The organism is Rhizobium leguminosarum, assembly GCF_019798305.1.
In the GTDB taxonomy this organism is placed as follows: Bacteria; Pseudomonadota; Alphaproteobacteria; order Rhizobiales; family Rhizobiaceae; genus Rhizobium; species Rhizobium leguminosarum_U.
This window is the reverse complement of the sequence record NZ_JAAXDD010000005.1, coordinates 170,898-286,240: the sequence shown is the minus strand read 5'-3', so window position 1 is coordinate 286,240 and position 115,343 is coordinate 170,898. Positions and strand designations below refer to the sequence as shown.

The 115,343-nt window shown below is 61.3% G+C and carries 101 protein-coding genes and 3 pseudogenes (2 of these 104 cut by a window edge); 62 read left to right on the top strand and 42 right to left on the bottom strand.

Annotation, left to right across the window (positions count from 1 at the left end):
* Positions 1–93, bottom strand: the 5' end (the start) of a protein-coding gene (locus tag HFO99_RS11445; protein WP_222331132.1) for a sugar transferase. 609 nt of this gene lie to the left of the window's left edge; the window shows 93 of its 702 coding nt (coding positions 1–93); its start codon is at positions 91–93; its stop codon lies beyond the left edge, outside the window.
* A gap of 473 nt (positions 94–566) precedes the next feature.
* Between HFO99_RS11445 and HFO99_RS11440 the strand changes: the two genes are divergently transcribed.
* The 5 genes from HFO99_RS11440 (at position 567) to HFO99_RS11420 (ending at position 6,330) form a co-directional block, all read left to right on the top strand.
* Positions 567–1,304, top strand: a complete 738-nt coding sequence (locus HFO99_RS11440; RefSeq protein WP_409994931.1) for a Crp/Fnr family transcriptional regulator — start codon at positions 567–569, stop codon at positions 1,302–1,304.
* Entirely contained in the window at positions 1,304–2,650 is a 1,347-nt protein-coding gene (locus HFO99_RS11435) for a glycosyltransferase family 4 protein (protein WP_261323098.1), read from the top strand. Before HFO99_RS11440 ends, HFO99_RS11435 begins: the two co-directional genes overlap by 1 nt.
* Complete coding sequence (locus HFO99_RS11430) at positions 2,647–3,891, top strand: glycosyltransferase family 4 protein (protein ID WP_222361247.1); 1,245 nt, start codon at positions 2,647–2,649, stop codon at positions 3,889–3,891. Before HFO99_RS11435 ends, HFO99_RS11430 begins: the two co-directional genes overlap by 4 nt.
* A 79-nt stretch (positions 3,892–3,970) precedes the next feature.
* Entirely contained in the window at positions 3,971–5,452 is a 1,482-nt protein-coding gene (locus HFO99_RS11425; RefSeq protein WP_222361245.1) for a lipopolysaccharide biosynthesis protein, read from the top strand.
* 50 nt (positions 5,453–5,502) lie between these two features.
* The gene (locus HFO99_RS11420; RefSeq protein ID WP_222331135.1) at positions 5,503–6,330 is read left to right on the top strand and encodes a glycoside hydrolase family 16 protein; all 828 of its coding nucleotides are present in this window, start codon (positions 5,503–5,505) and stop codon (positions 6,328–6,330) included.
* Between the two features lie 130 nt (positions 6,331–6,460).
* Here the strand turns inward: HFO99_RS11420 and HFO99_RS11415 are convergent, their stop codons facing one another.
* The 6 genes from HFO99_RS11415 to HFO99_RS11390 form a co-directional block, all read right to left on the bottom strand.
* Entirely contained in the window at positions 6,461–7,534 is a 1,074-nt protein-coding gene (locus HFO99_RS11415) for an ABC transporter ATP-binding protein (RefSeq protein WP_222361243.1), read from the bottom strand.
* Complete coding sequence (locus HFO99_RS11410; RefSeq protein ID WP_222331137.1) at positions 7,531–8,460, bottom strand: PfkB family carbohydrate kinase; 930 nt, start codon at positions 8,458–8,460, stop codon at positions 7,531–7,533. The genes HFO99_RS11415 and HFO99_RS11410 overlap by 4 nt, the downstream gene beginning before the upstream one ends.
* Positions 8,461–9,483, bottom strand: a complete 1,023-nt coding sequence (locus HFO99_RS11405; RefSeq protein WP_222361241.1) for an SIS domain-containing protein — start codon at positions 9,481–9,483, stop codon at positions 8,461–8,463.
* Positions 9,480–10,325 (bottom strand): carbohydrate ABC transporter permease, encoded by an 846-nt coding sequence (locus HFO99_RS11400; RefSeq protein ID WP_222361239.1) that lies wholly within the window; start codon positions 10,323–10,325, stop codon positions 9,480–9,482. The genes HFO99_RS11405 and HFO99_RS11400 overlap by 4 nt, the downstream gene beginning before the upstream one ends.
* The gene (locus tag HFO99_RS11395) at positions 10,325–11,209 is read right to left on the bottom strand and encodes a carbohydrate ABC transporter permease (RefSeq protein ID WP_222361237.1); all 885 of its coding nucleotides are present in this window, start codon (positions 11,207–11,209) and stop codon (positions 10,325–10,327) included. Before HFO99_RS11395 ends, HFO99_RS11400 begins: the two co-directional genes overlap by 1 nt.
* A 74-nt stretch (positions 11,210–11,283) precedes the next feature.
* Entirely contained in the window at positions 11,284–12,522 is a 1,239-nt protein-coding gene (locus tag HFO99_RS11390; protein WP_222331140.1) for an extracellular solute-binding protein, read from the bottom strand.
* Between the two features lie 223 nt (positions 12,523–12,745).
* On the opposite strand from HFO99_RS11390, the gene HFO99_RS11385 reads away from it, so the two are divergent.
* From HFO99_RS11385 to HFO99_RS11365, 5 genes are all read left to right on the top strand, one after another.
* Positions 12,746–13,957: an ROK family transcriptional regulator gene (locus tag HFO99_RS11385; RefSeq protein WP_222361235.1), complete on the top strand. Its 1,212-nt coding sequence runs from the start codon at positions 12,746–12,748 to the stop codon at positions 13,955–13,957.
* Between the two features lie 371 nt (positions 13,958–14,328).
* Positions 14,329–15,684: an extracellular solute-binding protein gene (locus HFO99_RS11380; RefSeq protein WP_222361233.1), complete on the top strand. Its 1,356-nt coding sequence runs from the start codon at positions 14,329–14,331 to the stop codon at positions 15,682–15,684.
* 234 nt (positions 15,685–15,918) lie between these two features.
* Positions 15,919–16,803, top strand: coding sequence for a carbohydrate ABC transporter permease (locus HFO99_RS11375; RefSeq protein ID WP_017965892.1), 885 nt, complete (start codon positions 15,919–15,921; stop codon positions 16,801–16,803).
* A 10-nt stretch (positions 16,804–16,813) separates the two neighbouring features.
* Positions 16,814–17,728 (top strand): ABC transporter permease subunit, encoded by a 915-nt coding sequence (locus HFO99_RS11370; protein ID WP_222361231.1) that lies wholly within the window; start codon positions 16,814–16,816, stop codon positions 17,726–17,728.
* A gap of 12 nt (positions 17,729–17,740) precedes the next feature.
* The gene (locus HFO99_RS11365; RefSeq protein ID WP_222361229.1) at positions 17,741–18,850 is read left to right on the top strand and encodes a sn-glycerol-3-phosphate import ATP-binding protein UgpC; all 1,110 of its coding nucleotides are present in this window, start codon (positions 17,741–17,743) and stop codon (positions 18,848–18,850) included.
* Positions 18,851–18,922: 72 nt separating this feature from the next.
* Here HFO99_RS11365 and HFO99_RS11360 read toward each other — a convergent pair whose 3' ends face one another.
* Positions 18,923–19,396, bottom strand: a complete 474-nt coding sequence (locus HFO99_RS11360; RefSeq protein WP_222308957.1) for a cupin domain-containing protein — start codon at positions 19,394–19,396, stop codon at positions 18,923–18,925.
* Positions 19,397–19,524: 128 nt separating this feature from the next.
* Here HFO99_RS11360 and HFO99_RS11355 point away from each other — a divergent pair, with 128 nt between their 5' ends.
* On the top strand, positions 19,525–20,061 hold the full coding sequence (locus HFO99_RS11355) for a hypothetical protein (protein WP_222308958.1): 537 nt from the start codon (positions 19,525–19,527) through the stop codon (positions 20,059–20,061).
* Here HFO99_RS11355 and HFO99_RS11350 read toward each other — a convergent pair.
* Complete coding sequence (locus HFO99_RS11350; protein WP_222361227.1) at positions 20,058–20,828, bottom strand: TIM barrel protein; 771 nt, start codon at positions 20,826–20,828, stop codon at positions 20,058–20,060. The two genes, HFO99_RS11355 and HFO99_RS11350, sit on opposite strands and share 4 nt — an antisense overlap.
* A 142-nt stretch (positions 20,829–20,970) precedes the next feature.
* Here HFO99_RS11350 and HFO99_RS11345 point away from each other — a divergent pair, with 142 nt between their 5' ends.
* Entirely contained in the window at positions 20,971–21,759 is a 789-nt protein-coding gene (locus HFO99_RS11345; protein ID WP_222361225.1) for an SDR family NAD(P)-dependent oxidoreductase, read from the top strand.
* Positions 21,760–21,935: 176 nt separating this feature from the next.
* Positions 21,936–22,406, top strand: coding sequence for an RrF2 family transcriptional regulator (locus HFO99_RS11340; protein ID WP_222361223.1), 471 nt, complete (start codon positions 21,936–21,938; stop codon positions 22,404–22,406).
* Here HFO99_RS11340 and HFO99_RS11335 read toward each other — a convergent pair.
* Positions 22,403–23,530 carry a monooxygenase gene (locus HFO99_RS11335; RefSeq protein ID WP_222361221.1) on the bottom strand — a complete coding sequence of 376 codons (1,128 nt, stop codon included), beginning with the start codon at positions 23,528–23,530 and terminating at the stop codon, positions 22,403–22,405. The two genes, HFO99_RS11340 and HFO99_RS11335, sit on opposite strands and share 4 nt — an antisense overlap.
* 165 nt (positions 23,531–23,695) lie before the next feature.
* Between HFO99_RS11335 and HFO99_RS11330 the strand changes: the two genes are divergently transcribed.
* Positions 23,696–24,472 (top strand): metallophosphoesterase family protein, encoded by a 777-nt coding sequence (locus HFO99_RS11330; protein ID WP_222361219.1) that lies wholly within the window; start codon positions 23,696–23,698, stop codon positions 24,470–24,472.
* Positions 24,473–24,502: 30 nt separating this feature from the next.
* On the opposite strand, the gene HFO99_RS11325 is transcribed toward HFO99_RS11330, so the two are convergent.
* From HFO99_RS11325 to HFO99_RS11315, 3 genes are all read right to left on the bottom strand, one after another.
* Positions 24,503–27,691: an efflux RND transporter permease subunit gene (locus HFO99_RS11325; protein WP_222361218.1), complete on the bottom strand. Its 3,189-nt coding sequence runs from the start codon at positions 27,689–27,691 to the stop codon at positions 24,503–24,505.
* Positions 27,688–28,863 carry an efflux RND transporter periplasmic adaptor subunit gene (locus HFO99_RS11320; RefSeq protein WP_222331151.1) on the bottom strand — a complete coding sequence of 392 codons (1,176 nt, stop codon included), beginning with the start codon at positions 28,861–28,863 and terminating at the stop codon, positions 27,688–27,690. Before HFO99_RS11320 ends, HFO99_RS11325 begins: the two co-directional genes overlap by 4 nt.
* A gap of 265 nt (positions 28,864–29,128) precedes the next feature.
* Positions 29,129–30,673, bottom strand: a complete 1,545-nt coding sequence (locus HFO99_RS11315; RefSeq protein ID WP_222361216.1) for a cation:proton antiporter — start codon at positions 30,671–30,673, stop codon at positions 29,129–29,131.
* Between the two features lie 245 nt (positions 30,674–30,918).
* On the opposite strand from HFO99_RS11315, the gene HFO99_RS11310 reads away from it, so the two are divergent.
* The 3 genes from HFO99_RS11310 to HFO99_RS11300 are packed head-to-tail and all read left to right on the top strand — an operon-like array spanning position 30,919 to position 34,139.
* Positions 30,919–31,383, top strand: a complete 465-nt coding sequence (locus HFO99_RS11310; RefSeq protein ID WP_222331153.1) for a MarR family winged helix-turn-helix transcriptional regulator — start codon at positions 30,919–30,921, stop codon at positions 31,381–31,383.
* Positions 31,376–32,605: an HlyD family secretion protein gene (locus HFO99_RS11305; RefSeq protein WP_222361214.1), complete on the top strand. Its 1,230-nt coding sequence runs from the start codon at positions 31,376–31,378 to the stop codon at positions 32,603–32,605. The genes HFO99_RS11310 and HFO99_RS11305 overlap by 8 nt, the downstream gene beginning before the upstream one ends.
* On the top strand, positions 32,598–34,139 hold the full coding sequence (locus HFO99_RS11300) for a DHA2 family efflux MFS transporter permease subunit (protein WP_222361212.1): 1,542 nt from the start codon (positions 32,598–32,600) through the stop codon (positions 34,137–34,139). Before HFO99_RS11305 ends, HFO99_RS11300 begins: the two co-directional genes overlap by 8 nt.
* Before the next feature lie 124 nt (positions 34,140–34,263).
* Here HFO99_RS11300 and HFO99_RS11295 read toward each other — a convergent pair whose 3' ends face one another.
* The 3 genes from HFO99_RS11295 to HFO99_RS11285 are packed head-to-tail and all read right to left on the bottom strand — an operon-like array spanning position 34,264 to position 36,197.
* The gene (locus tag HFO99_RS11295) at positions 34,264–34,881 is read right to left on the bottom strand and encodes a DNA-3-methyladenine glycosylase (RefSeq protein WP_222361210.1); all 618 of its coding nucleotides are present in this window, start codon (positions 34,879–34,881) and stop codon (positions 34,264–34,266) included.
* Between the two features lie 53 nt (positions 34,882–34,934).
* On the bottom strand, positions 34,935–35,249 hold the full coding sequence (locus HFO99_RS11290) for a hypothetical protein (protein WP_222252330.1): 315 nt from the start codon (positions 35,247–35,249) through the stop codon (positions 34,935–34,937).
* A gap of 39 nt (positions 35,250–35,288) precedes the next feature.
* Entirely contained in the window at positions 35,289–36,197 is a 909-nt protein-coding gene (locus tag HFO99_RS11285) for a LysR family transcriptional regulator (RefSeq protein WP_222361208.1), read from the bottom strand.
* A gap of 121 nt (positions 36,198–36,318) precedes the next feature.
* Here HFO99_RS11285 and HFO99_RS11280 point away from each other — a divergent pair, with 121 nt between their 5' ends.
* Positions 36,319–37,059: an SDR family oxidoreductase gene (locus HFO99_RS11280; protein WP_222331158.1), complete on the top strand. Its 741-nt coding sequence runs from the start codon at positions 36,319–36,321 to the stop codon at positions 37,057–37,059.
* 86 nt (positions 37,060–37,145) lie between these two features.
* Positions 37,146–38,047 (top strand): annotated as a pseudogene (locus HFO99_RS11275) (SDR family NAD(P)-dependent oxidoreductase).
* A 267-nt stretch (positions 38,048–38,314) separates the two neighbouring features.
* Here the strand turns inward: HFO99_RS11275 and HFO99_RS11270 are convergent.
* Positions 38,315–39,226, bottom strand: coding sequence for a LysR family transcriptional regulator (locus HFO99_RS11270; RefSeq protein ID WP_222331159.1), 912 nt, complete (start codon positions 39,224–39,226; stop codon positions 38,315–38,317).
* A 164-nt stretch (positions 39,227–39,390) separates the two neighbouring features.
* Here HFO99_RS11270 and HFO99_RS11265 point away from each other — a divergent pair, with 164 nt between their 5' ends.
* The 7 genes from HFO99_RS11265 (at position 39,391) to HFO99_RS11235 (ending at position 50,846) form a co-directional block, all read left to right on the top strand.
* Positions 39,391–40,203, top strand: coding sequence for an alpha/beta hydrolase fold domain-containing protein (locus HFO99_RS11265; RefSeq protein ID WP_222331160.1), 813 nt, complete (start codon positions 39,391–39,393; stop codon positions 40,201–40,203).
* A gap of 46 nt (positions 40,204–40,249) precedes the next feature.
* Complete coding sequence (locus HFO99_RS11260) at positions 40,250–41,440, top strand: efflux RND transporter periplasmic adaptor subunit (protein WP_222331161.1); 1,191 nt, start codon at positions 40,250–40,252, stop codon at positions 41,438–41,440.
* A 118-nt stretch (positions 41,441–41,558) separates the two neighbouring features.
* A complete protein-coding gene (locus HFO99_RS11255) occupies positions 41,559–44,759 on the top strand; it encodes an efflux RND transporter permease subunit (protein ID WP_222361206.1) in 3,201 nt (1,066 codons plus the stop codon).
* Between the two features lie 214 nt (positions 44,760–44,973).
* Complete coding sequence (locus tag HFO99_RS11250; protein ID WP_222331162.1) at positions 44,974–45,885, top strand: NAD(P)-dependent oxidoreductase; 912 nt, start codon at positions 44,974–44,976, stop codon at positions 45,883–45,885.
* Positions 45,885–47,666, top strand: a complete 1,782-nt coding sequence (locus HFO99_RS11245; RefSeq protein ID WP_261323097.1) for an IlvD/Edd family dehydratase — start codon at positions 45,885–45,887, stop codon at positions 47,664–47,666. The genes HFO99_RS11250 and HFO99_RS11245 overlap by 1 nt, the downstream gene beginning before the upstream one ends.
* Before the next feature lie 129 nt (positions 47,667–47,795).
* The gene (locus HFO99_RS11240; protein ID WP_222361204.1) at positions 47,796–49,613 is read left to right on the top strand and encodes a putative bifunctional diguanylate cyclase/phosphodiesterase; all 1,818 of its coding nucleotides are present in this window, start codon (positions 47,796–47,798) and stop codon (positions 49,611–49,613) included.
* A gap of 381 nt (positions 49,614–49,994) precedes the next feature.
* Positions 49,995–50,846 (top strand): GNAT family N-acetyltransferase, encoded by an 852-nt coding sequence (locus HFO99_RS11235; RefSeq protein WP_222331165.1) that lies wholly within the window; start codon positions 49,995–49,997, stop codon positions 50,844–50,846.
* Positions 50,847–50,849: 3 nt separating this feature from the next.
* On the opposite strand, the gene HFO99_RS11230 is transcribed toward HFO99_RS11235, so the two are convergent.
* Entirely contained in the window at positions 50,850–51,767 is a 918-nt protein-coding gene (locus HFO99_RS11230) for a DMT family transporter (protein WP_222361202.1), read from the bottom strand.
* A 191-nt stretch (positions 51,768–51,958) separates the two neighbouring features.
* Here HFO99_RS11230 and HFO99_RS11225 point away from each other — a divergent pair, with 191 nt between their 5' ends.
* A complete protein-coding gene (locus HFO99_RS11225; RefSeq protein WP_222361200.1) occupies positions 51,959–53,257 on the top strand; it encodes an adenylosuccinate synthase in 1,299 nt (432 codons plus the stop codon).
* 60 nt (positions 53,258–53,317) lie between these two features.
* Positions 53,318–55,834: a hypothetical protein gene (locus HFO99_RS11220; RefSeq protein ID WP_222361198.1), complete on the top strand. Its 2,517-nt coding sequence runs from the start codon at positions 53,318–53,320 to the stop codon at positions 55,832–55,834.
* 111 nt (positions 55,835–55,945) lie between these two features.
* On the opposite strand, the gene rpoH is transcribed toward HFO99_RS11220, so the two are convergent.
* Together rpoH and HFO99_RS11210 are read right to left on the bottom strand one after the other, a co-directional pair.
* Positions 55,946–56,854 (bottom strand): RNA polymerase sigma factor RpoH, encoded by a 909-nt coding sequence (rpoH, locus tag HFO99_RS11215; RefSeq protein WP_222361196.1) that lies wholly within the window; start codon positions 56,852–56,854, stop codon positions 55,946–55,948.
* A gap of 190 nt (positions 56,855–57,044) precedes the next feature.
* Entirely contained in the window at positions 57,045–58,070 is a 1,026-nt protein-coding gene (locus HFO99_RS11210; RefSeq protein ID WP_222252316.1) for an RluA family pseudouridine synthase, read from the bottom strand.
* Positions 58,071–58,113: 43 nt separating this feature from the next.
* On the opposite strand from HFO99_RS11210, the gene HFO99_RS11205 reads away from it, so the two are divergent.
* Positions 58,114–58,500, top strand: a complete 387-nt coding sequence (locus HFO99_RS11205; RefSeq protein WP_064247305.1) for a hypothetical protein — start codon at positions 58,114–58,116, stop codon at positions 58,498–58,500.
* 7 nt (positions 58,501–58,507) lie between these two features.
* Positions 58,508–59,332, top strand: coding sequence for a TrmH family RNA methyltransferase (locus HFO99_RS11200; RefSeq protein WP_222361194.1), 825 nt, complete (start codon positions 58,508–58,510; stop codon positions 59,330–59,332).
* Positions 59,333–59,427: 95 nt separating this feature from the next.
* Here HFO99_RS11200 and HFO99_RS11195 read toward each other — a convergent pair whose 3' ends face one another.
* Positions 59,428–60,588: a hypothetical protein gene (locus tag HFO99_RS11195; protein WP_222361192.1), complete on the bottom strand. Its 1,161-nt coding sequence runs from the start codon at positions 60,586–60,588 to the stop codon at positions 59,428–59,430.
* Positions 60,589–60,704: 116 nt separating this feature from the next.
* Positions 60,705–61,292, bottom strand: a complete 588-nt coding sequence (locus HFO99_RS11190) for a DUF1134 domain-containing protein (protein WP_222331170.1) — start codon at positions 61,290–61,292, stop codon at positions 60,705–60,707.
* Between the two features lie 194 nt (positions 61,293–61,486).
* Between HFO99_RS11190 and chpT the strand changes: the two genes are divergently transcribed.
* Together chpT and HFO99_RS11180 are read left to right on the top strand one after the other, a co-directional pair.
* Positions 61,487–62,134, top strand: coding sequence for a histidine phosphotransferase ChpT (gene chpT / locus HFO99_RS11185; protein WP_222361190.1), 648 nt, complete (start codon positions 61,487–61,489; stop codon positions 62,132–62,134).
* 120 nt (positions 62,135–62,254) lie between these two features.
* Complete coding sequence (locus HFO99_RS11180) at positions 62,255–62,617, top strand: response regulator (protein WP_222252312.1); 363 nt, start codon at positions 62,255–62,257, stop codon at positions 62,615–62,617.
* A gap of 234 nt (positions 62,618–62,851) precedes the next feature.
* On the opposite strand, the gene ctrA is transcribed toward HFO99_RS11180, so the two are convergent.
* Complete coding sequence (gene ctrA / locus HFO99_RS11175; RefSeq protein WP_003542362.1) at positions 62,852–63,553, bottom strand: response regulator transcription factor CtrA; 702 nt, start codon at positions 63,551–63,553, stop codon at positions 62,852–62,854.
* A gap of 436 nt (positions 63,554–63,989) precedes the next feature.
* Here ctrA and HFO99_RS11170 point away from each other — a divergent pair, with 436 nt between their 5' ends.
* Positions 63,990–64,340: a hypothetical protein gene (locus HFO99_RS11170; RefSeq protein WP_024319371.1), complete on the top strand. Its 351-nt coding sequence runs from the start codon at positions 63,990–63,992 to the stop codon at positions 64,338–64,340.
* Positions 64,341–64,673: 333 nt separating this feature from the next.
* Here the strand turns inward: HFO99_RS11170 and HFO99_RS11165 are convergent, their stop codons facing one another.
* A complete protein-coding gene (locus HFO99_RS11165) occupies positions 64,674–64,952 on the bottom strand; it encodes a GNAT family N-acetyltransferase (protein ID WP_017965846.1) in 279 nt (92 codons plus the stop codon).
* 55 nt (positions 64,953–65,007) lie between these two features.
* Between HFO99_RS11165 and HFO99_RS11160 the strand changes: the two genes are divergently transcribed.
* The gene (locus HFO99_RS11160; protein ID WP_222331171.1) at positions 65,008–65,574 is read left to right on the top strand and encodes a paraquat-inducible protein A; all 567 of its coding nucleotides are present in this window, start codon (positions 65,008–65,010) and stop codon (positions 65,572–65,574) included.
* A gap of 22 nt (positions 65,575–65,596) precedes the next feature.
* Here the strand turns inward: HFO99_RS11160 and HFO99_RS11155 are convergent, their stop codons facing one another.
* On the bottom strand, positions 65,597–65,872 hold the full coding sequence (locus HFO99_RS11155) for a DUF1153 domain-containing protein (protein ID WP_056812078.1): 276 nt from the start codon (positions 65,870–65,872) through the stop codon (positions 65,597–65,599).
* Positions 65,873–66,271: 399 nt separating this feature from the next.
* Here HFO99_RS11155 and HFO99_RS33910 point away from each other — a divergent pair.
* Positions 66,272–67,098: pseudogene (locus HFO99_RS33910) on the top strand (response regulator transcription factor).
* Between the two features lie 62 nt (positions 67,099–67,160).
* On the opposite strand, the gene HFO99_RS11140 reads toward HFO99_RS33910, so the two are convergent.
* Positions 67,161–67,886, bottom strand: coding sequence for a sugar transferase (locus tag HFO99_RS11140; protein WP_222331172.1), 726 nt, complete (start codon positions 67,884–67,886; stop codon positions 67,161–67,163).
* Between the two features lie 645 nt (positions 67,887–68,531).
* Positions 68,532–69,329, bottom strand: a complete 798-nt coding sequence (cysQ, locus tag HFO99_RS11135) for a 3'(2'),5'-bisphosphate nucleotidase CysQ (RefSeq protein WP_222361188.1) — start codon at positions 69,327–69,329, stop codon at positions 68,532–68,534.
* Between the two features lie 544 nt (positions 69,330–69,873).
* Between cysQ and HFO99_RS11130 the strand changes: the two genes are divergently transcribed.
* From HFO99_RS11130 to HFO99_RS11100, 7 genes are all read left to right on the top strand, one after another.
* Positions 69,874–70,776, top strand: coding sequence for a branched-chain amino acid ABC transporter permease (locus HFO99_RS11130; protein ID WP_017965841.1), 903 nt, complete (start codon positions 69,874–69,876; stop codon positions 70,774–70,776).
* Positions 70,777–70,780: 4 nt separating this feature from the next.
* Positions 70,781–72,172 carry a high-affinity branched-chain amino acid ABC transporter permease LivM gene (livM, locus tag HFO99_RS11125; RefSeq protein ID WP_222331174.1) on the top strand — a complete coding sequence of 464 codons (1,392 nt, stop codon included), beginning with the start codon at positions 70,781–70,783 and terminating at the stop codon, positions 72,170–72,172.
* Entirely contained in the window at positions 72,172–73,047 is an 876-nt protein-coding gene (locus tag HFO99_RS11120) for an ABC transporter ATP-binding protein (protein WP_222331175.1), read from the top strand. The genes livM and HFO99_RS11120 overlap by 1 nt, the downstream gene beginning before the upstream one ends.
* Positions 73,047–73,790, top strand: coding sequence for an ABC transporter ATP-binding protein (locus tag HFO99_RS11115; RefSeq protein WP_222252306.1), 744 nt, complete (start codon positions 73,047–73,049; stop codon positions 73,788–73,790). Before HFO99_RS11120 ends, HFO99_RS11115 begins: the two co-directional genes overlap by 1 nt.
* A gap of 19 nt (positions 73,791–73,809) precedes the next feature.
* Positions 73,810–74,163 (top strand): DUF6867 family protein, encoded by a 354-nt coding sequence (locus HFO99_RS11110; protein ID WP_222252305.1) that lies wholly within the window; start codon positions 73,810–73,812, stop codon positions 74,161–74,163.
* Between the two features lie 120 nt (positions 74,164–74,283).
* Complete coding sequence (locus HFO99_RS11105) at positions 74,284–75,405, top strand: branched-chain amino acid ABC transporter substrate-binding protein (protein ID WP_017965836.1); 1,122 nt, start codon at positions 74,284–74,286, stop codon at positions 75,403–75,405.
* A 137-nt stretch (positions 75,406–75,542) separates the two neighbouring features.
* Positions 75,543–76,514, top strand: a complete 972-nt coding sequence (locus tag HFO99_RS11100) for a 2-hydroxyacid dehydrogenase (RefSeq protein WP_222361186.1) — start codon at positions 75,543–75,545, stop codon at positions 76,512–76,514.
* A 131-nt stretch (positions 76,515–76,645) separates the two neighbouring features.
* Here HFO99_RS11100 and HFO99_RS11095 read toward each other — a convergent pair whose 3' ends face one another.
* Positions 76,646–77,563, bottom strand: a complete 918-nt coding sequence (locus tag HFO99_RS11095; RefSeq protein ID WP_221949943.1) for a DNA-binding response regulator — start codon at positions 77,561–77,563, stop codon at positions 76,646–76,648.
* The gene (locus HFO99_RS11090) at positions 77,556–80,942 is read right to left on the bottom strand and encodes an ATP-binding protein (RefSeq protein ID WP_222361184.1); all 3,387 of its coding nucleotides are present in this window, start codon (positions 80,940–80,942) and stop codon (positions 77,556–77,558) included. Before HFO99_RS11090 ends, HFO99_RS11095 begins: the two co-directional genes overlap by 8 nt.
* 179 nt (positions 80,943–81,121) lie before the next feature.
* Between HFO99_RS11090 and HFO99_RS11085 the strand changes: the two are divergent.
* The 18 genes and pseudogenes from HFO99_RS11085 to ureG all read left to right on the top strand — a co-directional run bounded on the left by HFO99_RS11085 (position 81,122) and on the right by ureG (position 97,934).
* Positions 81,122–83,027, top strand: a pseudogene (locus tag HFO99_RS11085) (phosphatase PAP2 family protein).
* Positions 83,028–83,223: 196 nt separating this feature from the next.
* Positions 83,224–84,516 carry an urea ABC transporter substrate-binding protein gene (gene urtA, locus HFO99_RS11080; RefSeq protein WP_168343773.1) on the top strand — a complete coding sequence of 431 codons (1,293 nt, stop codon included), beginning with the start codon at positions 83,224–83,226 and terminating at the stop codon, positions 84,514–84,516.
* A gap of 115 nt (positions 84,517–84,631) precedes the next feature.
* Positions 84,632–86,269: an urea ABC transporter permease subunit UrtB gene (gene urtB / locus HFO99_RS11075; protein WP_222361180.1), complete on the top strand. Its 1,638-nt coding sequence runs from the start codon at positions 84,632–84,634 to the stop codon at positions 86,267–86,269.
* The gene (gene urtC / locus HFO99_RS11070) at positions 86,266–87,429 is read left to right on the top strand and encodes an urea ABC transporter permease subunit UrtC (protein WP_164053776.1); all 1,164 of its coding nucleotides are present in this window, start codon (positions 86,266–86,268) and stop codon (positions 87,427–87,429) included. The genes urtB and urtC overlap by 4 nt, the downstream gene beginning before the upstream one ends.
* Positions 87,430–87,434: 5 nt before the next feature.
* Positions 87,435–88,190: an urea ABC transporter ATP-binding protein UrtD gene (gene urtD, locus HFO99_RS11065; RefSeq protein WP_222361178.1), complete on the top strand. Its 756-nt coding sequence runs from the start codon at positions 87,435–87,437 to the stop codon at positions 88,188–88,190.
* 198 nt (positions 88,191–88,388) lie between these two features.
* Complete coding sequence (gene urtE / locus HFO99_RS11060; RefSeq protein ID WP_222361176.1) at positions 88,389–89,084, top strand: urea ABC transporter ATP-binding subunit UrtE; 696 nt, start codon at positions 88,389–88,391, stop codon at positions 89,082–89,084.
* A 168-nt stretch (positions 89,085–89,252) separates the two neighbouring features.
* Complete coding sequence (locus tag HFO99_RS11055; RefSeq protein ID WP_222361349.1) at positions 89,253–90,074, top strand: urease accessory protein UreD; 822 nt, start codon at positions 89,253–89,255, stop codon at positions 90,072–90,074.
* A gap of 33 nt (positions 90,075–90,107) precedes the next feature.
* Positions 90,108–90,410, top strand: coding sequence for an urease subunit gamma (locus HFO99_RS11050; RefSeq protein ID WP_003561955.1), 303 nt, complete (start codon positions 90,108–90,110; stop codon positions 90,408–90,410).
* Between the two features lie 10 nt (positions 90,411–90,420).
* Entirely contained in the window at positions 90,421–90,672 is a 252-nt protein-coding gene (locus HFO99_RS11045) for a DUF1272 domain-containing protein (protein ID WP_018493803.1), read from the top strand.
* Positions 90,673–90,682: 10 nt separating this feature from the next.
* Positions 90,683–90,988 (top strand): urease subunit beta, encoded by a 306-nt coding sequence (locus tag HFO99_RS11040; protein ID WP_003561953.1) that lies wholly within the window; start codon positions 90,683–90,685, stop codon positions 90,986–90,988.
* A 22-nt stretch (positions 90,989–91,010) separates the two neighbouring features.
* Positions 91,011–91,418, top strand: coding sequence for a lysozyme inhibitor LprI family protein (locus tag HFO99_RS11035; protein WP_222361174.1), 408 nt, complete (start codon positions 91,011–91,013; stop codon positions 91,416–91,418).
* Between the two features lie 16 nt (positions 91,419–91,434).
* Complete coding sequence (locus HFO99_RS11030; RefSeq protein ID WP_222361348.1) at positions 91,435–92,058, top strand: Urease operon accessory protein; 624 nt, start codon at positions 91,435–91,437, stop codon at positions 92,056–92,058.
* Between the two features lie 3 nt (positions 92,059–92,061).
* On the top strand, positions 92,062–93,774 hold the full coding sequence (gene ureC / locus HFO99_RS11025; protein ID WP_222361172.1) for an urease subunit alpha: 1,713 nt from the start codon (positions 92,062–92,064) through the stop codon (positions 93,772–93,774).
* A gap of 30 nt (positions 93,775–93,804) precedes the next feature.
* Positions 93,805–94,476 carry a TIGR02117 family protein gene (locus HFO99_RS11020; RefSeq protein WP_222361170.1) on the top strand — a complete coding sequence of 224 codons (672 nt, stop codon included), beginning with the start codon at positions 93,805–93,807 and terminating at the stop codon, positions 94,474–94,476.
* Between the two features lie 330 nt (positions 94,477–94,806).
* On the top strand, positions 94,807–95,670 hold the full coding sequence (locus HFO99_RS11015) for a GGDEF domain-containing protein (protein WP_222361168.1): 864 nt from the start codon (positions 94,807–94,809) through the stop codon (positions 95,668–95,670).
* Between the two features lie 148 nt (positions 95,671–95,818).
* The gene (locus HFO99_RS11010; RefSeq protein WP_222361166.1) at positions 95,819–96,454 is read left to right on the top strand and encodes an urease accessory protein UreE; all 636 of its coding nucleotides are present in this window, start codon (positions 95,819–95,821) and stop codon (positions 96,452–96,454) included.
* Positions 96,455–96,460: 6 nt separating this feature from the next.
* Positions 96,461–97,132 carry an urease accessory protein UreF gene (locus tag HFO99_RS11005; RefSeq protein WP_222361164.1) on the top strand — a complete coding sequence of 224 codons (672 nt, stop codon included), beginning with the start codon at positions 96,461–96,463 and terminating at the stop codon, positions 97,130–97,132.
* A 190-nt stretch (positions 97,133–97,322) separates the two neighbouring features.
* On the top strand, positions 97,323–97,934 hold the full coding sequence (gene ureG, locus HFO99_RS11000) for an urease accessory protein UreG (protein WP_017965817.1): 612 nt from the start codon (positions 97,323–97,325) through the stop codon (positions 97,932–97,934).
* Between the two features lie 271 nt (positions 97,935–98,205).
* Here ureG and HFO99_RS10995 read toward each other — a convergent pair whose 3' ends face one another.
* From HFO99_RS10995 to HFO99_RS10970, 6 genes are all read right to left on the bottom strand, one after another.
* Positions 98,206–101,532, bottom strand: a complete 3,327-nt coding sequence (locus HFO99_RS10995; RefSeq protein ID WP_222361162.1) for an efflux RND transporter permease subunit — start codon at positions 101,530–101,532, stop codon at positions 98,206–98,208.
* 12 nt (positions 101,533–101,544) lie between these two features.
* A complete protein-coding gene (locus HFO99_RS10990; RefSeq protein ID WP_222361160.1) occupies positions 101,545–102,735 on the bottom strand; it encodes an efflux RND transporter periplasmic adaptor subunit in 1,191 nt (396 codons plus the stop codon).
* Between the two features lie 504 nt (positions 102,736–103,239).
* Complete coding sequence (locus HFO99_RS10985; protein ID WP_222361158.1) at positions 103,240–104,211, bottom strand: ABC transporter substrate-binding protein; 972 nt, start codon at positions 104,209–104,211, stop codon at positions 103,240–103,242.
* A gap of 58 nt (positions 104,212–104,269) precedes the next feature.
* Positions 104,270–105,397, bottom strand: coding sequence for an ABC transporter permease (locus HFO99_RS10980; RefSeq protein ID WP_222361156.1), 1,128 nt, complete (start codon positions 105,395–105,397; stop codon positions 104,270–104,272).
* Entirely contained in the window at positions 105,394–106,323 is a 930-nt protein-coding gene (locus HFO99_RS10975) for an ABC transporter permease (RefSeq protein WP_094087570.1), read from the bottom strand. Before HFO99_RS10975 ends, HFO99_RS10980 begins: the two co-directional genes overlap by 4 nt.
* A gap of 58 nt (positions 106,324–106,381) precedes the next feature.
* The gene (locus HFO99_RS10970) at positions 106,382–107,158 is read right to left on the bottom strand and encodes an ABC transporter ATP-binding protein (RefSeq protein WP_003561933.1); all 777 of its coding nucleotides are present in this window, start codon (positions 107,156–107,158) and stop codon (positions 106,382–106,384) included.
* A gap of 94 nt (positions 107,159–107,252) precedes the next feature.
* On the opposite strand from HFO99_RS10970, the gene HFO99_RS10965 reads away from it, so the two are divergent.
* Entirely contained in the window at positions 107,253–107,666 is a 414-nt protein-coding gene (locus HFO99_RS10965; protein WP_222361154.1) for a cupin domain-containing protein, read from the top strand.
* 58 nt (positions 107,667–107,724) lie between these two features.
* On the opposite strand, the gene hydA is transcribed toward HFO99_RS10965, so the two are convergent.
* Genes hydA through HFO99_RS10945 form a run of 4 tightly spaced genes read right to left on the bottom strand, consistent with a single transcriptional unit; the run spans position 107,725 to position 111,359 of the window.
* On the bottom strand, positions 107,725–109,179 hold the full coding sequence (gene hydA / locus HFO99_RS10960) for a dihydropyrimidinase (protein ID WP_222361153.1): 1,455 nt from the start codon (positions 109,177–109,179) through the stop codon (positions 107,725–107,727).
* 35 nt (positions 109,180–109,214) lie between these two features.
* Positions 109,215–109,820 (bottom strand): hypothetical protein, encoded by a 606-nt coding sequence (locus HFO99_RS10955; protein WP_222361151.1) that lies wholly within the window; start codon positions 109,818–109,820, stop codon positions 109,215–109,217.
* Positions 109,820–111,073, bottom strand: a complete 1,254-nt coding sequence (locus HFO99_RS10950) for a Zn-dependent hydrolase (protein WP_222361148.1) — start codon at positions 111,071–111,073, stop codon at positions 109,820–109,822. Before HFO99_RS10950 ends, HFO99_RS10955 begins: the two co-directional genes overlap by 1 nt.
* A gap of 28 nt (positions 111,074–111,101) precedes the next feature.
* Positions 111,102–111,359: a hypothetical protein gene (locus HFO99_RS10945; RefSeq protein ID WP_222338736.1), complete on the bottom strand. Its 258-nt coding sequence runs from the start codon at positions 111,357–111,359 to the stop codon at positions 111,102–111,104.
* A 16-nt stretch (positions 111,360–111,375) separates the two neighbouring features.
* On the opposite strand from HFO99_RS10945, the gene HFO99_RS10940 reads away from it, so the two are divergent.
* Entirely contained in the window at positions 111,376–112,026 is a 651-nt protein-coding gene (locus HFO99_RS10940; protein WP_207157520.1) for a TetR family transcriptional regulator C-terminal domain-containing protein, read from the top strand.
* Positions 112,027–112,030: 4 nt separating this feature from the next.
* Here the strand turns inward: HFO99_RS10940 and HFO99_RS10935 are convergent, their stop codons facing one another.
* The 3 genes from HFO99_RS10935 to HFO99_RS10925 all read right to left on the bottom strand — a co-directional run.
* Positions 112,031–114,598, bottom strand: a complete 2,568-nt coding sequence (locus tag HFO99_RS10935; RefSeq protein ID WP_222361146.1) for an HWE histidine kinase domain-containing protein — start codon at positions 114,596–114,598, stop codon at positions 112,031–112,033.
* Entirely contained in the window at positions 114,595–115,131 is a 537-nt protein-coding gene (locus HFO99_RS10930) for a biliverdin-producing heme oxygenase (RefSeq protein WP_222331197.1), read from the bottom strand. The genes HFO99_RS10935 and HFO99_RS10930 overlap by 4 nt, the downstream gene beginning before the upstream one ends.
* 141 nt (positions 115,132–115,272) lie before the next feature.
* A protein-coding gene (locus tag HFO99_RS10925; protein ID WP_222252279.1) for a LysR family transcriptional regulator crosses the window boundary here: on the bottom strand, positions 115,273–115,343 show its 3' portion. The gene runs 829 nt beyond the window's last position; only the last 71 of its 900 coding nucleotides appear in the window; its start codon lies off the right edge, out of view — the gene reads right to left on this strand; it ends in the stop codon at positions 115,273–115,275.

Sequence of the window (115,343 nt, the reverse complement as noted above, 5' to 3'; positions counted from 1 at the left end):
TGCCGCACGAGGCCGGGACGAATGGAGATCGCCGTCTTTCGCGGACCGTCCGACACGCGACCAGGCCTCGAAACTATGTGCATCCCATGTCATCGGTGGTCTCCAAAACATTCCGATTAAGAACCGTTCAAAGTTTGCTGCGCCGCACTCTGGTTGTCTGTTACCAAGGTCATAATCCTTAATAAATTCTTTATGCTACTAACGGGCAATAGCGAATTTGGATTACACCTTGATGGCCTTCTTTTCATTTCAAACGACAATCTAACCTAATTCGGAGCGATTATTTGCTGATTCTTATTTATCAGTTTTGATATCATCATTTCGATTATTGCCGTTTTTAATTCAATAAGCCATTTTATTAGGCAGTCATATTCGATCAAACGGCAGTTTTTTAGCTTCATTGAGATTTTGAATTCAGTTCATGATGTATATTTTGTTTTTGAACCAAATAGATGCTTTATCTTTACGTTAAATTCCTGTGATGTTATTTGACTCTCATATTAAGGCAATATAAATGATGCGGTGCAGCATTTTCTATGGTTATTCGCGTACTCGGAGTTATGCGCATGGATGGGGCGACACACACATCAGATCGCAAGGCCGGCATCGTCAAGCCGGCGATATCGGCTAACGGCAGCATTCATCTCAACAGCCGCATCGTCATCGACGACGAATTTCTTTCCTGCCGGTCGAGCGTCCGGCGATTCCGGCGCGGCGAAGTCATCGCCGGGGCCGGCGTCCTCGTTGATACCTTCGCGCGCGTCCATTCGGGGGTGGTCAGCGCCAGCACGATGCTGCCCGACGGCAGGGAATTCATCGTCGAGATTATTCCGAAATCCGGCCTCATCGGCGAGCTCGAGGTCCTGCGTAGGCAGACGTTGAGTCTCGAATACCGCGCCGGTTCCAACTGCGAACTGCATTTCTTCGAAGGCAGGCTGCTGCGCGACATGTACGCCAGCGATCCCTGCTTTCGCGAAAAGGTTTTCTCCAGGGCGCTGGCGCGTATTTCAGAGCTTGAACTCCGGATCATTGCCAATGCGGCGTCGAGCCTGCAGTCGAGGCTGGCCAGCACGCTGCTGCGGCTCTCTTCTGTTTATGGAAAAGATGCGGCAAATAGCGGCGACGAATTAATCATCTCGCAAAATGACCTGGCCGCGACGCTGCCGGCGTCCCGCGAGAAGGTCAATCAATGCCTGCGGCGCCTGCGGGAAAGCAAGATCATCGACGGGGGGCAAGGCAAGATCCGCATTCTCAACCGCACGGCGCTGGAGGCCTGTGCCAACGGCGCGGTTTCGGTGAAGTGATGCGCCCATCGCTTCCCGAGGCTCTCCGATCCGCAGCAAGCGTCGGCCGCTTTCCCGGCCCAGGCACGACAAAGATCGATCGCGTGGTCATCATCGACGACTACTCGGTGGCCAGAGGCGGCGCGACGGCGCTGGCGGTGCTGTCGGCCAAGCTTTTTCGGGGGCTCGACATCCCCGTGACCTATATTTGCGGGGATGACGCCGCCAATGTGGAGCTTGTCGCGCTCGGGGTTTCGATGGTCGGTCTGAACAGCCGCGACCTGCTCAGCGCCGAGCGTGCGAAGGCTTTCGTGACCGGCATTCATAATGGCGCCGCTGTCCGTATGGTCGCGAACTGGGTTGCCGCAAACGACACCGCCAATACCGTCTACCATGTCCATGGCTGGCACCAGATCCTGTCTCCGGCGATTTTCAAAGCACTGGCGCCGGTCGCCGGACGATGCGTGGTTCACGCGCATGATTTCTTTACCGCCTGCCCCAACGGCGCCTTCTTCGACTATCAGGCGCAGGAGATCTGCCTTCGGCGCCCGCTCGGCGGAAGCTGCATTGCGACGGCTTGCGACAAGAGAAGTTATTCGCACAAATTGTGGCGGGTCGCCCGCGGCTCCAATATCCTGCGGCTGCTGAAGGATCAGGCCGATTTCGGCCGGATCATCCTGCTGCACGAGAAGATGGCTGGCTTTCTCGTCGGCGCCGGATATCGGCCCGAACGCCTGACGACGATCCGCAATCCCGTCGCTCCGCTATCCATCAAACGCATCGAGGCGGAGGCCAACGACGAGTTCGTCTTCATCGGGAGGCTGGATGAGGAGAAGGGCATAGAAGACGCGCTGGCCGCCACGCGCAAAGCCGGCGTCCGGCTCTGCGTGATCGGGGACGGGCCGCTGATGCCGCTGGTCGCCGCTTCGGGAGATCACGTCAGGGCCGTCGGCTGGCAGTCGCATGCCGAGATCGGCCCGATCATCCGCAAGGCGCGCGCACTGTTGATGCCGTCGCGCTATCCCGAGCCGTTCGGTCTCGTCGCTATCGAAGCGGCCAGGAGCGGTCTGCCGGTCATCATGTCGCGCAGCGCCTTTCTCGCCGAGGAAATGCAAAGAGCCGGCATGGCGCTTGCCTGCGATACGGCTGACGAAAGCGCCTTTGCCGATACTTTGACGCGATTTAGCCAAATGCCGAGGCACGAGGTCCGCGCCACGAGCGAGCGGGCTTTCCGGCTATCGCCGGATCTTGCGTCGACACACGAGGAATGGCGCGACGCGCTTCTTGCCGAATACCAGAGCCTGATTTCGGCGAATGCGGTTCCCGAGCTGACAGACGGTGTGGTGATACAAGGAGTATCGAGTTGACTCTCAAAGCAACAACCTCTCTTCCCGACGCGAGGGCATTTCTCGGCGATGCGCCTGTCATGGCGAAAAGACGTGTCACTGATGCCGGAGGCGCGAGCGACACAAAGCAGCTTCGTGTCGCCATCGTGCATTATTGGCTCGTTTCGATGCGTGGCGGCGAGAAAGTCGTCGAAGAGCTGTGCCGCATGTTTCCGCAGGCCGACATCTTCACCCTCGTCTGCAACCGGGATCGCATCAGCGATTTTCTGAAGACGCGGAACATCCGCACCTCCTTCCTGCAGAAGATTCCCGGCGCGCAACGGCATTATACCAAGATGCTGCCGCTGATGCCCTTCGCGCTCGAGCAGTTCGATCTGCAGGACTACGATCTCGTGCTGTCGAGTGAATCCGGCCCCGCCAAGGGCATCATCACGCGCGCCGACGCGCTGCATGTCTGCTACTGCCACTCGCCGATGCGCTACATCTGGGATCAGTTCCATGTCTATCGTCATGGCCTGCCCTGGGTTGGGCGCGCTTTGATGTCGATCACCGCGCCCATGCTGCGCGCCTGGGACGTGACGACGTCCTCGCGAGTCGATGTGTTCGTCGCCAATTCCGATTATGTCGCAAGCCGCATCCGCCGCTTCTACGACCGGGAATCCATCGTCATCCATCCGCCCGTTGCGACGGACGATTTTGCGGTGGGGAAGGGAAAAGGCGAATTCTATCTCTATGCGGGTCAGCTGACCACCTACAAGCGGCCGGATATTGCCGTTCGCGCCTGCACCGAGGCCGGGCGGAAGCTGGTCGTGATCGGCGAGGGAGAACAATTGGCTTATCTGAAGTCGATCGCCGGACCGACCGTTGAGTTTCTCGGCCATCAGCCGTTCAACGTTCTGCGCGACCACCTGTCGCGATGCCGCGCGCTGTTGTTTCCCGGCACGGAGGATTTCGGCATCCTTCCGGTGGAAGCCATGGCATCGGGGCGGCCGGTCCTGGCTTTCGACGCCGGCGGCGCCAGAGAAACCGTTTCCTCGCCGCAGGTCGGTTTTCGCTTTGCACAGCAGACCACGGAAGCTCTGTTGGAAACGATGGCGGCGTTCGAAGAGGTGGAGGACGATATCGATTCGAATGCCATCCGCGCGCACTCGCTGAAATTCTCTTCCGCCGTGTTCCGCGACTGTCTGTCCAGCCTGATCGAACAACAACTGTCCACCCATGGCGACCGATCCGCCGAGGTCTTCAGAAGACGGCCGGACTGACGGAAAAGGACGGAGTTGCCTGTCTTGCCGCTGGGACCGAAACCGTCTCAATCCGTCGATGAGGAATAGAAGATAGATCATGTCAAGCGTATCTCAGAAGACGGCGACGGCGAGTATCTGGACAATCGGCGGTAAATTCCTGGCGCGACTGCTCGATTTCGTCAGCCTCCTGATCCTCGCAAGGCTTTTGAGCCCGGCGGATTTCGGCCTTGTCGCCATCGCGACCTCGGTTCTGGTCATCGTGGAGACAATCCTGGACCTGCCGCTGACGCAGGCCCTGATGCGCCAGCCGTCGCCTTCGGACGATATGTTTGCCACGGCCCTTACCCTCAGCCTGCTTCGAGGCGTGGCCATCAGCATACTGATGATGATCATTTCCTGGCCGATGGCTCTGATCTATGACGATTCCCGGCTTTTCTCGCTTGTCGCCGTGCTCTCCATCGCGCCTGCGATGCGCAGTGTGATCAGCCCCCGCATGGTTCTGTTCATGCAGCGGTTCGATTTCAAACGCGAGTTCGCACTCGATCTCATCACCAAGGGTTCGACACTGCTGTTCGGTGTCGGGGTGGCGGTTGCGACCGGCAGCTATTGGGGACTGGCGATCGGCGCGGTTGCAGGCCCGACCGCCGCTGCGATCACCTCCTATGTCTTTGCACCGATGCGACCGAGGTTCAGCCTTTCCGAGTGGAAGCACTTTCAGGACATGATCAGCTGGAACACCGTGTCGCAGGTGCTGAGTTCGATCAACTGGCAACTGGACCGGCTGCTTTTGCCACGCTTTACCGGCTTGTCGACGTTCGGCGCCTTCAGCGTCGCCGACAATATTGCCGGTATTCCATACCAGACCTTTGTTGGGCCATTGTTGCGCCCGCTGATGGCAGCATTCTCGACCGTCGATGACCGTCGTAATCTGATCACTGCCTATTTGAAGGCGACGAACGCGATCACCTTCGTGGCCGCGCCCATCCTCATCACGCTCGCGCTTCTTGCCGAGCCGGCCGTACGGATCATCGTTGGCGAGAAATGGGCATCCGCCGCGCCGATTCTGCAATGGCTGTGCATCGTCAGTCTGCTCGGTCTTCCGACGAATATGATGCCGCCATTGGCCATGGTCCTGAATAAAACCCGTTATCTCGCTCTCCGGATGTTTGCCGAGTTCGCCGTCAGGGTTCCGGTCACCGTCCTGGGCATTGTCTATTTTCAGGTGGCAGGAGCATTGGGCGCACGGATCGTGGCGGTGCTTGTCGCCTATGCCGCATCGCTCATCATCACGCGGCAGCTGATCGGTGCGACGTTTGCCGCTCAGTTGCATGCCTTTTTACGGCCTCTGGCCGCGAGCTTGCCGATGATCGCTTTCCTGCTGTGGATGGCGCCGATGCTCGCCGCCATGCCTGTCGGCCTCAACCTTATCGTCAGCCTGGCGCTTTGCGGCGGGGCGGCCGTCGCGATCTTCTGGGCCTTCGCGCTGCTGCTGTGGCAGGTTGTCGGAAGGCCCGACGGCATCGAGACCATCGTCGTCCACAGGCTCATGCCGCGACGAAACGGGGTTCTCACCTTTTGATCGAGACAAGTGTAGTCCAACGATTGGTTTGGCGTTTTCGGAGGAGCAGGATGCGTTACGGGATATCTTCTAAGGCTCTGGGTTTGCTCATCGTACTCGGTCTGGGGGCGTTGCCCGGCCGGCCCAGCGTGGCTCAACAACCACTCAATATCAATGCGTACCAGCTAACGTTCGAGGAAAGTTTCGACAGTCTCGACGTCTCGGCCTGGGGGGAGAGAAGCTCCCGCTGGATCGCCCATACGCCCTGGAACGGCGATTTCGGTGATGCCCGTTTCACAGACCCGGCGCCGGGCTTTCCGTTTACCACCGATCAGGGAGTTCTGAAGATCGAAGCGCGCAAGGAGGCCGATGGAACCTGGCGCTCGGGCCTGTTGTCGTCGGTGAACCCCAAAGGCGAAGGGTTCTCGCAGCAATTCGGTTATTTCGAAGCACGGATGATGCTGCCGCCAGGCAAGGGTGTCTGGCCGGCCTTCTGGCTCATCGGGCTTGACCGGTCGAAATACACCGCCGAGATCGACGTCCTGGAATATTATGGACGCGCGCCCTACGAATTCAGCATGGGCTTTCATATCTGGCGTCAGAGCCAGGGCGGCCAGAACACGACCGGCGGCCATTGGCAAACCGTCCAGGACGGAATTTTGAACAGCGAATACCACACCTACGGCGTCGATATCCAAGCTGACAAGACGAGCTTCTATCTCGACCGTCAGTTCATCTGGAGCTTCGATACGCCGAAGGAGTTCCACATGCCGTTCTATCCGTTGGTGAACCTGGCGCTCGGCTCGGGTTGGCCGATCGATGAAACGCCGAATCCTTCCATCCTGCTCGTCGACTATATTCACGTCTACCAGCGGAAGCCTACTGACGCAGCGAATTGAACAACTGAGGGGAAAACCGTGCTGTCGCTAAAGCGCGTCGCGATCTTTCAGATTCGCTCCTCGCGCTTTAGGTCCTTGTTTTACGCATGTCGTTGTCGCAAAACCGCTGCACACTTTTGCGCGGCATGCTCTAATGGCCGCAGCTGAGACCGGTTTCCGGGTCGAAGAGATGCATTGCCTCCTCGTCGAAAAAGAGAGTGAGCTTTTCGTTGTCGCGGATCGGGGTGCGTGGCGGCAGGCAGGCCATCAGACGCTGATCTCCGGCAAGGGCGGTGACGACGAGTTCCGGGCCGGTCAGCTCTGCGACCTCAAGGGTTGCCTCGATCGACGGGCCAGTGCCGCCCGTGCGAAGCGCCTCGGGACGGATGCCGAGGACAAGGTCGCGGCCATTGCCGGCCGCCTCGCGGAAACGGGCGGGCAGAGGCAGGCTGGCATCGGAGCCGGAAAGCGCCAGGCGACCATCTCGCGCCGTCACCTTCAGCAGGTTCATCGGCGGCGCGCCGACGAAGGTGGCGACATAGAGCGTTGCCGGATGGTTGTAGATCTCTTCCGGTGTGCCCAGTTGCTCGATGCGGCCGTCGCGCATGACGGCGATGCGGCTTGCAAGCGTCATCGCCTCGATCTGGTCATGGGTGACATAGACGACGGTCGTCTTCAGCATCTGGTGCAGCCGCTTGATCTCGGTGCGCATCTCCATGCGCAGCTTGGCATCAAGGTTGGAGAGCGGCTCGTCGAAGAGGAAGACCTCCGGCTTGCGCACCAGCGCGCGGCCGATCGCGACGCGCTGGCGCTGGCCGCCGGAAAGCTGGCTCGGCTTGCGGTCGAGAAGGTTTTCGATCTGCAGGAGCTTTGCGGCATCGTGTACGGCCCTGTCGCGCTCCGGCGCCGGCACCTTGCGCATTTCCAGGCCGAAACCGATGTTCCGGTGCACCGTCAGATTGGGATAGAGCGCGTAGGATTGAAAGACCATGGCAATGTCGCGGTCCTTCGGATGCACGCTAAGCACCGAGCGGCCGCCGATCCTGACATCGCCGCTCGTTGCCTCGGCAAGGCCGGCGATGATATTCAGCAGCGTGGACTTGCCGCAGCCGGAGGAGCCGAGCAGCACCAGGAACTCGCCACTTTCCAATGAGACGTCGATGCCTTTCAGCGTCTCGACGTCGCCGTAGGTCTTGCGGATGTTCTGAATTTCGAGCGCGCTCATCGCACAGGCTCCTCAGGAGATGACGGGCCGCCATAATTGCGGGGAAGGGTGGAGATGGCGCGTGAGGCGACTGCGGTTCCCGCCTCCAGGCAGGAGATCAGCGGCTCATCGCTTGCGAGCGAGGCGAGGAAGGCGGCGTTGAAGACATCGCCGGCGCCGATCGTATCGACGACCTCGACAACGGGTGCCGCCACCGAAACCAATAGGCCGTCCGGCCCGATCGCGAGAGCGCCGTCCGGGCCACGCTTGACGACAATGATCGCACTCTCCGGCATATGCGACTTGATGTGACGAGCCGCCTCGATCGGATCGGCGATGCCGGCAAGCGTCGTCGATTCGACCTCATTCAGCAGCGCGATACCGCTGCGGGAGAGCCAGGCGCGCGTCGCCGCGCAATTCTCGTCTGTCCAGCCGTCGAGCGGCCAGCCGGTATCGAGCGCGACAGTGATGCCATGGCTGTCGGCCCAGTCGAAGAAGGCGTCATAATCCGCTGTCAGGTCGTCGGTCAGGAACGAACCGCAGAGAAGGGTGTAGCCGCCCTGCAACCTTGCGCCCTCGATGACCGCGAAGACATCAGCCAGGCTGAAGCGCGGCAGGTGGCCCTTTGTCGTGAAGAAGGTGCGCTCGCCGTCCGGATGGGTGATGCCGACGGAGAGCGTCGTTTTCTCAGGATGTACCGGCCACTTGTCGGAACGGTGGCCGAAGGCTTCGCTCAGCCAGCGACCGAACTGGTCACTGCCGATACTGGCGGCGATCTCGAATTCGACGCCGAGCGCTTGCCAGACGAGCGCGCTGTTGCCGGCGGCTCCGCCGACGCGCAACTCGTCATGGTCGACGATGATCTCCGTCCCGGCTTTCGGCCAGGGCGCGGCTGGTCCGAGGATCAGGTCGATGTTGACGTTGCCGATGACTGCAAGCGGCCGCATTCATTCGCTCCGGGTGATCTTGGTGGAGCGGACCGGCGTTCCGGCATCCTCCACGCGGGCATGGGCAAAGGCGATCATCAGCCGCTGGGCGACCGGCAGCATGGCGAAGATCGCGGCAAGACCGGTTGCAGGCGCAAAGCGGATCGTAACCGCGCCGGCAACCGGCGCTTCGCCCGACGCGTCGAACAGGATGACCGGGGCACTGGTCGCGACGGCGGATGTCGCCATCGCGGTGACCAGGCCGGCCGTCTCGTCCAAGCCGCGGAACAACACGACGCCGATCTCGGATCCCAGCATCTCCATCGGTCCGTGGCGCAGCTGGCCGCCTTCAAGCGAGAAGCAGGGACGGCGCGACAGCTCGGTCAATCCGAGCGCGAGCGCCTCGGCAACACCCTGCAGCCGGCGGCCCGAGGTGACGACGGTTGCGACGTTTTCGAGTGCCGAGAGGGCGGCGGTGATGTCACGGTCTTCCGGCGTCTTGAGGGCGGCAAGTGCGGCGTCGGGATTTTCGCCGAGGGCGGCGAGGATTGCCAGATGCAGGGCGAAGGTTACCGTCAGGCTGCGGGTCGCGGCGAAGGCTAGCTCGGTGCCGCCGCTGCCGACCAGCGACGGCGCGGTTCTTGCGAGGAAGGAGCCGCCTTCGAGCGTCAGGCCGAAGGTCTCTTCCGTGCCGCCGGTTTCGTCGAACCAGCGCAGGACTTCCGCACTTTCGCCGGATTGCGAGGTGACGAAGATCGTCCTGCCGGCGATCGGCAGCGGCTGGCCGAGCTGCTCGGACAGCGGCAAGGCGACGGCATCGATGTCGAGGGCCCGGTAGAGCGGTTCGACGGCGCGGTTGACGGCATGCGAGCCACCCATGCCGATGAGCAGCAGCCTGCCGGTCTTTTTCAGCGAGGCGGCGGCCTGGGCTGCCATCGGCTGGGCAGCTTCGTAGGAGGCAATCGCATCGGCATGCTGGCGCGCCATTTCGCGATCGATCGCGGCAAGTCCGGCCGGCCGGGTTGTTTTTGATGTCATGTTCATCCCTTGACGCCGCCGCTGGTCAGCCCCGAAATCAGGGCGCGTTGCATGACAAGACCGATCAGCACCGGGGGCAGGGCGGCGAGCACGCCTGCCGTCGCGATCAGTCCGTAATCGGAAACGCGGCCGCCGGCGAGATCGGCAATGGCGACGGTCAGCGTCTTGGCGCGCTGGTCCGAGGTGAAGAGCAGCGCATAGAAGAATTCATCCCAGGCAAGCAGGAAGGCAAAGAGGCTTGACGTCGCCACCACGGGGGCGGCCAGCGGCAGCGTGATGATCCTGAGCGTCTGAAACAGGCCGGCGCCGTCGATCATCGCGGCGGATTCGATTTCGCGCGGAATAGAATCGAAGCCTGATTTCATTAGCCAGGTAGTGAAGGGCGCCAAGATCGTCAGGTATACCAGAGCAAGCCCGAAGACGTTGTTCAGCAATCCGAGATGGGAAAGCCCCATATAGAGCGGCACGGCGAGCGCCACCGGCGGTAGCATGTAGGTGGCGATCACCATCGACAGCGACCAGCCGACGGACGGCGTGCGTGATACTGCCCAGCCCGCCGGAATGGCCAGCGCAATAGCGGCGATCGTCGCCATTCCCGCCACTTCGATGCTGTTTCGCAGCGACGAGGTGAAGGCGGCGCCGGCGCTGTTTTCGAGCGTCGCGAGCAGCACGCCGTAGCGCGAGAAATCCACCGTCTGCGGCCACCAGCGCAGCGGCTTTGCCGCAAGGTCGGCGGTCGGCGAGATGCTCATGATGAACAACCACAGGATCGGCGCGAGGATGACGGCAGCAAGCAGCAGTGCGCAGAGGTGAATGAAGGCGGAAAAGAGCGGGCTCTGGCGTTCCATCAGGCCGCACTCCCGGCGGTCTTGCGCACCAGAGCGGCGTAGCCGGCGGCAAGCAGCGTCACCAGCAGCGTGACGATCAATGCCAGCGAGGCGCCCGAGCCTGCCCGCTGGAAGGAGAAGGCTTCCTGATAGACGAGGATCGACAGCGTGCGCGTGCTGTTGGCCGGGCCGCCGCGGGTCATGACCCAGATGATGTCGAACACTTTGAAGGCCTCGATCGTGCGCAGCACCAGGGCTACCATCAATGGGCCGGCGAGATGGGGCAGGATGACGAAGCGGAAGCGGGCGAAAGCGCCGGCGCCGTCGACCAGCGAGGCGGCGGTGATGTCGCGCGGCACGGCCTGAAGCGCGGCCAGCGCGATCAGCGCCACCAGCGGGAAATTCTTCCAGCAGTCGGCGATGATGAGGGCCGCCAGCGCCGTGCCCGGTTCGCCGAGCCAGGAGCGATAGGCCTCCAGCAGGCCGAGTTGGGTCAGCGCGGCGTTCAGTGCGCCGTATTCCGGATTGTAGATCAGCCGCCAGAGTGTGGCGTTGACGACGGTCGGCAGTGCCCAGGGCAGGATCATCAGGGCGCGAAGCGCGGTGCGGCCGCGAAACTGCTGGTTCAGCAGCAGGGCTGCCAACACGCCGATCACCATTTCGGCGGCGACCGAAACGATCGCGAACCATGCGGTAGTGGTGAGCGTGCGCTGGAAATTCGAGCCGGAGATCATCTTTGCGTAATTGTCGATGCCGACAAAGCTGCCTTCCGTGCCGACGAGCTTGGCGTCGGTGAAGGAGAGGCCGACGGTATCGATCAGAGGCCAGCCAATGACTGATATCATGACCACGAGAAGCGGCAGCATCAAAAGCCACGCGCGGGTTGTCAGCCAAGTGCCCGACATCAAGGCGACCCTTCTTCATTACAGGTTTTGGAGACCGGGCGACGGCAGGCGCCGCCCGGGTTTTCATGGCTTGATCAGAGGCCGCTATTGTCTGCTGCCGACTTCAGCGCGTCCTCGGGAGAGGACTGGCCGAGCAGCGATTCCTGGATCGCCTGCTGCAGCGCGGTCGAGAGCTCCTGATATTTCGGCGTCGTCGGACGCGGATACATCGCGGCCAGGCCGATCTTGGCGGCGGAGATCAGCTCTTCCTGGCCCTTGGTGACGGCTGGATCCTCATAAGACGACGCCCAGATCGGCAGGCTGAGCTTGGCATAGGCATTCTGCGTCGCCTGCGAAGTCATGAAGGTGATGTATTTCCAGGCTTCATCAGGATGCTTGCTGGCCGAAGTGATGCCGAGGCCCATCGAGCCGTTGACGGCCGAAGCCTCGCTCTTGCCGGCAACACCCGGCGCCGGCACGACGCCGACCTTGCCTGCGACCTTGCTGTCCTTCGGATCGTTGGCCATGTTGTACATGTAGGTCCAGTTCAGCGCGAAGGCGGCATCGCCGTTTTCGAAGACCTTGCGGACGTCCTCTTCCAGGAATTCCTTGGAATTCGGATTGGTCAGGCCGGAGGAATAGCTGGAGACCATGTACTTCAGGGCGTCGAGGCCGCCGCCGGTCTGGAAGGCCGGTTTGCCGTCCTTGAGGAAATCGCCGCCATAGGCGCTGACGAGCGTGGTGTAGTCGCAGATCGCGGCTTCGGCCTGCGACCAGCTCCAGGCGATCGGCGTGGCAAGCAAGCCCTTGTCCTTGATCGTCTTTGCCTGTTCGGTCAGTTCGTCCCAGGTCTTGGGCGGGGTCTTGATGCCGGCCTTTTCGAGGATTTCCTTGTTGTAGAACAGGTATTTGGTGTCGAGGATCCACGGCATGCCGTAATATTTGCCATCATATTGCACGGTGGTCCAGGCACCCGGCAGCACGCCCTTCTTCATCTCGTCGGTGACGCGAGAGGAGACGTCGACCAGCACCTTGTTGGTGGCGTATTCGGCCGGCCAGATGACGTCGAAGAGGACGACGTCATAACCACCGCCGGAACCCTGAGCCAGCACCGTCTTGTCGTGCAGGCCTTCATAGGGAACGAATTCGAGATTGACCTTGATATCGGGGTTCGCCTTGGCGAAGGCGTCGGTCATGGCGCGCACGTCAGCCTCGCTATAGGCGGCCTGCGCCATGAAGAGCGCGTTCAGCGTCGTTTCGGCGAAAGCATGCGGCGCAAGGGATGCGCCGATCAAGGCCGCACCCAGAAGCGTCTTGTTAAAGGATTTCAGCATTGCAGCCTCCAGTTTTTGACATTTACGCATTGCCGACGGCGGTCCTCCGCCATCGGTGTTCGAGAAGGCACGCGCGGAATGCGTGCCGGTTCGTCGTCTCGGAGCGTCGTCGGAGCCCTTGCCGGCCTCCTGCGTTCCCTGGAACTCTCCGGTCCCTTAATAAGTCAAGTGTCTTGACTTATTACTTCTTCAACATTCTATTGGAGTCAAGAGGGAATTGCACATGAATGACAGCCGGCCGATCCGGGCCAAGAGCGGCACCAATCACGAGGGCACCAGCGCGCATAACCGGCGCGTGATGATCGATGCCCTCAGGATCAACGGTGCGCTTTCACGCGCCGATCTGGCGCGGGCGACGCGGCTGACCAAGCAGACGGTGTCGAATATCATCGAGGAACTTGAGCGCGACGGTCTCGTCAGTTCGCAGGAGACGGTGAGGAGGGGCAGAGGCCAGCCGTCGACACCCTACGGCCTGGTGCCCGAGGGCGCCTTTGCGATCGGCTTGCAGATCGACCGGCATGTGACGCGGGCGGTCGCGGTCGATCTCGTCGGCAGCGTTCTCGTGCGTGATGAAGCCGGCCTCCCACCTGGAGGTCCGTCGAACGGGACGAAGGTCATCCTCGACCTCGTCGCCGGCATACGCTCAAAGCTCGCCGGAATCGTCCAGCAGTCGGAAAAGCGGCTGGTCGGCCTCGGCGCCGCCATGCCCGGGCCTTTCGGAGTTGCCGGCAGTGGCGATGATCCTTGGATGATGGAGGCCTGGCAGAAATTTCCGTTGTTGGAAACGCTGACCGCCGGCACCGGGCTCGATGTCGGCCTGCAGAACGATGCGGCGGCGGCAGCGACCGCCGAACGCATGGTGGGAGCTGCCCACGGCCTCGACCACGCCGTCTGCCTCTTCGTCGGCTATGGCATCGGCGCCGGCCTCATTCTCAACGGCGAACTCTACCGCGGCACCAACGGCAATGCCGGCGAGATCGGCATGGCGCTGCTGTTTGCCGACGGCAAATCGACGCCGCTCGAACATCGCGCCTCGCTCGCCTCGCTCTATCAGCATCTATCGGTCGATCCCGCCGATCCTCATCTCTACGCACATATCAACGATCTCGCCTTGAGAGGCGATCAAAGCATCCGGGCCTGGGTCGAAGCAGCTGCAGTGGACATGCGCTGGAGCATCCATCTCATCGAGACGCTGTTCGATCCGCAGACGGTGATCCTCTGCGGCAGCGCACCGGAAGCGCTGGTGAACAGGTTGATTGCGGCAATCGGGCCGTTGCTGCCCTCGATCGCCGAACGTCGTGGCCGGACGCTGCCGCGCCTGCAGCCCGGCATGGCCGATCCCTGGTCGGTGGCGCTTGGCGCTGCCGCCGGACCGATCAGCCGTGCATTCGATCCGCGTTTTGCGGCGATCCTGAAGGATTCCCTGCAATCCTGAGGCCTAAACCCTGAGGCCTAAACTCTGAGGTTGCACACCAGTGCAATGGCGAAAATGCCAGCGTTTTTGCAAGTTTCGTTGCGGCGGAGTAGCTGAATAAAGGCGCTCTGTCATAATATAAATAAATATTAAATACCCCTAAAAATTCCATCGTTTCGAATATAGCTGCAATCTGCTGGCAATATATTGAAGCAAGATCTGAAACCTCTATAAATATTTCCCTGGATTTGCGAACAATGGTTGTATGAAGGTTTTATGACAACTTTTTTTAGATGGCTTCATGTCATGTAATATTCATTGGCCGCGGCAATTTGAACCAGCTAATAGGGCGTGCGCTGAAAGTGCGCGTCCCTTTTACCCTCGAGGTTCTCATGCAAGCCAAGCTTCTCGGCGCCGTTGGCGCCCTTCTCGCTACAGCGTTTCTTGCTGGTCCCGCTACCGCCGCCGATAAGACCAAGATTGACTTCTGGTTCGGCAATTCCGGTGACATCGCAAAGCGTGTCCAGGAGCAGTGCGATCGCTTCAACCAGTCGCAGGCCGACTACGAAGTCGTCTGCACCAGCCAGGGCAGCTACGACGCGTCCCTGCAGAACACCATTGCTGCCTTCCGTGCCGGCAAGCAGCCGACCATCGCCCAGGTCTCCGACGCCGGCACCCTCGACATCATGCTCTCCGGCGCCTACTACCCGGCCAACAAGCTGATGACCGACATGGGCTACACCGTCGACTGGAAGGACTACTTCTCCGGTATCTCCGGCTACTACGCGACATCGAAGGGCGAGATGTACTCCTTCCCCTTCAACTCCTCGACGGCTCTTCTCTACTGGAACAAGGACGCCTTCGCCAAGATCGGCAAGGATCATGCTCCGGCGACCTGGAAGGAAGCAGGCGAGGATCTCAAGGCTCTGAAGGATGCAGGCTATGCTTGCCCGCTCGGCTTTGACATCTCCAACAACGAAGTCTGGCAGTACATCGAGCAGTTCGAAGCCGTAAACGGCGAAGCGATCGCCACGAAGAAGAACGGTTTTGAAGGTCTCGACGCCGAGCTCGTGTTCAACAAGAACCCGCTTCTCGTCAGCTACGTCAAGGACCTCAAGTCCTGGTACGACAACAAGCTTGCCGTCATCAAGAACAAGGCTGTCGGCCAGACCTTCGTCGAAGCTTTTGCCGCCGGCGATTGCCAGGTCATCCTGACCTCGGTCGGCGACCACGGCAATGTCGGCCGCACCGCCAAGCAAGGCATGAACTGGGGTGTTGCCATGCTCCCGACCTACGGCGACGCAACCCGCCACAGCTCTTATGTTGGCGGCGCTTCGCTCTGGGTTCTGAAGGGTCATTCCGACGCTGAATACAAGGCCGCCGCTGCCTTCTTCAACTTCATCGCAAAGCCGGAAGAAGCTCTTACCTGGTCGACCGTTACCGGCTACATCCCGGTTCGTAACTCCGGCTTCGAATATCTGAAGAAGCAGGGCTTCTACGACAAGGCTCCTTATGCCGGCCGCGAACTCGCCATTCAGAGCCTGACCGCTTCGCCGGCTGGCGACGCGGCTCCGCACGGCATCCGCCTCGGTGGCCTGCTGCAGGTCCGCACCGAAATCGCCAATGGTCTGCAGGCAATCTTCGTCAACAATGCCGATGTCCAAGCTTCGCTCGACAGCGCTGCCGAGCGTGGCAACACGCTGCTGCGTCGCTTCCAGCAGACCTACAAGAACGTTCAGCTCCCTTGATCGATTGGATAATGAGCCGCACCCGGCCCGCATTTCGCGCGCCGGGTGCGTCGTTGCAAGTTCTTCAGTCGGCCGCGGATGCGGACTCGCCGCCCGCGCCTGAAGCGCGCCGCAATCTTTCAGATTCGCTCCTCGCGCTTTAGATCTCTATTTTGACGCATGTCGTTACCGCAAAACTGCTGCACATTTTTGCGCGACATGTTTTAAACCAAACCAGGACGAAAACGACCACTCATGGAAAAGCGCGTCACTTTCTCCTCAACGACGATCGGGCTGCTCTTCGCATTTCCGATGCTGTTGCTGATCTTCGTCTTCTTCTATTGGCCAAGCGCGCAGGCGCTCTATTGGGCGTTCACGCTCGAGCAGCCATGGGGCGGCGGTAATGCCTGGGTCGGTTTCGACAATTTCAAACAGCTGCTCACCGACCCGATCTATTGGGACTCGATCACCCGCAGCATGATCTTCGGCTTCAGTTCGACGGCCATCGCCATGGGGCTGGCGCTGATCCTGGCGCTTTTGACGGATCGTGAACTGCGCGGCCACAAAGTCTACCGGTCGGTCTTCATCTGGCCTTACGCAATTGCCGCTCCCGCTCTCGGCCTCGCCTTCCGCTTCATCCTGGCGCCGGAGGCCGGCCTTCTGTCGGTTATAAACCACGTCTGGCCCGGCCTCTGGAACCCCGCGCTCGACGGCAAGGATGCGATGATCGCCGTCATCGTCGCCTTCTCCTGGAAGTATATCGGCTACAACTTCATCTTCTTCCTCTCGGCGCTGCAAGGCATTCCGCGCTCGCTGATCGAGGCCGCCGCAATGGACGGTTCGGGACCGATGCGCCGGATCTGGGATATCCAGCTGCCCCTGTTGACGCCGACGCTTTTCTTCCTGCTCGTCATCAACATCACCGAGAGCTTCCAGGATTCCTTCGGTATCGTCGACGTGATGACGCAGGGCGGCCCGGCGCGCGCCACCGAGCTCATGGTCTACAAGATCTATTTCGACGGCTTCAGAGGTCTCGACTATTCGGGCGCCGCAGCGCAATCCATCATCCTGATGGTGCTCGTCGTCCTTCTCACCATCTTCCAGTTCCGCTTCATTGAGCGGCGCGTGCATTACAAGTGAGGTCGCGGACATGATCGAACGCACGCCGATATTCAACTTCATCTGTTATACGCTTCTCGCGCTCGGCATGGTGATCGCGCTTCTGCCTTTCGCCATCGTCATCATCGCCTCGACGCTTGATCTGGAGATGGTCAATCGCGTGCCGCTGCCGCTGATGCCGGGCTCGCATTTCTGGGAAAACGCTGAGACCGCCTGGGTTCGCGCCGATCTCGGCAACAAGCTGTTCCACAGCATCATCTTCGCCGCAACCGTCGGCGCCGGCAAGGTCATGCTGTCTTCCATGGCAGCCTTCTCGATCGTCTACTTCCGCTTCCGCGGCCGGTATGTGATTTTCTGGATCATCTTCATCACGCTGATGCTGCCGCTGGAAGTCCGTATCGTGCCGACCTATTCGATTGCGGCCAATGCGCTGCAGCCTTTCCAGACGATCCTCGACGTTACCGGCATAAGCTGGCTCGTTGCGCAGATCACCGGCTTCCAGATCAAGCTCGAATGGGGCCTACTGAATTCCTATCCCGGTCTCGTTTTGCCGCTGGTCGCAACCGCCACCGGCACCTTCCTCTACCGGCAGTTCTACCTGACCGTTCCGGACGAGCTGGCCGAGGCCTCGAAGATGGACGGATCGGGCCCGGTCCGGTTCTTCTGGGACATTCTGCTGCCGCTTTCGCGGCCAAATATGATCGCGCTCTTCACGATCATGTTTGTCTGGGCCTGGAACCAGTATCTCTGGCCGCTGCTGATCACCACCGATCCGAAATTCGGCATCGCCGTGACGCAGCTCAAGACCCTCATCCCGTCCGAATTCGGCCTGCCCGACTGGAATGTCGCCATGGCCGGAACCCTGATCATCATGTCGCCGCCATTGATCCTCGTCATTCTGATGCAGCGCTGGTTCGTACGCGGCCTTATCTCCACCGAGAAGTGAAGGAGTACTCCCTTGGCACCGATCTCCATTCGTGGCGTGAAGAAAAACTACGGCAAGACCCCCGTCGTTCACGGCGTCGATCTCGACATCCAGTCGGGTGAGTTCATCGTCATCCTCGGCCCATCCGGATGCGGCAAGTCCACGCTGCTGCGCATGATCGCCGGCCTTGAGGAAATCACCGGCGGTGAAATCGCCATTGACGGCCGCGTCGTCAACCAGCTGGAGCCACGCGAGCGCGGTTGCGCCATGGTCTTCCAGAACTATGCGCTTTATCCGCATATGAGCGTTGCCGAGAATATCGGCTATGCATTGAAGGTGGCCGGCGTCTCGAAGGCGGAGCGTCAGCGGCGTATCGGCGAGGTCGCCAAGGCGCTCAGCCTCGAACCTTTCCTCGAACGCCGGCCCGCCGCTCTTTCCGGCGGCCAGCGCCAGCGCGTCGCCATGGGCCGGGCGATGATCCGCGAACCGAAGGTATTCCTCTTCGACGAGCCGTTGTCGAACCTCGACGCCAAGCTGCGTATCGCCATGCGCGCCGAAATCCGCCGCCTGCACCGTCGCCTCGGCGCAACCTCGATCTTCGTCACGCATGATCAGACCGAGGCGATGACGCTGGCCGACCGGCTGGTGGTGATGAATGGCGGCAGGGTCGAGCAGGTCGGCACGCCGGAAGAGGTCTATCATCATCCGGTCTCGCGCTTCGTCGCCGGCTTCGTCGGCACACCGGCGATGAACCTGCTCGAGGGCACGATCAATGACGAGGGCGTCTTCGTCTACGATCAAAGCCGCAAGGTCGCGCTGCCGCGCGAGCGCGCCGCACCGCTGAAAGGCAAACACGTCGTGCTCGGCATGCGCGCCGAGGCCGCCCGGCTGGTCGCCCCGGATGCGCCAGGCGCCCTCACCGCAACGGCCGATTTCATCGAAGAGCTCGGCGCAAGCCGCGTCGTCCACGCCGATTTCGATGGACTGCCCTTTGCCGTGGCGCTGACTGAGGCCGTGAAGGTGAAGTCGGGCGATCCGATCGGCATCGCGATCGATTACAACCAGATCCACCTCTATGCCGCCGATACCGGCCGGATCATCGAGAATCCTGTTATGAACAGCGCAGGCGCCGTCCACGCCTAAAGCGGTCTGCGATGATCTTGGCAGAGCGTTCGGCGGCTGAGGATGTCAGCCACTTGCCGAAGGTGAATTGCTCTAACGGTGGATCGGGTCGATCCACGCGACGTCCTCCGGCTTTTCGACCGGCTCGATGTCGAGGTTGACGACGACCGGTTCCTGGCCTGAGCGGACGAGCACGCATTCCAGCGTCTCGTCGCGGCTGGCGTTGATCTCCTGATGCGGCACGTAGGGCGGAACATAGATGAAGTCGCCGGGGCCGGCCTCGGCGGTATATTCCAGATGCTCGCCCCAGCGCATGCGAGCCTTGCCCTTGACCACATAGATGATGCTTTCGAGATCGCCATGGTGATGGGCGCCGGTCTTGGCGTTGGCATGGATCGTCACCGTACCGGCCCAGATCTTTTCGGCGCCGGCGCGCGCATTGTTGATCGCGGTCGCGCGGCTCATGCCCGGCGTCTGTGCGGTGTTCGGATCGAGCGAATTGCCGGGAATGACCTTGACGCCATGTTCCCGCCAGTCGACATGGTGATGCTCGTGGTCGTCGCTCATGCCTTGCCTCCACTTTCGATTTCGTCAGTCTAAGCCGGAGCCGGGCGGCGGCCAAGCGGTTTGCCGCTGCGCAGCCGCATAACGTCCCGGCCCCATAGCTTCCGCGCACAAAGGAAAGAACGGACCCGATGAGCCACCTCCCGCAAATCGACTATGACACCGCTTCGGAAGAGGTTCGTGCGGCGCATGACGAAGAAGTCAGGCTGCGCGGCCGGATGACCAACATGAAGCGGACGCTGCTGCATTCGCCCGCCGCTCACCGCATCTATGCCGAATGGTTCACGCTGCGGGCCGAGCTCGATCCCGCCGTCAGCGACCGGGCTATCTGGATCTTCTCGCATGCGATCTCGAAGGCAGCCAGATCGAAGATCGCTATCACCTTCTTTCGCCGGGCGCTGATCAACAAGGGCTTCAATCCCGACGCGCTGGAGCTTTCAGACGAGGAAACGCTGCTCGACGCCTTCGGCAAGGCGATCGTCGCCGATTCCAACGCTGTTCCCGCCGAACTCTGGGCAAAGCTGAAAGAGCGCTACGAGACCAAGGTGCTCGTCGATCTCGTCGCCTTTGCCGGCATCATGCTGGCGACCGCCGTCTTCAACAATGTCGTCGAGGTCGACTTCGATCCCGAGCTTGAAGCCTTCGCCGAAGGCGGCAGCTCAGCCTAACCGCCGAGCGAAGCAATCGCAGCCTTGACTGCGTCCGCGCCAGCCCTGGTCGGCCGGTATTCCAGACCGACGGCGCCGTCGTAGCCGTTGGCGAAGATCCAGTCGAGGCGTCGGGCAAGGTCGATGCTGCCGGAGCCCGGCTCGTTGCGGCCGGGGTGATCGGCGACATGGACGTGGATGATACGGTCGAGACGGCCGTTCAGCACCTCTTCGGTGCGCTCGTCCATCACGGCGGAATGGTAGATGTCATAGACGATGCCGATCTCGGGGCGGGCGACGTCATCGATGATGTCGAGGCCTTCGCGGGTCGAATCGAGGAAATAGCCGACATGGTCGATGCGAATGTTGAGCGGCTCGACGCCGAGGCGGACACCGCTGCCTTTGAGGATATCGGCGCCGGCTCTCAGCGTTTCGGTGAGCGCCCGGCGCTGTTCTTCGCGGGTCAAGCCGGGGAGATCGTCGCCCGCCTGGGCAATCAGCACCGGCGCGCCGAGGCGCTTTGCGACAGTGACGGATTCGGCAAGGCCCTTCAGCCAGGTCTGCCGGTTGGCTGCGTCGGTCAGCGCGATCATCGGTTCGGCGACGAGGCTGGAGACGGCAAGGCCGGTTTCCTTCCGCGCCGCCTCGATCGCGTCCAGATCCTTGTCGGTCCAGCGCCAGAACTCGATCGCTGTTAGGCCGGCTGCATGGGCACGGCGGATGCGATCGGGAAAGCTGTCGCCCTCTTCGGCAAACAGCCACTCTATGCAGGCTGAATAACGTCGCATGAAAACTCCTCCCATCCGTTGATGCAGGCATGCGACAGATCGTAGTCTGCCGCAAGAGAGTGCAGGCGCTTGACGCCCGGTGTGCATTGGCGGAACACTCAGCACATCAGGCCGGCATCTCCGGCCGTTTGCGGAGGAAGATATGGATCTCGGATTGAAGGGAAAGGCTGCCGTCATAACTGGTGCGTCGGTCGGTATCGGACTGGCGATCGCCGAGGGGCTGGCGGCTGAGGGCGCCGACCTCGTGCTGGCAGCACGCGGCGGCGAACGGCTCGAGGCGGAAGCCGCCCGTATCGCCGAGACGTACGGCGTTAGCGCCGCCGCTGTCGCGGCCGATGTGGCGACGGTCGCGGGAACCGAGGCGATCATCGCGGCGGCGGCTGAAAGAGGTGGCGCCGATATCCTCATCAACAATGCCGGCACCGGATCGAACGAGACGGTGATGGAGGCGCCCGACGAGAAGTGGCAGGACTATTGGGACCTGCATGTGATGGCCGCCGTGCGGCTGGCGCGCGGCATCGCGCCGCAGATGAAGGAACGCGGCGGCGGGGTGATACTACACAATGCCTCGATCTGCGCCGTCCAGCCGCTCTGGTACGAGCCGATCTACAATGTCAGCAAGTCGGCGCTGATGATGTTTTCGAAGACGCTTTCGACCGAGCTCATCAAGGACAATATCCGTGTCAACTGCGTCAATGCCGGTCTGATCCTGACGCCCGACTGGATCAAGACCGCCAAGCAATTGACGGCGGAAACCGGCGGCAACTGGGAAGGCTATCTGCAGAGCGTCGCCAACGAGCACGCCGCCTCCAAACGCTTCGGCACGCCGGAGGAACTAGCCAACGTCTTCGTCTTCCTGAGTTCGGAGCGTGCGAGCTATTGCATCGGCTCGACCTATTTCGTCGATGGCGGCATGCTGAAGACGATCTAAACGAGGCGGCTGACAAGGCGCGCGGCGGCCGGTGCTTCTCAAGGCTGCCGCGCGCATCTGTGGACGTTGCCGATACAAGCTATAAATAATAGCTATTTTGTTGTATGTTCACGCTTTTGACGCTATTTGCCTGCTATTGGCAGGATAAATACTGCGATTTCTACAAGGCGACGACGATGCTGACGAAAAAGGGAAAATACGGGCTGAAGGCGCTGGTCGACCTGGCGCGGCTGGCGCCGGGTGAGACCGCCTTCATCAACGACATCGCGGCCCGCAACAATATCCCGAAGAAGTTTCTCGACACGATCCTGCTCGAACTGCGCAATGTCGGCATCCTGCGCTCGAAGAAGGGACCGGGCGGCGGCTATTCCCTGTCGCGGCCGGCAACCGAAATCCGCATCGGTCATGTCATCCGCACGCTCGACGGACCCTTAGCGCCGATCCGCTGCGCCAGCCGTACGGCTTACGAGGCCTGCGACGACTGTGCCGATCCGGAAACCTGTCAGGTGCGGCGCTCGATGACCGAGGTTCGGGACGCGATCGCCGCCATTCTCGACAATATGACCCTCGAGCAGTTCGTCGCCGACGGCGGCCGCATCGACGGAGCGAGGGAAGACTTCCTGATCCTCCGCCGCCAGTTGAGTTAGGTCCTCCCAGGCTCTGACATATATTCGCCTGCGGTGTGCAGCAACTTATCCCGCGGCAGCGATAGCGCGTGAATGCGGGCATTGCGCCAATGGCGGTCGAGATTGAGGCCGATGCCCGCCGATGTTTCCCCTGCAAGTTCGAACAGCGCATTTGCGGTGTCGAGCGCCGTTTCCCCGGCAAGGATTGCAGCGGCCGAGGCGGAAAAATGCGCGTCCGCCATCGCTGCCTCCATAGGATTGACCTGGGCAATGTCGAGTTTGCGGCCAGCCCGTTCCAAGGCTGCCGCCGTCGCTTCGATACGGATGGCGCGGTCGCCGATTCGCGGGAGGACGGTCGCGCTGCGATCGCCAATCGCGGTCATCAGGTCGCTCCATGCGGCCCGGGCGATGCCCAGGCTGACACCGGCCTTGAGCAGCAGGCCAAGCGAGATGCCGGTCGAATATCCGGACGAGGGGGCCGCGGCAATCGCATCGGCATTGACATGAAGTGTGGCGACGATCGCCGTCGCTGATCCATTGGTGCGCTGGCCGAAGCCGTCCCAATCGTCGACCACCTGCACGCCCTCGTCGGTGCGTGCGAGGTAGAGCGTCACCGGGCGGCTGGGAGGAGCGGTGGCGGCAGCGGCGATCCAGTCGGCGAAAAGAACACCGGGCGCCTGCCGCGTGCGCCCGCTCAGGCGATAGCCTGGGCCTTCAGCGGTCAGTTCGGCCACGTCGGTGAAGGCGGCGCCCGAAAAGCGGTCGCCGAGCAGCACACGGGCAAACAGCGACGCCTTCAAATCCTCGGCAGCCTGGGTGCGGAGCGTTTCCAGCGCGCAAAAATGATTTTCCAGCGCCTCGCCGATCGAAGCATCGCCCTCGGCGATGATTGCAACGATTTCGGCGAGCAGGGCGTTCGACACGTCGAGCCCTTCATGGTCGGGCGGAACAGTGATTGCCGTCAGCCCCGATATCGACAGCGCATCAAGCTCGGCAAAGGGCAGGATGCGGTTGATATCGCGCTCGCTCGCCTGATGCCGGAATGCTGCGGCGAGGCCGCGGGCCGTGGATATCGCCTCCTCTTCGCTTTCGATGCGATGCGCGGGAGGCCTCAGGCTCTCATGAAATTGCGATACCGTTCCCATCGGTCACTCTTTTCTCGACAGATAGTAGGAGTGAGGGATTGCCCCTCGAATGATAAGGCCGGTTTTTCTACAAAACCCGAATGGTTTGGATTTTCTTACCAGCTTGATTGCCTTGTCCTTTACTCTACTTAGGGGGAAGTGGGGCTTCCTTGATCGAGAAATATGATGAGCGACTCTCGTGCTCGCAACAGCGAGGTTTCGAAAATGGCACGCCAGCCGAGACCGCGCCTGACGCTGGATATTGCCGCGATCCCAACCTATGCGATCGGCGATATTCACGGTCGGTACGATTTGCTTGTGAAAGCCGAGGAGGCGATCCTGCGTGATGGCGCGCGGCTGCCCGGGCGAAAGCTGATCGTCACGCTCGGCGACTATATCGACCGCGGCCCTGAATCGGCACAGGTCATCGCCCATCTCATGGAGCCACCGCCAGATGGATTCGACCGCATCTGCCTTGCCGGCAATCACGAAGTGGCCATGCTCGACTACGTCGACGGCTGGATCTCCTATGACGATTGGATGCAGATGGGCTCGGCGGAGTCGCTCAAATCCTATGGCCTCGATCCGGAGCACCTGCCGCTGGTCTTTCCCTCCGGCGCGAAGCTCGATGCTTTCATCCGCCAATCGCTGCCGCGCACGCATATCGATTTCATGCGGGCGATGCCCGTCATGCTGGAGACTCCAAGCGTGGTTTTCGTGCATGCTGGCATCAATCCGAGGCTGCCGCTCAGCGAGCAGACGGACGAGGATCTGGTCCTCGTCCGCCAGCGGTTTATCGAAAGCCGGGTGCCGTTGCCGAAACTCGTCGTTCACGGTCATACGCCGAACGACGAACCCGACATACGGCCGAGGCGGCTCAATATCGATACGCGCGCCTATCGCAGCGGCAAACTCACCGTCGCCCGCTTGTGGCAAGGCCAAGTGCATCTATTATCGACCTGACTTCCGTTTCCTCAGCCGGTGGGGATCGTCTCAGACGACCCCTTCCTCGACCGGCTCTGTCTTCGCTGGTTCTACAGTGGCCGGCCGGTTACGGCGCCAGCCGCGCAGCACGACGTAGAAGACCGGCGTCAGGAACAGGCCGAAGATCGTCACGCCGAGCATGCCCGAGAAGACGGCGGTGCCAAGCGACTGGCGCATTTCGGCGCCGGGGCCGGTGGCGATGGCAAGCGGCAGAACACCGAAGATGAATGCGAATGCCGTCATCAGGATCGGGCGCAGTCGAAGATGGCTGGCCTCGATGGCTGCCTCCACCGGCGACTTGCCCTCGTCTTCCGCCTGCCTGGCGAACTCGACGATCAGAATCGCGTTCTTGGCCGCAAGGCCGATCAGGACGATCAGGCCGATCTGGGTCAGTACGTTGTTGTCCATTCCCCTCAGTGAGACCCCGATCAGCGCCGCGAGCACCGCCAGCGGGACGATGAGAATGATCGCCAAGGGCAGAACCCAGCTTTCATATTGTGCTGCAAGTGCCAGGAAGACGAAGACGACAGACAAGGCGAAGATGTAGATGGCCGTATTGCCGGTGTGGGTCTCCTGATAGGCAAGTTCCGTCCATTCGAAGGTCGTCCCCTGCGGCAGGATCTTCGCTGCTAAGGCCTCCATCTTGGCGATGGCATCGCCCGTCGACGTGCCAGGCGTCGGATTGCCCTGAAGCGGCACCGAGACGTACATGTTGTAGCGCTGGACAAGCGCCGGGCCGCTGGCATCCTGGATGTCCATCAAGGTTCCAAGCGGAACCAGCGCCCCGGTCGCCGAGCGGACCTTCAGGGCAAGGATGTCTTCCCGGTCCATGCGGTATTGCCGGTCGGCCTGGGCGCGAACCTGGTAGACGCGGCCGAACGCATTGAAATCGTTCACGTAGGCGACGCCGAGATTGATGGAAAGGGCGTTGAAGATATTGGGGATCGGCACATTCAGGAAACGTGCCTTGTCGCGGTCGATCGCCAGGAAATATTGCGGGCTCGCATCGGAGAATGTCGTAAAGACGCCGGTCAGCCCCTCGGTCGTTGCCGCCGCACCCATCATCTGCCGGGCGAGGCCGAGCACGCGCGTCATGTCGGCGTTTTCGAGATCGGAAATCTGCATCTTGAAGCCGCCGGAGTTGCCGACGCCACGCACGGATGGCGGCGGGATGGCGATGATGAAGGCTTCCTGGATGCTTTGCAGCTTGCCGTATAGCTCGCCGATGATCTTGTTGGCGTTCTCCCCGCCTTCTTCACGTTCGGCAAAGGATTTAAACGGGACGAAGACGACGCCGGCATTCGAGGCATTGGTGAACGTCGCCCCGCTGAAGCCGGCAAACTGCACGGCGTTGCCGACGCCGGGCACGGTGCGGGCGATATCGCCCACCTGTTTGACGACGGCATCGGTACGCGCGAGCGAGGCGCCGTCCGGTAGCTGTATGACGATGATGGCGTAACCCTGGTCCATGGTCGGGATAAAGCCCGCGGGAACTTTCGTGCCCATGTACCAGGTCGCTCCCAGCAGGCAGACGAAGGTGACCATTGCGGCTGTCAACCCAACCCAACTGCTGACCAGATGCCGGACGGTCCATGAATAGCCGGAACTCAGCCGATCGAATCCATGATTGAAGCCGTCTGCAAGCCCTCTTCCCAGACGGGATGCGACATTCGTGCGCTTGGTTTCATGGTCATGGGTTTTCAGCAATATGCCTGCAAGGGCGGGCGACAGCGTGAGCGAATTCAATGCGGAAATTGCAGTGGTGACGGAGATCGTGACCGCGAACTGCCTGTAGAACTGGCCAGAGATGCCGGGAATGAAGGCTGTCGGCACGAACACGGCGATCAGCACCAGCGAGATGGCGACGACGGCGGTTCCGACTTCGTCCATCGTGACATGGGACGCCTGCTTCGGTGTCATGCCGCGTGCCAGATTGCGCTCGACGTTTTCCACCACCACGATCGCGTCGTCGACGACGATACCGATCGCCAGCACGAGGCCGAACAGGGTGAGCATGTTGAGCGAGAAGCCGAAGGCGAGCAGGACGGCGAAGGTGCCGATCAGCGATACCGGGATGGCAATGATTGGAATGATCGCGGTTCGCCAGGATTGCAGGAAGACAAGAACGACAATCGCCACCAGGATGGCCGCTTCGGCGATGGTCCTATAGACCTCGGTGATCGAATCCGAGATGAATTCAGTCGTGTCGTAGACGATACGATATTCCAGACCCGGCGGGAAATTCTGGGATATGTCCTTCATCAGCGTCTGGACTTGATGGGCCGTGTCCAGGGCGTTGGTTCCCGGCCGGGCGAAGATGCCGAGAGCAACTGCCGGATCGTTGTTGAGATAACTATTAGTGACGTAATCCTGTGCGCCGAGTTCTATCCGGGCGACATCCTGCAACTGCACGAGCCGGCCCGATGTCGTCGATTTCACAATGACATATCGGAACTCGCGCACGTCGGAGAAGCGGCCGTCCGTTCGCACCGTATATTCGAATGCATTCTTGCCGGTGACGGGTGGGGCACCGATCTTGCCGCCTGATACCTGAACGTTCTGGTCTCTCAATGCGGAGACGACGTCATCTGATGTCATCCCGTAAGCGGAGAGCTTTTCCGGATCCAGCCAGATTCGCATCGAATACTGGCGCTCGCCAAAGATCTGCACGTCGCCGACGCCGTCAAGGCGCACGAGAACGTCGCGGATGCGGTTGCGGGCGTAATTCGAGACGTAAAGCTGGTCATAGCGGTGCGACGGCGACAGCAGATGCACCACCATCATCAGATCCGGCGAGCTTTTGTCGGTGGTCACGCCAAGCCGCTGGACTTCTTCGGGAAGACGGGGAAGGGCGATGGAAACGCGGTTCTGGACAAGCACCTGGACCTTGTCGAGATCAGTGCCGAGCTTGAAGGTGATCGTCAGCGACATGGCGCCGTCGGCGCTGGAGTAAGAAGACATATAAAGCATGTCTTCGACGCCGTTGATCTGTTGTTCGAGCGGCGTCGAAACGGTATCGGCGATCGTCTGCGGGTCAGCACCCGGATAAGAGGTGCGCACGACGATGGTCGGCGGCGCTATCTCAGGATACTGCGATACCGGCAGCTGCGTATAGGCAATGCCGCCGACGACGAGAAGCAGGATCGAGATCACGGCCGCAAAGATCGGCCGGTCCACGAAAAAATGAGCAAATCTCATTGTCCGCTCTCCGCGCCGGCGGTTTCGGGCGCAGTGTCCTGCCGCTCCTGCGGCAGTTCGGTCATCTGAGGCGTAATCTTTGCACCCGGCCGGGCGCGCATCAGGCCGTTGACAATGATCTTCTCGGTGCCATCGAGGCCCTCGCGTATGATGCGGTAGCCGTAGAGCCTCGGCCCGGGCCTTACGGGTTTGGTCGAAACCGTGCCGTCTTCGGCGACGACATAAACGACGCGCTCATTCTGGTCCGAGCCGATCGCCTCGTCGGGGACGAGAATGGCCTGGTAGGTGTTCGAGGCTTCGACCTGTATGCGACCGAAGAGGCCGGGCTGGAGGACGAGATCGGGGTTGGGGAAGCGGGCACGCAGACGAATGGTGCCGCTCTCATTGTCGACCCGATTTTCGGCGAAATCGAGCTTTCCCTTGAATGGTTTGGCATTGGGATCGGAGATCGTGACGGATACATCCAGGCCGCCGCCACCCTGCTGGAGATCCTTGCCCAGTTTGCGCGCCGTGTCGGCGAAATTCAGCAGGCGGCGCTCATCGACGTCGAAATAGAAATCGATCGGGTCGAGAGAAACGATCGTCGTGAGAATGGTCTGGTCGGTTTGCACGAGGTTGCCGGCGGAGATCAGGCGGCGGTCGATGCGGCCGCTGAGCGGCGCTTTGATTTCGGTATATTCCATATCGAGAGATGCGCGATCGGCGGCAGCCTGGGCGCCGCGGACATTGGCCTCAGCCGAATCGAATTCGCGGCGGCGATCGTCCAGCGTCTGCGCCGATTGGCTGCCGCTCGAAGCAAGCGATTGCGCGCGCTTATACTGCGCATCGGCAAAGACCAGGGCGGATTGCGAGGCTTCGAGTGCCGCCTTTGCCTGATTGAGCGCGGTGACGAACGGCCGCTGGTCGATGACGAAGAGCAAATCGCCCTGCTTGACCAGGGCGCCGTCCTGGAAATGGATTTCCTCCAGGTAACCACCCACGCGCGAACGGACGGAGACTTCGTCGACGGGCTCGAAACGGCCGATGAACTCGTCGCTGTCGACGACATCGCGCACGACAGGCTTGGCGACGGTGACGGGCGGGGGCGGCGGGGCGCTCTGGGCCAGCGCGGGGAGAGGCATGAATGCGGCAATACAGCCAAGCACCACCATCTGTCGAAGCGCGTAAGTCATACCGGGGTCCTCCAATCTCGACGGCCGATTCACTGCCGCCAACCTCAAGATGAAGTGATGCTGTTCATGTCTTGCTGCTTTGAACGAGGGGCTTTTGCCCCCATGATTCCCCCGGCTTTCAATCCCTTGGAAAAGGAAGGCCGGCACGCAATGCACATCGGAAAAATCGTAACCCTATGGAATTGGACTATAAACGGCAGCTGCGAATAATTGCAAATGCCAATTCGTAACGTTTCCGGAATCCATCAAAACGTCACGGAGGGCATCAGCTCTCGACGATCTCGTCTCTGCCGGGTGGCAGAGCGGCGAGTTCGGCCCAGTCGAGCTCCTGTTCCAGCATGTGAAAGACATCATCGTCGATCTCGTCGGCGCGGCGCATCGCTGCCAATCTGCGGCGTTTGGCGACGATGACGTTGCGGCGCTGCTTGTCGAGTCTGCTGACCTCGCGCGGGTGTTTCCCGTCAGCGGCGATTTCGCGCTCGGAGGTGTAGACGTCGCGCAGGATGCGGGTGGATTTGTCCTCGCCGCCGGCGAGTTCGGCAAGGGCCGCATCGATCAACGTGACGCGGGCTCTGGCGAGGTCGCGGTCCAGGGAGGTGTCCGGGTCGAATTTCAGGAAACGGATCAGCGGCCCGAGCGTCAGGCCCTGGACGATGAGCGTGCCAAGGACGACGGCGAGCGCGCAGAGCAGGATGATATCGCGATCGGGAAAATCGATCGGCAAAGCAAGCGCGGTCGCCAGCGTGACGAGGCCGCGCATGCCGCACCAGCCGGCAAGCAGGCTGGTGGCGAAGGTCGGAACGGCTTGTGTCGTGCGTCCGCGCGCGGCGAGAAAGTTGATGACGCGGTTATAGAAGAGCACCCAGGCCAGGCGGACGACGATGACGGTGGCGAAGACCATGGCGGCGAAAGTGATCGCGAAATTCAGGCGGCCGGGATCGAGGTCAAGGACGATCTGGCGGGCCTGCAGGCCCATCAGCAGGAAAGCGAGCACGTTGAGCAGAAAGACCGCGGCTTCCCAGACCGAATAGGAATGAATGCGGTGGCGGGCCGTCTGCCGCTCGGGCATGTAGCGGGCGATCACCATCGCATAGACGACGATTGCCAGAATTGCCGAAAGGTGCAGCCGCTCGGCGATGATCCACGTGCCGAAAGTGGCGACGAATTCTAGCAAGGTGCCGCCGAGCGTGCCGGCGAGCCTCAGGCCGACGACCATGTAGAGACGGCCCAGGAGATAACCGAGGATGAGGCCGCCAGGCACGGCGAACGCCAGTTCTGCCAGGGCGCCGGCGAAGAAGGTGGGGCTTGCGGCGGCTGCCACCGCGGCGCTGAAGATCAGCAGCGCGACGGCGTCGTTCAGGAGGCTTTCACCCTTCAGGATCACATAGGTCTGGCGCGGCATTGTGAAGCGGTCGAGCATGGCGGTGGCGGCGGCCGCATCCGGCGGCGCGACGATGGCGCCGAGCGCGACGGCTGCGGCAAGCGGCAGGCCGGCCATCGTCACGCTGACGGTGGCGACGGCTGCGGCCGTCACGATCACGGCGATGGCGGCGAGCGAGAACAGCGGCAGCCAGTTGCGTCTCAATGTCCTCGGCGGCAAATCATAGGCGGCGTCGAAAAGCACGGGCGCGATCAGCAGCGCCAGCGCAAGCTCGGGATCGATCGCGACCTCGGGCGCCCAGGGCACGGCTGCGACGATGACGCCGGCGATCGCCAGCATTGTCGGATAGGGAATCCGGAACTTTCTGGAGAACTGCAGAAAGACGATCGCCACCAGCAGCAGCGTCAGCATGCTTTCGAAGAACGCCATCGAGCTCCCCAATGCGCGCCTCGGGCGGAGGCTGCTCCTGCCGCAGAATTAGGGCGGAGCTGGGCTGCGGCTACCGTCTGGCGCTTGTAAACGGCGAAAGGAGAAACCGCGGGCTATGCTTGACCCGGTCTGCGGCATTTTGGCCGCCTTTACTGAATCTGCCGTCCATGCCCTTGTGCAGTGCACATGCTCAATATATCTACCGATATTATAAGGATGCTTATAAATAACGGTAACAGGTTTTCATGAACGCCACTCCGACCCTCGGTTTCCTTCTCCACGACGTCGCACGGCTGCTGCGCAAGCGGTTCGAGCAGCGCGCGAAGTGCCTTGGACTGACCCGGTCGCAATGGCAGACGCTTGCCTATCTCTCGAATAATGAAGGCATCCATCAGGGTGGCCTTGCCGAAATCCTCGAAGTCGAGCCGATCACGCTGGTGCGCATTCTCGACAAGCTCGCCGAACGCGGGCTGATCGAGCGGCGCCAACATCCGACCGACCGGCGCATCTGGCTGCTCTACATGCGCGACGAGGCGCACCCGTTGCTCGCCGAAATGCGCGAGCTCGGCGACACCACCCGCTCAGAAGCGTTGCAAGGCGTTTCGCCAGAGCAGCGCGAGCTGCTTTTCCACATCCTATCCGTAATGAAGACGAACCTGGTTCAGGCATGCCGGAGCCCGGTTGACGAGGATGAGACGAACGATGGCTGATCAATCCCCCCTCCGCGTCGTTGCCGACGCCAATGCCAAGACCAAGACTCCTATCGAAGAAAACGAAGCGAAACAGCAGGAGACGGTAGCCGAAGTGCCTTCATCCAATTCAGCGCCGGCTGCCGCCGTGGCTGCGCCTGGCGGCAACAAGGTCCGCAGCCGGCGCAGTCTCACGCGGCCGATCCTGTTTGGCCTGCTGCCGGTGGCGCTCGTCGTCGGCGGTTATTATTACGTCAATGGCGGTCAGGTGATGTCGACGGACAACGCCTATATCCAGGCCGATATGGTCGGGCTTACCACCGATGTCTCGGGTATCGTCGACCAGATCAACGTGCATGAGAACGAGACGGTCAAGGCGGGGCAGGTGCTCTTCAGCCTCAGGGCCGATTCCTTCAAGATCGCGCTTGCCGGCGCCGAAGCCCAGCTCGGCGTCCAGCGCAACCAGATCATGAACCTCAAGGCAAGCTATCAGCAGTCGCTGGCCGAGATCACCCAGGCCGAGGCTGACATTCCGTACTACCAGGAGGAATTCGACCGTCAGCAGAACCTGGTGACCAGCGGCGGCGCGACGCGCTCGGCCTATGACGAGGCCAAGCACAATCTCGAAGCCGCTGAGCAGAAGGTGACCGTCGCCAAGGCGGAAGCCGCAACCACGCTTGCCCAGCTTGGTGGCTCCGCCGATCAGCCGCTCGAGGAGAACCCGCTCTACCTGCAGGCCAAGTCGAATGTCGATAATGCCCAGCGCGAACTCGACCACAGCGTCGTCAAGGCGCCGTTCGACGGCATCGTCACCAATGTCAACGCGCTGCAGGTGGGCTCCTATCTGCAGGCTTCGCAGCAGGCCTTCTCGCTTGTTGCCACCGACCATCTGTGGATCGCCGCCAGCCCGAAGGAAACCGAGCTTACCTATGTCAAGCCCGGCCAGGCCGCCGAGATCTATATCGACACCTATCCCGGCGTGACATGGAAGGGCAAGGTCGAGAGCATCAGCCCGGCCTCCGGCTCCAGCTTCTCGCTGCTGCCGGCGCAGAACACCACGGGGAACTGGGTGAAGGTCGTCCAGCGCATTCCGATGCGCGTCAGCATCGAGGATACCGAAGGCAAGCCGCCGCTGCGCGTCGGCATGAGCACGGTGGTCGATGTCGAGACCGGCCATGCCCGCGGCCTGCCTGATTTCGTTAACAAGCTTCTGGGTCGGCCTCAGGGCAAGGATCATGAGTAACGCTTCCGCTTCTCCGGCGACGCCGATTGCCAATCGCGGTGCGATCACGGCCTGCGTCATTCTCGCCGTCATCATGCAGGCGCTGGACACGACGATCGCCAACGTGGCGCTGCCCTATATCCAGGGCAGCGTGTCGGCCTCCGCCGACCAGATCAACTGGGTCCTGACCTCCTACATCGTCGCGGCGGCAATCATGACGCCGCCCTCCGGTTTCCTTGCCGCCAAGTTCGGCCGAAAGCGCGTGCTGCTCGTCGCCATCGTCGGTTTCGTGGCCGCCTCCGTTCTCTGCGGCCTCGCGCAATCGCTGAACCAGATCGTCGCCTTCCGCCTGCTGCAGGGCCTGTTCGGCGCATCGCTGGTGCCGCTTTCCCAGGGCATCCTTCTCGATATCTATACCGTCGAGGAGCGCGGCTCGGCCATGGCCCTTTTCGGCGTCTCGGTCATGGTCGGGCCGGTGCTTGGGCCTGTCATCGGCGGCTGGCTGACCGATAATATCAGCTGGCGCTGGGTATTTTATATCAACGTGCCGATCGGCGCGCTCGCCTTCATGGGCATCGTCGTCTTCGTCACCGAGACCAAGAGGGATCTGCTCGCCAAGCTGGACTGGTTCGGCTTCGGGATGATGAGCCTCGGTATTGCCGCGCTGCAGCTCTTTCTCGACCGCGGCGAGCAGCTCGACTGGTTCTCCTCGGGCGAGATCGTCATCGAGGCGCTGATCTGCGCTGCGGCCTTCTATCTGCTGATCGTGCACACGCTGACGGCAGAGAAATCCTTCGTGAACCCGAAGCTGTTTCTCGACCAGAATTTCTCGATCAGCATGATCTTCATCTTCGTGATCGGCATCACCTATCTCGCCTCGCTGGCGCTGATGACGCCCTACCTGCAAACGCTGATGGGCTATCCCGTGATCACCGCCGGCATCGTGATGGGACCGCGTGGGCTTGGCACCATGCTCTGCATGTTCATCGTCGGACGGCTGATCGGCAAGGTCGATACGCGCTTGCTGCTGGTGCTCGGTCTCGGTCTCACAGCTTGGGCGATGTACGACATGACCGGCTGGACGCCCGATGTCTCGCAGTGGACGATTGTCTTCGTCGGTTTCATCCAGGGCGCCGGCCTCGGCTTCCTGTTCGTGCCGCTGACGACGATCGCCTTTGCCACGCTGCCCGCCAATATGCGCGGCGACGGCACCGGCCTCTATAATCTGTCGCGAAACATCGGCTCGTCGGTCGGCATCTCGATCGTCTCGGCACTGATCGTCGAAAACACACAGAGCAATCATGAATCGATCGCAGCCTATGTGACGCCATTCAATCACGCCTTCAACGCGGTAGCGGCGCAGGGGCTCAGCCCGCTGACGGCCGCCGGACGCGCTTCGCTCAACGAAATCATCACGCTGCAGTCGACGATCATCGCCTATATGGACGATTTCAAGTTGCTGATGTTGATGTCGCTTGCGGTCATCCCGCTGGTGCTGTTGCTGCGCAAGCCGAAGGCTGCACCCGCCGTCGATCACAGCAAGGTGATGGAATGAACGCCGAGCGTTGCTGCAATTCCGGATGAAAAGCCGCTTAGCACTTTTCCTGGAATATTGTTATTAATTAAATAGTTGAAGCATGATTTCGCCCGAAAGAGCTCACACTTTTCGGCATCATGTCCTAGCGGAACGGCTTGCTGAGATATCGCGATCCCTGAATGCCGAAGCGCCATGGTGCTTCGGCATTTTTCGTGATGCCGATGCGTTTGCCCGAGACGATCGGCACAGGTGCTGACGGCGCAATCGCATAGGGCGGGCGATCGAGCAGCCTATCGTTGATCGCGATATCGATGCCGAGCGCCTGGCAGAGCTTGCCGGGGCCGCTGCAGAGCGACGTCAGCATATCGGTGCCGCGCCGCTCCATCATCACAGGGATTCCCGTTTCCGGCTCCAGGGCGCGGATGAGGGCAGCCGAGCCCGGATGGCAGACGAAATTCAGGCACCAGTACATGCCGTAGATGCGGTAGATATAGACGTTGCCCGGTTTGCCGTACATGGCGCCGTTGCGCTTGGTCGGGCCGCGGAAGCTATGCGAGGCCTCGTCATCGGGGAAATAGGCTTCGGTCTCGGTGATGCGTCCGCCGACGCCATCCACGGTCAGATGGCAGCCGAGCAGGTCGCGAGAGACGGTGATCGCATCGCGCTCGAAAAATTTTTTGAGGCTTTCGCCGGTGAGCGTGCCGACGCCGATCGCGCCTGATATCGTTCCACCATCGGTCATGATCGACGCAGATAACATTCAGCGCGCTTGGCGTCATCCCAAAACCGTTTCATGCGTTTGCGCGACAGGGATCAGCGGCCGGCATTCGGATCGCGCATCGGGATCGAGGAGGATGTGACCGAGACCGGGTCGCTCGCCGGGAAGGTATCTTCCAGACCCTCCTCAAGCTCTTCCTCAAGCAAAGCGGGGTCCTTGCTGCGCGTGCCGTCGCTATGGGCAGGTTCGATTGCTGCGGCAAGCAGGGTCTTGGCCCGCAAGACGGCGTTTTCCGGCGTCAGTTCAGGCGTGCTGCGTAGCGTCACGGCAATGCTGTCTTCGCCTTCGCCGCCGAACTCGACAACGAAGCCGTCCTCCGTTTGGTAGACGGTGATATCGCTGAGTGCCATGGCCGTTCTCCGAGGGTGCTCATATTAGCAAGGCGCATTTTAGTGAAGCGCGTTTTCAGAATTTTGTCGAGCGAAGACCTTCACCAGCCAGTCGATGAAGACGCGCACGCGCGGCGAAAGCTGGCGGTTACGGGGATAGAGCAGGGACACCGGTGTTTGCGTCGGCGGAAAATCCGGCAGCACGTGGACCAGCGTGCCTTCGGCCAGATCTTTTTCAGCGTGATAGCGCGGGATCTGGATCATGCCGAGGCCCAGCCTGGCCGCTGAAATATAGCTTTCGGCGGCATTGACGGCGACGGTCGCCGGAATGCCGATGTTGGCTACTGCGCCGTCGACGATAAATTCGAGCGGCAGCAGATTGCCGGTGCCGCTGGAGCGGAAGCCGACCATGCGATGGCCGGCAAGCCGGTCCGGATGCTGCGGCTGGCCGTGACGGGCGATATAGGCGGGGGAGGCGAGTGTCACCTCATCAAGTAAGGCGACGCGCCGGGCGACCATGTCGCTGTCCTGAGGCGTGCCGACGCGCAGCACGCAGTCAATGCCCTCGCGCACGAGGTCGACCAGGCGGTCGCCCTCGCTCATGTAGAATTCAATGTCAGGATAGGTCTCCAGGAAGGACGGCAGGCTCGGCAGCACGAAATGGCGGGCCAGCGTGCCATGCACGTCGACGCGCAGCATGCCCTTCGGTTTGGCGCCGGCAAAGGCGCCTTCGGCTTCCTCGATATCGGCGAGGATCGACAGGCAACGCTGGTAATAGGCTTCGCCGTCGAGCGTCGGGCTGACATGACGCGTCGTACGCTGAAGAAGGCGCACGCCGAGACGGGCTTCGAGCTGTTTCACCGCATCGGTGACGGTCGAGCGCGGCAGGCCGATATCTTCGGCCGCAAGAGTAAAGCTGCGGCGTTCCACGACGCGGGAAAAGACCCGCATGGCATCGAATCTGTCCATCTTGTTTGTTCGTAATGCCCGGATAGTGATGCTGGATAATGCCTGATTATCCGCGCAGAGAAAAGCTGCATCTTCTCCTCATCGAAAACGCGCTGCGGCGCATCCCTGAAGGAGAACGAAAATGGCCAGCAACGAAAACAAGGTCGCACTGGTGACTGGCGCTTCCCGCGGCATCGGCGCAGCGGTCGCCCGACGCCTCGCCAAGGACGGTTTCACCGTCGTCATCAACTATTCCGGCAATGCCGCTCCGGCCGAGGAACTGGCCCAGGAGATCGAGCAGGCCGGCGGCAAGGCACTGACGGCGAAAGCCGATGTCGGCGATGCCGAAGCCGTCCGCCGCATGTTCGATGCTGCGGAAACCGCCTTCGGCGGCGTCGATGTGCTCGTCAACAATGCCGGGATCATGATGTTGTCTTCTCTTGCCGAGGCCGACGACGTTAATTTCGATCGCCAGATCAGCGTCAACCTCAAAGGCACCTTCAATACGCTCAGGGAAGCTGCCAAGCGTCTGCGCGACGGCGGCCGGATCATCAATTTCTCGACATCGGTCGTCGGCCTGAAGCTCGAAACATACGGCGTCTACGCCGCCACCAAGGCTGCCGTGGAAACACTGACAGCGATCATGGCCAAGGAGATGCGCGGCCGCGATATCACCGTCAACGCCATCGCGCCCGGTCCCGTTGCGACTGACCTCTTCCTCAACGGCAAGTCGGAGGAACTCGTTGCCCGGATGGCGAAGATGAACCCGCTGGAGCGTCTCGGCACGCCCGACGACGTCGCCGCTGCGGTCGCCTTCCTCGCCGGCCCCGATGGCGGCTGGATCAACGGCCAGACGCTGCGCGCCAATGGCGGCGTGATCTGACGACAGACCGGCGACGGTCTTCCGACCGTCGCCCGCCCAAGCTTCCACTTCAACCAACTCCAATCGAACCTAGTAGGAATACGATCATGAGCAAGCAAGTCATCGTCATAACAGGCGCTTCCAGCGGTTTCGGCGCTCTCAGCGCCCGCGCGCTGGCCAAGGCCGGTCACATCGTCTATGCCGGCATGCGTGCCACGGAAGGCCGCAACGCTGCCGCCGTCGCCGACGCTGCTGAATTCGCCAAGGACAACAATGTCGATCTGCGCAGCGTCGAACTCGATGTCGCCTCCGACGCTTCGGTTGTATCAGGTATCGCCAGGATCATCGCCGATGCTGGTCGCCTCGATGTCATCCTCCACAATGCCGGCCATATGTCCTTCGGCCCGGCAGAAGCCTTCACGCCGGAACAGTTCGAGCTCTTCGACATCAACGTGCTCTCCACCCAGCGCGTCAATCGCGCGGCACTTCCGTATCTCCGCAGGCAGGGCAGGGGCTTGGTGGTCTGGGTATCGTCGTCGAGCAGCCGCGGCGGCACGCCTCCCTACCTCTCGCCCTATTTCGCTGCCGAGGCGGCGATGGATTCACTTGCCGTCTCCTATGCCGGCGAGCTTACCCGCTGGGGCATCGAGACCTCGATCATCGTGCCTGGCGCCTTCACCAAGGGCACACCAACCATTTCGCCCATTCCGGTTCGCCGGATGATACTGCCCGCGCCGCCGAATATAATGAAGGACCCTACAAGGGTGTGCCGGAGCAGGCGCTATAGGGCCTGGCAGCGCTTGAACCAGCCGACGCCGATGCCGGCGCGATAGCCGCCGCCATCGTCGATGTCGTCGGCAAGCCCTTCGGTACGAGGCCGTTCCGCGTCCATATCGATCCGTCCGAGGACGGCGCGGAGATCGTCAACGGCGTTGCCGACCGTGTCCGGGCGGAATTGTTCCGCCGCATCGGCCTCGAGGACCTGCTCAAACCGGCTGTCAGGAATTGAAAACTGGCCCGGCGCCCCGCGCGGGAACTTGGGAGCCAAGCCGTCATCGCAATTATGTGAACGTGATTGCGGAATTTTTCCTTACAATCCTACGGGGAGTGCGTATATCTGTTTTATCGCGAGAGAGTGGAATTCCCTGCCGCTCTCTCCCGAACCTCCAGAGACTGCCGTGCCCTTGCTACGGTGCGACAGGCTTGATGTTCAAAGTTGTACATTGCGGCCCGTCGAAGGTTTCCCCTGCCTTCCGGGCCGTATTTGTTTTGGGGCTCAGGCGTCGTTCAGTCTCGCCTCTACCAGAAGCTTCACAAGCCAGTCGACGAAGACGCGCACCTTGTTGCTGAGGTGGCGGTTCGGCGGATAAACGACATAGAGCGGCAGCGGATCGCGACGCCAATCCGGCAGCAGGCGGACTAGCTCGCCCCTTGCCATCGGCTCGCGCGCCATGAAGATCGGCACCTGCGCGATGCCGAGACCCGTCAGCGCAGCCGTCAGATAGGTGCGGCTATCGTTGACCGAGGCGATGTAACGCGGACTGGTCTCGATCACCTCGTTGTGCCGGCGGAATTCGAAGGGCAGCGTCCGGTTGTTCTGGGCGCGGAAATAGTTGACGGAGTAATGATCCGCCTCCAGATCCTCCGGCCGCTCGGGCATGCCGAATTTCTGGATGTAGCTCGGCGAAGCACAGGTGATCATCTCGACTTCGGAGACGCGCCGCGCAATCAGCGACTGGTCGGCTGGCGTGCCGGCCCGCAGCGCGCAATCGACATTTTCTGCAAGATAATCGACTGTGCGGTCGCCGACACCGAGGTCGATACGGATATCGGGATAACGCTGATAAAAATCGCATAGTGCGGGGACGACGATCCAATCGGCAAAAGCGCCGGCCATCTCGACGCGGAGCCGCCCGCTCGGCAGGCTCTGCGAATTGGAAAGGCTGCCGTCGAGTTCCTCCAGTTCCGAAATAATCTGGGCGGCGCGTTCGTAATAAAGCGCGCCGTCCGTGGTCACCATCACCCGGCGCGTGGTACGATTCAAAAGCTTGGTGCGCAGATGCGCCTCCAGGCCTTGGATGAGATTGGTTACCGTCGCCTTGGGCATGGCGAGCATGTCGGCGGCGCGGGTGAAATTGCCCGTCTCCACGACGCGAATGAAGACGCGCATTGCCGAGAGCTGATCCATCGGTTTCAAATCCGCAGTTTGCGTTGCACCATTGTTCGAGATCTGGAACAGTGTTATCGCGATATAGCTTCTTATTCCTTGGTTGGAATAACAATATCTTTTTTGTACAAAATGCAAGCGGCAGGCGTTGTCTGCTTGTGGCCGACGCAAAAGAGACCGGAAGCATGACGGTGGAATGGAAAGATATGATGCTGGATAAGGTGGCCATCGGCCCCGTTTCCGCACGCATCTACCAGGGCGCCGATTACGGCAAGGGTCCGCCGATCGTTCTTTACCTGCATGGCGGCGCGTTTCTGGACAGCGACAAGAACGTCGACCGGCCGGTGGCGATGAGTCTCGCCAAGGCCGGCGCCATCGTCGTCGCTGCCGATTACAGCAGCCTGTCCGGCAACCTATTCCCGCAAGCGCTGGAAGTCTCCTTCGCCGTTTTCACCTATCTCGCCAACAAACGCGCCGGTCTCGGCGACCGGAAGTCGTTGCTCTTCGTCGCTGGCGAAGAAGCAGGCGGCAATGTCGCCGCCGGTGTGGCGCTGAAGGCGCGCGACCAGATGCCGGACGCGCTCGACGGTCAGATCCTGATTTCGCCGCTGCTCGATCCCTTCATGGGCACGTCCTCGATCCGCAAGGCCGAAGCCATCGGCATGCGCCAACGCTGGGCGGAGGGCTGGAGCCACTATCTGAGCGGCGGCGGTTGCCACCCTTATGCGGCGCCTTGCCTCTGTTCTCGTATTTCGGGCGTCGCGCCGGCGCTGATATTCACTGCCGAGGACGATCCACTGCACGACGAGACAATCGGTTACGGTGCCCGCCTGAAACAGGCCGGCGTCGGTGTGCGCCAGCATGTCCTTCCCGCCGGGACGGGCTGGCCCTCGATTTATGGTGGGAAATCCGACGGAGCTCCCGACTGGCAGGAAAACGTCAGCCGCCATTTCGGAAGCTTCCTTCGGGACGTAAGCGTTCAACCGCAATTGCATTGAAGAAGACCTGATATTTCGGCGGCCATGAGCCGTAAGGAGAGTACCGATGACGTCCAGAAAGAAGCGCTGGGCCCTGGTGGGCGCCGGCATAGGCCTTGTTGCGTCCGTTTCCGGCGCCGCATTGTTTTTCGAATTGCCGATGAGCACGCCCGCCACGGCCGCTTCCGCCCCTGCACAGGCTCCCGCTGTGCCGGTGACGGTGGCCGTCGTTGCGGCGCACGATGTGACGGCCTGGGAGAATTTCTCCGGCCGTCTGGAAGCCGTCGACCGTGTGCAGGTGCGTTCCCGTGTTGCCGGCGCGATCCTGTCGGTGGCTTTCCGTGAAGGGGCGCTGGTGAAGCAGGGCGACCTGCTCTTCACCATCGACCCGGCCCCCTATCAGGCGAGCGTGGCGCAGGCGCAAGGCCAGGTCGCTTCGGCCGAAGCCAAGGTCAGCCTGGCGCAGACTGAACTCGACCGCGGCCGCAGGCTTTCCGACAACCGCACCATCTCTCAGAGTGATCTCGATCAGCGTCAGAGTTCGCTGGCTGAGGCTCAGGCGGGGCTGCGATCGGCGCAGGCCGCACTGCAGTCGGCCCAGCTCGATCTCGATTATACGCAGGTGCGGGCTCCGGTTTCCGGCCGCATCGGCAAGATCGAGGTGACGGCCGGTAACCTCCTCGCGGCCGGTTCGACCTCGCCGGCGCTGACGACGCTCGTTTCCGTCGATCCGATCTATGCGAGCTTCAATGCCAGCGAAGAGATGGTGACGCGCGCGCTTGCCCAGCTTCCGCAGACGGATAGCGCCCTGCCTGCCGTCGAGCAGATCCCGGTCGAGGTCGGCACGCTGACCGACACAGGCACGCCGATCAAGGGCAAGCTGCAGCTGATCGACAACGAGGTTGATGCATCAAGCGGCACGATCGGCGTACGTGCCGTCTTCGATAATCCGGGCGGGCGTCTCATCCCGGGTCAGTTCGTGCGGGTGCGCATGGGCCAGCCGAAGGCCGAGAACAAGATCGTCATCAGCGACCGTGCGGTCGGCACCGACCAGGACAAGAAGTTCGTCTTCGTCGTCGATGGCGAGAACAAGGTCGCCTATCGGCAGGTCCAGCTCGGCACGCTGGCTGACGGCCAGCGTGTTGTCGAAAGCGGCCTGAACGTCGGTGAGAAGATCGTCGTCAACGGTCTACAGCGCATCCGTCCCGGTGCAGTCGTCGCACCTCAGATGGAAGAGAAGGTCGCGACCGCGCAGTAGGACTTCGCCTTCCCCTCCGGGGGAAGGCCGATACCCGAAATGATATGACCCGCCGGCTGGCTCCTGAACCGCCGGAGAGGAACTTTGCATCCATGTTCACCCCGGAGAGGGCTTTGATATGAACATCTCCAGATTCTTTGTCGACCGCCCGGTCTTTGCCGGTGTTCTTTCGGTCCTCATCCTGGTTGCCGGCCTGATCGGCCTGCGCGCGCTGCCGATTTCCGAATATCCGGAGGTCGTGCCGCCGTCGATCGTCGTGCGCGCCACCTATCCCGGCGCCAACCCGTCCGTCATCGCCGAAACGGTGGCGACGCCGCTCGAAGAGCAGATCAACGGGGTCGAGGGCATGCTCTACATGGCCAGCCAGGCGACGTCGGACGGCGTGCTCAACGTCACCGTTACCTTCAAGCTCGGCACCGACCCCGACAAGGCGCAGCAGCTCGTGCAGAACCGCGTCAGCCAAGCCGAACCGCGCCTGCCTGCAGAAGTCCGTTCGCTCGGCATCACGACGGTCAAGAGCTCGCCCAACTTCATCATGGTCGTCAACCTCGTCTCTGACGGGGGCGATCACGACATCACCTATCTTCGCAACTACGCGACCCTGAACATCAAGGATCGGCTCGCCCGCATTGCAGGCGTCGGTCAGGTGCAGGTCTTCGGTGCCGGCGACTATTCCATGCGTATCTGGATCGACCCACAGAAGGCCGCCGAGCACAATCTCGCCGCCAGCGACATCAGCAGCGCGATCAGCTCCCAGAACATCCAGGCCGCCGCCGGTATCATCGGCGCGTCGCCGAGCCAGCCCGGTGTGGACCTGCAGCTCAACGTCAATGCCCAGGGCCGCCTGCGCACGCCTGAGGAATTCGGCAACATCATCGTCAAGACGGGCGCCAATGGCGAGATCACCCGCCTTCGCGATGTCGCCCGCATCGAACTCGGTGCCGCGGACTATACGCTGCGTTCGCTGCTCGACGGCAAGCCGGCCGTCGCCGTCGCTGTCCTGCAGGCGCCGGGTTCGAACGCGATCGAAATCGCGGACAATGTCAACGCGACCATGGATCAGCTGCAGCTCGCCATGCCTGCCGGCGTCAAATACGAGATCGTCTACGATACGACGAAATTCGTGCGCGCCTCGATCGAGAAGGTCATCGACACGCTGCTCGAAGCCATTGCTCTCGTCGTCCTCGTCGTCATCCTCTTCCTGCAGACGTGGCGCGCCTCGATCATCCCGCTGATCGCGGTACCAGTATCGATTATCGGCACCTTCGCGGTCATGTATGTCTTCGGCTTCTCGATCAACGCGCTCAGTCTGTTCGGCCTAGTGCTTGCGATCGGTATCGTCGTCGACGACGCGATCGTCGTGGTCGAAAATGTCGAGCGCAATATCGAACAAGGCTTGTCGCCGCGGGCTGCCACTTACAAGGCGATGAAGGAAGTCTCCGGTCCGATCGTCGCGATCGCGCTGGTGCTCGTCGCGGTCTTCGTACCGCTCGCTTTCATCTCCGGCCTGTCGGGTCAGTTTTATCGCCAGTTCGCGCTGACGATCGCAATCTCGACCGTCATCTCGGCCTTCAACTCGCTCACCCTGTCTCCGGCGCTGGCAGCCCTTCTCCTGAAGGGCCATGATCAGCCGAAGGACTGGCTGACGCGGTTCATGGACGCCATCTTCGGTTGGTTCTTCCGCGGCTTCAACCGTGTCTTCGGCGCGGGCTCGAATGCCTACGGCAGGGGCGTGGGTGGGCTCTTGTCGCGCAAGAGCATCGTCATGGTGATCTATCTGGCACTGGTCGGTGCGACCTACAGTCTGTTCAGCACGGTTCCCGGCGGCTTCGTGCCGTCGCAGGACAAGCAGTATCTGATCGGCTTCGCCCAGCTGCCGGATGCCGCAAGCCTCGACCGCACGGAGGACGTCATCAAGCGCATGACCGACATCGCGTTGGCGCAGCCGGGCGTTGCCAATGCGATCGCCTTCCCAGGCCTGTCGATCAACGGCTTCACCAACTCCTCGAATGCCGGCATCGTCTTTGTGACGCTGAAGGACTTCGAGGAGCGCAAGACGCCTGATCTCTCAGGCGGCGCAATCGCCATGGCGCTGAATCAGAAGTTCGGCGTCATCCAGGATGCCTTCATCGCCATGTTCCCGCCGCCGCCGGTCAATGGTCTCGGCACGACAGGCGGCTTCAAGCTGCAGATCGAGGATCGTGCGGGCCTCGGCAACCAGGCACTCGACGAGGCGACCAAGGCAGTGCTTGCAAAGGCCTATCAGACGCCTGAACTCGCCGGGCTGTTCTCCAGCTTCCAGATCAACGTGCCGCAGCTCTACGCCGATCTCGACCGTGCCAAGGCCGAGCAGCTCGGAGTTTCCGTCACCGACCTGTTCCAAACGCTGCAGATCTATCTCGGCTCGCTCTATGTGAACGACTTCAACGCTTTCGGCCGCACCTACAGCGTCCGTGTGCAGGCCGATGCGAAATTCCGCGCCCAGCCGGAAGATATCGGCCAGTTGAAGGTCCGTTCGGCATCGGGTGAGATGATCCCGCTTTCGGCCCTGCTGAAGGTGGAGCCGAGCACCGGTCCTGAGCGCGCAAACCGCTACAACGGCTTCCTCGCTGCCGACATCAACGGCGGCCCCGCACCGGGCTTCTCGTCCGGCCAGGCGCAGGCTGCAATCGAGAAGATCCTTCACGAAACGCTGCCTGCGGGCATCGACTTCGAATGGACGGATCTGACCTACCAGCAGATCCTTGCCGGCAACTCCAGTATCGTCGTCTTCCCGCTGGCTCTGCTGCTCGTCTTCCTGGTGCTGGCCGCCCAGTATGAAAGCCTGACGCTGCCGCTTGCGATCATCATGATCGTGCCGATGGGTGTTCTGGCTGCCTTGACCGGCGTCTGGCTCACCGGTGGAGACAACAATATCTTCACTCAAATCGGTCTGGTGGTGCTTGTCGGGCTATCCGCGAAGAACGCCATCCTTATCGTGGAATTCGCCCGCGAACTGGAGTTCGAGGGAAGGACACCGCGGGAGGCCGCGATCGAGGCCAGCCGCCTTCGCCTTCGCCCGATCCTCATGACCTCGCTCGCCTTCATCATGGGCGTCGTGCCGCTCGTCGTCTCCACTGGCGCCGGCTCGGAAATGCGCGCGGCCATGGGTGTCGCGGTCTTCTCGGGCATGATCGGCGTGACCTTCTTCGGCATCTTCATGACGCCTGTCTTCTACGTGCTGCTGCGGCGGTTGACTGGCAACCGCCCGCTCGTCCAGCACAAGCCGGACGAACACAAGGAAGAAGAGGCGGAGGTCATCCGGCTCGCGGCGGAATAAACGGAATTCAACCTTCCTTTGTCGGGTAAATCGGGCGGGAACTTCGGTTCTCGCCCGTATCGTTTTCAGAGCATGGAGCCGAAAAGTGCGCGCGGTTTTCGGACACACCATCCGCATCTAAGGACACGCCACAAAAATGCGTTACGTCCGTCAAAACGGTTTGCAACGGTGGGCGAGCGGACTATCAAAGACGGATAACAGTTGGGAGGACTGAATGACAGGTTCGGGGAAAGCTCATGACGGCAGGCGGATCGCCTTTCTCGGCACCGGCCTGATGGGGGCGCCGATGGCTCGCCGGCTGCTTGGCGCGGGCTTTGCCGTCACCGTCTGGAATCGCGATCCCGGCAAGGCCGAGGCGCTTGCGGGAGACGGTGCGGTTTGCGCGAAAACACCGGCGGATGCCGTTTCAGGCGCCGATATCGTCATCACCATGCTGACCAACGCCGAGGCGGTGAATGACGTGTTGTTCGACCGCGGCGCGACCGATGCGATGACGCCTGGTGCTACCGTCATCGACATGAGTTCGATTGCCCCGCATTTCGCCCGTGACCATTCGGCGAGGCTTGCCGACCACGGCGTCGATCACGTCGATGCGCCGGTATCCGGCGGCGTCGTCGGGGCTGAAGCCGGTACGCTCGCCATCATGGCGGGTGGCGACGAGGACGTCATCGACCGGCTTGCGGATATTTTTGCGCCGATGGGGCAGGTGACCCGCGTCGGTCCGACAGGGGCAGGCCAGCTCGCCAAGCTCGCCAATCAGCAGATCGTCGCGGTGACGATCGGCGCTGTCGCCGAAGCGATGATGCTGATCGAAGCTGGCGGCGGCTCGCCGGCCGCCTTCCGAGATGCCATTCGCGGCGGCTTTGCCGAGAGCCGCATCCTCGAACTCCACGGCAAGCGCATGGTCGAGCGCCAATTTACCCCAGGCGGTTCTTCCAGCAACCAGCTGAAGGATCTGAACGCAGCCATAGAGACGGCCAAGACCCTGTCGCTGACGCTGCCGCTGACGGCGGCTGTGCATGCGGAATTCAGCGAATTTGTCGCCAATGGCAATGGCGAAAAGGATCACAGTGGCCTGCTCCTCCATCTCGAAGAGAAGAATGCCCGGCCGGGAGGAAAGAAGTGATGGACAGCCATTCGCCGAAGCGGCGCTTGCGTTCGCAGGACTGGTTCGACAATCCCGATCATATCGACATGGCAGCGCTCTATCTCGAGCGCTTCATGAATTACGGCATCACGCCGGAAGAGCTGCGCTCCGGCAAGCCGGTCATCGGGATTGCCCAGAGCGGCAGCGATCTCACACCTTGCAACAGAGTGCATGTCGAGCTTGCCAAGCGGGTGCGCGACGGCATCCGCGATGCCGGCGGCATTCCGATCGAGTTTCCGACGCATCCGATCTTCGAGAATTGCAAGCGCCCGACGGCGGCACTCGACCGCAATCTCGCCTATCTCGGCCTCGTCGAAATCCTCTACGGCTATCCGCTCGACGGTGTCGTGCTGACCACCGGCTGCGACAAGACCACGCCTTCGGCGATCATGGCTGCTTCGACGGTCGATATTCCGGCGATCGTGCTCTCCGGCGGGCCGATGCTCGACGGTTGGCACGAGGGGGAGCTGGCGGGCTCCGGCACGGTGATCTGGCGGATGCGGCGGAAATATGCGGCAGGCGAGATCAATCGGGAAGAGTTTCTTCAGGCGGCGCTCGACTCGGCTCCCTCCGTCGGCCACTGCAATACGATGGGCACCGCTTCGACGATGAATGCGCTGGCCGAGGCGCTCGGCCTTTCGCTGACCGGCTGCGGCGCCATTCCAGCCGCTTACCGCGAACGCGGCCAGATGGCCTACCGCACCGGGCGGCGCGCCGTCGAAATCGTGTTCGAGGATCTGAAGCCGTCGGATATCCTGACGCGCGAGGCTTTCCTGAATGCCATCCGCACCAACTCGGCGATCGGCGGCTCAACCAACGCGCAGCCGCATCTGGCTGCGATGGCAAAGCACGCCGGCGTCGAACTCTATCCCGACGACTGGCAGGTGCATGGCTTCGATATTCCGCTGCTGGCCAACGTCCAGCCGGCCGGCGCCTATCTCGGCGAGCGCTTCCATCGGGCCGGCGGTACGCCGGCGATCATGTGGGAACTGCTGCAGGCCGGAAAGCTCGACGGCAACTGTCGCACGGTGACGGGCAGGACCATGGCCGAGAACCTAGAAGGTAAGGAAGCGCGCGACCGTGAGGTCATCACGCCGTTCGCCGAACCGCTGAAGGAGCGGGCGGGCTTCCTCGTTCTCAAAGGCAATCTTTTCGATTTCGCGATCATGAAGATGAGTGTGGTCTCGGAGGATTTCCGCCGGCGCTACCTTGAGGAACCCGGGCGCGAAGGCGTCTTCGAGGGTAAAGCGGTGGTCTTCGACGGTTCCGAGGACTATCACAAGCGTATCAACGATCCCGAACTCGGCATCGACGAAAATACCATCCTCGTCATCCGCGGCGCTGGGCCGATCGGCTGGCCGGGTTCGGCTGAGGTCGTCAACATGCAGCCGCCGGATCATCTCCTGAAGCGCGGCATCCGCAGCCTGCCGACGATCGGCGACGGGCGCCAATCCGGCACGGCTGACAGCCCCTCGATCCTCAACGCCTCGCCGGAAAGTGCCGCCGGCGGCGGCCTCGCCTGGCTTCGTACCGGCGACATCATCCGCATCGACTTCAACCACGGGCGCTGCGACATGCTGGTCGATGACGCAGAGATCGAACGGCGCAAGACTGATGGCATCCCGCCGGTGCCGGCGGATGCGACGCCATGGCAGCAGATCTATCGCCGCTCGGTTACGCAGTTGTCGGATGGTGCGGTGCTGGAGGGAGCGGCGGATTTTCGTCGGATTGCGAAAAACCCGCCGCGGCACAACCACTGATCGCAAGGTGCTGTAGACTGCAAGCCCTTTGATCCAAAAGGGGAAGTCGTAACGAACAGTTCACCTAGTCACTAGTTCGGTCACTAGGACAAGGCTTCATTAATGCCACCCTGAGACCATATTGCCGTTATGCAAGCTTCTGAGGCTGGGACCGCGTTGCCAGAGAACAAAGCCACACGATCCGAACGGGAGTTCCAGGATCTTCTGCGTCGGCTCGAACTCGCACTCGATGCATCCCAGATCGGTGTCTGGGAGCACAGCATCGACCAGGGGGGGATCGTGTGGGATGCGCAGATGCATCGTCTTTACGAGACCGGCGAGACCTGCCGGCTGGTGCCGGCATCGCTTTGGTCGAATGCCATCCATCCCGATGATCTTGAGCGGGCCGAACGCGACTTCGAGCAGGCGATAACGACGCGCGGCGCCTATAACTCGCAATTCCGCATCGTGCTGCCGAGCGGCGAAATCCGCCATTTGCGTTCGCGAGCGCACTTCTATGTCGATGCGGAGGGGCTGCCTTCCTTCATCGGCGCCGAATGGGACGTGACGACCGACGTACTGCTCAACGCGGAACTGGCGCGGCAAAAGGTGGTGGCCGAGGCGAGGGCGCTGGCGCTCGAGGAAAGCAATGCTCGCATCGAGCATGTCGCCGATCACGACTATCTCACCGGCTTACCGAACCGGCGCCTTCTCGACAAGCGGCTTTCGGAGCTTCCGGCCGACAAGAGCATCACGACACTTGCGGTCCTGCATCTCGACCTCGACCAGTTCAAGCAGATCAACGACAGCCACGGTCATGCGGCTGGCGATGCCGTGCTCAGGGCCGCAGCCCTTCGCATCACCGCTGCCATTCCTGGAATTGGCACGGTCGCCCGTGTCGGCGGCGATGAGTTCGTTATCGTGCTGGTCAATTTCACCGATCTCACCCAGCTGAAGCTGATCGCCGAGGATCTCCAGCGCCGGCTGCGGAAGAAGATCCGCTTCGGCCAAGAGATGCTGCAGTCCGGCGCCTCGATCGGCGTTTCCTGGAGCGGCGACCGGCGGGCGCGCAACCTGCTTGCCGAATCCGACCTGGCGCTCTACCAGGCCAAGAAGCTCGGGCGCAACCGCGTCGAATTCTTCACACGGCAATTGCAGGAGGATTTGCGCTCCAAGCGTCGCCTCGCCGAAGAGCTGAAGCTCGGGCTGGAGCACGGCCAGATCCTTCCCTATTATCAGGTGCAGCTCGACGCCCGGACGCGGGAAGTCATCGGCTTCGAGGCGCTGGCGCGCTGGAAACATCCCGAGAAGGGCGTGCTCGCCCCGGGGGCATTCCTGAAGATCGCCGATGAGCACGGACTTGCGGCGGAGATCGACGCGGCGATCCTGAAGAGCGTTCTCGAAGACCGGCTGTTCTGGCTGTTGCGCGGCCTTGCGGTTCCGCGCATCGCTGTCAATATTTCGGCGTCGCGTCTTGCTGATCCGGCGCTGATCGACAAGCTGAGGAAACTCGATATCCCGCCCGGCGTGATCGTCTTCGAGTTGGTCGAGACGATTTTCCTCGACGACAGCGACGAAAAACTGCTCGATCATATCGGCGATATCAAACAGATGGGCATCGACATCGAGATCGACGATTTTGGATCGGGCCATGCCTCGCTCATTGGTCTCGTCAAGCTCCGGCCGAAGCGGTTGAAGATCGACCGACAGCTCGTCACAGAGGTCGTCAGCTCGGCCGAGCAGCGGCGCGTGGTGGGCTCGATCGTGGAGATCGCCAAGGCACTCGATGTCGAGGTAATCGCCGAGGGCATCGAGACCGAGGCGCATGCCGTCGTGCTGGCGCAGCTCGGCTGCGACGGCCTGCAGGGTTATGCGTTCGGTTATCCCGCACCGGCGGCCGAGACAGACCGTCTTTTCTCATCGATGACGAGCGGGATCGAAAAGCAGAAGACCGCGATGGGCGGCTGAACGGCCGATGATCCGTCCGCTGGCGACCGTTATCGCACCCGGTTTCAACGGCGCCTATGCCGCGTTGCGGGACTGATTTCGGCCGAAATGCTTTCCTCGCCTTTCAAATTGGCAACAGTGTCTTTTCGACGCGGTGTTTTATTTGCATCGGCCAGGAAGATAATTGGCGCGCAAGTAATTTTCTTGAGCTTGCAACGGCATTGTTTCATGGTAATCCGGAAACGAAGCTTTCTGCATTGCATCGAAAAATGATTATACGCGTCGTCAAGTCCATGGGCGCGGCTCTCCATCATTCGCAGGTGCAATCGGGGAGCTGGGACCTGACAATTGCTTTGCCATTGCCGGGATGGACTTGCGGGACATTTAATCTAGGAAAGTCGCATGAATTCGGAATTTGCCGTTCGTTCGATGCGGCCCGGCGAACTGGAACTCGTGCTCGAATGGGCGCGTCAGGAGGGTTGGAACCCGGGCCTCGACGATTCGCTTGCATTCCTCGAGGCCGATCCGTCAGGATTTTTCGTCGGCGCTATCGGCGAAGTCCCCGTCGGCTCGATCTCGGTCGTCAAATATGGCGAGAGTTTCGCCTTCCTGGGCCTCTACATCGTCCATCCCGATTTCCGCGGCAAGGGTTACGGCAAGGCGATCTGGCAGGCGGGCATTGCCAGCGCGGGAGACCGCACGATCGGTCTCGACGGCGTCGCCGCACAACAGGACAACTACCGCAAGGCCGGCTTCGAACCCGCCTACTCCACCATTCGCTACGGCGGGGTCGCCAATTCCTTGCCTGTCTCGACGCTTGTCGCGCAGCCGGTGCTGGATTCACGCCTCGAAGGCCTGCAGCGTTATGATTCGGTGATCTTTCCGCAGCCGCGCGACGCCTTCCTCGCCGCCTGGTGCACCGGCCGCAAGGGCCGCCGTTCGGTGGTGGTGCGCAAGAGCGGCAAGATCCGCGGTTACGGCACGATCCGACGCTGCTACGAGGGCTACAAGATCGGCCCGCTCTTTGCCAACGATGCCGATAGCGCCGCAGCGCTGCTTGCCGGATTGATCCCCGAGGCGAAGGGGGCGGCCACGGTCTTCATCGATATTCCCACGGCGAACCACGAGGCAGTCGCGCTTGCCGAAGGGCTCGGTCTTAAACCGGTGTTCGAGACGACACGCATGTATCGCGGGCCGGCGCCGGCCATCCCGCTGAAGCACGTCTTCGGCGTGACGACGCTGGAACTCGGTTAGGCTCTAATCCACGGGTGAGGCGGGCACGGTTTGTGCCGAAGCTTTCGGCCGGCCCTTTTCGGCGATCGCGATGCCGCCTAAGGTCAGCACCAGCGCGATCACATGGAACGACTGCAGCTGCTCGCCGATCAGCGCGACGGAGAGCAGCGTTCCGAACACGGGCACGAGATTGATGAACAGGCCGGCCCGGTTGGCGCCGATCGCCACCACGCCCTTGATATAAAGGATCTGCGCCACCAGCGACGGGAACATCGCCGTGTAGAGCGTGATGACCCAGCCGGCCTGGTCCGGCCACTGCCCAGCGCCACGGCCGACCTCCCAAAGGAGCAGCGGCAGCGAGGTCAGCATGGCGCCGAGCGCCGGGACCGCCATCAACGTGCGCCAGTCGAGCGGCGGCTTCCAGCGCAGGAAGATCGTGTAGACCGAATAGGCGGCAATGGCGATCAGCATCAGCCCGTCGCCGCGGTTGAGGCCGAGTTGCAGCAGCGTTGAGAGGTCACCATGCGCAGCGGTCAGGGCGACGCCGATCAGCGTCATGCCGAAGCCGAGGCATTGCGCCAGCGAGATACCGGTACGGAAGAACATGAAATTCAGCAGGAAGATCAGCATCGGGATGCCGGCCTGCTCAATGGCGACGTTGATCGCCGTCGTATATTGCACGGCCGAGTAAAGCATGGCGTTGAAAAGGGTGTAGCCGATGACGCCGTAGAAGAGGAGCAGCGGCAGGTTCTTCCTGACCACGGGCCAGTCCTTGCGCAGTTGCGGTACCGAAATCACGGCGATCACTGCCACGGCGAGGAACCAGCGCAGGAAGGTCAGCATCATCGGGCTGATATGCCCGAGCGCGAGTTTGCCGGCGACGGAGTTGCCACCCCAGCAGAGGGTGGCGATAACGAGGCAGATATAGGCCGTGGCTTGCAAGAGCGTTCTTCCCGTCTTTCCGCGATCGCCGTGCGGCGTTTTGTGAGGGGAAATAGCCTGTCGGCTGCTGATTTGTCACGTAAAAAGCCCAATCTGCTGTGACAACAGGGTCGCTTTCCAAAAAACAAAGCTTTATAGATGCGCGGGTTTGAGCAGGTGCGCGGTTCCGCGCCGGTAACAGGAAGAGTTGGATGACGAACGTAGTCGTGGTCGGTTCGCAATGGGGTGACGAAGGCAAGGGCAAGATTGTCGACTGGCTTTCGGAGCGTGCGGATATTGTCGTGCGCTATCAGGGCGGACACAATGCCGGCCATACGCTCGTCATCGACGGCACCAGCTATAAGCTCTCGCTCTTGCCGTCCGGCGTCGTGCGCCCGGGCAAGATGGCCGTGATTGGCAACGGTGTCGTCGTCGATCCGCATGCGCTGATCGCCGAGATTGGCCGGCTGGAAGCGCAGGGCGTGACGGTTACGCCTGACAATCTGCGCATTGCAGACAATGCGACGCTCATTCTTTCGCTGCACCGCGAGCTCGACGCGATGCGCGAGGATGCTGCGTCGAACAGCGGCACGAAGATCGGCACGACGCGCCGCGGCATCGGCCCGGCCTATGAAGACAAGGTCGGCCGCCGCGCCATCCGCGTTATGGACCTTGCCGATCTCGAAAGCCTTTCCGGCAAGGTCGACCGTATTCTGACACATCACAACGCACTTCGCCGCGGTCTGGGTGTCGCCGAGGTCAGCCACCAGGCGATCATGGACGAACTGACCTCGATCGCCGACCGGGTACTGCCTTTCCGTGATACGGTCTGGCTTTTCCTCGACAAGGAGCGCCGCAAGGGTGCCCGCATCCTCTTCGAAGGCGCGCAGGGCAGCCTGCTCGACATCGATCACGGCACCTATCCCTTCGTCACCTCCTCGAACACTGTGGCCGGCCAGGCGGCAGCCGGTTCCGGCATGGGACCCGGCTCGCTCGGTTATATCCTCGGCATCACCAAGGCCTACACGACGCGCGTCGGCGAAGGCCCGTTCCCGACCGAGCTCACCGACGAAATTGGCCAGTTCCTGGGCGAGAAGGGGCATGAGTTCGGTACTGTGACGGGGCGTAAGCGGCGCTGCGGCTGGTTCGACGCCGCACTGGTGCGCCAGTCGGTTGCCACCAACGGCATCGCGGGCATCGCGCTCACCAAGCTCGACGTACTCGACGGTCTCGAGGAATTGAAGATCTGCGTCGGCTATATGCTCGACGGCGAACAGATTGACCATCTTCCGGCAAGCCAGGGAGCGCAAGCTAGGGTCGAACCGATCTACGTCACGCTGGAGGGATGGAAGGAATCGACCGTCGGCGCCCGCAGTTGGGCGGATCTGCCGGCACAGGCGATCAAATATGTTCGCCAGGTCGAAGAGCTGATCGGGGCGCCTGTCGCGCTCCTGTCCACCAGCCCGGAGCGGGATGACACCATACTTGTGACCGATCCGTTTGAGGATTAAGCTCACGGGTCACTGTGGAGGATGGTTCGGTAGAGTGCCGGACTTCTTGAGAAAGTACTAATGGCGGATTTTATTGCAGTCATTCGGCGGGCCGTCGACGGCCTGGCCGAAAATACCCCTGAGATGCGGGTGAAAGTCTACGAACGTGCCCGCGGCGCAGTGCAACGGCAGCTCGAGAACATGAAGCCGCGTCCGCCGGAAGCCATGCTGCAACGCCAGCTCGAAAAGCTCGAGGCCGCCATCCGCGAAGTGGAAGGCGAACATTCTGAGGCTTTGCCGCTCGATGCGCCGGTTGCGGCAGTCACCGCGTCGGAAGAGCAAGCGGTTCCCGACGAAAGCGAACCGGCGTCGGCGCCGGAGACGGCTGTCGAGGAACCGGCATACGAAGCCTATGCGGAACCGCAGGTGGCCGGGGCCGCCGACGAGCCCGATCACGGGGAAGCCGCCGCGCCAGAGGAAGCTGAGGAAGAGGTTGCTGCCGAGGAGCCCCTTTCCGCGGAAGAACCTGTTCCCGCCGAAATCCCTATTGCCGCCGAGACAGCGGTTTTGCCGGAGACATCCGGTCCCTCCGAGACATACTGGCACCCCTCGCATGAGGAGGAAGCACCAGCCGAGGAATGGCATGCCAGTGAGGCGCGCGACGTTGCTGCCGAAGATGTGCCCGCCGAGCATGACGGCTGGGAGGCGCCTGCCGAGCATCGCAGCGAGCGAGCCGACGAACGCCGTGCTGACGAACAGCATCCCGTGGAAGCCGAAGAGATCGCGGCCGAATCGGCGGCGGTGGAAGGCGGGGAGTCGGAGGCCGAGGAGGCTTACGAGCCCGTTGAGCCGTTGCAGCCGATCACCCGCGGCATAGATCATGCATCCAACCGGCTGGTGGAGCCGGTCGCCGATTTCGATCGTCCGCAGGAATTTGTCGAGCACAGCAGCGAGGGACCGTTGCAGGCCGACGTCGCGGCGCATTTCGAACCCGTCTGGGCCGAATCCGTTGCCGAAACGCCAGCTCCAGCGCCCAAGGATGCGGAGACCGAATGGGCGGAAGAGGAACTCCGGCAATATTCGGAGCCGGCGCCGGCGCCGGCGCCGATTACGGCCGATGCCTCGGCGCGCGCCTTCGAGGAGGTGATATCGAGCCTCGAAAAAGTGACACCCGCGGCCGTCATGCCGGCCGCCAAGGAAAGTTTTTCCTGGGAGACGGCCGCCTTCGACGATCTGCCGCCGATCGAGGCAGGCAGCAATAAGAAGACGCCGGTTGCCTCGCATTTCGACGATGTCGATATCTTCGCGGAAGTGCACAACGGCAAGCCGGCGCCTGCCAGCGGCGCGCCGAGTGAGGACTGGCGAGAGGCGAAGGCGCTACGCGGCTACGACCGCCGCGGATCGGTCGCTGCTGACGACGATGACGCCAATCCGGCAATGGATATCGATCAGATTGTTGCCTCCAAGATGCAGGGCAAGAATTTCCGTATGGAGCCGAAGCGCCGCCGCTTCGGCATCGGTACCGTGATCACGCTCATCTTCGCGCTCATCCTGATCGGTGGCGGCGCCTATGCCGGCTGGATGAACAGAGAGGCGCTGGTGGCGATGGTCGATGGGCTCGTCAGCTCGGCACCGTCGCAGGCGACCAGGAACGAGGGGGCAACACCGCCGGCAGGTTCCGCGACGCCTGTCCATCCGGGCGCGGTGACGCCAGCCCAGCCGACCACACCAGGAGCGCAGAATACCCCAGCGACGCCGGCGCAGCCGAACCCGAACCCGCAGGTAGCGTCAATGAACAATGACGGCGCTGCGGCCAATTCGAAATTCACCCAACGGCTGCTGACCGATGGAACCGAGGTCGACAGCGGACCGGCGACTGTGCCGGGAACGCCGACCGCGGAAGGAAAATCGGTCGCCGAACAGAATGTCGCGGCAGCAGATACGCCGCCTGCCAGCGCGCAGGGCGATGCGGCACCCGCCGAAACGCGGACGCCGAACGGCCCGGTGGCATCGCCGCAGCAGACCGCGCCCGTCGGTTCGTCGCAAAAGATGTTTCTCTATGAAGAGCGCATCGGCCAGAGCTCGCCGACGGCGATCGAGGGATCGGTCGTCTGGAGCCTGCAGCACGAGGCCGGCCAGGACGGCCGGCAGGAGGCGACAGTGCAGGGCAACGTTACCGTTCCCGAGCGCAATCTCTCGGCGCTCGTCACCTTCAAACGCAATTCCGATCCGTCGCTGCCGGCAAGCCATCTGGTCGAGATCGTCTTCTCGGTGCCGCCGAATTTCGAAGGCGGCAGCATCGACAGCGTCCAGCGCATCTCGATGAAGCGCACGGAACAGGATCGCGGCGATGCGCTGATTGCGGTTCCGGCCAAGATCACCGACGATTTCCACATGATCGCGCTCAACGACTATCCCGATGCGCGCAAGGCCAATCTCGACCTGATGTCCACCCGCAATTGGATCGATATTCCAATTACCTACCGCAACGGCCGCCGCGCGCTGCTGACGATGGAGAAGGGCGGTACGGGGACGGACGCCTTCAATACCGCGATCAAGGAATGGACCGCACTCGGCGATGTCTCGACGAGCCAGTGATGGCTTTTCCGGCAATGCCGGTGTTGCCGGTAACCGGGGGCAGCAGAGATCAATGAAAAGAAAAGGCGGGCCGCAAAGCCCGCCTTCTTCAATTCTATCATGCGGCAGGTTTTATGCCGTGGCTTCGACGACGCGGACGGCCTTGGCGCGTTCCAAGGCTTCCTTGCGCACGGCGTCCTGCACCTTTTCGAAGGCGCGAACCTCGATCTGTCGGACGCGTTCGCGGCTGATGTCGAACTCGGTCGAAAGGTCTTCCAGGGTCACCGGATCCTCGGCGAGGCGGCGAGCCTCGAAGATGCGGCGTTCACGCTCGTTCAGCACGCTCATCGCTTTCGCCAGCATGCGCCGGCGAGTGTCGAGTTCGTCCTGTTCGATCAGCACGTCTTCCTGGCTGTCATGGTCGTCCACCAGCCAATCCTGCCACTGGCCGCCGTCACCTTCGGCTGCTTTGATCGGCGCGTTCAGCGAGGCGTCGCCGGAGAGGCGGCGGTTCATCGAAATGACCTCTTCCTCCGAGACGTTCAGCTTGGTGGCGATTTCCGAGACGTGCTCCGGCTTCAGATCGCCGTCATCAATTGCCTGGATGCGTCCCTTCAGCCGGCGCAGATTGAAGAACAGGCGCTTCTGGTTGGCAGTCGTGCCCATCTTCACCAGCGACCACGAGCGCAGGATATATTCCTGGATCGAGGCCTTGATCCACCACATGGCATAGGTGGCGAGGCGGAAGCCGCGCTCGGCATCGAACTTCTTGACGGCCTGCATCAGGCCGACATTACCCTCGGAGACGACTTCGCCGATCGGCAGGCCATAGCCGCGATAACCCATCGCAATCTTCGCGACGAGGCGAAGATGGCTGGTCACCAGCTTGTGGGCAGCGTCGCGGTCGCCATGCTCAGCATAACGCTTTGCGAGCATGTATTCCTGCTGCGGCTCCAGCATCGGGAACTTGCGGATTTCGTCGAGGTAACGGTTGAGACCGGCTTCGCCGGCGGTAATGGACGGCAAGATATTTCGGGCCATCGTGCACCCTCCTAAAGTGAATTCCGGTTCCCGATGGAAACGCATCCTCGCGTTAAAAAAGGCAAACCGGGACGTGCGGCTCTACTGCGAGCCCGCACTAAGTCAATGTACAGATAAGTGTGGCGAAACGGCGGTTCAAGGTGCCGCTCACGCAGGTGTGAGTTGGGCAGGCGGCATTCGGCAGCCCGCTTTATCGCCGCAGCGCTTCGACCAGTTCGACCATATCATCCGGTAGCGGCACCTCGAAATGCATGATTTCGCCGGTGCGGGGATGCTCGAATTGCAGCATGAAGGCATGCAGTGCCTGCCGGCCGAAACCGTTGACGACCTTGCGGATCTCTTCGGGCAGGAGATTGGCCTTGGTCTTGAAGCCGGCGCCGTAAACCGTGTCGCCGAGCAGCGGATGGCCGATATGGGCCATGTGGACACGGATCTGGTGGGTGCGGCCGGTTTCCAGGCGGCACTCGACCAGCGAGGCGAACGCGGTTGCGTCCGGCTTCTCATGGAAGCGCTCAATCACCTGGTAGTGCGTGATCGCCTCGTCGGCGTCCTGACTGTCGGGGCGCTTGACGGCGCGGCGCGTACGGTCGCCGGTGGCGCGGCCAAGTGGCGCGTCGACCGTGCCTGTCAGCGAGCGCGGCCGGCCCCAGACGATTGCCTGATAGGCCCGCTCCAGCGGCATGGTGCGGCCATGGTCGGCAAATTGCAGCGAGAGGTGGCGATGGGCAATGTCGTTCTTGGCGACGACCATGACGCCTGTCGTGTCCTTGTCAAGACGGTGGACGATGCCGGGGCGGCGCACGCCGCCGATGCCGGAGAGCGTATCGCTGCAATGGTGGATCAGCGCGTTGACCAGCGTCCCTGTCCAGTTGCCGGCGCCGGGATGGACAACGAGACCGGAAGGCTTGGAGATGACGATGACGTCGTCATCCTCATGGAGGATATCCAGAGGGATGTCTTCGCCCTGGGGCGTCGGATCTTCCGGCTCGGGCAGCGTGAGTTCGAAACTATCGCCGGTGCGCACCTTGCGCTGCGGGTCGGTGACGGGTTCGCCACGCAGAAAAACCTGGCCGTCCTTGATCAACGCCTTGATGCGGCTGCGCGAAAATTCCTCGCCAACCTGCGCCGTCAGCCAGGCGTCCAACCTGCCTTCGGCAGTTTCATCGGCGGTCAGGACTTTTCTATTGCCGGCTGCTTGTTTAAAGGGGTCGCTCAAGACGCTTCTTCTCCGACGTATTTTTTTAGAACGGGACGCACAGATGACAGCAATCGAGCCAGACGACCAGGAAGAGAAGCCCCTTGATCCGGCGATGGAAAGTGTCCGGCGCAAGATGGTCCGCCTGCAGATCGTTTCCGGCGCCATCATGTTCGTGAGCCTTATGGCGGTCTTCGGCGCGGTTGTCTACAAGGCGATGCACAGCGAGCCGAAGGAGACGGCGTCCGCTGTTGCCGCCTCCGGCGTGCCCTCGGATGCGCCGCTTGCGGCAACCGTTTCCCTGCCGCTCGGCTTCAAGGTGCAGTCCACTTCGTTTTCATCAGGGCAGATCCTGTTCTACGGGGAAACGGCCGAGGGCAGGAACAAGGCACTGGTCTACGATCTCAGGACCGGCCGCACCGTCGCCGACGTCACTGTTACGGGCAATTGAGGCAGGCATGGCCGCCATCCCGATCGACATCGACAGCGCCGACGATCCGCGCGTCGCTGAATTCTGCGCAATCCTCGAGCGCGACCTGACGGGCCGAGAGAACCGCTTCATCGCCGAGGGCACCGTCGTGCTGCGCATGCTCGCCGAGGCGCATGCGGCAGGCCGCGGCTTTTTCGCCGAGAAGATCCTGCTGCTGCGCAATCGCGTCGAGGGCGTCCTGCCCATCCTGGCGCGGTTTCCGGCCGATGTGCCGGTCTATGTCGCCGGGGCGGATGTGCTCGATGGCGTCGTCGGTTTCCATCTGCATCGCGGCGTTCTCGCGCTCGGCCGCCGGGAGGATCGCGGGAAGGCGGCACTTCTCGACGCGCTGCCGGAACGGGCGCTGGTGCTGGTCGGTTGCGGCATTTCCAATCACGACAACGCCGGCTCGATGTTTCGAAATGCGGCCGCCTTCCGGGCGGACGCGGTGCTGCTCGACGAAACCTCCTGTGATCCACTCTACCGCAAGGCGTTGCGTGTCTCGGTCGGTTCGGTGCTGAGTGTTCCGCACCGGCGTGGCGGCAAGGCCTTGGATGTGCTCCTGGCGCTTGCCGAGCGGGGCTTTGCCATCTGGACACTTTCTCCGCACGGCAACACCGATATCCGCGCCATTCCGGCCGCGACGCGCATGGCGCTCGTCGTCGGTACCGAGGGCGAGGGATTACCGGAGGCGCTGCTTGCGCGGTTCCAGAGCGCGCGCATTCCGCAGTCGGAGCAACTCGACAGCCTCAACGCCGCAACGGCGACGGGGATCGCGCTGTTTTCCATGGCCTCGGCGATGGGGCGGATCTAGCCTATACGCCCGAAAATCGGAATCGATTTTTGGGATTACGCCAATTCAAAATGATGGCCCACCGCTCGTCCTATCCGACGCGCCGCGCCAAGGCGTCAGCGCGGGGGATCGGCGATGATCGCCGCCGCTCTGTCAGCAAGGCTGACGCGATCGTTGGGATTCTTTTCCGCGGCATCAGCGAGCAGCGTGCGGATCGGCGAGGAAGGCCCCTCGTTGAGTGCGGTCAGCGCCACCATACTGGCGGCGATCGAGGCGATCTCCTCGCGGATCGCGCCATCGCGCCCGGTTACGGCCTTTGCCTTTTGCAGGCGTTCGGCAAGGGCGGAGCTGCGCTTGCGGACATCCTCGCCCATCTCGGCCGTGACGGCGGCGGTGTCGAGCGCGGGTACGGTCGTGTCTTCCGCCATCATTTCCGCCGGCAGCTCCGCGACCATCCCGGCAAGGCCGGCGTCGCGCAACACCCGGTTGACCTTGCGGATCTCTGCGTTAGCGGCCTTCAACTGCTCCTTCAATTTGGCGATCTCCTGCTGGCGGCGAACGACCAGAGTTTCCTTTTCGGTGGCGGAAGCGCTCTCGCGCGCGGCCTTATCCTCCAGGCGGATCACCATATGCTGCTGTTGTGTCAGTTTCTGTTCGGCATCCTTGGCGCGCTTCTGCAGCAGGTTGACGTCCTGACGCAGCGTATCGCGTTCGTCACGCAGCGCGTTGACGCGGAATTTCAGGCTCTCCGCCTCGGTTTCGCGCGCAGCCAGGTCGATCCTCAGCCCATCGGCCTGTTCACCGAGTTTGCTCAGCCGCGTCCGCATCGTCGCCAGTTCGCTCTCCTTGTTGGCAGCGGACTGCTCGGAAATATGCAGGTTGGTCTTCAACTGGCTGATATAGTTCTCGTCCTTGCGCAGATGCGAGCGCTGCTCGGCGGCCTCGACATGCATCTCGCCGATCTGGGTCTGCAATTCTCCGATCTCGGCGGCAAGCCTGCCGGCATCGACGGCGAGTGAGTCATGGCGAAGCTGGAGCGACAGGGATTTCTCGCGCTCACGCAGAAGGTCCTGGGCCGTGCGGGCGTTTTCGGCGGCATAGAGTGCACGCACCATATCCTTCTGGGCGCGAACCTCCTGAGGGCTCAGCGGCATCGTCGTTTTCAGCCGGTTCTCGGTATACCAGACAATGCGGCGGTGAACGGCGGGCGAGACCAGAAAGACGAGGAAGGCCGCTGTCAGGAAGCCCAATCCGAACAAAAGAGCATATTCGATCACGGCGCGGCCATCGGTAAGAAGGTTGATACGGGGTCAGCCGCGATGATTAAGCACGCATGACACGCATGGCAAGGCCGCCGGTGTGAGCGGCGGCAGATTCCGGTGGCTTTGCGGCTTCAGAAAGGGTTCCAGGTCGGCGCCTGGGTGATCTTGAGATAGCCGACATTGATGCCGAGGCGGGCGCCGATGCCGGTGCGGATCGGCACGACCAGCACGTCGTTGTTCTTGAGCAAGGTCATGCCGAAGCCGGCGATCACATAGGCCGAGCCGCTGACGCCGCCGAACCGGGCATAGATGCCGTTGACGGAGGGCAGGTCGTAGACCAGCATCATCACGCGCGAGCCCTGGCCGCCATAATCGAGGCCGAGCGACGGTCCCTGCCAGTAGAGATTATGTTCGCCGGCGTTCTTGGTGTTCAACTGGCCTTCGCCATAGGTCAGACCAGCGATGAAGGCGCCGCCGCCTTCCTGTCCGAGGATATAGCCGTTCGGCAGGCCGTATTTCTGGAAGGCACTCTCGACGACCTTGGCAAGTCCGCCGCTGGCGGACCCGAAGAAGGAGTGGCCGGCGTCGACGATTTCCTGCATCGTGTACTGGCCGTTGTCCTGGGCGGTGGCCGGCCCAGCAACCATCAGCGAGGAGAAGACGAGGGTCGAAAGCAACCTGCAGAAGCCGATGAATCGGTGCGGAAATCGAGGGCGCATTGTGTCATCCGTTCGTCGTTTGGCTGAGAGCGGGCAAGCGCTCGCGGCGATTGGTGCATTTTGCCCCGATGATCTTAACAATCGGTTTACCAAATATGGTGTCTTTATGGCACCAAGTACGATCGCAAACTTCGCGCAATTTTGATGAAGCATATTCCGGACGCGATGAAATTGCCGCCCCTCAGGAGACGATGATGTCCAAGAACCCAAATCTTACCCTGTCCGGCCCGGATCTGGCCGCGCTTCTTTGCAGCCGCGTTTGCCACGATGTTATCTCGCCCGTCGGCGCGATCAATAACGGGCTGGAGCTCCTGGATGAAGGCGGCGCCGATGCCGATGCGATGGACCTGATCCGCACCAGCGCGCTCAATGCTTCCGTCCGCCTGAAATTCGCACGTCTCGCCTTCGGCGCGTCGGGCTCCGTCGGCGCCTCGATCGACACCGGCGAGGCCGAGCGTGCTGCCAAGGATTTCGCCGTCGCCGAAAAGAAGACCGAGGTGATCTGGAACGGACCGCGCGCCATCGTCGCCAAGAACCGTGTCAAGCTGCTGCTCAACCTCTTCCTCGTTGCCTATTCCGCCATTCCGCGCGGCGGCGTGCTCGAGGTAACGCTCGAAAATCCCGAGTTCGATGCCAGGTTCAAGCTCACGGCCAAAGGCAAACTGATGCGGTTGCCGCCGAAATTCGTCGAGATATCGACCGGCACCATCGAGGAGGCGATCGACGCCCATTCGATCCAGCCCTATTACACCGTGCTTTTGGCGCAGGAGTGCGGAATGACCCTTGAGCACAGCGCCAGCGCCGACGAACTGGTGTTCACGGCGGTGGCGGCGGCCGCCTGATTTCGGAGCGCGGACGCATGCCTGCGCTCGTCCGGTAACGATTCCTTAGCCTGATGGACCTATTCTCCAGGGTTGTAAGAGGCCTCTCGCTACGACGAATGCGGGGGCAAAGGAGCGGCCATGCAAAGGTTCATGATCACCGATAATTCGGATATCGTCCGCAAGGTCGGCAAGCGCATTCTCTCCGAACTCGACTTTCTCGTCAGTGAAGCTTCCAACGCCGGCGAGGCGTTGCAGCGCTGCCAGGCGGAGCTGCCGGAATATCTGATCGTCGATTCAGGCATGGAAGGCGCGCTCGACCTCATCACCGCCATCCGCGCCATGGAGGGCGGCAAAGAGGTCAAGATCTATTACTGCGTCGTCGAGGCGGATCTGAAGAAGCTGATGGCAGGCAAGCGGGCCGGTGCCACCGACTTCCTGCTGAAGCCGTTCGATCGCAAGATCCTGACCGCCGTTTTCGGAAACCGCGCGATCGCCGCCTGACCGGCACGGCCTCTTCCCCGCCGATGTCGGCGTCCCTGGAGCATGACGCCGAAAGTGCAAGCACGTTCGACGGCTGCCACGTTCTATTTTCTTCATCGAGATACAGGGCACTTCAGGCTGATCCAGCCTAAGATCCTCCACATCAGGTTAATCTCGCCCAACGTAAGCAGAAACGAAAAATCCCGCCGGAAGGGCGAGATCTTCGTTTGTCCGATAAGGGGATCGGAAAAAATATTAGGCGGTTTCGGCGTATTCGGCACCATCCGGCTCGCGAAGAACGTAACCGCGGCCCCAGACGGTCTCGATGTAGTTGGCACCGCCGGCAGCATTGGCGAGCTTTTTGCGGAGCTTGCAGATGAAGACGTCGATGATCTTCAGTTCCGGCTCGTCCATGCCGCCGTAGAGGTGGTTCAGGAACATTTCCTTGGTGAGGGTGGTGCCCTTGCGGAGCGAAAGCAGCTCCAGCATCTGATATTCCTTGCCCGTCAGGTGGACGCGCTGGCCGCCGACTTCGACAGTCTTGGCATCGAGGTTGACGATCAGCTCGCCGGTCATGATAACCGACTGGGCATGGCCCTTGGAGCGGCGGACGATGGCGTGGATACGGGCGACGAGCTCGTCCTTGTGGAACGGCTTGGTCATGTAGTCGTCGGCGCCGAAGCCGAGGCCACGAACCTTGTCTTCGATGCCGGCCATGCCCGACAGAATGAGGATCGGTGTCTTGACCTTGGACAGTCGGAGAGTGCGAAGCACCTCATATCCGGACATGTCGGGCAGGTTCAGATCGAGAAGGATGATGTCATAATCATACAGCTTGCCCAGATCGACGCCTTCTTCACCGAGATCGGTGGTATAAACATTAAAACTCTCTGATTTCAGCATCAACTCGATGCTCTGCGCCGTGGCGCTGTCATCCTCGATTAGAAGTACCCGCATAATTATCCCCTTTACCGCCGCCGAAAGGTGGTCTGGCCCCCTACACGATACCGAACACGCTACGTGATTTGAAAGCTGCCACGAAATGGTTAACAAATTCTAATTCACTCTGGCAAGGAGTATCGAATTTATTAAACAATTTTTCCATTTCTCTGTTTTCCAATAGGAATCTCAAAACGGCGCCCCTCAACTTTAACATTAGGAAACTGCGCTAAGTGATTCATCCGACTCGCCAATGAAAAGGTTCGAACTTCATGCCTCGGCATTTACCGACCCTTAAATCATCGGGGCTATCATTAACGATGCCCGTAAACGAAAGGTTACCAGCGGTAGGTATTTGTTAATATCGCGGGAAATTTTTTAGCAAACCGTGTCAAAGCGGCGCGCAGGGCGGTTTCAAGTTGAGCCGGGGTCTCGCATCACGGGAGTAATGCGTATGAAGTCGCGAGAAAGTCTCGTTCGCCTGAAGGAATTTCAGGTGAATGAAAAACGACGTCAGTTGCAGCAGTTGCAGATGATGATGTCCGAATTCGAACGGATGACGAAGGATCTGGAGAGCCAGATCGTCGTCGAGGAAAAGAAGTCCGGTATTTCCGACCCGAATCACTTTGCTTATCCGACCTTCGCCAAGGCCGCGCGTCAGCGGGCTGACAACCTGCAGGTTTCGATCAAGGAACTGAAGATGCAGGAAGAGACGCTAGAAATGGCACTCGAGGAGATGCAGGCGGAATATGCAAGGGCCACAGCGCTGGAAGAGCGTGACGGCGCCGCCCGCGCAAGGGCGTAAGAGAAACGGCGGGCGCCGGCTTCGGCGCTCTGGGATCGCCACTGAGAAGCCATGTATGATGGGCGCGCTGTCCGTCATACATGGCTTTTGGTGTTTGCGCCTTAGGGCGGCTCTCGCCGAAATCGAGGTTGTCACGCGGGTCTTTTCGGACACGCAAAGGACGCTCTAACTCTTTCAATCCTCCCATCGTGCTTTTCCGAAAATCGATTCCGATTTTCGGGCCGATGAGCTAAAGCGCGTCGCGATCTTCTAGATTCGCTCCTCGCGCGTTAGATCCTTGTTTTTACGCATGTCGTTAGCGAAAAACCGCTGCACAGTTTTGCGCGACATGGTTTAGTTCACGACGTCCTTCCATTCCGGATGGCGTTGCGCCTGCGCCTTGAAGAAGGGGCAAAGCGGGATGATCTTCCAGCCACCGGTGCGGGCTGCTTCCACAGCGTGGAGCGCCAACGCCTGGCCGACACCCTTGCCGCGCAGCGCATCGGGAACGCCCGTGTGATCGATGATGACGAGCTTCGGCGATGTGCGTGAATAGGTCATCTCCGCCTCGTGTCCTTCGACCTCGGCCGCATAACGGCCGCCGGAGGCGCCTTCCTCGTTTCGAATGTCCATTGTCTTTCCTCGTAACGGATATTGTCTTGGCGGACCGTGACATGGCGGCGCGGCCATGCCAAGCCGTGGAGGCAATAGAGGCAGGAGACGGAGTGTTCATGCAAAATATCGGGTCGATACGAGGTTCGGGGCAATGAAGGCGCTTTCGATGATTCGCCCCGTGCTTCTCGTGGCCGCGCCGTTCTTCCTGGCGCTCGGCCTCGTCTTGCCGCTGGTCCATTTCGAGACGCTGTATTTCTTCGACGATACGCCGTCGCTCATCGAAATCATCGTCTCGCTTTGGCAAGGCGGGGATGGGCTGCTGGCGGCGATCGTCGCGCTGGTTTCGATCCTGCTGCCGCTTCTGAAGATGATCGGCATCACCGCGGAGGCGATGGGGATCGCCGCAGGAGCGACGGCCGCCGCCGGCGAGGTCGGCAGCCTGTTCTATCGTCGCGTCGTACCGCATCTGTCCAAGTGGTCGATGATGGACGTGCTGCTGGTCGCGATCGTCATTGCGGCGGCGAAGACGACTGGGCTGGCCGATGCCTTCACGCAGCCCGGCCTTTGGTGCTACGCGGCCTCGTCAATGATTTCGGGCCTTCTTCATTCCTTCATGGGAGATGCGTCCGGCCCGAAATAGATGTCATCGATGCTGGGTGTGATCAGTGACGATATTGCTGGATGCGCGTGGTGCGCAGGCCGGCGAGACCGTGGCTGTTGATCGACGATTGCCAGGAGAGGAATTCTTCGACCGTGAGCGTATAACGGTCGCAGGCCTCTTCCAAGCTCAACAGGCCACCGCGAACAGCCGCGACAACCTCTGCCTTCCGGCGAATCACCCAGCGCCGCGTATTGGGCGGCGGAAGATCCGCAATCGTCAGGGGGCTGCCATCGGGGCCGATGACATATTTCACTCGGGGACGTATCATTTCGGTCATTGGACTCTCTACACAACGCAAGACCACGAGCCCCACTCTAGCCTGCCACATTTAAAAATTGCCTAAACCCATCGTAAGACTTTGATAACAAATTTAGACGCCCGCCCTGGCCGGCGATTTGGAGCGACCGCCTGCCGCTATGTCAATTTGTGGCGCCTGCATGAGAGCCATGCGGAATAAATATTAGCTGATGGCTCGGGGTGACCTTATAAGCGCTGCAACATAAGAATGAGCGCAAGACTTCGTCTCCGTTCTTCCCGCTGTATCAGTCCAGTTGGCGCTTTTTGTGCTTCGTGTCCTCGGGATGCGGGGCGCAAACTGTCTTTGCTGATGCTCCGGCGCGAGCCTCTCGCCGCCGGCAGCGAGGCCGAGCCGAGCTGGCCATACGATGATAAGAAGATGAAAAGACGTGAGCGCGCAGTCGAACACTGCACTGAGGATGCTGCATTTTCGCCTTCGCAGGCCGGTGGCGCCGGGGTTTCGTTCAACGACGGCAAGGAACGGCTCGGCGAGATGGCGAAGCTTGCGGGCTTCGATTTCTATCTGTTCTCGGCTTTCCCGCGGGCGACCGTACGGCTTTCACCGAAAACTGGCTGATCAGCAACTGGCCGCAAAGCCTTGTCGGCTTTCACGAGGCCGCGGATCTCTTCTATTGCAGCAGACTGGTGACCGCGATGAAGCGGACGATCGTACCAGTTTTCTCCAAAGAGGGGTCATTTGCAGGCAACGCCGCCAATCAGGAAAACCGCAGACTCAGCATGCTTTTTCAGATGCACGGGCTAAAGAATACCTTCGCCTTCGCGCTACACGACGCTGACCTGAAACAATACATCTTCGCCTTCTCAGGCGGCTGTCTTATGCCCACACGGGAGCAGGCGATGGCGCTGCTCTACGGCTGCATGGAGCTTCTGGACAAGGTTTCGCGCAATGGCAGCGGGGAAGACGGTCCGTCGGAGGCGCTTACCCGGCGCGAAATCGAATGCTTGCGACGCTGGCTGATTCCTTAAATCGGAATCGATTTAAGGAATCAGCCAGCAATTCAAAGTGCTACAGCGTCCTTTGCGCGTCTAAAAAGACGCGCGGCGCTGTAGTCGGCGGCCGGCAAGAGCAGCGACGAGATCGCGATTATTCTCGATCTCTCGTCGCATACGGTGGCGGGTTATCTGAAGAGCGCGATGCGCAAGCTCTATTCGGTCAACCGCATGCAGGCGGTCGCCAGAGCATAACCGCTGCACATTTTTGGGCGACATGCATAAGGCAGCCGGCCCCTTCTCACAAAGCTTAAAGCTTAGAAGCCTTTACCGCCGGTCAGCTCCGACACGACCGTTCCGACAATGATGCGCATGTCCATCCAGATCGAGAAATTCCCGACGTAGTAGAGATCGCTGACAATGCGGGCGCGCGCCTTGGCCGGACGATCGGTCGGGCCGCGCAGGCCACGCATCTGGGCAAGACCCGTCATGCCTGGGCGCATCGCATGGCGCTGATGGTATTCCGGTACGAGCTCCTCGTAGAGCACGCCGCCGGCGCGCATGCCGATTGCATGGCAACGCGGGCCGACGACCGACATGTGGCCCAGCAGCACGTTCAGCAGCTGCGGCAACTCATCGACATTCGTCCGGCGCAGGATGGCACCGATGCGGGTGACGCGCGGGTCGTCCTTGACCGTCTGGGCAACGCCGGAGACGTCGCAAAGGTCGGTGCGCATGGAACGGAACTTGTAGACCTTGATGGCCTTGCAGTTCTTGCCCCAGCGGGTCTGCTTGAAGAGCACCGGTCCCGGGCTGTCGAGCTTGATCAGCAGGGCGACGAACAGAAGGAACGGGGCGAGGACGAGGAGGGCGCTCAACGACGAAAAAATGTCGAACGCCCGCTTCAGGACCAGATCCACCAACGGCGCCTGCGGCGCATCGCTATGGATAACAGGGGTCTGGATCTTCAGGCTCGGCTGCTGGCGGCGGCTCGGCCGGAAGGACTCTGTCGAGATGCTGTTGTTTAGTTCCGTGATGCTCAAGGATCGTACTCTGTTGTCTCGAGGGGGCGCGGCGGCAATAGGCGATCAATGGTTAACCCTGTCACCAGGGCTGCACTCAGGTCTTGGTAACCCTACTAAAACGGAAAAATGCGACAATTGTGTAATGGTGTCCAGAGAAATATCGCATCGCAACAAATCTTTCGCATGTGCGTTAAGTTGAGGCAAGCTCATGATATTTCGTTAATAATTGGAATTTTGTCAAAGTTTCTAGGCCTTTGGCAGGGGCTCACCGGGGGTCGGCGACGTGCCGTTTCGACACGTGACCCGGGTCTCTTAACCGTATTTCTTAACGGAATGCGAGCCGAAATTTTTCTGATGAAGATATCGAGCGCTGTGGAAGCGGTGCCGAAATGTGACAAAATCAAGGCGGGACTGTTGGCGCGCAGCGTCTTGAAAAGATGCAGAGCAATGAATTCGCCGCCCGAATCGCTCAATGAGGTCCGATATTGCGAATCACTTCACAGCTGGAAAGGGGATCGTGGACGCGCTTTTAAAGGAGGGACGCTTTCTCAGTTGAGGCGCGCATGCCGGAAGCCGGTCGCGGATTGTCGCGACAGGTCTGAGCTCATGGTTACGATGTAGAGAATCGCACCGCTTGCCTGTCTTCAGCAGTCCTAAGGATGGTCAGGCCGGTTCGAGGACGCGTTTCCTGCCGCCCCAGGAGATGAAGTTCGGGTTGGCGAAGTCGAAATCGGCCGCCGTTCCCGTCTTGCCATAGGTCAGCGGCATTCCGTCCAGCGTCACTGTCGAACCGCCGGCGGCGCGCAGCACCGCATCGCCGGCCGCAGTATCCCATTCCATCGTGCGGGTAAAGCGCGGATAGACGTCGGCCTTTCCCTCGGCCAGCAGGCAGAATTTCAGCGAGGAGCCGATATTGGTGCATTTGAAGATCGCGTGGTCGGCGAGGAAGCTTCCGGTCTCGGGGCTGTTGTGGCGAAGGCTTGCAAGCGCCAGTCTGTCGGCGGGCTGTTCGCGCACAGTGATTGTGCTGCGAGCGCCAACTGCGAAATCGTCCGTGACGACGAGCCTTTCGGCGTGGCCGCGTTCTCCCGAAAAGGCAAGCCCGAGCGCTGGCGCGTAGACGATGCCCGCCACCGGGGCGCCGTTCTCGATATAGGCGATGTTGACGGTGAATTCCTGCCGCCCGTCGACGAACTCGCGCGTGCCGTCGAGGGGGTCGACCAGGAAGAAGCCACGGCCGGCAATGTCGGGCACCTTGCCGGCGGCAACCGATTCTTCCGCCACGACGGGTATTTCGGGATAATCTCTGGCGAGATGAGCGAGGATGATGCGTTCGGCCTCCTCGTCGGCGACCGTAACCGGACTTGCATCCGCCTTGATAGCGACGGGGAAGCCTTCGCGCAGGACCGTGATGATGGCCCTGCCGGCTTCGAGCGCCGCCTTTTCAAATGTCCTTAGCATTGTCCTTTTGCCGTTCGCCACGCGGCGAGCACCCCGTTGTCGCTCGTCCGCAAACCATCCCTGTCACAACCAGATACTCAAGTTTATATGGTGTTCCCCGTCGTGCCCCGCATCCCTCAATGCACAGCCTGATGATGCTACCATAAGTTTTCAGCCTTGTCAGACGAAGATGCGGGCATCGCTCGTGAAACGGCATTCGTCAAAGAGGCTGTCTTGGGGTCTGAATTTGCTCCATCTTCCAATTCTGTGGAATAGCTTACGCAGCAAGCGGGGCAAGAAATCGACGGCGATATCTCCGGATGGTTAACCCAGTGGCAGTTTCTGGCTAAAAATAGGCCCTGCTCTGCCGTTTTTCTGTGGATTTTGGTTCAAAACGCGCCATCTAGGCCTGTTCTGACAAGAATCTGTCGGAGTAAATCCTTTTTGTCTTCACATTTCCAACGAAACCGCTATGCATTCGGCCTATGAGGTTCTCTGAAACGGAGAACTGAAGAACCAAAAAGAGATGCAGCGTGTTTCGCTCGCATCCAGGGGAAAACGACATATGGAGTATTTCGTCCAGCAGCTCTTAAATGGGCTGACGCTCGGATCCATCTATGGCCTTGTGGCTATTGGCTATACGATGGTTTACGGCATTATCGGCATGATCAATTTCGCCCATGGCGACATCTTCATGCTCGGTGGTTTCGCCGCTCTTATCGTCTTCCTCGTCCTCACATCCATCTTCGCAGGTCTCCCGGTAGCAGTTCTGCTGTTGGCGATGCTTGTTGTCGCGATGTTGATGACGAGTTTGTGGAATTGGACGATCGAGCGCGTCGCATACCGTCCCCTGCGCGGTTCCTTCCGCCTGGCGCCGCTGATTACCGCGATCGGCATGTCGATCACGCTGTCCAACTTCATCCAGGTGACGCAGGGTCCCCGCAACAAGCCGATTCCGCCGATGGTGAGCTCGGTCTACCAGTTCGGCAACATCTCGGTGTCGCTGAAACAGATCATCATCATCGTGATCACGGCGGTGCTGCTGACGATATTCTGGTACATCGTCAATCGTACCGCACTCGGCCGTGCCCAGCGCGCCACTGAGCAGGATCGCAAGATGGCAGCGCTGCTCGGCGTCAACGTCGACCAGACGATCTCGATCACTTTCGTTATGGGTGCGGCACTGGCAGCCGTCGCCGGCACGATGTACCTGATGTATTATGGCGTCGCCTCGTTTAACGACGGCTTCACGCCTGGTGTGAAGGCCTTCACGGCAGCCGTTCTCGGCGGTATCGGTTCGTTACCCGGCGCCGTCTTCGGCGGCCTGCTTATCGGCCTTATCGAGTCGCTGTGGTCGGCATACTTCACCATCGCCTACAAGGACGTCGCAACCTTTGCGATCCTGGCTTTCGTGTTGATCTTCAAGCCGACCGGCATCCTAGGGCGGCCGGAAGTCGAGAAGGTATAACGTCATGGCAAAAATCGAAAATTCTGCAGGCAAGCCCGATGCCGGACTTGTCCGCAAAGGCCTTACCGAAGCTCTTTTCGCCGCAGTCCTGTCGTTCGGCATGTTCGTTCTCTATGTCGGCCTGAAGACCGACCAGAACATCAGCAACGAACTGATCATTGTCCAGCGCTGGGGCCTGCTTGCGATCTTCGTCGCGGTCGCCGCCATCGGCCGCTTCGCCACGGTGGTTTTCCTGCGGCCGCATCTCGACAGCCGCAAGCTGGCAAAGGCGAGACACGGCGAACTCGAGATCTCAACCGAGAAGAGCTTCTTCCACCGGCATTTCCTGAAGCTCGCACTGATCGCGCTGCTGCTTTATCCCATGGTGGTGGTGGCGATCAAAGGCCCTCAGGGCTCGCTGACCTATGTCGACAATTTCGGCATCCAGATCCTGATCTATGTGATGCTGGCCTGGGGGCTGAACATCGTCGTCGGCCTCGCCGGCCTGCTCGACCTCGGCTATGTCGCCTTCTATGCCGTCGGCGCTTATTCCTACGCGCTGCTTTCGAGCTATTTCGGCCTGTCCTTCTGGATGCTACTGCCGCTTTCGGGCGTCTTCGCCGCACTCTGGGGCGTCATTCTCGGCTTCCCGGTGCTGCGCCTGCGCGGCGATTACCTCGCCATCGTGACGCTTGCCTTCGGTGAAATCATTCGTCTCGTCCTGATCAACTGGACTGAAGTGACGAAGGGCACCTTCGGTATCTCGAGCATCCCGAAGGCAACACTCTTCGGCATTCCCTTCGATGCGACGGCCGGCGGCTTTGCCAAGCTCTTTCACCTGCCGATCTCCTCGGCCTATTACAAGATCTTCCTCTTTTACCTGATCCTAGCGCTCTGCATGCTGACGGCGTATGTCACCATCCGGCTGCGCCGCATGCCGATCGGACGCGCCTGGGAAGCCTTGCGCGAAGACGAGATCGCCTGCCGTTCCCTCGGCATCAATACGGTGACGACCAAGCTCACCGCCTTTGCGACGGGCGCGATGTTTGCCGGTTTCGCCGGCTCGTTCTTCGCCGCCCGCCAGGGCTTCGTTTCGCCGGAATCCTTCGTCTTCCTGGAATCGGCCGTCATTCTCGCCATCGTCGTTCTCGGCGGCATGGGCTCGCTGACCGGCATCGCGATCGCCGCCATCGTCATGGTCGGCGGCACCGAGTTGTTGCGCAGCATGAACTTCCTAAAACTGATCTTCGGACCCGATTTTACGCCGGAACTCTACCGCATGTTGATCTTCGGCCTCGCCATGGTCGTCGTCATGCTGTTCAAGCCGCGCGGCTTCGTCGGCTCGCGTGAGCCGACAGCCTTCCTTAGAGCGCGCAAGGCGATATCCGGAAGCTTCATCAAGGAGGGCCATGGTTGATGAGCCCTGTAAAGAATACGATGTCTGACGACACTCTTCTCAAGGTCGAACACCTGTCGATGAAGTTCGGCGGCCTGATGGCCATCAACGACTTCTCCTTCGAAGCCAAGCGCGGCGATATCACCGCGCTGATCGGGCCGAACGGCGCCGGCAAGACCACTGTCTTCAACTGCATCACCGGCTTCTACAAGCCGACGATGGGCATGATCACGTTCAACCAGAAGAGCGGCAAGCAATATCTGCTCGAGCGTCTGCCGGACTTTCGCATCACCAGGGAAGCCAAGGTCGCACGCACCTTCCAGAACATCCGGCTGTTCTCCGGCCTGACCGTTCTCGAAAACCTACTGGTTGCTCAGCACAACAAGCTGATGAAGGCATCGGGTTATACGATCCTCGGCCTTATCGGTGTCGGCCCCTATAGGCGGGAAGCGGCCGCTGCAATCGAGCTCGCCCGTTTCTGGCTCGAGAAGGCCGACCTAATCGACCGCGCCGACGACCCGGCCGGCGACCTGCCCTATGGCGCCCAGCGGCGTCTCGAAATTGCCCGCGCCATGTGCACCGGGCCGGAGCTGCTTTGCCTGGACGAACCGGCTGCCGGCCTCAACCCACGGGAATCGGCAACGCTCAACGCGCTGCTGAAGAGCATTCGCGCCGAAACAGGAACGTCGATCCTGCTGATCGAGCACGACATGTCGGTGGTCATGGAAATCTCCGACCACGTCGTCGTCCTCGAATATGGTCAGAAGATTTCCGATGGCACGCCGGATCACGTGAAGAACGATCCCAGGGTCATCGCGGCCTATCTTGGCGTCGAGGATGAAGAAGTGGAAAAGGTGATCGCAGCCGTCGAGCAGCTCGAAGGAGGCGCAAACTGATGGGCGATGAAGTAATGACGGGTCAACCGCTCCTTCACGTGAATGGCGTCGAAACCTATTACGGCAATATCCGGGCGCTGGCCGGCGTCGATGTCCACGTCAACAAAGGCGAGATCGTCAGCCTGATCGGCGCCAATGGCGCCGGCAAGTCGACACTGATGATGACGATCTGCGGCAGCCCGCAGGCCCGCATCGGTTCGGTGGTCTTCGAGGGCCGCGACATCACCCGCATGCCGACGCATGAAATCGCCCGTCTACGCATTGCACAGTCGCCGGAAGGCCGCCGCATCTTCCCGCGCATGACGGTTCTGGAAAATCTTCAGATGGGCGCCGGCCTCGACAATCTGAAACACTTCGCCGAAGATGTCGAGAAGATCTTCACGCTCTTCCCGCGGCTCAAGGAACGTCACGCCCAGCGGGGCGGAACACTTTCGGGTGGTGAGCAACAGATGCTGTCGATCGGCCGCGCGCTGATGGCGCGCCCGAAGCTGCTGCTTCTCGATGAACCCTCGCTCGGTCTTGCGCCGCTGATCGTCAAGGGAATCTTCGAGGCGATCAAGAAGCTTAACGAGGCGGAGGGGCTGACCGTTTTCCTCGTCGAGCAGAACGCGTTCGCCGCCCTCAGGCTTTCTCACCGCGCCTACGTGATGGTGAACGGCAAGGTGACGATGAGCGGCTCCGGCAAGGAGCTTCTTGCCAATCCCGAGGTCCGCGCCGCCTATCTCGAAGGCGGAAGACACTAGGTCGAAAGGAGAGTTTGACATGCAGGGACTTTTCTTCGAAGCGGATGCCGGCCCCCTTGTGGCGATCCGTGTCATCGTCTTGCTCTTAGGCTTCTGGACGGCCTGGCGCGCCGGCAAAGCGGTTGCCGAAGGCTGGGCCGACTATCCGTTGGTCATCGTCTATACATTCCTGCTCGCCTGGGCGATGCAGTTCCTGCATCATGCCCTGTTCAATGGTCCGATGCTCAGCGCCTTCTACTATATTCTCGACTTCGTGACGCTGCTGGTGTTCTCTACGGCCGGCTTCCGCTACCGCCGCACCAATCAGATGGTTAACAACTATTACTGGCTGTACGAAAAAACTTCCGCGTTTTCGTGGAAGGACAAACATTGACAGTCCGTTGAATCTAGGCATGAATTGCCTTCCGAGTGGAATAGCTTTCCTGGCGCAGTCAATGGTGGGTAGTGCGCTCGGCTTTGGACCGGAACCCGCCCAAAAATTGGGAGTAATAATATGAAAAAGTCTCTTCTGTCGGCGGTGGCTCTGACGGCGATGGTCGCCTTCAGCGGCAACGCGTGGGCCGACGTTCTCATCGCTGTCGCTGGTCCGCTGACTGGCCCGAACGCTGCGTTCGGCGCTCAGCTCCAGAAGGGTGCGGAGCAGGCGGTCGCCGACATCAACGCGGCTGGCGGCATCAACGGCGAGCAGATCAAGATCGAACTCGGCGACGACGTCTCCGACCCGAAGCAAGGCATTTCGGTTGCCAACAAGTTCGCTGCTGACGGCGTCAAGTTCGTCATCGGCCACTTCAACTCGGGCGTTTCGATCCCGGCTTCGGAAGTCTATGCCGAAAACGGCATCCTCGAAATCACCCCGGCCGCGACGAACCCGACCTTCACGGAACGGGGCCTCTGGAACACGTTCCGCACCTGCGGCCGTGACGACCAGCAGGGTGCCATCGCCGGCAAATATCTTGCCGATCACTTCAAGGACGCCAAGATCGCTGTCGTTCACGACAAGACCCCCTACGGTCAGGGCCTTGCCGACGAAACCAAGAAGGCTATGAACGCGGCCGGCGTCACGGAAGTCATATACGAAGGCATCAACGTCGGCGACAAGGACTTCTCGGCCCTCATCGCCAAGATGAAGGAAGCCGGCGTCTCGATCATCTATTGGGGTGGTCTGCACACCGAAGCCGGTCTCATCATCCGCCAGGCGGCTGACCAGGGCCTGAAGGCGACGCTGGTTTCGGGCGACGGTATCGTTTCGAACGAACTGGCCTCGATCGCTGGCGACGCCGTCGCCGGTACGCTGAACACCTTCGGCCCCGATCCGACGGCGAACCCTGCAAACAAGGAACTCGTCGAAAAGTTCAAGGCCGCTGGTTTCAATCCGGAAGCCTACACGCTCTATTCCTACGCTGCGATGCAGACGATCGCCGGGGCCGCCAAGGCTGCCGGTTCGCTGGATCCTGAGGCCGTTGCCAAGGCCATGAAGGAAAAGGGCCCGTTCCCGACCGTTCTCGGCGACATCTCGTTCGACGAAAAGGGCGACCCGAAGATCCCTGGCTACATCATGTACGAATGGAAGAAGGGTCCGGACGGCAAGTACAGCTACTTCCCGCAGGGCATGTAAGCCTCGCTCCCTTTTATGGGATAAGATTATCGAAGCCCGGTTCTCCGACCGGGCTTCTTTCTTTTTGCGGACGTTTCAATCTTCGCCTGGCTGGTCTAACTCTTGGCATCGTTTTGAAGCATTGAGCGGAACCCTCCATGTCCAAACCCCGCATTCTCGTCACCCGGCGCTGGCCAGCCACGGTGGAAACTGTCCTTGCCGCGCGTTTCGATGTGACGTTCAATCGTGACGATATTCCGCTCGGCGAAAACGAGCTGCGGCTGGCGCTCTCGACCTATGATGCCGTATTGCCGACGGTTTCCGATCGGTTGCCCGCCGCCATCTTCGACGGCGCCCCTGTTGTCACCAAAATCCTCGGCAATTTCGGCGTCGGCTACAATCACATCGATATATCAGCTGCCAGGGAGAGAGGCATTGCGGTCACAAACACGCCGGGCGTGCTGACCGACTGCACGGCCGATATCGCCATGCTGCTGCTGCTCTCCGTTGCCCGGCGCGGCGGTGAGGGCGAGCGGCAGGTACGCGCTGGTGAATGGAAGGGCTGGTGCCCGACGCATATGATCGGCACCAAGGTGACCGGGAAGACGGTCGGCATCATCGGTTTCGGCCGAATCGGCAAGGCCTTCGCGCAACGCTGCCATTTCGGCTTCGGTATGGATGTGGTGTTCTTCAACCGTTCGCCGATCGATCCGGCGGAGGCGGCGCCTTACGGCGCGCGGCAACTGCCGACGATCGAGGCCGTGCTGGCGGTGGCCGATTTCGTCTCGCTGCATTGCCCTGGTGGAGCAGAGAACCGACACCTGATGAATGCGGCACGGTTTGCGGCGATGAAGCCGGGCGCCTTTCTCATCAATACGGCGCGTGGCGACGTGGTGGATGAGGCGGCGCTGATTGCAGCGCTCAAGGCGGGCAAGATCCGCGGCGCCGGGCTTGACGTCTACGAGGCGGAACCTGATGTGCCGGAGGCACTGCGGCGGATGGAGAACGTCATGGTACTGCCGCATCTCGGCAGTGCTACGGAAGAGACGCGGACCGCCATGGGCATGAAGGTGGTTGACAACGTGACGGCGTTTTTCGAGGGCAGGGATGCGCCGGATCGGGTGGTTTAGCGGCTAGATGATGCCGAAAAGTGTGAGCGGTTTTCGGACGACATCATGCTCTAACTATTTTATTTAGAACAGGATTCAGACTTTAGGCCGAACAGGCTTAAAATCATCCTGTTCTAGCCTCCAACACCATCTCACATCTCGTACAGCACATGCGTGGCTTTCACGGCGGCCGAGGCCCGGTTCTCGACGCCGAGCTTCACGTAAATCTGTTCGAGGTGCTTGTTTACCGTCCGCGCCGACAGTCCCAATATTTCGCCGATGTCGCGGTTGGCCTTGCCCTTGGCGATCCAGAGCAGCACTTCGGATTCGCGCTGGGTGAGCGAAAAGCGCTGACGCAGCACCTCGTCGTCGCTGCGCTGACTGGCGGCGGTGAGGCGGAAGAGATATTCGTCAGGGCCGATTGCGCCGAGGAAGGCGAGCTGCAGCGCCGCCTGGCCGGCATGGGCGATCGAGATGATGCCGTCGCGCACCGCGGCGACGCGGTCGCGCATCCAGCCGGCGATATGGCGGACGACGATGTCCATGCCGTCGTCGCTGCCCATGGCGGCATTGACCAGCCGTGTCGCTTGCGGCGTTGACCAGTGGATGGCGCCGTCGCCCTTGACTGCCAGCAGATGGCGGCCGGCTGCGTCCAGGGCGATGCGGGCGCTTTGGGCCGAGCGAGCGTTGCGCAGATGGACGCGGATGCGGGCGCGCAGTTCATCGATGTTGATCGGCTTGCTGAGATAATCGACGCCGCCGGATTCCAGCGCGTGCACGACATGCTCGGTCTCGGTCAGGCCGGTCATGAAGACGACAGGCACCTGCGCCACCGCGGCATTCGCCTTCAGCCGGCGGCAGGTCTCGAAGCCATCCATACCCGGCATCACCGCGTCGAGCAGGATGAGATCGGGCGTGATGCGCTCGACGATACCAAGTGCTGCCGTGCCCGATGTGGCGATCAGCACGGAGAAGCCGGATTGTTCGAGCGCGTCGGTCATGAAGCCGAGGGCTTCGGCGGAGTCGTCGACGAGCAGAACGATGTCGCGGGGGAGGGCCGGCTCAGCCAATGGATTCCACCTTTTCGTCGAAGTCGTGCAGGAAGGTCATGAAGCCGGCGAGATCGAAGGCGGCGACATAGGCGCGAAGTTCCTCCGTGAATGGCTGATTTGCCTCCACCTTGGCAAGGTCCGAAAGCTTGGCTTCGATGCCTCTGATATAGCCGATCTCGCCGAGCCGCAGCAATTCCTGCACATGGGCAGCACCTGGGCTCAGCATCGGCGCTTCGATCTTGACAGGAACGGCTGGCGTGGCATCGGCATAGATCCATGTCACGCCGAGATGCAGGGCGAGCTTGTCGCGCAGCTGGCGGATGTCGACCGGCTTGCCGATCGCATCATTGTGGCTGTCGTCACTGTCGCTGAGAACGGCCGCATCACCGATATTGGCCGAGAGCATCAGCACCGGCGCCGTCTGGCCGGCCTCACGCAGACGCGAGACGAGCTGCCAGCCGTTCATGCCGGGCATCAGAATATCGACGAGGAAAAGGTCCGGCATGATGCCCTCGATCAGCGTCAGGCATTCGCCGCCGCCTGCCGCCGTCAGCACGATGAAATCGAGCGGCGCCAGGATCTCGCGCATCATCTCGCGGTGGTCCTCGTTATCGTCAACGACGACAACCGTGCGGCGCGGGCCGTCATAACCGACAATGCGCTTCTCCTGCGGCGCGGCTGCCACGGCACGCATGACGGCGGACAGCATCAGCCGGACGCGGAAGGTCGAGCCTTCGTCCTTCACGCTTGCAACCGAGATCTCGCCGCCAAGCGTATTGGTCAAAAGCCGGGTGATGGTGAGGCCGAGGCCGAGTCCCGGCATCGGCCGCACGCTTTCGGCCTCACCGCGCTGGAAGGGTTCGTAGATACGGGGCAGGTCTTTCTCCGTGATGCCGCGGCCGGTATCGGCAACGGTGAAGGTCGCGACCTGGCTGCGATAGCCGACGTCGAAGGTGACGCTGCCCTCATCAGTGAACTTGATGGCATTGGAGAGCAGATTGACGAGGATCTGGCGCAGGCGCTTTTCGTCGGTGCGGACGAATTGCGGCAAGGCCGGCGCGCGCTCATGGATGAAGGCAAGCCCCTTTGCCTGCGCCTGCGGGCGGAACATATCGACGATCTGGTCGAGGAAATCCTGGATGTTGATCTCGTTGGAATAGACCTGCAGGCGGCCGGCTTCGATCTTGGAAATATCGAGCAGGCCGTCGATCAGCCCGGAGAGGTGCTCGGCGCTGCGGCGGATGACCTTGATCGAGGATTGGCGCGGCGCCGGGATGGTCTCGTCGCGTTCGAGGATCTGGGCGTAGCCGAGCACGGCGTTCAGCGGCGTGCGTAATTCATGGCTGAGCCCGACGACATAGCGGCTCTTGGCGCGGTTGGCGGCCTCGGCGGTTTCCTTGGCGTTCTGCAAGGCGGCGTCGGTCTTCTTGTGGGCGGCGATTTCCTTGAGCAGCAGCGTGTTCTGTCTCGAGGATTCCTCCTCGGCAACGACGCGGCTGTCATGGGCGAGCACATAGAACCAGCAGACGACGCCTGAGATCACCGAGAAGACGAAGAAGACGATAAGGATGGTGCGGTTGACGACCTCGCCCGTCTCGGGCGAGGCGGAGGCGACCTGATGGGCAATCATCGCCAGGATTGCGCCGATGGCGGTCAATGCCAGCACGACGGCGATGCCGTAGCGGCCAAGGCGCGTCGTCAGCTTCCCCAGAATGGCTTCCGGTAGCAGCGCTTTGGCGACGGTGCCGACCTGCGCGTTTAAACGGGCGGCCGGCTTGCACATGTCGTGGCAGCGGCTGTCGAGCGAGCAGCAGAGCGAGCAGATCGGCGCGGCATAGGCCGGGCACCAGGCCATGTCCTCTGGCTCGAAGGGATGCTCGCAGACCGAGCAAGTGATGTTCGTCAGGTTTTTCCAGCTCTGGCGCGGCTTGCGGGCGAGATAGAACTTGCCATTCGTTGCCCAGGCGATGACAGGCGAGGCGACCAGCGCGATGACGAGGGTAATATAGGGAGCGAGCGAGGCGGCGATCTCGCCAAAGGCGCCGAAATGGGCAATCAGCGACACCGTCGCCGACAGCGTCATGGCGCCGAGGCCGACCGGGTTGATGTCGTAGAGGTGGGCACGCTTGAACTCGATGCCGGGAGGAGCCAGCCCCAGCGGCTTGTTGATGAAGAGATCGGCGGAGATCGTGCAGAGCCAGGCCATGGCGATGATCGAGAAGATGCCGAGCGTCTCCTCCAGCAGGCGGTAGATGCCGAGTTCCATCAATAGCAGGGCGATTGCGACGTTGAACACCAGCCAGATGACGCGGCCGGGATGGCTGTGGGTCAGCCGCGAGAAGAAGTTCGACCAGGCGAGCGAACCGGCATAGGCGTTCATCACATTGATCTTCAGCTGCGAGACGACGACGAAGGCGGCCATCAACAGCAGCGCGCCATTATGCCAGGGGACCATGTAGCCGAAGGCGGTCAGATACATCTGCGCCGGGTCGGCGGCGCGATCGAGGGGGACGCCCGAGGTGAAGGTCAGCACGACCAGAAATGAACCAGCGAGCAGCTTCGGCGCGCCGATGATGACCCAGCCGGGCCCGGCGAGAAAGATCGCCAGGCGGTGGCGCCACTTGCGCTGCGGGTCCGGCGGCAGGAAGCGCAGGAAGTCGGCCTGTTCGCCGATCTGCGACATCAGCGCCAGGATGACGGCGGAGGCAGCGCCGAACTCCACCAGATTGAATTCGGCGATGGTGCCGGGCGGGCCGGAGGCATGGCGGATGCCGGCAAAGGCGCGCCAGAGATCGAATTTTTCCCAGTCCAGCAGGGCGATGAAGATGAAGGGCAGGATATTCAGCACGATCCAGAAGGGCTGAGTCATCAGCTGGAACTTGCTGATCAGCCGTACGCCGTGCGTTACCAGGGGGATCACCATGACGGCGCTGATGATGTAGCCGATCCAGAGCGGGATGCCGAGGGTGAGCTCCAAGGCCCCGGACATGATCGAAGCCTCGATGGCAAACAGCATGAAGGTGAAGCTCGCATAAATCAGCGAGGTGATGGTCGAGCCGATATAGCCGAAGCCCGCGCCGCGCGTCAGCAGATCGATGTCGACGCCGTGGCGAATGGCGTAGCGGCTGATCGGCAGGCCGATCGCCAGCATGGCGATCGAGGCGACGATGATGGCGTAAAAGGCGTTGGTGGTGCCGTAGGAGAGGGTGATCGCGCCGCCGATCGCTTCCAGCGCCAGGAAGGAGATCGCGCCGATCGCCGTCTGCGAGATGCGCTGCGAGGAGAAATGGCGGGCGCTCTTGGCAGTGAAGCGCAGCGCGTAATCTTCCAGCGTCTGGTTGGCGACCCAGCGATTGTATTCGCGTCTTACCGGAATGATGCGTTGGCGCGCTGCCATGTCTTCCTTTCCGGCATTCCGGTTGGGCTCATCGTCTCTCCGGCAGTTTTGGCGGGATGGTTGGGAAAGGCAAGAGGCAGGCACCGACTGGTTCACAGAATGGCAATATTTTTGCAATTGATCTGTCACATGAGAGCTCTAACTCTCCCGGCGTTCGTTCAACCATTTCGGGTAACACCATGTCTGTTTTAAGCCTTTGCCGCCTGAGCACGGCCCTCGTCTGCCTCCTTTCGATCGTGCCATCGCTTGCCAGCGCCGAGCAGTCCACGGCGGCGAAAGCCCCTTATGCGCAGGCCGGAAACACCAACAAACGCGGTGACGCCTGCTTCTCGACGGCGGACACCAACGCGGCCGTTCACCTTCTCTCCGGCTTCCTCGAAATCTGGACCCCGCGCACGCCTTTCGTCGATGCGGGTGTCGAAGCGCCGGCCAAGGACAATTGCCCGGCGGTCGCCAAGACGGATTGGGATGGTATTCCCGCCAGCAAGACCGCCGGCCATATCGTCAACCAGGCCGTCCATGACGCCAACATCGCCTATGTCGTCAAAGCGACGCGGGCGCGGACTGCCGATCAGGCAGTGGCTGCCTATCTCGATGATCGGGCGCGGCAAGAATGCCAGCATCGTCGATGGCCTCGGTCCGCTGACGGATGCCTGGAAGGCCGGCTCGAAGCAGACCACCACGATCACCGAGGTGGCGGCCGATGCGACGACGGTCAAATATGACGACAAGGGCAATAATCGCGGTGCCGGCAGCAAGCCGGACGCGGAAAACAAGACCGATGCCAACCCGGACATGGGACTTGCAATCGACTTCATCAACGCCGCAAGCGGTGACGGCTCGACGGAGCCTGCCAAACGCTACTTCAAATATGCCCGTCCCTACCGCTGGAGCCAGGATGTATCGGTCGTCCCGACGCTGGAGCCTGCCAAGAGCGGCAAGCCGGTCGAGGACGGCGGTTTCCCGAGCGGGCATACGGCGGAAGCCTGGCGGGATGCGCTCGCCATGGCCTATCTCGTGCCGCAGCGCTTCCAGGAAATGATCACGCGCGCCAGCGAACTGGGCGAAGACCGCATCCTCGCCGGCATGCATTCTCCTCTCGACGTGATGGGCGGCCGGATGCTCGGCACCGCCACGGTCGTCTACAATCTGAACAAGGCCGATAATGCCGCGCTAAAGAACGACGCTTACGCCCAAGCGCAGGCATGGCTCGTCGCCAAATCAGGCGTTGCGGATGCGGGCGCGCTCGAGGTTGCCGCCCATGCGGCACCGCTGGCTGCAGATCGTTTCGCCGATCATGACGCCAATCGCGCTTACGTGCTGCAGCGCCTGAGCTACGGCCTGCCGACCATCCATGCGACCGATCAGCCGGCGCGTGTGCCGCAGGGCGCCGAAGCGCTTCTCGAAACGCGTCTGCCCTATCTGGACGGCGAGCAGCGCCGCGACGTGCTGAAGACGACGGAGATCGCCTCCGGCTATCCGCTGCTCGACGATGCAGAAGGTTACGGCCGTCTCAACCTTTTTGTCGCCGCCGACGGGTACGGCGCGTTCGAACAGGACGTCACCGTGACGATGGACGCGGCAAAGGGCGGTTTCAATTTGATCGATACCTGGCGGAACGACATCACCGGCAAGGGCAGGCTGGTGAAGCGCGGCGAAGGCATCCTCGGGCTGTCGGGCGCGAACAGCTATGCCGGCGGCACCGTGCTGGAAGAGGGCGCGCTGGTGGCCCTGTCGCCGTCGGCCTTCGGTCTTGGCGGGCTGACGGTTAACGGTGGTTCGCTCGTTCTGGCGACCGACAGGCCGCGGACCGTGAGCGGCGATTATCAGCAGCTCGCCAATGCCGCGGCGAAGCCGGCGCTCGGCGCGAACGGCGGAGGCACGCTGGTCGTCGAGGGCAAGGCGGCGCTTGCCGGCGACCTTAACGTGACGTTTGTCGATGGCTATGTCCTGACGCCCGGAACCAAGATCGAAATCCTGAAGGCGAGTGCCGTGACCGGTACCTTCGGCAAGTTCACCGTCTCCGGCCACAAGGCGAGCCTCTCCTACGGCCCGACATCAGTCACCTTGACGATCGACGGATAATTCCTCCGAGAAAATCGACAGGGTCTCTCCCGCGGTGGGGGATGCCACCTCTCTCCCGGTCTGCTGCCTGTTTGACCCCCGCGCCTACGTCAATCGACGTATGTGTTTTCGCGCTGCAGCACCCGATAGTTCTTTAAGCAACAGTTAATCTCCGTTTCCGGTCTGTTGCGGAACAAGAAGAGGGGAGTTCAACCAGATGAATCTCAAATCCACTATTACGGGCGCAGCGCTCGGCGCCGTCATGGCGGCGTCGGCCGCCTTCGGCGGTGCAGTTGCCGCCGATGACACGATCAAGGTCGGCATTCTGCACTCGCTCTCCGGCACCATGGCCATCTCCGAGACCACGCTCAAGGACGCCATGCTGATGCTCATCGACCAGCAGAACAAGAAAGGCGGCCTTCTCGGCAAGAAGCTTGAGGCCGTCGTCGTCGACCCGGCTTCCGACTGGCCGCTGTTTGCCGAAAAGGCACGTGAGCTGATCCAGAAGGACAAGGTTGCCGCCGTCTTCGGTTGCTGGACGTCCTCGTCGCGCAAGTCCGTTCTGCCGGTTTTCGAAGAGACCAACTCGATCCTCTTCTACCCGGTCCAGTATGAAGGCGAAGAGTCCTCGCGCAACATCTTCTACACCGGCGCTGCTCCGAACCAGCAGGCCATTCCTGCTGTCGACTACCTGATGGAAAAAGAAGGCGTCAAGCGCTTCGTTCTCGAAGGTACGGACTACGTCTATCCGCGCACGACCAACAAGATTCTCGAGGCATACCTGATTTCGAAGGGTATTCCGAAAGAAGACATCATGACCAACTACACGCCGTTCGGCTTCTCCGACTGGCAGACCGAAGTTTCCAAGATCAAGGAATTCGGTTCGGCCGGCAAGAAGACCGCCGTCGTCTCTACGATCAACGGCGATGCCAACGTTCCGTTCTACAAGGAACTGGGCAACAAGGGCATCAAGGCAACCGACATCCCCGTCGTCGCCTTCTCGGTCGGCGAAGAAGAGCTTGCCGGCCTCGACACCAAGCCGCTCGTCGGCCATCTCGCTGCCTGGAACTACTTCGAATCGGTCGAAAGCTCGGCCAACAAGAAGTTCATCAAGGACTGGCACGCTTTCACCAAGAACGACAAGCGCGTGACGAACGACCCGATGGAAGCTGCGTATATCGGCTTCAACGCATGGGTTAAGGCCGTCCAGGCTGCCGGCACGACCGATACCGACAAGGTTCTCGACACCATTATCGGCGTCAGCGTTCCGAACCTCTCGGGCGGCTATGCGACCGTCATGCCGAACCACCACATCACCAAGCCGGTGCTGATCGGTGAAATCCAGGCCGACGGCCAGTTCGAAATCGTACAGCAGACACCTGCCGTCGTCGGCGACGAATGGTCAGATTTTCTGCCTGACTCCAAGGATCTGATCTCCGATTGGCGCAAGCCGATGTCCTGCGGCAACTTCAACGTCGCTACGGGCAAGTGCGGTGGCAAGGGCTCCTGAGTACGACCCCGATCCGATGATTGCATGAAGGATTCCGTCCGGGTTTGATCCCGGGCGGAAGCTCCGTCCCAGCGATTGCGCCGCGAGGCCAACACTATCAAGGGCGAGAAAGCCGATGTATCGCGCCATAAAGATTTTCCTCATCACGGTTTGCCTGACATTTTCGGGCTTGGCATTTTCGGGCGTGATGATCTCGAGCGAAGTCCAGGCCCAGGACGATATCCACGTGCTCATCGACGCGCTCGGCGTCGGCGATTTCCCGGAACGCGAAGCGGCCATCAAGGCGCTGGTCGCTTCCAAGGATCCGCATGTCAGCCAGATCCTGCAGCAGTTGAGCGACGGCCTTCTCTACGTCAATTCCGATGGCGGCCCGGTTCTCCTCCGGGGCGGTACCGATGACGAACCGACCTATTCCGATCCGATCACCGGCGAAGCCGCTGCCGATGTCGATCCGGACCTGATGACGAAGGTGAAGATCAACAACGCGCTTCGCGGCGTTATCGGTGCCGCCACCAGTCAGCTGACGCTGATGAGCCCGGATCGTTCCGCGCGGCTTGCCGCGGCGCAGGGCCTCCTGAAAGATGCCGATCCCGCCAATCTCGACCTGCTGAACTCGGCGCTTGTGGCCGAAAAGGACGTTGAGATCAAGAATACGATGGAAGCGGCGCGCGCAGTGCTGCTGCTCAAGACGGATGCGAGCGTCGAAGACAAGAAGGCTGCGATCGATACGATCGCGGCGCGCGGCAATCGCGATGCGCTGACCATCCTCACGACCACACTCGAAACCGCGCCTGACGACCTGAAGCCGGCGATCCAGGCGGATATCAGCGCCATCAATCGCAGCCTGGCGCTGTGGGGTATCGTCCAGAACATCTGGTACGGATTGTCTCTCGGCTCGGTACTGCTGCTTGCCGCGATCGGCCTCGCCATCACCTTCGGCGTCATGGGCGTCATCAACATGGCGCATGGCGAAATGGTGATGATCGGCGCCTACACCACCTATGTGGTGCAGGAATACATTACCTCCGCCTTTCCTGAACTTGCCGATTATTCGCTGGCCTTTGCCGTGCCTGCGGCCTTCGTCTTTACCGGCTTCGTCGGTCTGGTGATCGAGCGCGCCGTCATCCGCTATCTCTACGGCCGGCCGCTCGAAACGCTGCTCGCCACCTGGGGCGTGTCGCTCATCCTGCAGCAGGCAGTGCGCAGCATCTTCGGCCCGACCAACCGCGAGGTCCGCAATCCGACCTGGATGTCCGGCGTCTTCGATCTCGGCGGGCTCTCCATCACCTGGAACCGACTGTGGATCATCGTCTTTTCGATGGTGGTCTTTGTGGCGCTGCTCCTGCTGCTCAAACGGTCCGCCTTCGGCCTGCAGATGCGTGCCGTTACGCAGAACCGGCGCATGGCGTCGTCGATGGGCATCCGCACCGGCTGGGTCGATGCCTTCACCTTCGCGCTCGGCTCGGGCATTGCCGGCATTGCCGGCGTGGCGCTCAGCCAGATCGACAATGTCTCGCCGAACCTCGGTCAATCCTACATCATCGACAGCTTCATGGTCGTCGTCTTCGGCGGTGTCGGCAATCTCTGGGGTACACTCGTCGGTGCACTCTCGCTCGGCGTCGTCAACAAGTTCCTCGAGCCCTTCGCCGGCGCCGTGCTCGGCAAGATCCTGGTGCTCGTCCTCATCATTCTCTTCATCCAGAAGCGTCCCCGCGGGCTCTTCGCACTCAAAGGAAGGGCGGTGGAAGCATGATAACGGCCTTCCTTCTCCGATCACTCGATCGCAAGATCGTCATTGCCATCGCCCTCCTGCTTCTGGTCGCCGTCCTTGTGCCGGTCCTGAACCTGATGACGGGGCCGAGCAATCCGCTGCACGTGCCGACTTATATCATGTCGCTGTTCGGCAAGTATCTGACCTATGCGCTGCTGGCGCTGGCGCTTGATCTCGTCTGGGGCTTCTGCGGCATCCTCTCCCTCGGCCACGGTGCCTTCTTTGCGCTCGGCGGCTATGCGATGGGCATGTATCTGATGCGCCAGATCGGCACGCGCGGCAGCTACGGAGATCCGATCCTGCCCGACTTCATGGTGTTCCTGAACTGGAAGGATCTGCCCTGGTTCTGGTTCGGCTTCAACCATTTCTGGTTTGCGGCGCTGATGGTGCTCGTCGTGCCCGGCCTGCTCGCCTTCGTCTTCGGCTGGTTTGCCTTCCGCTCACGCGTCAACGGCGTCTATCTCTCGATCATCACCCAGGCGATGACCTATGCGCTGCTGCTGGCCTTCTTCCGCAACGACATGGGCTTCGGCGGCAATAACGGCCTTACCGATTTCAAGGACATTATCGGTTTTAACGTCCAGGCTGACGGCACGCGTGCAGTCCTCTTTGCGGCAACTGCGATCTTCCTGGCTCTATCGCTGCTGATCGCCTCGGCGATCGTGCGCTCGAAGTTCGGCAAGGTGCTGGTCGGCGTACGCGATGCTGAAAGCCGCACGCGCTTCCTCGGCTACCGCGTCGAGCATTTCAAGCTCTTCACTTTCGTCGTCTCGGCGATGATGGCCGGTATTGCCGGCGCGCTCTACGTGCCGCAGGTCGGCATCATCAATCCCGGCGAATTCGCGCCTGCCAATTCGATCGAAGTCGTCATCTGGACGGCGGTCGGCGGGCGGGCGACGTTGATCGGGCCGATCATCGGCGCGATCCTCGTCAACGGCGGCAAGACGATCTTCACCGGCCTCTTCCCGGAGTTCTGGCTGTTCGCGCTCGGTGGCCTCTTCGTTGCCGTCACGCTGCTTCTGCCCAAGGGTGTCGTCGGCACGATTGCGCAATATCTCGGCAAGCGGAAGGTCGTCTCCAAGGCGGCCCCGCTGGCGGCTGAGGAAGACGGTATCGAGCCGAAAATCCAGGCAGCGGAGTGAGCGCCATGATCCCCGACGACAAACCCACCAGCGTGCTTTACCTCAACGGCGTCTCGGTTTCCTTCGACGGCTTCAAGGCGCTGAATTCGCTGTCGATCGTCATCGAACCCGGTGAACTCAGAGCCATCATCGGCCCGAACGGCGCTGGCAAGACGACGATGATGGACATCATCACCGGCAAGACCAGGCCCGACGAGGGCGAGGTGTTCTTCAACGGCACGATCGATCTTACCAAGAAGGACGAGGCCGATATCGCCCAGCTCGGCATCGGTCGTAAATTCCAGAAGCCGACCGTCTTCGAAAGCCATACGGTCTGGGACAATCTGGAGCTGGCGCTGAACCGCCGTCGCGGCGTGTTCTCGACCCTGTTCTACCGGCTTTTGGGCGAGGACAAGGCGCGCATCGAGGAGATCCTCGAAACCGTGCGGCTGACGCATCGCCGCGACGAATTCGCCGCCAATCTCTCGCATGGGCAGAAGCAATGGCTGGAGATCGGCATGCTGCTGGCGCAGGAGCCGAAGCTCCTGCTCGTCGACGAGCCGGTGGCCGGCATGACCGATGCGGAGACGGCGGAAACGGCGATCCTGCTCAAGGATATCGCCAAAACCCGGTCGGTCGTCGTCGTTGAACATGACATGGGCTTCATCCGAGACCTCGGCGTCAAGGTGACCTGCCTTGCTGAAGGATCGGTGTTGGCGGAAGGCTCGATCGACTTTGTGAGTTCGGATCCGAAGGTTATCGAGAATTATTTGGGGCGGTGAGGGTCGTGTTTGCCGGATGCCCCTCACCCTAACCCTCTCCCCGTAAACGGGGCGAGGGGACGTGCCATGCGAGAGGTGGACGAGGGACGGACAGGTCGCGGCATATTCCCTTCTCCCCGCAAGCGGGGAGAAGGTGGCGGCAGCCGGATGAGGGGCAGCGGCCTGCTCAGACAGCAGTTTGAATGTAAAGGGAAACCGATGCTGACAGTCGAAAACGCAAACCTCCACTACGGCGCCGCTCAGGCGCTGCGCGGCATCTCGATCAAAGCGGAGATGGGCAAGATCACCTGCGTGCTGGGGCGTAACGGCGTGGGGAAGAGTTCTCTTCTTCGCGCCGTTACCGGCCAGCATCCGCTGTCGGCGGGCACCGTCACCTTCAATGACACCAGGCTCAACGGCCTGCCGCCCTTTGCCCGCGCCAAGCAGGGCATCGGCTATGTGCCGCAGGGGCGCGAGATCTTCCCGCTGCTCACCGTCAAAGAAAATCTCGAAACCGGCTTTGCTCCGCTTGGCCGCCGCGACCGCAACATCCCCGATGACATCTTCAGTCTCTTCCCGGTGCTGAAGTCGATGTTGTCACGTCGCGGCGGCGATCTTTCTGGCGGGCAGCAGCAGCAGCTGGCGATCGGGCGGGCCATGGTGACGCGGCCTCGGATTCTCGTGCTCGACGAGCCGACCGAGGGCATTCAGCCATCGATCATCAAGGATATCGGCCGGGCGATCCGCTATCTGCGCGACTCCACCGGCATGGCGATCCTGCTCGTCGAGCAGTATCTCGATTTCTGCCGCGAGCTTGCCGACTATGTCTACATCATGGACCGCGGCGAAATCGTGCATAAAGGGCTTGCCGAGACCCTGGATACGCCGGAGGCCCGCCGCCACTTGACTGTCTGACTGTCTGACTGTCTGGCTGGCAGATGCCGCATTTTGCAGCAGAGGGCGCGGCGTCCTGGAAAACCTTCCGCCGCCGCCAGAGGTCTGCTCGGGGCGGCATAGGAATTGCTTGCTTTCCGCTATCCGCGCGCTTGAATGAAAACCATGGGCGCGACCGAAAGGGACGATATGACGATTGCGGCGGCAGGCACGAGACCGCAAAGAGCGGAAGGGCGGGGGCATCTGGCGGCAAAGCTGTTCGATGGCCGCTCGCGCATTCGTGAACTCTATCAGGAGGGGGCAGCGAAAATCCGCCTGCCCGATACCTTCGATGCCTCCATGGAAGCCGTCATCATCAATACCGCTGGCGGTTTGACAGGCGGCGATCGGATGGATTGGAGCGTGGATGCGGGCGCCGGCACGCGCATCGACGTCACCACTCAGGCTTGCGAGAAGATCTACAAGGCATCGGCCGGCATCGCCGAGGTGGCGACCAGCATCAAGGTCGGAGCCCAAGCCCGCGTCGACTGGCTGCCGCAGGAAACGATCCTCTTCGACCGGGCCGCACTTTTCCGCCGGCTGGACGTCGATCTTGACGAGAGCGCCGAATTTCTGGCTGTCGAAGCCGTGCTGCTCGGCCGCAAGGCGATGGGTGAGGCGGTGGTATCAGGGCTCTTCCGCGACCGCTGGCGCATCCGCCGCTCGGGTCAACTGATCCATGCCGAGGAACTCAGACTTTCCGAAGGCGTGGCGGCGCTGGCGGCGCGGCAGGCCGTGCTCGGCGGACAGGTGGCCTTTGCGACGTTGCTTTATGCCGGGCCGTTTTCAGAAGCCTATCTCGGCAAGGTCCGGCCGCTCGTCGAAGGATCGATGGGCGGCGCGAGCGCTTGGAATGGCAAGCTCGTCGTCCGCCTTGCCGCAGCCGACGGCTTCTCGCTCAGAAAAATCCTGATCCCGGTCATTTCCGCCTTGCGCAATGGTGCGCCTGTGCCGAAAGTCTGGAATCTATGAACTTAAGCAATTGGACAAGCAGATGGACAAGCGATGAACCTCACTCCGAGAGAAAAAGACAAGCTGTTGATTTCGATGGCGGCGATGGTGGCGCGGCGGCGGCTGGAGCGCGGCGTCAAGCTGAACTATCCCGAAGCGATCGCGTTGATCAGCGACTTCGTCGTCGAAGGCGCCCGCGACGGCCGCCCGGTTGCCGAACTGATGGAAGCCGGCGCCCATGTGATCGGCCGCGACCAGGTGATGGAGGGGATTGCAGAGATGATCCACGACGTGCAGGTGGAGGCGACGTTCCCGGATGGAACCAAGCTCGTCACTGTGCACGAGCCGATCCGTTGAGGAGATAGGAATGCTCGAGCTCAGGCCTAATTGCGAATGCTGCGACAAGGATCTGCCGCCTGATAGCATTGAGGCACGGATTTGCACCTATGAATGCACCTTCTGCGCCGATTGCGTGGACGGCGTGCTGAAGGGTGTCTGTCCGAACTGCGGCGGCAATCTCGTCGCGAGGCCTATTCGGCCGGCGGCCATGCTCGCCAAAAATCCGGCATCGACGAAGCGCGTACTGAAGGCCGAGGGCTGCGCGCCCAAGGCGGCTTAAGGAGGACGAGATGATTCCAGGCGAGATCATTGCCGCAAGCGGCGACATCGAACTGAATGCCGGCGCGCCGACGGTGACGCTGGAGGTTTCCAATACGGGCGATCGGCCGGTGCAGGTCGGCAGCCACTATCATTTCGCCGAGACCAATGCCGGGCTTTCCTTCGATCGCGCGGTCGCACACGGCAAACGGCTCGATATTCCGGCGGGGACGGCGGTGCGCTTCGAGCCGGGGCAGACGCGCTCGGTGACGCTGATCCCGCTTTCCGGCAAGCGCGAGGTCTACGGTTTCCGTCAGCTGGTGATGGGCAAGCTTTAAGAACAAAATACGGGAGAAGTGCATGCGCTTGAATATCTGCCTCGTCGGGGCGGCGATGCTGCTGACGGCAGGTGCTGCCTCTGCTCAGGATATGGATTGCAACAATCCCAAGACGCAATCGGACATGACTGGTTGCGAGGCGGCGCGCCACGAGACTGCCGACAAGGCGCTGAATGCGCAATATAAGAAGACGCGCGCGGCCCTGGCGGCGATCGACAAGGATCTGGATGGCGACATGAAGGGCGCAGAGCAGGCGCTGGTCAAGGCGCAGCGCGCCTGGATCGACTATCGCGACGCCGAATGCGACGCCTTTGGATTTCAGGCCCGTGGCAGCACGATGGAGCCGATGCTGGTCGCCGGGTGTCTCGCCGACATTACGGACAAACGCACGAAAGAGCTGAAAGAGCTCGAAGATACGATGAGCAACTAGGGTGATCAGGAAAATCATGATCGTCGGCAATGGCGACATTGAGGAGGGCGGGGCTGGCATCATCGATGCCGCCGATATTGTCATCCGCTTCAATGATTGCCGCTCCTATGGCGCCGGCGGCAGCCGCACGGATGCCGTCGCGGTCTGCAACACCGGCAGGCCGGCAAAGGCGATGCTCGGTTCGCGTGAGTGGCGCGCCCATCCGGGCGTCGTTTCGGCTGGCGAAATCTGGAGCGTGCGCGACCCGGAAAAATTCGCCGCGATGCGGGCGCCGCTTGTCGTCTCTCATCCGGAACTTGATGATTTCTGCGACGACTATACCACTGAGTTCAGCGCCTTCTGCGCAGACACCGGCAAAACGCACGTGATCATCAGCAAATCGGTTCACGAGGCCGTGGATGCGTCGCTTTCGGCGTTTTCTCCAGCGCCCTATGTCGTGCCGAGCAGCGGGATGATCGTCATTGCCGAGGTGCTGAACACATATGCCGAGGCCGAGGCGACACTTGCCGGCTTTGGCCACGTCGGCTGGGAATGGCACCCGTTTTCGGCCGAACGACAGCTTGTCGATAGCTATATTGCCGCTGGCCGCCTCAAGCGGCTCGGCGGAGAAACACTCGTCTCTTCCTCCCAAGGAGCCTGATAGATGCCCTACAAGATCTCGCGCGCCGCCTACGCCGGCATGTTTGGACCGACTGCCGGCGACAAGGTGCGCCTTGCCGATACTGAGCTCTTCATCGAGATCGAGCAGGATTTCACCACCTATGGCGAGGAGGTGAAGTTCGGCGGCGGCAAGGTGATCCGCGACGGCATGGGACAGAGCCAGGTGACGCGGGCGGATGGCGCGGTCGATACGGTCATCACCAATGCGGTGATCGTCGATCATTCGGGCATCTACAAAGCCGATATCGGCCTCAAGGACGGACGTATCGTCGCCATCGGCAAGGCCGGTAATCCCGACATGCAGCCGGGGGTCAACATCATCGTCGGCCCCGGCACGGAGGCGATCGCTGCCGAAGGCAAGATCGTCACCGCTGGCGGCATGGACAGCCATATCCATTTCATCGCACCGCAGCAGATCGAGGAAGCGCTGATGAGCGGCATGACCTGCATGCTGGGCGGCGGCACGGGACCGGCGCACGGCACGCTTGCCACCACCTGCACGCCCGGTCCCTGGCATCTGGCGCGCATGATCGAGGCGGCCGACGCCTTCCCGATGAACCTTGCCTTTGCCGGCAAGGGCAATGCTTCGCTGCCAGGGGCGCTGACCGAAATGGTGCTGGCCGGCGCCACGTCGCTGAAGCTGCACGAGGATTGGGGCACGACACCAGGCGCCATCGACTGCTGCCTGTCGGTTGCCGACGAATACGACGTGCAGGTGATGATCCACACCGATACGCTGAATGAAAGCGGCTTCGTCGAGGATACGATCGGCGCCATCAAGGGCCGCACCATCCATGCCTTCCACACGGAGGGAGCCGGCGGCGGGCATGCACCTGACATCATCAAGATCTGCGGCCAGCCGAACGTCATCCCGTCGTCGACCAATCCGACGCGTCCCTATACGGTCAATACCATCGCCGAGCATCTCGACATGCTGATGGTCTGCCACCATCTGTCGCCGTCGATCCCCGAAGATATCGCCTTTGCCGAAAGCCGGATCCGCAGGGAGACGATCGCCGCCGAAGACATCCTGCACGATATCGGCGCCTTCTCGATCATCTCGTCCGACAGCCAGGCCATGGGCCGCGTCGGCGAGGTGGCGATCCGCACCTGGCAGACGGCCGACAAGATGAAGCGTCAGCGCGGCCGGCTGAAGGAGGAAAATGGCGACAACGACAATTTCCGCGTCCGCCGCTATATCGCCAAATATACGATCAACCCGGCGATCGCCCATGGTCTCAGCCGTGAGATCGGCTCGGTCGAAGTCGGCAAACGCGCCGACCTTGTGCTGTGGAATCCTGCCTTCTTCGGCGTGAAGCCCGATATGGTGCTGCTCGGTGGGTCGATCGCGGCCGCGCCGATGGGTGATCCGAACGCCTCGATCCCGACGCCGCAGCCGGTACACTACCGGCCGATGTTTGCCTCCTATGGCAAGAGCCTCACCAATTCCTCCGTCACCTTCGTCAGCCAGGCCTCGCTCGATGCCGGCCTGAAGGGCCGGCTCGGCGTTGCCAAGGAACTGGTCGCGGTGAAGAATACGCGCGGCGGCATCTCCAAGGCATCGATGATCCATAACGACCTGACACCCGAGATCGAGGTCGATCCGGAGACCTACGAAGTCAGGGCGAACGGCGAATTGCTGACATGCGAGCCGGCGACGGTGCTGCCGATGGCGCAGCGCTATTTCCTGTTCTAAGCCCACGCCCATGTGCGATGGACGGCGGCGATGAGGACAGGTATCCGCTGGTTGTTGCGGATCGTATTTCTGCTTGTGCTTTCGGCCGCCTGCGGGACCTTTATTCCCCGGCCGCTGATTGCGCCGGTCGAGGCGTCGTCTGCCGCAGTGACGCATCGAATTCTGCTGCTGTCGAGCTCGATCCATACCGATATTGCCATTCCGCTCAACGCGGAAACGCGGGCTGCCTTTTCCTTCCTCGACGATACCGATTTTCCGCTCGGCCATCCGAATGCGGAGTGGCTTATTATCGGCTGGGGCGGTCGTGCCTTCTATCTGGAAACTCCCACATGGGCGGAGCTGAAGCCGCTGCCGGTGTTGCGCGCGCTGACGATCGACCGTTCGGTGCTGCATGTGGACCTTGCCGGTCATATCACCGAGCCACAGTCCACCGTTACGGCATTCAATGTCAGTGAGGATCAATTGGCGCAGCTGCGCGATTTTATCTCCGGGAGTTTCGTCCGCGACGCGGGCGCGGTGGTGCCGATTCCGGATGCGGGTTACGGCGAGATCGACCGGTTCTTCGAGGCCAGGGGATACTTCAACGCCCTCTTCGGCTGCAACACCTGGACTGCCGCTGCCCTGCGCTCGGCGGGGCTTCGAACCGGGATGTGGAACCCGCTTCCACAGGCATTGCGATTGTCTGTTGCTGTCTACAATTGAAGCAGCCGTCGGGCTGGCCCGCCCTTAAAGTGAATTGTGAATAGTGCTCTCCATATGGTTGTAAAAATCAGTGGAAAACCCGGTATTTTCTCAAGCTAAACCATTCTGGAACAACTGCATTGCGAAGCTTGATAAATCGCTTTCATATCAATCGTTTAACTGTCTCTCCACGCTGTTCGATTCAGGGATTCGAAAGCTGCATCCCCTGCTAGAAAAATTCTGTCCATCGAAACATCCGAACCGTTCGAATTTTAACGAGTCAATTAAGACACCCACAGCAATTGGGCTCTTATCAATGCCTGGAAACGCCGAGCAGGAAGGTTGATTCTCATGAGAAACTGGATTTTGCTGCAGGCCGATTTCGGCGACCTTCAATACCGCAAGAACGTCTATGTCTTCGCCCTGAAGATGGCTTTTCTTGCCGTTATTCTCTCAGGAGTCATTATCGCATTGACGATGCCGTCGCTCGATCTTCTCGGGCTTCTACCGGTGACGCTCGCCCATGCAATCGGCTTCAGCGCGATCTTTTCCTGGCTGATCGGCGGTACCGTTTCCGGCATGCTCTCGCTGTTTGCCGGCTTTGCCATGCGCGATCTCGCGCTCTCGCGGGCGGAATTCGAAAAGCTCAGCCGCACGGATACGCTTTCCGGGCTGCTCAACCGGCGCGCTTTTACCGAGGCGCTTGAGAATACCGATGGCAACGCGTCGCTGGTCATTTTTGATGTCGACCGTTTCAAGACGATCAACGACCGCTTCGGCCACGGCTGCGGTGATGCCGTCATCATCGCCGTTTCGGGCATGCTCACATCCGCCTTCGATGAGATGTCCGTCGTCGCACGGCTGGGTGGGGAGGAGTTCGGCGTCATCGTCTCCGGGGAGCTGCTCGATGCGCGGATGGAGCGTATTGAAGGTGTCCGAGCCCGGATCGCCGGCGGCGCCATCAGGGCCGAGGGGCACGATATCCGCATCACCGTTTCCGGCGGCGTTGCCGATCTCGTCGCCGAGCGCGCCAAGCAGGCGGTCTATGCTTCCGCCGACCGGGCGCTCTATCTCGCCAAGGCACTTGGGCGCAATCGCGTCGTACACGAGCGGGAAGGTCTGCATCACGCCTGGCAAGGGCTTGTCGACAACGGCGTCGATGGCGAGAACAGAGGCCCGGAGATCGACAACGTGATGCAGGCTTACGGAATATAAAAGCCAGGCCTGGAGCATGATGCCGAAAAGTGTTTGCGGTTTTCGGACGACATCATGCTCTATTTTTTGATTTAGACGAAAGGGCATTGGTGCTTGCATCGGGAAGAGCTATTTTGCATGGTCGTCCTCTCAGCAAAACGGACATATCATGCAGCGCGTCACCTCCTATCTTCCCGCCGGAACCCCTTCCTCCGATCCGATCGCCCAGGTCAAGCTGCCGCATGATCTGCGCCATCTGCGCCGCAAGCTGCTGCATCTGGAAAATGGCGAAATGGTCATGCTCGATCTCAAGGATCCGGTGCTTTTCGCCAATGGCGACCTCTTGGTGCGCGACGACGGCGAACTGATCGAGATCCTCGCTGCCGACGAGAAGCTCTTCGAGATTCGCGGACGCGACCGCACGCATCTGGTCGAGCTCGCCTGGCATCTCGGCAACCGGCATCTTGCCGCCCAGATCGAGGAAGACCGCATCGTCATCCTGCGCGATCATGTCATCCGCACCATGCTGCAGGGCCTCGGCGCCGTCGTCCTCGAGATCGATGAGCCGTTCCAGCCGGCGCGGGGCGCCTATCATTCCCAAGGCGGGCATTCGCATGGGCATGATCACGATCACAATCATGACCACGGGCATGATCACGACCTTGATCCCAATCATGGCCATGACCATGATCATGAACATGGCTACGAGCATGAGCATGAGCACCGCCACGATCGCGGTCATGATCATGATCACGGACGGGATCATAGTCATGACCGCGGACATCACGACCACAAGCACGACTGAGTCTCGATGACCAGGGATCGCGAGCTGCAGGCGCTGCTGCGCCTGACGGCATGGCTCTCACCGGCCTTTCCGATCGGCAGCTTTGCCTATTCGGGAGGGCTGGAGCGGGCGGTTGCCGACGGGTTCGTCACGGATGCTGCCTCGCTTGCGGCCTGGACCGGAACTTTGATCGGCAATGGTTCGGTCTGGAACGATGCGGTGCTTCTGGCCGAAAGCCACAGGCACCAGGGGGAAGCCGTGCGCCTTGCCGAGATCGCCGCGCTCGCCGAGGCGCTTGCGGGATCACGCGAGCGCCATCAGGAAACGATGCTGCTCGGCGAGGCTTTCCTCGCAGCGGCGCGGGCCTGGCCGGACCGCGTGTTCGAGCGGCTACCTGACAAGGTCGCTTATCCCATTGCGGTCGGGGCGGTGACGGGCGCGCACGGGATCAGGCCTGAGAAGGCGCTCGTCGTCTTCCTGCATGCCTATGTCTCACAAGCGGTTTCATCAGGCATCCGCCTCGGTGTCGCCGGGCAGAAGGATGGCGTTGCCGTGCTTGCCGGTCTCGAAGACCACCTCGCGGAGATCGCCCGGCGGGCGGCAGCTTCGACGCTGGACGATCTGGGTTCGGCGACGGTGCAGGCCGATATTGCAAGCCTGCGCCATGAGACGCAGGCGACTCGGCTGTTCCGCTCGTGATTGTCCGAAATTATCGCTGCGGCGAGAGCAATCCCAGCAAAAGTGCGCAGCGGTTTTGCGTCCGGAATTGCGTGAAAACAAAAAGATAGAGCGCTTCCGTGATTCGAAGAAAAACAAGCGCTCTAAGTCATTTGACGGTGGCGCGGGCGGGCGGCTTCGTTATCATCGGGGTTCGATTGGAGTAAGGCACATGAAATCAAGAAACGGACCTTTGCGTGTCGGCATCGGCGGGCCGGTCGGCTCGGGCAAGACGGCGCTGACCGAAAAGCTCTGCAAGGCGATGCGCGACGACTATTCCGTCGCCGTCGTCACCAACGATATCTACACGACCGAGGATGCCGAGGCGCTGGTGCGGATGCAGGCATTGACTTCGGACCGCATCGTCGGCGTCGAGACAGGCGGCTGCCCGCATACCGCCATTCGTGAGGATGCGACGATCAATTTGCAGGCGATCGCCGGCCTCAACCAGCGGATCCCCGATCTCGACGTCGTCTTCATCGAATCCGGCGGCGACAATCTGGCGGCGACCTTTTCGCCCGATCTTGCCGATATCACTATCTATGTCATCTCCGTCTGCCAGGGCGAGGAAATACCGCGCAAGGGCGGCCCCGGCATCACCCGGTCGGATCTGCTCGTCATCAACAAGAAGGATCTAGCACCCTATGTCGGTGCCGATCTCGACGTGATGGACCGGGATGCGACGCGAATGCGCGCTTCGCGCCCCTTCGTCTTTTCCGACATGAAGCGCGGCGACGGCGTCAGCTCGATCGTGAGCTTCCTCAGGGAGCAAGGCGGACTCTAGATCCGGATTTTAGGCCGGATCGGCCTAAAATCATCCGAATCAAAATCGAAGAATTAGAGCATGATGTCGTCCGAAAACCGCTCACACTTTTCGGCATCATGCTCTAAAGCGCGTCGCAATCCTTCAGAATTGCTCCTTGCGCTTTAGGTCTTTGATTTTACGCATGTCGCACAAAACCGCTGCACACATTTGCGCGACATGCGTTGGAAATGAACGAAAAACAAAACGGGCCGGGAGATCGCTCCCGGCCCGTTCATTTCCTGGGTTTTACTTATTCCGCCGCGAAGGGCGGCAGGCGGAGCACGTTGGTGTCGTTGCCCTTGGCGCTCTTGCGTTTGTCTTCCGGCTTTTCGATCGCCGTCAGGCGCTCCTCCAGCGCGTCGATGTCGCCGCGGTTCTCGCGAGTGACGCGGGTGAGATCCTCGCGCGACAGCGGCAGCTCCTCGTTGTCCTTCTTGCCGACCAGGCGCCCGAAAGCCCAGCCGAGCAGGCGGGACAGATCGTCCATGATCAGGAAGAAGGAGGGCACGACGACGAGCGAGAGCACGGTCGAGACGATGATGCCGCCGATCACCGCGATCGCCATCGGCGCGCGGAACGAGCCGCCTTCGCCGACCCCGAGCGCGGAAGGCAGCATGCCTGCCGACATGGCGATCGAGGTCATGATGATCGGCCGGGCGCGCTTGCGGCCGGCTTCGACCATGGCCTCGACGCGAGGCATGCCCTGATGGCGCATCTCGATTGCGAAATCGACGAGCAGGATCGCGTTCTTGGTGACGACACCCATCAGCATCAGGATGCCGATCATGACAGGCATCGACAGCGGATTGCTGGTGAGGATCAGGCCGGCTGCGACGCCGCCAATGGCGAGCGGCAGCGAGAACAGGATGGTGAAGGGCTGGATCACGTCCTTGAAGAGCAGGATCAGCACCGTCAGCACCAGCAGCAGGCCCATCAACATGGCGTTGACGAAACTCTGCTGCATCTCGCTCTGCACCTTGGTGTCGCCGCTTTCGGCAAGGTGCACCGTGGCCGGGATATTGGCGTCGTTGACGATCTGACGGAAGCGGGCCGAAGCCGTGTCGAGTGCGACGCCCTGCGGCAGGTCGGAACCGATCGAGACGACGCGGTAGCGGTTGTTGCGCTTGATCGAGCTTACGCCTTCCGAATAGTCGATATTGGCGACGCTCGCGAGCGGAACGGTGCCGCCGCTGGCGGTCTGGATCTTCAATGTCCGGATGGCTGCGAGATCGCGACGCATGTCGAGCGCGGCCTGGACGCGGATCGGGATCTGGCGATCGTCGAGCGAGATCTTGGCAAGAGCTGCATCGACATCGCCGATGGTGGCGACGCGGATCGTCTCGGAGATCTGCTGCGGCGTGATGCCCAGGCGGGACGCCTCATCCATGCGCGGATGAACCTGCAGTTCCGGACGGGGCAGGGAGCCGTCGGCGCTGACATTGGCAAGCAGCGGATCGGCACGCAGCTTGGATTCCAGAATGCCGACGGCGTCGTTCAGGTCGTTGTCGTTCTTGGAAAGGAAGTTGAAGGAGAGGTCGCGTTCGCCGCGGTCATTGAGCTTCAGGATCCGGACGTCGGGAATGTCACGCAGCTTGGCGAAGACTTCCTTTTCGATATCCCACTGCGGGCGTTCACGGCCGTGGACCTCCACCTTCGGCAGTTTCGGGCCAATGACGGGGATACGGCCGAGCACGTCGTTGACCATCTTCTTGACCAGCGATTGGTCGAGCTTATCGAGTGCCAGCGTGATGGTCGCACGGCGCAATTCGAGATCGCCTTTCGGCGACGCGCCGCCGAGGACGAAGACGCTTTCGACGCCCTTGATATCCTTGACCCTCTCATAGATCGCATCGGTCGTCTTCTCGGTGTCGTCAAGGCGCGCATTGGGCGGCAGCTCGACGGAGAGAACGATGCGTGAGGCATCTTCCGGCGGCAGGAAGCTGCCCGGAACCTGCATCAGCAGCATAATGGAGCCGGCGAGGAAGCCGAACGCGACAAGCAGAGTCGCATAACGCGTGTACCAGCGGCCGGTCGTGCCGCGTATGAGGCGTGTGTATCCACGCATCAACAGGCCGTCATTGTCGTGATGATCGTCGACGCCGTCTTCTGCACGCATGAGATAGGCGGCCATCATCGGGGTGATGAGGCGTGCGACCATCAGCGAGAAGAAAACGGAGAAGGCGACGGTCAGACCGAATTGGATGAAGTATTGGCCCGGAATGCCCGGCATGAAGGAAACGGGCACGAAAACGGCGATGATGGTGAAGGTAGTGGCGATGACGGCAAGGCCGATTTCATCAGCCGCCTCGATCGCCGCCCGATAGGGCGTCTTGCCCATCTTGATATGGCGGGCAATGTTTTCGATTTCGACGATCGCATCGTCGACAAGAATGCCGGTGGCGAGCGTCAGAGCAAGGAAGCTGACGAGGTTCAGCGAGAAGCCCATCATGTCCATGACCCAGAAGGTCGGGATCGCAGACAGCGGAAGGGCGATTGCAGAGATCAGGGTCGCACGCCAGTTCCTGAGGAACAGGAGGACGACAATGACAGCGAGCAGCGCACCTTCGAGGAGCGTATGAATGGCGGCTTCGTAGTTGCCGTAGGTGAAATAGACCGAATCGTCGATCAGCTCGATCTTCACATTCGGATTTTCGGCCCGCACCTTGTCGAGGTTCTGTGCCACGGTTTCGGCGACGCTAACTTCGCTGGCGCCCTTCGAGCGGAAAACGCCGAAGGTAACGACCGGCGTAGCGTTGAAGCGCGAGAAGGATTTCGGCTCCTCATAGGTGTCCTTGATGACGCCGAGATCGGATAGTTTGACGAAGCGGCCGTTCGGCAGACCGATCGTCGTATTGGCGAGGTCGGCGACGTTGCGGGCGTCGCCGAGAACACGGATCGCCTGTTCGCTGCCCGCCACCTGGCCGCGGCCTGAGCCGAGGTCGATGTTGGTGCCGCGCAGCTGCTGGTTCACACTCGCGGCGGTGATGCCATAGGCATTGAGCTTGTCAGGGGTGAGTTCGATGCGCACTTCGCGCTCTGCGCCGCCGTAACGGTCGACACGGCCGATACCGGCCTGACCCTGCAGCGAACGCTTGATCGTATCGTCGACGAACCAGGAAAGTTCCTCCAGCGACATCGCAGGCGAGGAAACGGCGAAGGTCTGGATCGCCTGTCCCTCGACATCGACTTTGGAGACGATCGGTGCTTCGGCCGTCGCCGGCAGATCGCTGCGAATGCGGTCGATCGCATCCTTGGTGTCCTGTACGGCCTGTTCGGTCGGCACCTCCATCCGGAACATGACGTTGGTTTGCGAACTGCCGTCGGTCACCGTCGACTGGATTTCGTCGATGCCGGTGATAGAGGCGACCGCGTCTTCGATCTCCTTCGTTACCTGCATTTCGAGTTCAGCCGGCGAAGCGCCGCTCTGCGTCACGCTGATCGAAACGAGCGGCACGTCGATATTGGGAAAACGCGTGATCGGCAGCGAATTAAAGGACTGCATGCCAATGAACACCAGCAGGCAGAAGGCCAGCAGCGGCGCAATGGGATTTCGAATGGACCAGGCTGAAAAATTCATCGGATGGTCTCTTTAGTTGGAAGCCGGGGGCTGTTCACGCACCGGCGTGATGTGGTCGCCGTCGCGGACATAAGCGCCCGCCTTGGCTACGACCTCGTCGCCGGTCTTCAATCCATTGATGACCTCGACATAGGCGCCGTCCTGGATGCCGGTCTCGATCTTGGCGAATTTCACCACGCCGTCCTCGACCTTGCGGGCGGAGGAGCCTTCGTTGCCGGTGAGTACAGCGGTCAGGGGAAGCGCTACGCCTTCAGTCTCGCGCACGATGATCTCGGCGCTGCCATACATGCCTGAACGCGCCTTGCTGTCATCATCGATGGAGATATGGACGAGGCCAAGGCGGGTGACCGGATCGACGGTCGGCGAAACCAGGCGTACGGCGCCGGAAAGCTTCTCACGGCTGCCGGACAGCGAAATCGTTGCCTTTTGGCCGGCCATGATCCTGACGACATCGCTTTCGGCGACCTCGGCGACAAGTTCGATATCGCCGTCGCGGATGATGGTGAACAGCGGATCGCCGTTGCCGGCGGCAATGGCGCCGACCTTGGCATTCTTCGCCGAGACCGTGCCGGCGACCGGCGTCTTCACATCGGTGCGCGCCAGCTTCAAATCCGCATCGGCGATCTGGCTGTCGAAGACCTTGAGATCGGCTTCGGAGACCTCGATCGCCTGTTCGGCGGAGACGACGCGGGCATTGGCTGCGGCGGCAGTCGCATCGGCCTGTTCGACCTGGGCGGTTGAAACCGTGCCCTTCTTGACCATTTCCTGGGCGCGGGCCTGCTGCTGCCTTGCCTGTTCGGCATTGGCCTGCGCCTCGATGAGCTGGGCGCGTAGCTGGGCCAGGCTTGCCTCCCCCTTGGCCTTCGTCGCCATCATCTGGCTCTTTTCCAGGACCACTGCGTCATCGTTGAGCGTTGCCAGCGTGCTTTCGGCCTGAACCTTGTCGCCGATATCGGCTTTCAACGTGCGAATCGAGAGGCCCTCGACCTGAGGCTGGATATAGACTTCCTCGACGGGCTTGACCGTTCCGGTGCCGATGACACGGTCGATGAGGGTGCGATTCACCGCCGTGGTGACGACGATCGCCGGCAGGTTTTGCTGCGGTTTTGCGACCGGCGCTTCCTGCGAAAATGCGGTGGATGTAGCAAGTGCCCCTGCAAAAAGAGTAGAGGCGCCTAGAATTCCAATCGGCTTGCGTGCCATGCGTCGTCGTCCAATCTTATGATAAGGTTGGCCGAACTCGAGCGTCTGCCACTCAGCGCGCGATCAGGCCACTGCCCTTCCTGCATTCTCAGAGGTATCCGCCGATCCTTTGCCGTCTTCATCCCTCGCCGGCAAATTCGGCTTGTAGGTGGTATCGATTTGCTCGATCTACAAGTCCGGCAGAAAACAATTCCCCATTAGGCGATAATAATTACCATTCCGACGTCAATCAATCACCGTAAGGTTATGTCAACATTACGAAGATTGATCACTCTCATCCCTAAGACGTTTGACGCCCGATAAATGCGACAGTTGCAAGGCATTTTTTTCGGTTGCTGGATGCAGATGATTTAGGCCGACTGACCGAAAATCTGAATCAGCATCTAAATCAAATAGATAGAGAATGTCGTCTGAATACCGCGGACACTTTTTGGCATCATGCTCTAGAAAAAGACGAAACGCGCGGGAAATCTCCCGCGCGTTTCGCTTAGCATCTTGCCGAAACTACTTGGAAGCAGCGTCGGTAATGTCGTGCGTCCAGGCGCCTGATGGCTCCTTGCTGATAATCTTCTGGTCGAGCAGCGCCTTTGCCGTGCGGGCATAGAGCGCCTCGTCCAGCTTGCCGGAGCTGTCGCCGACCAGCTTGGCGACTTCACCCATCATGCGCTTCTGATGGTTGTCATCCTGGCCGCCATTGTCCATGACGATCTCGGCGGCTTCGTCGGGGTTCTCGGTGGCATATTTCCAGCCCTTCATCGAAGCGCGGACGAACTTGACCATCTTCGCCTTGAAGGCGGGGTCCTTCAGCTTGTCTTCCATCGCATAAAGGCCGTCTTCAAGAAGGTCGTTGCCCATTTCAGTGTAGTTGAAGACCGTCAGTTCTTCCGGCTTGAAGCCGGCATCGATCGCCTGCCAGTATTCGTTATAAGTCATGACGGAGATGCAGTCGGCCTGCTTCTGGACAAGCGGCTGCACGTCGAAACTCTGCTTCAGCACGGTGACGCCGTTCGGACCGCCTTCTGTGGACAGGCCGAGCTTGTTCATCCAGGCGAAGAAGGGATACTCGTTGCCGAAGAACCAGACGCCGAGCGTGTGGCCCTTGAAGTCGGCTTCGGTCTTGATCGGGCCGTCCTTGCGGCAAACCATTTCCAGGCCCGCCTTCTGATATGGCTGGGCGATGTTGACGAGCGGAACGCCCTTTTCGCGGGCAACCAGGGCACCGCCCATCCAGTCTACGATGACATCGGCGCCGCCGCCGGCGATCACCTGCTCGGGGGCGATATCAGGGCCACCCGGCTTGATGTCGACGTCGAGGCCTTCTTCCTTATAGAAGCCCTTTTCCTTGGCGACGTAGTAGCCGCCGAACTGGCTCTGCGTGACCCATTTCAGCTGCAGCACCACCTTGTCGGCGGCCATCGCATGGGCCGATGCAAGCGACATCGCGCTCGCCATCATTGCAACCATCAACTTTCTCATTTTCTTATCCTTACCCTCTGAAGTTATGCCCGGACCCGTTTCTGGAGCCCGTGCGCGCCTAGCCACCACGGATAGACGGATGCCAGAACGTCACCGCCCGTTCGGTCAGGGCGATGATGCCATAGAAGATCGAGCCGGCCAGCGCCGCGACGGCGATTTCCGCCCAGACCATGTCGACATTCATGCGGCCGATCTCCGTGGAGATACGGAAGCCCATGCCGACGATCGGCGTCCCGAAGAATTCCGCAACGATGGCACCAATCAGCGCCAGCGTCGAGTTGATCTTCAGTGCGTTGAATATGAAGGGCATTGCTGAGGGAAGCCTGAGCTTCAGCAGCGTCTGCCAATAGCCGGAGGCATAGGTGCGCATCAGGTCGCGCTCCATGCTGCCGGAGGCGGCAAGGCCGGCGACGGTATTCACCAGCATCGGGAAGAAGGTCATGATGATGACGACGGCGGCCTTCGACGGCCAGTCGAAGCCGAACCACATGACCATGACAGGGGCGACGCCGATGATCGGCAGGGCCGAAACCATGTTGCCGATCGGCAGAAGGCCGCGGCGCAGGAAGGCGATGCGGTCGGCGAGCACCGCAACGACGAAGCCACTGAGGCAGCCGGCGATGTAACCGATCAGCACTGCCTTGAAGATCGTCTGCCTGACGTCCGCGCCGAGGATCGGCAGCGACGCCATGAACCGCGTGCCGATGGCGCTCGGCGGCGGCAGCAGGATGAAGGGAACACCGGCGCCACGCGTGACCGCCTCCCAGAGAATGAGGATCCAGGCGCCGAAGATCGCCGGGATCAGAAGCTGGAGAGCCGACTTGCTGAAAGTGGTGACGGGCTGCAGCTTCGACAACTCGGTGACGCATCGCCAGGCAAGCAGCCAGCAGGCGAAGAGCAGCAGGAAGAAAGCCCGCGTCGCCGTGCCCTCGTTGCCGGAAAGAGCCGAAAGCAGCATCCAGGCGGCGCCATGCGCGCCGATAAACAGCACGGTGGCCCGATAGGCCGGCGGCTGCGGTGCGAATGACAACAGGGCGGCCGCGATGACGATGATGAAGATCAGGCTTGCCGTGCCGTCGGTCAAGGGGCGCGCCGCGCCCTCGCCCAGAAGCGGCAAGGCCGTCAGTGCCCCGACGCAGAGGAGGAGGGCGACCACGGCTTGCCAGGAGAAGGTCAGATGTCTCATGCCGGCCTCCCGCCCATGGCGCGGTCAACGATTTTCGCCGCAACGCCGACAATCGCAACCAGGATGCCGGCCAGTAGCGATCCGGCGACGAGGGCCGCCCATATATCGATGGTCTGGCTGTAATAGGAGCCGGCGAGCAGCTTCGAGCCGATGCCGGCGACAGCACCCGTCGGTAACTCGCCGACGATGGCGCCGACGAGGCTGGCGGCAATCGCAACCTTCATCGAGGTGAAGAGGAAAGGAATCGAGGCTGGAACGCGCAGCTTCCAGAAAGTCTGCATCGGGCTGGCATAATAGGTGCGCATCAGGTCGAGATGCATGATCTCAGGTGAACGCAACCCTTTCACCATGCCGACGGCGACCGGAAAGAAGGAGAGGTAGGTGGAAATCAGCGCCTTCGACACGAGCCGGGAGGCGTCGGAATCGAGATTGAGGAGATGTGCAATGGCATTGTCGCCGGTCAGGACGTTGTAGGAAATGATGACGATCATCGGCGCGATGGCGAGGATCGGTATGGTCTGGCTCGCCACCAGCCAGGGCATCAGCGAGCGGTCCATGGCGCGGTTGTGGACGATCAGCACGGCGAGAAGGATGCCGAGCAGCATGCCGAAGCCGAAGCCGAGAAGGGTGGAGGAGAGCGTTACCCAGCTGTGATAGACGAGGCTGCGGTTGCTCGAAAGGCTGCGCAGGAAGGTGTTCTCGTAAACGTTCTGCGCCACCTGATGCGGCGCCGGCAAAATCGGCTTCGGCTGCGCCAGCGTCTTGCCGATAAATTCGAGGGTCGTAGGTGTAACGCCGGCGCGGCCGTCCATGTCGCGCTGGAACGGCGCGTTCATGAGGATGGCGGCGACATACCAGATGACGACGAGCGCCAGCAGGATGGTGGTGACGGGGACGATCTTGTCCTTGAAGGTGTCGGGTTTCATGGGATTTGCTCCCACGTTGTGTTGAGCCTGCAGAGCCCGGAAATCAAACCCCTATTCCTCATGCGTGCCCCGTCCTCAACCCTTCGCGGACGCGGTGGGCAATCTCCAGGAACTCGGGGGTTTCGCGGATGTCGAGCGGGCGTTCGGCCGGCAGGGTCGAGTCGATCACATCGGTCACGCGGCCCGGGCGCGGAGACATCACCACGATCTTGGTCGAGAGATAGACTGCCTCGGGAATGGAATGGGTGACGAAGCAGATCGTCTTGTTGGTGCGGGTCCAGAGTTTCAGCAGCTCTTCGTTCAGATGGTCGCGGACGATCTCGTCCAGGGCGCCGAAGGGCTCATCCATCAGCAGCAGGTCGGCGTCGAAGGCGAGCGCACGGGCGATCGAGGCGCGCTGCTGCATGCCGCCGGAAAGCTGCCAGGGGAATTTCTTCTCGAAGCCCGAAAGACTGACGAGATCGAGCGCTTCGGCGATGCGCCGCGTCCGCTCGGCGCCGGAATAGCCCATGATTTCCAGCGGCAGGGCGATGTTGTTTTCGATGGTGCGCCAGGGATAGAGCGCCGGCGCCTGGAAGACATAACCGTAGGCGCGGGCCTTGCGCGCCTCTTCCGGCGTCATGCCGTTGATCGAGATCTCGCCCGAGGTGCTCTTTTCGAGATCGGCGATGACACGCAGGAAGGTGGTCTTGCCGCAGCCCGAGGGGCCGATGAAAGAGACGAAATCGCCCTTGCGGACATCGAGATTGACATTGCTCAGTGCACGCACCGGGCCATCATTGGCCTGGTAGGTGAGACAGAGATCCTTGGCGGATACGACGGAGGGTGCTTGCATCAATGCGACCAGTCTTGTTTTCGCCGCGGGAACGCGGTTTGCGTGCTATTATTACCGCCGGTTTTATCGACGACACACTCCATGGAGGATGAGGATGGACGTGACATCAAAGCCCACCTGCCACATCGTTCGCCCCAATCATGCCTATGACGGCAAGCAGGGGCTGAGCTATTTCGCAGGCATCGCCGCCGAAACGGTCGGCGCCAAGGGCATCTGCATGCATCTGTTGACGATCCCGCCCGGGGTGCGCGCCAAGGCGCATCTGCACGAGGCGCACGAGACGGCGATCTTTATGCTCTCCGGCGAGGCCCATACCTGGTACGGAGACCGGCTCGAGCATCACGTTATCGTCCATGCCGGCGAACTTTTCTATATCCCGGCCGGCGTGCCGCACCTGCCGGCGAACCTCAGCAGCACGCCTTGCACGGCGATCATCGCGCGCACCGATCCGAACGAGCAGGAAAGCGTCGTGCTTCTGCCGGAGTTGGACGCTTTGGTGCCGGCGTGAGGTTATTGGCATAGAGGCAGCGGTCCCCGGTTGATGGCCGTATCGTCATGCGCCATCGTCATACGCCGCTTGCCGGAATACCGCTCCGCGTCACCTTGCGCGGCGCGGTGATATCCTTCCACTGGGAAAGCGCCTTGCTGACAGCCGTGACCGGCTCGCGGCCGACGAATTCGCCGTGGCCCTCGCGGGTCTTGATCGCGCCTTCCTCGATCGCGACGACGCCGCGCGTCAGCGTATAGCGCGGCAGGCCGGTCACTTCCTTGCCTTCGAAGACGTTGTAGTCGATCGCCGACTGCTGGGCCTTGGACGAAATGGTCTTGGAGCGCTTGGGGTCCCAGACGACGATGTCGGCATCGGCGCCGACAAGGATCGCGCCCTTCTTCGGATAGACGTTGAGGATCTTGGCGATGTTGGTCGAGGTGACGGCGACGAATTCGTTCATCGTCAGCCGGCCGGTGTTGACGCCATGCGTCCAGAGCATCGGCATGCGGTCTTCGAGGCCGCCGGTGCCGTTCGGGATCTTGGTGAAGTCGCCCACGCCGAAGCGCTTCTGCGCCGTGGTGAAGGCGCAATGGTCGGTGGCGACGACCTGCAACGAGCCGGACGCAAGCCCTGCCCAGAGTGAATCCTGATGCTGCTTGTTGCGGAAGGGTGGCGACATCACCCGGCGGGCGGCATGATCCCAGTCGGGATTGGAATATTCGCTTTCGTCGAGCGTCAGGTGCTGGATCAGCGGTTCGCCATAGACGCGCATGCCTTTGGCGCGGGCGCGGCGGATCGCCTCGTGCGCCTGTTCGCAAGAGGTGTGGACAATATAGACCGGGCAGCCGGCCATGTCGGCGATCATGATGGCGCGATTGGTGGCCTCGCCCTCCACTTCGGCCGGGCGGGAATAGGCATGCGCTTCGGGCCCGTTATTGCCCTCGGCGAGCAGCTTTGCCGACATCGAGGCGACGACGTCGCCATTTTCGGCGTGCACCAGCGGCAGGGCGCCGAGTTCGGCGCAGCGCTGGAAGGAGGCGAACATCTCGTCATCGTCGACCATCAGCGCGCCCTTATAGGCCATGAAGTGCTTGAAGGTGTTGATGCCCTTGTCACGGACGATGGTCTCCATTTCCTTGAAGACCTGCTCGCTCCACCAGGTAACCGCCATATGGAAGGAATAGTCGCAATTGGCGCGGGTCGATTTGTTGTCCCACATGGTCAGCGCCTCAAGCAGCGACTGGCCGGGGGCTGGCAGGGCGAAATCGACCACCATCGTCGTGCCGCCGGAAAGGGCGGCGCGCGTGCCGCTCTCGAAATCATCGGAGGAATAGGTGCCCATGAAGGGCATTTCGAGATGGGTATGTGGATCGATGCCGCCGGGCATGACATAACAGCCGGTGGCATCCAGCGTCTCGTCGCCCGAGAGATTCTGACCGATCTCGATGATCTTGCCGCCGTCGATCTTCACGTCAGCCCTATAGGTCAGGTCGGCGGTGACGATGGTGCCGTTCTTGATGACTGTGGTCATGGCTGCTGTTCCTTTTCCCCGCGATCTTGTTACTCTTATGGCTCCACTGCCATCGTGGGTGTGCCGTTTCTAAGGAGTTCCGCACCCTTGGCGATAAGGCTGTAGACGGCCGCCTCGCTCAACTCATCGGGCGCGTCATGCTCTTCCTCATAATACCAGTCGGGCCGCTCGACGACATCGGTGCCGCCGACTGACAAGGACCAAAAACCATTGCTTTCACGAAAGTAAAAATCCATGCCGTCGATCAGCCCGGTTGACTGTACGGGTTGGCTGCCCTTGGGACGTTCGATCAGTATGCCGGGCATGGAAGGGCCGAGTTCGATCCGAACGACGCTAGGCCCAGGCTCGGAGATATAGTAGGTTTGGTGGAGCGCATCTGGGTCGCGGTCATCTGAATCGGCCAGCTGAACACCAGAAGGTTCATATCGCCAAAGGCTTGATATTTGCGGAAGCATGATCCGCTCGCCTGCTGTATTGATGCCAATGTAGAAAATCTGCACGCCAGGGACGTCACCCCACGGTCCTTCGCTCACTGGCGTCACATTGGCGGTGGCCCACGCGAGGTCGTCGGCGGTTCGCTGAGTTTCGAACTTAAATATATCAGCATAATCGAGATAAGTCGTTGGCAAGTCTGGCGCCATCACACCACAATCTCCGCCGTCTCGACCACCGCATGAAACAGCACATCGGCGCCCGCCATCGCCCATTCCTTGGAGATTTCCTCAGCCTCGTTATGCGAGAGCCCGCCGACGCAGGGGCACATGACCATCGTCGCAGGTGCCACCTTGGCCGCCCAGCAGGCGTCGTGGCCGGCGCCGGAGATGATGTTCATGTGGCTGTAGCCGAGCCGCTCGGCGGCTTCGCGCACCGACGTGACCAGTTTCGGATCGAAGGTGATAGGCTCGAAGTGGCCGATCGCCTCTATGGAACAGCCGACGCCGAGTGCATCGGTGATCTCAGGCGCCTTCGCCTCGATCTTCGCCCGCATGCGGTCGAGCTTCTCCTTGTCGGGCGAGCGAATATCGACGGTGAAGACCACCTTGCCGGGCAGCACGTTTCGAGAATTCGGCGAGAAAAACACCTGGCCGACGCCGCCGACGGCGCCCGGCTGTTCGCCCATCGCCACGCTCTGGACCATTTCCAGGATGCGGGCCATGGCGAGGCCGGCATTGACGCGCAGGTTCATCGGCGTCGAGCCGGTATGGGCTTCCTTGCCAGTCAGCGTGAATTCCAGCCACCAGAGGCCCTGGCAATGGGTGACGACGCCGATCTGCTTTTCCTCGGCTTCGAGGATCGGTCCCTGCTCGATGTGATATTCGAAATAGGCGTGCATCTTGCGGGCGCCGACCTCTTCGTCGCCGACCCAGCCGATGCGCTTCAGTTCGTCGCCGAACAGATTGCCCTCGGGGTCCCTGCGGTTATAGGCAAAGTCCAAGCTGTGCACGCCGGCGAAGACGCCTGACGCCAGCATGGCAGGGGCAAAACGCGCCCCTTCCTCGTTGGTCCAGTTGGTCACGACGATCGGATGTTTGGTCTTGATGCCGAGATCGTTCATGGTGCGCACGACTTCGAGGGCCGCAAGTACGCCGAGCACGCCATCATATTTGCCGCCGGTCGGCTGGGTGTCGAGATGCGAACCGACATAGACCGGCAAGGCATCGGGATCGGTGCCGGGGCGGGTGGCGAACATCGTGCCCATGCGGTCGACACCCAGGGTCAAACCGGCATCGTCACACCATTTTTTGAAAAGGCTGCGGCCCTGCGCATCGGCATCCGTCAAGGTCTGGCGATTGTTGCCGCCTGCAATGCCGGGGCCGATCTTCGCCATCTCCATGAGACTGTCCCAGAGACGGTCGCCATTGACGCGCATGTTCTCGCCTGGTGCTGCCACCATTTCGTATGCCCTCACCTGTTTGCGGCAGTCATGCAAAGGGCATGCCCGCCTGTTCCCGTGGTCCTTTCCTGCGCCCCCTTATTGGTTTTGTCGAGCGCCGGAAAATCGCCAGTTGCCTTTGTTTTGCATCTGGCGGATAATTTGACCGATTGGTAAACATTACAACTTCCACCGCCGGGCTCAAGACGAAAATCACGAAAATTGCCGATAAATATAAGGGCAATTGCTCAAGGAAGCGGCGGGGACCATTCCCAGCCAAAACTTGAGCGAAGAATTTGAATTTCAAGGGGAAATAACAGCCTGTGACCATACCGAGAGCAGCAAAAACCCTGAGGCGGACGCGAATCCAGGAGGAGAAAGAAGAGCAAATCCTGGAAGCGGCCCTCGACGTGTTTTCTGCAAGCGGCTTCCGCGGCTCGACAATTGACCAGATTGCCGAAGTGGCCGGCATGTCGAAACCCAACCTGCTCTATTATTTCCGGACAAAGGAAGCCATGCACCGTGCGCTGATCGACCGAGTGCTCTACACCTGGCTGGAGCCGCTGCGGGCCTTTAACGCCGAAGGCAATCCGGAGACGGAAATTCGCAGCTACATCCGCCGCAAGCTGGAGATGGCCCGCGATTTTCCCCGCGAGAGCCGGCTTTTCGCCAACGAGGTGCTGCAGGGCGCGCCGCATATCGAGGACGAGCTGAAGGGGCCGCTGAAGGAGCTGGTCGACGAGAAGGCGGAGGTCATCCGCGCCTGGGCGAAATCAGGCAAGATCGTCAAATGCGATCCCTACCACCTGATCTTCTCCATCTGGTCGACGACGCAGCACTACGCAGATTTCGACGTTCAGGTGCGTGCCGTTCTGGGGCAGGAACATTCCGGCGAAGGGCGCTTCGAGGATGCGGCGCGGTTTCTGGAACAGCTCTTCATCGGCGGCCTGCGACCGGATCCCGTTGAGGCGTGAGGGTTTACCCTCTTCTTGGAAGCGGCACCCGGGCAAGAATATCCGTCACGCCCTCCATCGTATAAGGCTTCTGCAGCACGGGCGCGTCGGAGTGGCTGTTTGCCTGGGCGATGCCTTCCCCATAGCCGGTGGCAAAAACGAAGGGCACGCCTTCGGCCGCCAGCCGGTCGGCAATCCCGAAACTCGTCTCATCGCCAAGATCAACATCGAGAAGCGCCAGATCGAAGGACTGTCCGGCCAGGATCTCAATCGCCTCAGTGACACTTGGCGCCGTTGCCACGTCGGCGCCTAAACGGCGCAGGATGTCCTCGCCATTCATGGCGATGATCAGATTGTTTTCCACCAGCAGCACGTTCAGGCCGGAGAGCGGCCGATCGTCGGGAATCGCCTTGCCTCCGGTCGCCCGGACCGGAGGCGGATTTGACCGTTCGCTTGTCGGGCCGACGACATGTCGTGCCGGAATGCAGAAATCGGCCTCGAGCCCATCCTTGACGTAGCGGACCTCGGCCTTGCCGCCGAGGTCATAGGGGATCGTGCGGCGGATGATGGTCGAACCGAAGCCATGACGTGTGGGTTCGACGACGGGCGGACCGTCTTTTTCGCGCCACCCGACGCGCAGATTGCCCTCGTCGTCGCGGTGCCAGCCGAGTTGGACTGTGCCGCTGCCGGTGCTGGAAAGGCTGCCATATTTGGCGCTGTTGGTCATCAGCTCATGGAAAACAAGGGCGGCGGTGGAAAAGGCCTGCGGTTCCAGCAGCACGTCCTTGCCGCTCATCTGGATGCGTTGCGCATTTTTCCCGAGATAGGCGGCGGTCTCTGCCAGTAGCAATTGCCGGAGCGAAGCGGGCGCCCAGTGATCGCGGGTGATCTGGTCATGGGCGCGGGCGAGCGACTGAATGCGGCCCTCGAGCTGGCGGATGTAGTCGCCAAGGCCGACCGACGTTGCCTGCGACTGCCGGATGATGCCGGTGATCAGGCTCAATATGTTGCGGACGCGGTGGTTAAGCTCGGCGATCAGCAGCTCCTGGAGCTCGTTTGCCGTCTGGCGGGCCATACTGACCTCGTCGGTGAGGCGCAATACCACCTCGATCAGTGTGACGCGGATCGTTTCGGCGACACGGCGCTCGGCCTCCGTGAAGGGGAGGGAGCGGCCACGCACCAGTTCCGACCAGGTTTCGAAACTCTTGCGCGGAGTCAGCCTCGGGCCATTCGGCCCGTATTCCACCGGCTTGTGCGGGTCGCCCGCCCAGCGGACGGTCCGCACCAATTCCTGACGGAAAAGCACGACATAATCACGCGGCGAGCGCGAGATCGGGATGGCGAGCATGCCTGCCACCGCATCGTTGACCTCAAGATCGGGATAGGCTTCAGCGAGCTTGTCCACGGCAAAGATGCGGCCGGCGGCGTTGCGGTTGAGGTGGCGGACGAGGGCTGCGAAATCTCTCTCGTCCGGCCCGATGCCGGCAAGTGCCAGCCGACCGTCGATCCAGACGCCGATTCCGTCCGCAGGAATGGCATCGGCGAGCGCCTCGATCAGCCAGGCCGGATCGTCGAGCAGGCTCGCATTGTCTGCCACGGACGTGAGAAGCCGGTCAGCGATGCGGCGCGCGTTGGTCTCGTAGTCGAGAGCCAGCCGCCGTTCGCGGCTTTCAAGGCGCGAAGCAAACATCTGACCGAAGAGTTCGGCTGTGGAGCGGCTTTGGGCCGAAGGCAGACGCGGGCCGTAGTGATGGCAGGCAAATAGGCCCCAGAGCTTACCGTCCACGACAATCGATATGGAGAGCGAAGCGCCAACGCCCATGTTTTTCAGATATTCGATGTGGATCGGCGAGACCGAACGCAATACCGACATGGAGAGATCGAGCGGCCGGCCATCCTCGTCGAGCTGCGGCAGGATCGGGACCGGGACGGCGTCGACATCGGCAATGATGCGGAACAGGTTGCGCAGATAAAGCGCGCGCGCCTGGACTGGAATGTCGGAAGCCGGATAGTGCAGCCCGAGGAATGATCCGATGCCGGCCCGGGCGGATTCCGCCACCACTTCGCCGGAACCGCTTTCATCGAAACGATAGACCATGACCCGATCGAAACCGGTGAGCGCCCGCGCCTGTCTTGCACCCTCGCGGAAGAAAGCTTCCGGTGTTTCCGTGTGGTCGAGGCGCGACATCATGCTGCGCATGGAGAGCGAAGCGGCGTCACGCCTGTCTTCCTGGCTACGCTCGCATTCGATGATGACCCCACCGCCGTTCAGGTGCACTGCAAGGTCGAACCTGTTTTGATCGGGCGTCAGGGCAATGCCGAAAATGCGCTCGACGATGTCGGGACCGCGCAGCGTGGTAAGCTTGTTGCGGATTGTGTGGAGTGCTTCGGGTGTGATCAGAGAGATAACGGGACGGCCGATCGCGTCGGCCTGCGCAACACCAAGGAACTCTGTCAGATTTGCGGAGGCGCGCGTGACAATCCAGTCTGAGGATAGCGCCAGGAGAAAGCCGAAGGGCTGAACCGAGCCGAGCTGGTGGATCGGCTCACGGTCGCAATTGGAGAGATCGACGGGTTCGTGCGTGCCGCTCATGGGACGGCTTCCAGCGTGAGGTGCCCCGCTTTAAGGAAGAGATCGAAGACATCGCGGGCTGCGGCGACGGCAACACCGGGATCGTCCATCTTACTCGCGTCAAGACGATCCATGAAAAGCCGCATGGCGCTCTTCGGGCCTTGCGGGCTCAGGTAGCTGCTGGGCAAGTGATCAGGCACGGTCTTGGCGAGCAGCGCGCCGCCGAGCTTGGAGCCTTCCAGAACATAGGCAGCACCCCAGACCGCTGCTTCGCAGCGCAAGGCAGGTTGAGGAAGAGGCGCGGGCAATCGATCGCCGAGTTCCCTTATATCGGCAGCGAGCCGGTGCACGCGCCTTCGTTCCGGCCAGTCGGGCAGCAGGCGAGCGATCCCGGCTTCCTCAAGCGCATGTTCGACTGATGGTACGACCCGAGCATGCGCGCGCAAGAAGGCCTGGTAATCCTGGATGCGTGAGAGGTTGAATCTGCCGAAGAGGGTGTCGACCGCGGCGTGGCAATCTGCAGTTTGGGCGCGGAGGGCGCTGTGAAGTGACATGCTGACGTTTTTCCGAGTAATATGGCGGCCGCCCACAACGGACGGTGAATGAGCGGATATACTGCGCTATCGGGTTATTTCCAGAGAAACGCCCAGGAATAACATAGGTTTCTCCTCGCTCGCAGACGCGTGGCGAGCGCTTCAGCCCATCATTGCCGGCAGTCCCGCGGCGAGCGTATCGATCGCGAGCCGCACCTTCGGCAGCATGACCG

Excerpts from the sequence above, each read along its gene's own strand:
- HFO99_RS11300 (WP_222361212.1), top strand. The coding sequence starts at position 32,598 with ATGAGTAACGCTTCCGCTTCTCCGGCGACGCCGATTGCCAATCGCGGT.
- HFO99_RS11350 (WP_222361227.1), bottom strand. The coding sequence starts at position 20,828 with ATGCGACGTTATTCAGCCTGCATAGAGTGGCTGTTTGCCGAAGAGGGC.
- HFO99_RS11345 (WP_222361225.1), top strand. The coding sequence starts at position 20,971 with ATGGATCTCGGATTGAAGGGAAAGGCTGCCGTCATAACTGGTGCGTCG.
- HFO99_RS11040 (WP_003561953.1), top strand. The coding sequence starts at position 90,683 with ATGATTCCAGGCGAGATCATTGCCGCAAGCGGCGACATCGAACTGAAT.
- HFO99_RS11165 (WP_017965846.1), bottom strand. The coding sequence starts at position 64,952 with ATGGACATTCGAAACGAGGAAGGCGCCTCCGGCGGCCGTTATGCGGCC.
- HFO99_RS11360 (WP_222308957.1), bottom strand. The coding sequence starts at position 19,396 with ATGAGCGACGACCACGAGCATCACCATGTCGACTGGCGGGAACATGGC.
- hydA (WP_222361153.1), bottom strand. The coding sequence starts at position 109,179 with ATGACCACAGTCATCAAGAACGGCACCATCGTCACCGCCGACCTGACC.
- HFO99_RS11050 (WP_003561955.1), top strand. The coding sequence starts at position 90,108 with ATGAACCTCACTCCGAGAGAAAAAGACAAGCTGTTGATTTCGATGGCG.
- HFO99_RS11105 (WP_017965836.1), top strand. The coding sequence starts at position 74,284 with ATGAAAAAGTCTCTTCTGTCGGCGGTGGCTCTGACGGCGATGGTCGCC.
- ctrA (WP_003542362.1), bottom strand. The coding sequence starts at position 63,553 with ATGCGGGTACTTCTAATCGAGGATGACAGCGCCACGGCGCAGAGCATC.
- HFO99_RS11290 (WP_222252330.1), bottom strand. The coding sequence starts at position 35,249 with ATGGCACTCAGCGATATCACCGTCTACCAAACGGAGGACGGCTTCGTT.
- HFO99_RS11385 (WP_222361235.1), top strand. The coding sequence starts at position 12,746 with ATGAATGACAGCCGGCCGATCCGGGCCAAGAGCGGCACCAATCACGAG.
- HFO99_RS10970 (WP_003561933.1), bottom strand. The coding sequence starts at position 107,158 with ATGCAAGCACCCTCCGTCGTATCCGCCAAGGATCTCTGTCTCACCTAC.
- HFO99_RS11110 (WP_222252305.1), top strand. The coding sequence starts at position 73,810 with ATGCAGGGACTTTTCTTCGAAGCGGATGCCGGCCCCCTTGTGGCGATC.
- HFO99_RS11440 (WP_409994931.1), top strand. The coding sequence starts at position 567 with ATGGATGGGGCGACACACACATCAGATCGCAAGGCCGGCATCGTCAAG.
- urtC (WP_164053776.1), top strand. The coding sequence starts at position 86,266 with ATGATAACGGCCTTCCTTCTCCGATCACTCGATCGCAAGATCGTCATT.
- HFO99_RS11155 (WP_056812078.1), bottom strand. The coding sequence starts at position 65,872 with ATGACCGAAATGATACGTCCCCGAGTGAAATATGTCATCGGCCCCGAT.
- urtE (WP_222361176.1), top strand. The coding sequence starts at position 88,389 with ATGCTGACAGTCGAAAACGCAAACCTCCACTACGGCGCCGCTCAGGCG.
- HFO99_RS11255 (WP_222361206.1), top strand. The coding sequence starts at position 41,559 with ATGAACATCTCCAGATTCTTTGTCGACCGCCCGGTCTTTGCCGGTGTT.
- HFO99_RS11035 (WP_222361174.1), top strand. The coding sequence starts at position 91,011 with ATGCGCTTGAATATCTGCCTCGTCGGGGCGGCGATGCTGCTGACGGCA.
- HFO99_RS11100 (WP_222361186.1), top strand. The coding sequence starts at position 75,543 with ATGTCCAAACCCCGCATTCTCGTCACCCGGCGCTGGCCAGCCACGGTG.
- HFO99_RS11260 (WP_222331161.1), top strand. The coding sequence starts at position 40,250 with ATGACGTCCAGAAAGAAGCGCTGGGCCCTGGTGGGCGCCGGCATAGGC.
- chpT (WP_222361190.1), top strand. The coding sequence starts at position 61,487 with ATGTCCAAGAACCCAAATCTTACCCTGTCCGGCCCGGATCTGGCCGCG.
- HFO99_RS10980 (WP_222361156.1), bottom strand. The coding sequence starts at position 105,397 with ATGAGACATCTGACCTTCTCCTGGCAAGCCGTGGTCGCCCTCCTCCTC.
- ureC (WP_222361172.1), top strand. The coding sequence starts at position 92,062 with ATGCCCTACAAGATCTCGCGCGCCGCCTACGCCGGCATGTTTGGACCG.
- HFO99_RS11280 (WP_222331158.1), top strand. The coding sequence starts at position 36,319 with ATGGCCAGCAACGAAAACAAGGTCGCACTGGTGACTGGCGCTTCCCGC.
- livM (WP_222331174.1), top strand. The coding sequence starts at position 70,781 with ATGGCAAAAATCGAAAATTCTGCAGGCAAGCCCGATGCCGGACTTGTC.
- HFO99_RS11245 (WP_261323097.1), top strand. The coding sequence starts at position 45,885 with ATGGACAGCCATTCGCCGAAGCGGCGCTTGCGTTCGCAGGACTGGTTC.
- HFO99_RS11225 (WP_222361200.1), top strand. The coding sequence starts at position 51,959 with ATGACGAACGTAGTCGTGGTCGGTTCGCAATGGGGTGACGAAGGCAAG.
- HFO99_RS11325 (WP_222361218.1), bottom strand. The coding sequence starts at position 27,691 with ATGAGATTTGCTCATTTTTTCGTGGACCGGCCGATCTTTGCGGCCGTG.
- HFO99_RS11285 (WP_222361208.1), bottom strand. The coding sequence starts at position 36,197 with ATGGACAGATTCGATGCCATGCGGGTCTTTTCCCGCGTCGTGGAACGC.
- HFO99_RS11310 (WP_222331153.1), top strand. The coding sequence starts at position 30,919 with ATGAACGCCACTCCGACCCTCGGTTTCCTTCTCCACGACGTCGCACGG.
- HFO99_RS11380 (WP_222361233.1), top strand. The coding sequence starts at position 14,329 with ATGCAAGCCAAGCTTCTCGGCGCCGTTGGCGCCCTTCTCGCTACAGCG.
- HFO99_RS10975 (WP_094087570.1), bottom strand. The coding sequence starts at position 106,323 with ATGAAACCCGACACCTTCAAGGACAAGATCGTCCCCGTCACCACCATC.
- HFO99_RS11170 (WP_024319371.1), top strand. The coding sequence starts at position 63,990 with ATGAAGTCGCGAGAAAGTCTCGTTCGCCTGAAGGAATTTCAGGTGAAT.
- HFO99_RS11330 (WP_222361219.1), top strand. The coding sequence starts at position 23,696 with ATGAGCGACTCTCGTGCTCGCAACAGCGAGGTTTCGAAAATGGCACGC.
- ureG (WP_017965817.1), top strand. The coding sequence starts at position 97,323 with ATGAAATCAAGAAACGGACCTTTGCGTGTCGGCATCGGCGGGCCGGTC.
- HFO99_RS11370 (WP_222361231.1), top strand. The coding sequence starts at position 16,814 with ATGATCGAACGCACGCCGATATTCAACTTCATCTGTTATACGCTTCTC.
- HFO99_RS11240 (WP_222361204.1), top strand. The coding sequence starts at position 47,796 with ATGCAAGCTTCTGAGGCTGGGACCGCGTTGCCAGAGAACAAAGCCACA.
- HFO99_RS11055 (WP_222361349.1), top strand. The coding sequence starts at position 89,253 with ATGACGATTGCGGCGGCAGGCACGAGACCGCAAAGAGCGGAAGGGCGG.
- HFO99_RS10985 (WP_222361158.1), bottom strand. The coding sequence starts at position 104,211 with ATGAGAAAGTTGATGGTTGCAATGATGGCGAGCGCGATGTCGCTTGCA.
- HFO99_RS11160 (WP_222331171.1), top strand. The coding sequence starts at position 65,008 with ATGCCAAGCCGTGGAGGCAATAGAGGCAGGAGACGGAGTGTTCATGCA.
- HFO99_RS11320 (WP_222331151.1), bottom strand. The coding sequence starts at position 28,863 with ATGACTTACGCGCTTCGACAGATGGTGGTGCTTGGCTGTATTGCCGCA.
- HFO99_RS11435 (WP_261323098.1), top strand. The coding sequence starts at position 1,304 with ATGCGCCCATCGCTTCCCGAGGCTCTCCGATCCGCAGCAAGCGTCGGC.
- HFO99_RS11190 (WP_222331170.1), bottom strand. The coding sequence starts at position 61,292 with ATGCGCCCTCGATTTCCGCACCGATTCATCGGCTTCTGCAGGTTGCTT.
- HFO99_RS11355 (WP_222308958.1), top strand. The coding sequence starts at position 19,525 with ATGAGCCACCTCCCGCAAATCGACTATGACACCGCTTCGGAAGAGGTT.
- HFO99_RS11425 (WP_222361245.1), top strand. The coding sequence starts at position 3,971 with ATGTCAAGCGTATCTCAGAAGACGGCGACGGCGAGTATCTGGACAATC.
- HFO99_RS11395 (WP_222361237.1), bottom strand. The coding sequence starts at position 11,209 with ATGTCGGGCACTTGGCTGACAACCCGCGCGTGGCTTTTGATGCTGCCG.
- HFO99_RS11090 (WP_222361184.1), bottom strand. The coding sequence starts at position 80,942 with ATGGCAGCGCGCCAACGCATCATTCCGGTAAGACGCGAATACAATCGC.
- HFO99_RS10930 (WP_222331197.1), bottom strand. The coding sequence starts at position 115,131 with ATGTCACTTCACAGCGCCCTCCGCGCCCAAACTGCAGATTGCCACGCC.
- HFO99_RS11235 (WP_222331165.1), top strand. The coding sequence starts at position 49,995 with ATGAATTCGGAATTTGCCGTTCGTTCGATGCGGCCCGGCGAACTGGAA.
- urtA (WP_168343773.1), top strand. The coding sequence starts at position 83,224 with ATGAATCTCAAATCCACTATTACGGGCGCAGCGCTCGGCGCCGTCATG.
- HFO99_RS10965 (WP_222361154.1), top strand. The coding sequence starts at position 107,253 with ATGGACGTGACATCAAAGCCCACCTGCCACATCGTTCGCCCCAATCAT.
- HFO99_RS11305 (WP_222361214.1), top strand. The coding sequence starts at position 31,376 with ATGGCTGATCAATCCCCCCTCCGCGTCGTTGCCGACGCCAATGCCAAG.
- HFO99_RS11020 (WP_222361170.1), top strand. The coding sequence starts at position 93,805 with ATGAGGACAGGTATCCGCTGGTTGTTGCGGATCGTATTTCTGCTTGTG.
- HFO99_RS11030 (WP_222361348.1), top strand. The coding sequence starts at position 91,435 with ATGATCGTCGGCAATGGCGACATTGAGGAGGGCGGGGCTGGCATCATC.
- urtB (WP_222361180.1), top strand. The coding sequence starts at position 84,632 with ATGTATCGCGCCATAAAGATTTTCCTCATCACGGTTTGCCTGACATTT.
- rpoH (WP_222361196.1), bottom strand. The coding sequence starts at position 56,854 with ATGGCCCGAAATATCTTGCCGTCCATTACCGCCGGCGAAGCCGGTCTC.
- HFO99_RS11375 (WP_017965892.1), top strand. The coding sequence starts at position 15,919 with ATGGAAAAGCGCGTCACTTTCTCCTCAACGACGATCGGGCTGCTCTTC.
- HFO99_RS11180 (WP_222252312.1), top strand. The coding sequence starts at position 62,255 with ATGCAAAGGTTCATGATCACCGATAATTCGGATATCGTCCGCAAGGTC.
- HFO99_RS10935 (WP_222361146.1), bottom strand. The coding sequence starts at position 114,598 with ATGAGCGGCACGCACGAACCCGTCGATCTCTCCAATTGCGACCGTGAG.
- HFO99_RS11335 (WP_222361221.1), bottom strand. The coding sequence starts at position 23,530 with ATGGGAACGGTATCGCAATTTCATGAGAGCCTGAGGCCTCCCGCGCAT.
- HFO99_RS11410 (WP_222331137.1), bottom strand. The coding sequence starts at position 8,460 with ATGCGGCCGCTTGCAGTCATCGGCAACGTCAACATCGACCTGATCCTC.
- HFO99_RS10950 (WP_222361148.1), bottom strand. The coding sequence starts at position 111,073 with ATGGTGGCAGCACCAGGCGAGAACATGCGCGTCAATGGCGACCGTCTC.
- HFO99_RS11415 (WP_222361243.1), bottom strand. The coding sequence starts at position 7,534 with ATGAGCGCGCTCGAAATTCAGAACATCCGCAAGACCTACGGCGACGTC.
- HFO99_RS11315 (WP_222361216.1), bottom strand. The coding sequence starts at position 30,673 with ATGGCGTTCTTCGAAAGCATGCTGACGCTGCTGCTGGTGGCGATCGTC.
- HFO99_RS11250 (WP_222331162.1), top strand. The coding sequence starts at position 44,974 with ATGACAGGTTCGGGGAAAGCTCATGACGGCAGGCGGATCGCCTTTCTC.
- HFO99_RS11045 (WP_018493803.1), top strand. The coding sequence starts at position 90,421 with ATGCTCGAGCTCAGGCCTAATTGCGAATGCTGCGACAAGGATCTGCCG.
- HFO99_RS11120 (WP_222331175.1), top strand. The coding sequence starts at position 72,172 with ATGAGCCCTGTAAAGAATACGATGTCTGACGACACTCTTCTCAAGGTC.
- HFO99_RS11010 (WP_222361166.1), top strand. The coding sequence starts at position 95,819 with ATGCAGCGCGTCACCTCCTATCTTCCCGCCGGAACCCCTTCCTCCGAT.
- HFO99_RS11340 (WP_222361223.1), top strand. The coding sequence starts at position 21,936 with ATGCTGACGAAAAAGGGAAAATACGGGCTGAAGGCGCTGGTCGACCTG.
- HFO99_RS11400 (WP_222361239.1), bottom strand. The coding sequence starts at position 10,325 with ATGGAACGCCAGAGCCCGCTCTTTTCCGCCTTCATTCACCTCTGCGCA.
- HFO99_RS11205 (WP_064247305.1), top strand. The coding sequence starts at position 58,114 with ATGACAGCAATCGAGCCAGACGACCAGGAAGAGAAGCCCCTTGATCCG.
- HFO99_RS11200 (WP_222361194.1), top strand. The coding sequence starts at position 58,508 with ATGGCCGCCATCCCGATCGACATCGACAGCGCCGACGATCCGCGCGTC.
- urtD (WP_222361178.1), top strand. The coding sequence starts at position 87,435 with ATGATCCCCGACGACAAACCCACCAGCGTGCTTTACCTCAACGGCGTC.
- HFO99_RS11005 (WP_222361164.1), top strand. The coding sequence starts at position 96,461 with ATGACCAGGGATCGCGAGCTGCAGGCGCTGCTGCGCCTGACGGCATGG.
- HFO99_RS11295 (WP_222361210.1), bottom strand. The coding sequence starts at position 34,881 with ATGTTATCTGCGTCGATCATGACCGATGGTGGAACGATATCAGGCGCG.
- HFO99_RS10995 (WP_222361162.1), bottom strand. The coding sequence starts at position 101,532 with ATGAATTTTTCAGCCTGGTCCATTCGAAATCCCATTGCGCCGCTGCTG.
- HFO99_RS11270 (WP_222331159.1), bottom strand. The coding sequence starts at position 39,226 with ATGGATCAGCTCTCGGCAATGCGCGTCTTCATTCGCGTCGTGGAGACG.
- HFO99_RS11420 (WP_222331135.1), top strand. The coding sequence starts at position 5,503 with ATGCGTTACGGGATATCTTCTAAGGCTCTGGGTTTGCTCATCGTACTC.
- HFO99_RS11015 (WP_222361168.1), top strand. The coding sequence starts at position 94,807 with ATGAGAAACTGGATTTTGCTGCAGGCCGATTTCGGCGACCTTCAATAC.
- HFO99_RS11265 (WP_222331160.1), top strand. The coding sequence starts at position 39,391 with ATGACGGTGGAATGGAAAGATATGATGCTGGATAAGGTGGCCATCGGC.
- HFO99_RS10955 (WP_222361151.1), bottom strand. The coding sequence starts at position 109,820 with ATGGCGCCAGACTTGCCAACGACTTATCTCGATTATGCTGATATATTT.
- HFO99_RS11130 (WP_017965841.1), top strand. The coding sequence starts at position 69,874 with ATGGAGTATTTCGTCCAGCAGCTCTTAAATGGGCTGACGCTCGGATCC.
- HFO99_RS11115 (WP_222252306.1), top strand. The coding sequence starts at position 73,047 with ATGGGCGATGAAGTAATGACGGGTCAACCGCTCCTTCACGTGAATGGC.
- HFO99_RS11220 (WP_222361198.1), top strand. The coding sequence starts at position 53,318 with ATGGCGGATTTTATTGCAGTCATTCGGCGGGCCGTCGACGGCCTGGCC.
- HFO99_RS11390 (WP_222331140.1), bottom strand. The coding sequence starts at position 12,522 with ATGCTGAAATCCTTTAACAAGACGCTTCTGGGTGCGGCCTTGATCGGC.
- HFO99_RS10990 (WP_222361160.1), bottom strand. The coding sequence starts at position 102,735 with ATGGCACGCAAGCCGATTGGAATTCTAGGCGCCTCTACTCTTTTTGCA.
- HFO99_RS11405 (WP_222361241.1), bottom strand. The coding sequence starts at position 9,483 with ATGAACATGACATCAAAAACAACCCGGCCGGCCGGACTTGCCGCGATC.
- cysQ (WP_222361188.1), bottom strand. The coding sequence starts at position 69,329 with ATGCTAAGGACATTTGAAAAGGCGGCGCTCGAAGCCGGCAGGGCCATC.